Origin of the sequence: Streptococcus sanguinis, from assembly GCF_019929225.1 — a bacterium.
Lineage (GTDB): Bacteria > Bacillota > Bacilli > Lactobacillales > Streptococcaceae > Streptococcus > Streptococcus sanguinis_J.
The window spans coordinates 1-115343 of sequence record NZ_JAHZPA010000001.1 but is presented as its reverse complement, the minus strand read 5'-3'; the positions used below and the strand labels follow the sequence as shown (position 1 = coordinate 115343).

At 43.5% G+C, this 115343-nt stretch carries 113 protein-coding genes, 5 tRNA genes and 2 riboswitches (1 of these 120 running past the window's edge); of the genes, 27 read left to right on the top strand and 91 right to left on the bottom strand.

Features of this window, described 5'->3' with window-relative positions; genetic code table 11:
- Positions 1-1238, bottom strand: partial view of a methionine--tRNA ligase gene (gene metG / locus K1I80_RS00590; protein WP_223313392.1) — the 5' portion only. 757 nt of this gene lie to the left of the window's left edge; 1238 of the gene's 1995 nt are visible here — the first part of the coding sequence; it begins with the start codon at positions 1236-1238; the stop codon falls past the left edge of the window.
- A gap of 244 nt (positions 1239-1482) precedes the next feature.
- On the opposite strand from metG, the gene K1I80_RS00585 reads away from it, so the two are divergent.
- Both K1I80_RS00585 and K1I80_RS00580 read left to right on the top strand, forming a co-directional pair.
- Complete coding sequence (locus K1I80_RS00585; RefSeq protein WP_223313393.1) at positions 1483-1809, top strand: DUF805 domain-containing protein; 327 nt, start codon at positions 1483-1485, stop codon at positions 1807-1809.
- 156 nt (positions 1810-1965) lie between these two features.
- Positions 1966-2499: a DUF805 domain-containing protein gene (locus K1I80_RS00580; protein WP_223313394.1), complete on the top strand. Its 534-nt coding sequence runs from the start codon at positions 1966-1968 to the stop codon at positions 2497-2499.
- Between the two features lie 49 nt (positions 2500-2548).
- On the opposite strand, the gene K1I80_RS00575 is transcribed toward K1I80_RS00580, so the two are convergent.
- Complete coding sequence (locus tag K1I80_RS00575) at positions 2549-3181, bottom strand: DUF421 domain-containing protein (protein ID WP_002909170.1); 633 nt, start codon at positions 3179-3181, stop codon at positions 2549-2551.
- On the bottom strand, positions 3178-3633 hold the full coding sequence (locus K1I80_RS00570) for a DUF3290 family protein (RefSeq protein WP_223312343.1): 456 nt from the start codon (positions 3631-3633) through the stop codon (positions 3178-3180). Before K1I80_RS00570 ends, K1I80_RS00575 begins: the two co-directional genes overlap by 4 nt.
- Before the next feature lie 141 nt (positions 3634-3774).
- On the opposite strand from K1I80_RS00570, the gene K1I80_RS00565 reads away from it, so the two are divergent.
- Together K1I80_RS00565 and K1I80_RS00560 are read left to right on the top strand one after the other, a co-directional pair.
- Positions 3775-4602 carry an exodeoxyribonuclease III gene (locus tag K1I80_RS00565; RefSeq protein WP_223312344.1) on the top strand — a complete coding sequence of 276 codons (828 nt, stop codon included), beginning with the start codon at positions 3775-3777 and terminating at the stop codon, positions 4600-4602.
- An 11-nt stretch (positions 4603-4613) separates the two neighbouring features.
- Positions 4614-5000 (top strand): bleomycin resistance protein, encoded by a 387-nt coding sequence (locus K1I80_RS00560; RefSeq protein ID WP_002916952.1) that lies wholly within the window; start codon positions 4614-4616, stop codon positions 4998-5000.
- Positions 5001-5027: 27 nt separating this feature from the next.
- Here the strand turns inward: K1I80_RS00560 and nth are convergent, their stop codons facing one another.
- The 8 genes from nth to tmk all read right to left on the bottom strand — a co-directional run bounded on the left by nth (position 5028) and on the right by tmk (position 11517).
- Positions 5028-5657 (bottom strand): endonuclease III, encoded by a 630-nt coding sequence (gene nth, locus K1I80_RS00555; protein WP_002897087.1) that lies wholly within the window; start codon positions 5655-5657, stop codon positions 5028-5030.
- A gap of 94 nt (positions 5658-5751) precedes the next feature.
- Complete coding sequence (locus K1I80_RS00550; protein WP_223313395.1) at positions 5752-6105, bottom strand: arsenate reductase family protein; 354 nt, start codon at positions 6103-6105, stop codon at positions 5752-5754.
- Between the two features lie 136 nt (positions 6106-6241).
- Entirely contained in the window at positions 6242-7417 is a 1176-nt protein-coding gene (locus K1I80_RS00545) for a 3-phosphoglycerate dehydrogenase family protein (RefSeq protein WP_002923633.1), read from the bottom strand.
- Positions 7418-7429: 12 nt separating this feature from the next.
- Positions 7430-8521, bottom strand: a complete 1092-nt coding sequence (serC, locus tag K1I80_RS00540) for a 3-phosphoserine/phosphohydroxythreonine transaminase (RefSeq protein ID WP_223312352.1) — start codon at positions 8519-8521, stop codon at positions 7430-7432.
- 259 nt (positions 8522-8780) lie between these two features.
- On the bottom strand, positions 8781-9647 hold the full coding sequence (gene rsmI / locus K1I80_RS00535; protein WP_223312353.1) for a 16S rRNA (cytidine(1402)-2'-O)-methyltransferase: 867 nt from the start codon (positions 9645-9647) through the stop codon (positions 8781-8783).
- Positions 9648-9649: 2 nt separating this feature from the next.
- Positions 9650-9967 (bottom strand): DNA replication initiation control protein YabA, encoded by a 318-nt coding sequence (yabA, locus tag K1I80_RS00530; RefSeq protein ID WP_002894690.1) that lies wholly within the window; start codon positions 9965-9967, stop codon positions 9650-9652.
- A gap of 24 nt (positions 9968-9991) precedes the next feature.
- Positions 9992-10882, bottom strand: coding sequence for a DNA polymerase III subunit delta' (locus tag K1I80_RS00525; RefSeq protein WP_223313396.1), 891 nt, complete (start codon positions 10880-10882; stop codon positions 9992-9994).
- The gene (tmk, locus tag K1I80_RS00520; protein WP_223313397.1) at positions 10879-11517 is read right to left on the bottom strand and encodes a dTMP kinase; all 639 of its coding nucleotides are present in this window, start codon (positions 11515-11517) and stop codon (positions 10879-10881) included. The genes K1I80_RS00525 and tmk overlap by 4 nt, the downstream gene beginning before the upstream one ends.
- Before the next feature lie 312 nt (positions 11518-11829).
- Here tmk and K1I80_RS00515 point away from each other — a divergent pair, with 312 nt between their 5' ends.
- Positions 11830-12717: a YitT family protein gene (locus tag K1I80_RS00515; RefSeq protein WP_002923623.1), complete on the top strand. Its 888-nt coding sequence runs from the start codon at positions 11830-11832 to the stop codon at positions 12715-12717.
- A gap of 33 nt (positions 12718-12750) precedes the next feature.
- Here the strand turns inward: K1I80_RS00515 and K1I80_RS00510 are convergent, their stop codons facing one another.
- The 14 genes from K1I80_RS00510 to K1I80_RS00445 all read right to left on the bottom strand — a co-directional run bounded on the left by K1I80_RS00510 (position 12751) and on the right by K1I80_RS00445 (position 28415).
- On the bottom strand, positions 12751-13407 hold the full coding sequence (locus K1I80_RS00510; protein WP_002905931.1) for a CBS domain-containing protein: 657 nt from the start codon (positions 13405-13407) through the stop codon (positions 12751-12753).
- Positions 13408-13905: 498 nt separating this feature from the next.
- On the bottom strand, positions 13906-14616 hold the full coding sequence (locus K1I80_RS00505; RefSeq protein WP_002894681.1) for an ABC transporter ATP-binding protein: 711 nt from the start codon (positions 14614-14616) through the stop codon (positions 13906-13908).
- Positions 14616-15380 (bottom strand): ABC transporter ATP-binding protein, encoded by a 765-nt coding sequence (locus tag K1I80_RS00500; protein ID WP_223313398.1) that lies wholly within the window; start codon positions 15378-15380, stop codon positions 14616-14618. Before K1I80_RS00500 ends, K1I80_RS00505 begins: the two co-directional genes overlap by 1 nt.
- Positions 15380-16333, bottom strand: a complete 954-nt coding sequence (locus K1I80_RS00495) for a branched-chain amino acid ABC transporter permease (protein WP_002905928.1) — start codon at positions 16331-16333, stop codon at positions 15380-15382. Before K1I80_RS00495 ends, K1I80_RS00500 begins: the two co-directional genes overlap by 1 nt.
- 3 nt (positions 16334-16336) lie before the next feature.
- On the bottom strand, positions 16337-17206 hold the full coding sequence (locus tag K1I80_RS00490) for a branched-chain amino acid ABC transporter permease (RefSeq protein ID WP_002897070.1): 870 nt from the start codon (positions 17204-17206) through the stop codon (positions 16337-16339).
- A gap of 245 nt (positions 17207-17451) precedes the next feature.
- Positions 17452-18612, bottom strand: a complete 1161-nt coding sequence (locus K1I80_RS00485; RefSeq protein WP_223313399.1) for an ABC transporter substrate-binding protein — start codon at positions 18610-18612, stop codon at positions 17452-17454.
- A gap of 88 nt (positions 18613-18700) precedes the next feature.
- Positions 18701-18970, bottom strand: a complete 270-nt coding sequence (locus K1I80_RS00480) for a YlbG family protein (RefSeq protein ID WP_002899797.1) — start codon at positions 18968-18970, stop codon at positions 18701-18703.
- 160 nt (positions 18971-19130) lie between these two features.
- Complete coding sequence (locus tag K1I80_RS00475) at positions 19131-19748, bottom strand: ATP-dependent Clp protease proteolytic subunit (protein ID WP_223313447.1); 618 nt, start codon at positions 19746-19748, stop codon at positions 19131-19133.
- Between the two features lie 80 nt (positions 19749-19828).
- Positions 19829-20458 (bottom strand): uracil phosphoribosyltransferase, encoded by a 630-nt coding sequence (gene upp, locus K1I80_RS00470; RefSeq protein WP_002894672.1) that lies wholly within the window; start codon positions 20456-20458, stop codon positions 19829-19831.
- Positions 20459-20555: 97 nt separating this feature from the next.
- Positions 20556-23216 (bottom strand): magnesium-translocating P-type ATPase, encoded by a 2661-nt coding sequence (gene mgtA, locus K1I80_RS00465; RefSeq protein ID WP_223313400.1) that lies wholly within the window; start codon positions 23214-23216, stop codon positions 20556-20558.
- 157 nt (positions 23217-23373) lie between these two features.
- Positions 23374-23985, bottom strand: a complete 612-nt coding sequence (locus tag K1I80_RS00460) for a glutathione S-transferase family protein (RefSeq protein ID WP_009659077.1) — start codon at positions 23983-23985, stop codon at positions 23374-23376.
- Positions 23986-24133: 148 nt separating this feature from the next.
- Positions 24134-24290, bottom strand: a riboswitch (M-box (ykoK) riboswitch).
- A gap of 74 nt (positions 24291-24364) precedes the next feature.
- Positions 24365-25531: a MalY/PatB family protein gene (locus K1I80_RS00455; protein ID WP_223313401.1), complete on the bottom strand. Its 1167-nt coding sequence runs from the start codon at positions 25529-25531 to the stop codon at positions 24365-24367.
- A gap of 1 nt (position 25532) precedes the next feature.
- The gene (locus K1I80_RS00450; protein WP_223313402.1) at positions 25533-26690 is read right to left on the bottom strand and encodes a cystathionine gamma-synthase; all 1158 of its coding nucleotides are present in this window, start codon (positions 26688-26690) and stop codon (positions 25533-25535) included.
- Between the two features lie 96 nt (positions 26691-26786).
- Positions 26787-28415, bottom strand: coding sequence for a putative polysaccharide biosynthesis protein (locus tag K1I80_RS00445; protein WP_223313403.1), 1629 nt, complete (start codon positions 28413-28415; stop codon positions 26787-26789).
- Between the two features lie 86 nt (positions 28416-28501).
- Between K1I80_RS00445 and K1I80_RS00440 the strand changes: the two genes are divergently transcribed.
- Entirely contained in the window at positions 28502-29947 is a 1446-nt protein-coding gene (locus tag K1I80_RS00440) for a UDP-N-acetylmuramoyl-L-alanyl-D-glutamate--L-lysine ligase (RefSeq protein WP_223313404.1), read from the top strand.
- A 45-nt stretch (positions 29948-29992) separates the two neighbouring features.
- On the opposite strand, the gene K1I80_RS00435 is transcribed toward K1I80_RS00440, so the two are convergent.
- Positions 29993-30748: a CPBP family intramembrane glutamic endopeptidase gene (locus K1I80_RS00435; RefSeq protein WP_398578174.1), complete on the bottom strand. Its 756-nt coding sequence runs from the start codon at positions 30746-30748 to the stop codon at positions 29993-29995.
- 220 nt (positions 30749-30968) lie between these two features.
- On the opposite strand from K1I80_RS00435, the gene K1I80_RS00430 reads away from it, so the two are divergent.
- The 4 genes from K1I80_RS00430 to K1I80_RS00415 all read left to right on the top strand — a co-directional run bounded on the left by K1I80_RS00430 (position 30969) and on the right by K1I80_RS00415 (position 34881).
- Complete coding sequence (locus K1I80_RS00430; protein ID WP_223313406.1) at positions 30969-31754, top strand: ABC transporter ATP-binding protein; 786 nt, start codon at positions 30969-30971, stop codon at positions 31752-31754.
- 79 nt (positions 31755-31833) lie between these two features.
- Entirely contained in the window at positions 31834-32769 is a 936-nt protein-coding gene (locus K1I80_RS00425; protein ID WP_223313407.1) for an iron-hydroxamate ABC transporter substrate-binding protein, read from the top strand.
- A gap of 98 nt (positions 32770-32867) precedes the next feature.
- On the top strand, positions 32868-33887 hold the full coding sequence (locus K1I80_RS00420) for a FecCD family ABC transporter permease (protein ID WP_223313408.1): 1020 nt from the start codon (positions 32868-32870) through the stop codon (positions 33885-33887).
- Positions 33877-34881 (top strand): FecCD family ABC transporter permease, encoded by a 1005-nt coding sequence (locus tag K1I80_RS00415; protein WP_223313409.1) that lies wholly within the window; start codon positions 33877-33879, stop codon positions 34879-34881. The genes K1I80_RS00420 and K1I80_RS00415 overlap by 11 nt, the downstream gene beginning before the upstream one ends.
- A gap of 28 nt (positions 34882-34909) precedes the next feature.
- Here the strand turns inward: K1I80_RS00415 and K1I80_RS00410 are convergent, their stop codons facing one another.
- From K1I80_RS00410 to treP, 8 genes are all read right to left on the bottom strand, one after another.
- Positions 34910-35104: a CsbD family protein gene (locus tag K1I80_RS00410; protein WP_002894655.1), complete on the bottom strand. Its 195-nt coding sequence runs from the start codon at positions 35102-35104 to the stop codon at positions 34910-34912.
- A gap of 100 nt (positions 35105-35204) precedes the next feature.
- The gene (locus K1I80_RS00405) at positions 35205-35858 is read right to left on the bottom strand and encodes a DUF1803 domain-containing protein (protein WP_223313410.1); all 654 of its coding nucleotides are present in this window, start codon (positions 35856-35858) and stop codon (positions 35205-35207) included.
- Positions 35851-36363 (bottom strand): YiiX/YebB-like N1pC/P60 family cysteine hydrolase, encoded by a 513-nt coding sequence (locus K1I80_RS00400; RefSeq protein WP_023916578.1) that lies wholly within the window; start codon positions 36361-36363, stop codon positions 35851-35853. Before K1I80_RS00400 ends, K1I80_RS00405 begins: the two co-directional genes overlap by 8 nt.
- A 92-nt stretch (positions 36364-36455) precedes the next feature.
- Entirely contained in the window at positions 36456-37391 is a 936-nt protein-coding gene (locus tag K1I80_RS00395; RefSeq protein WP_002909135.1) for a manganese-dependent inorganic pyrophosphatase, read from the bottom strand.
- A gap of 138 nt (positions 37392-37529) precedes the next feature.
- Positions 37530-38339: a pyruvate formate-lyase-activating protein gene (gene pflA / locus K1I80_RS00390; protein ID WP_002905907.1), complete on the bottom strand. Its 810-nt coding sequence runs from the start codon at positions 38337-38339 to the stop codon at positions 37530-37532.
- 246 nt (positions 38340-38585) lie between these two features.
- Entirely contained in the window at positions 38586-40835 is a 2250-nt protein-coding gene (locus K1I80_RS00385; RefSeq protein ID WP_223313411.1) for an endonuclease/exonuclease/phosphatase family protein, read from the bottom strand.
- 187 nt (positions 40836-41022) lie between these two features.
- Complete coding sequence (gene treC / locus K1I80_RS00380; protein WP_223313412.1) at positions 41023-42654, bottom strand: alpha,alpha-phosphotrehalase; 1632 nt, start codon at positions 42652-42654, stop codon at positions 41023-41025.
- 72 nt (positions 42655-42726) lie between these two features.
- Positions 42727-44772, bottom strand: coding sequence for a PTS system trehalose-specific EIIBC component (gene treP, locus K1I80_RS00375; protein ID WP_223313413.1), 2046 nt, complete (start codon positions 44770-44772; stop codon positions 42727-42729).
- Between the two features lie 187 nt (positions 44773-44959).
- Here treP and treR point away from each other — a divergent pair, with 187 nt between their 5' ends.
- Positions 44960-45673 (top strand): trehalose operon repressor, encoded by a 714-nt coding sequence (gene treR, locus K1I80_RS00370; RefSeq protein ID WP_049544219.1) that lies wholly within the window; start codon positions 44960-44962, stop codon positions 45671-45673.
- Positions 45674-46041: 368 nt separating this feature from the next.
- On the opposite strand, the gene K1I80_RS00365 is transcribed toward treR, so the two are convergent.
- Positions 46042-47382 (bottom strand): hemolysin family protein, encoded by a 1341-nt coding sequence (locus K1I80_RS00365; RefSeq protein ID WP_049544221.1) that lies wholly within the window; start codon positions 47380-47382, stop codon positions 46042-46044.
- 151 nt (positions 47383-47533) lie between these two features.
- Positions 47534-48658: an AI-2E family transporter gene (locus tag K1I80_RS00360; protein ID WP_002923582.1), complete on the bottom strand. Its 1125-nt coding sequence runs from the start codon at positions 48656-48658 to the stop codon at positions 47534-47536.
- Positions 48659-48732: 74 nt separating this feature from the next.
- On the opposite strand from K1I80_RS00360, the gene K1I80_RS00355 reads away from it, so the two are divergent.
- From K1I80_RS00355 to K1I80_RS00340, 4 genes are all read left to right on the top strand, one after another.
- Complete coding sequence (locus K1I80_RS00355) at positions 48733-49527, top strand: ABC transporter ATP-binding protein (protein WP_223312377.1); 795 nt, start codon at positions 48733-48735, stop codon at positions 49525-49527.
- A complete protein-coding gene (locus K1I80_RS00350; protein ID WP_223312378.1) occupies positions 49524-51086 on the top strand; it encodes a beta-carotene 15,15'-monooxygenase in 1563 nt (520 codons plus the stop codon). The genes K1I80_RS00355 and K1I80_RS00350 overlap by 4 nt, the downstream gene beginning before the upstream one ends.
- 111 nt (positions 51087-51197) lie before the next feature.
- A complete protein-coding gene (locus tag K1I80_RS00345; protein WP_223312379.1) occupies positions 51198-51572 on the top strand; it encodes a hypothetical protein in 375 nt (124 codons plus the stop codon).
- A gap of 507 nt (positions 51573-52079) precedes the next feature.
- On the top strand, positions 52080-53138 hold the full coding sequence (locus tag K1I80_RS00340; RefSeq protein ID WP_223312380.1) for a DMT family transporter: 1059 nt from the start codon (positions 52080-52082) through the stop codon (positions 53136-53138).
- Between the two features lie 366 nt (positions 53139-53504).
- On the opposite strand, the gene K1I80_RS00335 is transcribed toward K1I80_RS00340, so the two are convergent.
- From K1I80_RS00335 to K1I80_RS00295, 9 genes are all read right to left on the bottom strand, one after another.
- Positions 53505-54281, bottom strand: coding sequence for an ABC transporter permease (locus K1I80_RS00335; protein WP_223312381.1), 777 nt, complete (start codon positions 54279-54281; stop codon positions 53505-53507).
- Positions 54268-55221 carry an ABC transporter ATP-binding protein gene (locus K1I80_RS00330; protein ID WP_223312382.1) on the bottom strand — a complete coding sequence of 318 codons (954 nt, stop codon included), beginning with the start codon at positions 55219-55221 and terminating at the stop codon, positions 54268-54270. The genes K1I80_RS00335 and K1I80_RS00330 overlap by 14 nt, the downstream gene beginning before the upstream one ends.
- Positions 55221-55817: a TetR/AcrR family transcriptional regulator gene (locus K1I80_RS00325; RefSeq protein ID WP_398578156.1), complete on the bottom strand. Its 597-nt coding sequence runs from the start codon at positions 55815-55817 to the stop codon at positions 55221-55223. Before K1I80_RS00325 ends, K1I80_RS00330 begins: the two co-directional genes overlap by 1 nt.
- A gap of 239 nt (positions 55818-56056) precedes the next feature.
- On the bottom strand, positions 56057-56608 hold the full coding sequence (locus K1I80_RS00320) for a class I SAM-dependent methyltransferase (protein ID WP_223312383.1): 552 nt from the start codon (positions 56606-56608) through the stop codon (positions 56057-56059).
- On the bottom strand, positions 56602-57549 hold the full coding sequence (locus K1I80_RS00315) for a TIGR01212 family radical SAM protein (RefSeq protein ID WP_075202670.1): 948 nt from the start codon (positions 57547-57549) through the stop codon (positions 56602-56604). Before K1I80_RS00315 ends, K1I80_RS00320 begins: the two co-directional genes overlap by 7 nt.
- A gap of 59 nt (positions 57550-57608) precedes the next feature.
- On the bottom strand, positions 57609-57917 hold the full coding sequence (locus K1I80_RS00310) for an MGMT family protein (protein ID WP_223313414.1): 309 nt from the start codon (positions 57915-57917) through the stop codon (positions 57609-57611).
- A gap of 95 nt (positions 57918-58012) precedes the next feature.
- Entirely contained in the window at positions 58013-58663 is a 651-nt protein-coding gene (locus K1I80_RS00305; protein ID WP_223313415.1) for a phosphatase PAP2 family protein, read from the bottom strand.
- Positions 58653-59210: an ECF transporter S component gene (locus tag K1I80_RS00300; RefSeq protein ID WP_223313448.1), complete on the bottom strand. Its 558-nt coding sequence runs from the start codon at positions 59208-59210 to the stop codon at positions 58653-58655. Before K1I80_RS00300 ends, K1I80_RS00305 begins: the two co-directional genes overlap by 11 nt.
- A 132-nt stretch (positions 59211-59342) precedes the next feature.
- Positions 59343-59493, bottom strand: a riboswitch (FMN riboswitch).
- 116 nt (positions 59494-59609) lie between these two features.
- Positions 59610-60113 carry a tRNA (cytidine(34)-2'-O)-methyltransferase gene (locus tag K1I80_RS00295; RefSeq protein WP_223313416.1) on the bottom strand — a complete coding sequence of 168 codons (504 nt, stop codon included), beginning with the start codon at positions 60111-60113 and terminating at the stop codon, positions 59610-59612.
- 341 nt (positions 60114-60454) lie between these two features.
- Here K1I80_RS00295 and trkA point away from each other — a divergent pair, with 341 nt between their 5' ends.
- Positions 60455-61804 (top strand): Trk system potassium transporter TrkA, encoded by a 1350-nt coding sequence (gene trkA / locus K1I80_RS00290; RefSeq protein ID WP_223313417.1) that lies wholly within the window; start codon positions 60455-60457, stop codon positions 61802-61804.
- Positions 61805-61809: 5 nt separating this feature from the next.
- On the top strand, positions 61810-63249 hold the full coding sequence (locus K1I80_RS00285) for a TrkH family potassium uptake protein (RefSeq protein WP_002913134.1): 1440 nt from the start codon (positions 61810-61812) through the stop codon (positions 63247-63249).
- 47 nt (positions 63250-63296) lie between these two features.
- Here K1I80_RS00285 and yidD read toward each other — a convergent pair whose 3' ends face one another.
- The 14 genes from yidD to K1I80_RS00215 all read right to left on the bottom strand — a co-directional run bounded on the left by yidD (position 63297) and on the right by K1I80_RS00215 (position 72763).
- Positions 63297-63551, bottom strand: a complete 255-nt coding sequence (gene yidD, locus K1I80_RS00280; protein WP_081102867.1) for a membrane protein insertion efficiency factor YidD — start codon at positions 63549-63551, stop codon at positions 63297-63299.
- On the bottom strand, positions 63548-64276 hold the full coding sequence (locus K1I80_RS00275; RefSeq protein ID WP_002894611.1) for a pseudouridine synthase: 729 nt from the start codon (positions 64274-64276) through the stop codon (positions 63548-63550). The genes yidD and K1I80_RS00275 overlap by 4 nt, the downstream gene beginning before the upstream one ends.
- Positions 64263-64832, bottom strand: a complete 570-nt coding sequence (scpB, locus tag K1I80_RS00270; RefSeq protein WP_002894610.1) for an SMC-Scp complex subunit ScpB — start codon at positions 64830-64832, stop codon at positions 64263-64265. The genes K1I80_RS00275 and scpB overlap by 14 nt, the downstream gene beginning before the upstream one ends.
- On the bottom strand, positions 64825-65535 hold the full coding sequence (locus K1I80_RS00265; RefSeq protein WP_125409148.1) for a segregation/condensation protein A: 711 nt from the start codon (positions 65533-65535) through the stop codon (positions 64825-64827). The genes scpB and K1I80_RS00265 overlap by 8 nt, the downstream gene beginning before the upstream one ends.
- A gap of 2 nt (positions 65536-65537) precedes the next feature.
- Entirely contained in the window at positions 65538-66269 is a 732-nt protein-coding gene (gene xerD, locus K1I80_RS00260) for a site-specific tyrosine recombinase XerD (RefSeq protein WP_223313418.1), read from the bottom strand.
- Positions 66266-66727, bottom strand: coding sequence for a cyclic-di-AMP-binding protein CbpB (gene cbpB, locus K1I80_RS00255; protein ID WP_002897025.1), 462 nt, complete (start codon positions 66725-66727; stop codon positions 66266-66268). Before cbpB ends, xerD begins: the two co-directional genes overlap by 4 nt.
- Entirely contained in the window at positions 66724-67245 is a 522-nt protein-coding gene (locus tag K1I80_RS00250; protein ID WP_223313419.1) for a metallophosphoesterase, read from the bottom strand. Before K1I80_RS00250 ends, cbpB begins: the two co-directional genes overlap by 4 nt.
- Positions 67224-68228, bottom strand: coding sequence for a nucleoside-triphosphate diphosphatase (locus tag K1I80_RS00245; protein ID WP_223313420.1), 1005 nt, complete (start codon positions 68226-68228; stop codon positions 67224-67226). Before K1I80_RS00245 ends, K1I80_RS00250 begins: the two co-directional genes overlap by 22 nt.
- Positions 68225-69019: a glutamate racemase gene (gene racE / locus K1I80_RS00240; RefSeq protein ID WP_002897022.1), complete on the bottom strand. Its 795-nt coding sequence runs from the start codon at positions 69017-69019 to the stop codon at positions 68225-68227. Before racE ends, K1I80_RS00245 begins: the two co-directional genes overlap by 4 nt.
- Before the next feature lie 98 nt (positions 69020-69117).
- A complete protein-coding gene (locus K1I80_RS00235) occupies positions 69118-69366 on the bottom strand; it encodes a YneF family protein (protein ID WP_002894600.1) in 249 nt (82 codons plus the stop codon).
- Positions 69367-69422: 56 nt separating this feature from the next.
- Positions 69423-70673, bottom strand: coding sequence for a diaminopimelate decarboxylase (locus K1I80_RS00230; RefSeq protein WP_223312390.1), 1251 nt, complete (start codon positions 70671-70673; stop codon positions 69423-69425).
- A gap of 104 nt (positions 70674-70777) precedes the next feature.
- A complete protein-coding gene (locus tag K1I80_RS00225; RefSeq protein ID WP_223312391.1) occupies positions 70778-71461 on the bottom strand; it encodes a Bax inhibitor-1/YccA family protein in 684 nt (227 codons plus the stop codon).
- A gap of 25 nt (positions 71462-71486) precedes the next feature.
- Positions 71487-71978 carry an HD domain-containing protein gene (locus K1I80_RS00220; RefSeq protein ID WP_049553184.1) on the bottom strand — a complete coding sequence of 164 codons (492 nt, stop codon included), beginning with the start codon at positions 71976-71978 and terminating at the stop codon, positions 71487-71489.
- A gap of 44 nt (positions 71979-72022) precedes the next feature.
- Complete coding sequence (locus K1I80_RS00215; RefSeq protein ID WP_223313421.1) at positions 72023-72763, bottom strand: TrmH family RNA methyltransferase; 741 nt, start codon at positions 72761-72763, stop codon at positions 72023-72025.
- Between the two features lie 84 nt (positions 72764-72847).
- Here K1I80_RS00215 and K1I80_RS00210 point away from each other — a divergent pair, with 84 nt between their 5' ends.
- Positions 72848-73126 carry an acylphosphatase gene (locus tag K1I80_RS00210; RefSeq protein WP_002897016.1) on the top strand — a complete coding sequence of 93 codons (279 nt, stop codon included), beginning with the start codon at positions 72848-72850 and terminating at the stop codon, positions 73124-73126.
- 81 nt (positions 73127-73207) lie between these two features.
- Positions 73208-74131, top strand: a complete 924-nt coding sequence (yidC, locus tag K1I80_RS00205; RefSeq protein WP_223312393.1) for a membrane protein insertase YidC — start codon at positions 73208-73210, stop codon at positions 74129-74131.
- A gap of 115 nt (positions 74132-74246) precedes the next feature.
- Here the strand turns inward: yidC and K1I80_RS00200 are convergent, their stop codons facing one another.
- The 26 genes from K1I80_RS00200 to K1I80_RS00075 form a co-directional block, all read right to left on the bottom strand.
- Positions 74247-75482 (bottom strand): sensor histidine kinase, encoded by a 1236-nt coding sequence (locus K1I80_RS00200; RefSeq protein WP_223312394.1) that lies wholly within the window; start codon positions 75480-75482, stop codon positions 74247-74249.
- The gene (locus tag K1I80_RS00195; RefSeq protein ID WP_032913455.1) at positions 75466-76167 is read right to left on the bottom strand and encodes a response regulator transcription factor; all 702 of its coding nucleotides are present in this window, start codon (positions 76165-76167) and stop codon (positions 75466-75468) included. The genes K1I80_RS00200 and K1I80_RS00195 overlap by 17 nt, the downstream gene beginning before the upstream one ends.
- A 4-nt stretch (positions 76168-76171) precedes the next feature.
- Positions 76172-76792 carry a GTP pyrophosphokinase gene (locus K1I80_RS00190; RefSeq protein WP_002931409.1) on the bottom strand — a complete coding sequence of 207 codons (621 nt, stop codon included), beginning with the start codon at positions 76790-76792 and terminating at the stop codon, positions 76172-76174.
- Between the two features lie 153 nt (positions 76793-76945).
- On the bottom strand, positions 76946-77428 hold the full coding sequence (gene greA, locus K1I80_RS00185) for a transcription elongation factor GreA (protein WP_002894584.1): 483 nt from the start codon (positions 77426-77428) through the stop codon (positions 76946-76948).
- A gap of 145 nt (positions 77429-77573) precedes the next feature.
- Positions 77574-79073 (bottom strand): endolytic transglycosylase MltG, encoded by a 1500-nt coding sequence (gene mltG / locus K1I80_RS00180; protein WP_223313422.1) that lies wholly within the window; start codon positions 79071-79073, stop codon positions 77574-77576.
- A 50-nt stretch (positions 79074-79123) separates the two neighbouring features.
- On the bottom strand, positions 79124-79639 hold the full coding sequence (locus K1I80_RS00175) for a GNAT family N-acetyltransferase (RefSeq protein WP_223313423.1): 516 nt from the start codon (positions 79637-79639) through the stop codon (positions 79124-79126).
- Entirely contained in the window at positions 79639-80151 is a 513-nt protein-coding gene (locus K1I80_RS00170) for a GNAT family N-acetyltransferase (RefSeq protein WP_223312397.1), read from the bottom strand. The genes K1I80_RS00175 and K1I80_RS00170 overlap by 1 nt, the downstream gene beginning before the upstream one ends.
- Positions 80152-80162: 11 nt before the next feature.
- Positions 80163-81497: a UDP-N-acetylmuramate--L-alanine ligase gene (gene murC / locus K1I80_RS00165; protein WP_223312398.1), complete on the bottom strand. Its 1335-nt coding sequence runs from the start codon at positions 81495-81497 to the stop codon at positions 80163-80165.
- A 281-nt stretch (positions 81498-81778) separates the two neighbouring features.
- A complete protein-coding gene (locus K1I80_RS00160) occupies positions 81779-82438 on the bottom strand; it encodes a cystathionine gamma-synthase (protein ID WP_223313424.1) in 660 nt (219 codons plus the stop codon).
- Positions 82439-82492: 54 nt separating this feature from the next.
- Positions 82493-85594: a DEAD/DEAH box helicase gene (locus K1I80_RS00155; RefSeq protein ID WP_223313425.1), complete on the bottom strand. Its 3102-nt coding sequence runs from the start codon at positions 85592-85594 to the stop codon at positions 82493-82495.
- Positions 85595-85721: 127 nt separating this feature from the next.
- Positions 85722-87032, bottom strand: coding sequence for a ribosome biogenesis GTPase Der (gene der, locus K1I80_RS00150; protein ID WP_223313426.1), 1311 nt, complete (start codon positions 87030-87032; stop codon positions 85722-85724).
- Between the two features lie 42 nt (positions 87033-87074).
- Positions 87075-87791 carry a nitroreductase family protein gene (locus K1I80_RS00145; RefSeq protein WP_223313427.1) on the bottom strand — a complete coding sequence of 239 codons (717 nt, stop codon included), beginning with the start codon at positions 87789-87791 and terminating at the stop codon, positions 87075-87077.
- A complete protein-coding gene (gene dnaI, locus K1I80_RS00140; RefSeq protein WP_223313428.1) occupies positions 87788-88687 on the bottom strand; it encodes a primosomal protein DnaI in 900 nt (299 codons plus the stop codon). Before dnaI ends, K1I80_RS00145 begins: the two co-directional genes overlap by 4 nt.
- A complete protein-coding gene (locus K1I80_RS00135; protein ID WP_223313429.1) occupies positions 88688-89842 on the bottom strand; it encodes a replication initiation and membrane attachment family protein in 1155 nt (384 codons plus the stop codon).
- Positions 89843-90316 carry a transcriptional regulator NrdR gene (nrdR, locus tag K1I80_RS00130; protein ID WP_002894570.1) on the bottom strand — a complete coding sequence of 158 codons (474 nt, stop codon included), beginning with the start codon at positions 90314-90316 and terminating at the stop codon, positions 89843-89845.
- Positions 90317-90486: 170 nt separating this feature from the next.
- Positions 90487-91302: an endonuclease/exonuclease/phosphatase family protein gene (locus tag K1I80_RS00125; RefSeq protein WP_223313430.1), complete on the bottom strand. Its 816-nt coding sequence runs from the start codon at positions 91300-91302 to the stop codon at positions 90487-90489.
- A 17-nt stretch (positions 91303-91319) separates the two neighbouring features.
- The gene (locus tag K1I80_RS00120) at positions 91320-93512 is read right to left on the bottom strand and encodes a PTS transporter subunit IIBC (RefSeq protein WP_223313431.1); all 2193 of its coding nucleotides are present in this window, start codon (positions 93510-93512) and stop codon (positions 91320-91322) included.
- A 287-nt stretch (positions 93513-93799) separates the two neighbouring features.
- Positions 93800-94489 carry a response regulator transcription factor gene (locus tag K1I80_RS00115; protein WP_223313432.1) on the bottom strand — a complete coding sequence of 230 codons (690 nt, stop codon included), beginning with the start codon at positions 94487-94489 and terminating at the stop codon, positions 93800-93802.
- Between the two features lie 9 nt (positions 94490-94498).
- Positions 94499-95923 (bottom strand): NADP-dependent phosphogluconate dehydrogenase, encoded by a 1425-nt coding sequence (gene gndA / locus K1I80_RS00110; protein ID WP_223313433.1) that lies wholly within the window; start codon positions 95921-95923, stop codon positions 94499-94501.
- A gap of 585 nt (positions 95924-96508) precedes the next feature.
- Positions 96509-97972, bottom strand: coding sequence for a hypothetical protein (locus K1I80_RS00105; RefSeq protein WP_223338984.1), 1464 nt, complete (start codon positions 97970-97972; stop codon positions 96509-96511).
- A 271-nt stretch (positions 97973-98243) separates the two neighbouring features.
- On the bottom strand, positions 98244-100892 hold the full coding sequence (locus K1I80_RS00100) for a valine--tRNA ligase (protein WP_223313435.1): 2649 nt from the start codon (positions 100890-100892) through the stop codon (positions 98244-98246).
- The gene (locus K1I80_RS00095; protein ID WP_223313436.1) at positions 100885-101463 is read right to left on the bottom strand and encodes an AAA family ATPase; all 579 of its coding nucleotides are present in this window, start codon (positions 101461-101463) and stop codon (positions 100885-100887) included. Before K1I80_RS00095 ends, K1I80_RS00100 begins: the two co-directional genes overlap by 8 nt.
- Positions 101463-102023 carry a GNAT family N-acetyltransferase gene (locus K1I80_RS00090; protein WP_223338983.1) on the bottom strand — a complete coding sequence of 187 codons (561 nt, stop codon included), beginning with the start codon at positions 102021-102023 and terminating at the stop codon, positions 101463-101465. The genes K1I80_RS00095 and K1I80_RS00090 overlap by 1 nt, the downstream gene beginning before the upstream one ends.
- A 260-nt stretch (positions 102024-102283) precedes the next feature.
- Positions 102284-102538, bottom strand: a complete 255-nt coding sequence (locus K1I80_RS00085; protein WP_148880922.1) for a DUF1912 family protein — start codon at positions 102536-102538, stop codon at positions 102284-102286.
- 26 nt (positions 102539-102564) lie between these two features.
- Complete coding sequence (locus tag K1I80_RS00080; protein WP_223338981.1) at positions 102565-103926, bottom strand: DUF438 domain-containing protein; 1362 nt, start codon at positions 103924-103926, stop codon at positions 102565-102567.
- A gap of 2 nt (positions 103927-103928) precedes the next feature.
- Positions 103929-104159, bottom strand: coding sequence for a DUF1858 domain-containing protein (locus K1I80_RS00075; RefSeq protein ID WP_002894544.1), 231 nt, complete (start codon positions 104157-104159; stop codon positions 103929-103931).
- Positions 104160-104412: 253 nt separating this feature from the next.
- Here K1I80_RS00075 and K1I80_RS00070 point away from each other — a divergent pair, with 253 nt between their 5' ends.
- The 4 genes from K1I80_RS00070 (at position 104413) to K1I80_RS00055 (ending at position 110173) form a co-directional block, all read left to right on the top strand.
- A complete protein-coding gene (locus K1I80_RS00070) occupies positions 104413-105840 on the top strand; it encodes a helix-turn-helix domain-containing protein (protein WP_223338979.1) in 1428 nt (475 codons plus the stop codon).
- 157 nt (positions 105841-105997) lie between these two features.
- Positions 105998-107506 (top strand): glycerol kinase GlpK, encoded by a 1509-nt coding sequence (gene glpK, locus K1I80_RS00065; protein WP_002896985.1) that lies wholly within the window; start codon positions 105998-106000, stop codon positions 107504-107506.
- Positions 107507-107574: 68 nt separating this feature from the next.
- Positions 107575-109401 (top strand): type 1 glycerol-3-phosphate oxidase, encoded by a 1827-nt coding sequence (glpO, locus tag K1I80_RS00060; RefSeq protein ID WP_223313440.1) that lies wholly within the window; start codon positions 107575-107577, stop codon positions 109399-109401.
- A 67-nt stretch (positions 109402-109468) separates the two neighbouring features.
- Positions 109469-110173, top strand: coding sequence for an MIP/aquaporin family protein (locus tag K1I80_RS00055; protein ID WP_002899687.1), 705 nt, complete (start codon positions 109469-109471; stop codon positions 110171-110173).
- A gap of 183 nt (positions 110174-110356) precedes the next feature.
- Here K1I80_RS00055 and rlmD read toward each other — a convergent pair whose 3' ends face one another.
- Positions 110357-111727 carry a 23S rRNA (uracil(1939)-C(5))-methyltransferase RlmD gene (rlmD, locus tag K1I80_RS00050; protein WP_223313441.1) on the bottom strand — a complete coding sequence of 457 codons (1371 nt, stop codon included), beginning with the start codon at positions 111725-111727 and terminating at the stop codon, positions 110357-110359.
- A 55-nt stretch (positions 111728-111782) separates the two neighbouring features.
- On the opposite strand from rlmD, the gene K1I80_RS00045 reads away from it, so the two are divergent.
- The 4 genes from K1I80_RS00045 (at position 111783) to K1I80_RS00030 (ending at position 114427) form a co-directional block, all read left to right on the top strand.
- The gene (locus tag K1I80_RS00045; protein WP_223313442.1) at positions 111783-112559 is read left to right on the top strand and encodes an aminoglycoside 3'-phosphotransferase; all 777 of its coding nucleotides are present in this window, start codon (positions 111783-111785) and stop codon (positions 112557-112559) included.
- Positions 112560-112585: 26 nt separating this feature from the next.
- Positions 112586-113362: a recombination regulator RecX gene (gene recX / locus K1I80_RS00040; RefSeq protein WP_223313443.1), complete on the top strand. Its 777-nt coding sequence runs from the start codon at positions 112586-112588 to the stop codon at positions 113360-113362.
- An 86-nt stretch (positions 113363-113448) separates the two neighbouring features.
- Positions 113449-113982, top strand: coding sequence for a nucleoside tri-diphosphate phosphatase (ntdP, locus tag K1I80_RS00035; protein WP_002896978.1), 534 nt, complete (start codon positions 113449-113451; stop codon positions 113980-113982).
- A gap of 127 nt (positions 113983-114109) precedes the next feature.
- On the top strand, positions 114110-114427 hold the full coding sequence (locus K1I80_RS00030) for a DUF960 domain-containing protein (protein WP_002899683.1): 318 nt from the start codon (positions 114110-114112) through the stop codon (positions 114425-114427).
- Between the two features lie 366 nt (positions 114428-114793).
- On the opposite strand, the gene K1I80_RS00025 is transcribed toward K1I80_RS00030, so the two are convergent.
- From K1I80_RS00025 to K1I80_RS00005, 5 genes are all read right to left on the bottom strand, one after another.
- Positions 114794-114867: transfer RNA gene (locus tag K1I80_RS00025), tRNA-Pro, on the bottom strand.
- Positions 114868-114913: 46 nt separating this feature from the next.
- Positions 114914-114987: transfer RNA gene (locus K1I80_RS00020), tRNA-Arg, on the bottom strand.
- A 62-nt stretch (positions 114988-115049) separates the two neighbouring features.
- Positions 115050-115123, bottom strand: a tRNA-Arg gene (locus K1I80_RS00015).
- 31 nt (positions 115124-115154) lie between these two features.
- Positions 115155-115240: transfer RNA gene (locus K1I80_RS00010), tRNA-Leu, on the bottom strand.
- A gap of 7 nt (positions 115241-115247) precedes the next feature.
- Positions 115248-115319: transfer RNA gene (locus tag K1I80_RS00005), tRNA-Gly, on the bottom strand.
- Positions 115320-115343: the final 24 nt, after the last annotated feature.

The following is a 115343-nucleotide window of genomic DNA, read 5'->3' as shown; positions in this document are numbered from 1 at the left end:
ATGTGTTTGTAGTAGTCAGCGATGGATTGAACTGCCACCTGAGCCAGAGCTCCATCAAAGTCTGTCACATTTTCTTCAAAGGCTGGCACTTGACCGTCAAAATACTTATTAATCATAGAAACAGTACGGTTGAGGAGGTTTCCAAGGTCATTAGCTAACTCATAGTTGATACGACCTACATAGTCCTCAGGTGTGAACGTTCCATCTGAGCCAACTGGTAGACTGCGCATGAGGTAATAACGCAGGGCATCCAAACCATAACGTTCTACCAGCATTTCCGGATAGACCACATTACCCTTAGACTTGGACATCTTTCCATCCTTCATGACAAACCAACCGTGAGCAATCAAGCGGTCGGGTAGCTTAATATCCAGCATCATGAGCAGGATTGGCCAGTAGATAGAGTGGAAACGCAGAATGTCCTTACCCACCATGTGGAAGACTGTTCCATTCCAGAATTTATCATAGTTAGCATGATCATCCTGACCGTAGCCAAGTGCTGTCGCATAGTTGAGTAGGGCATCAATCCAAACATAGACAACGTGTTTAGGATTGGATGGTACCGGCACACCCCAAGTAAAGGTTGTCCGAGATACGGCCAAGTCTTCTAGACCTGGCTCAATGAAGTTTTTCAGCATTTCATTGAGACGTCCGTCCGGCGTGATAAAGTCTGGGTGAGATTTGAAAAATTCTACCAAGCGGTCTTGGTACTTGCTGAGGCGGAGGAAGTAAGACTCTTCTGATACCCACTCAACTTCATGTCCGGATGGCGCAATTCCACCAGTTACTTTCCCATTTTCATCACGGAAGACTTCTGCCAGCTGGCTTTCGGTAAAAAATTCCTCATCTGATACAGAATACCAGCCTGAATATTCACCCAAGTAGATATCATCTTGTGCTAAGAGACGCTCAAAGACATCAGCTACAACCTTTTCATGGTAGTCATCGGTCGTCCGGATAAATTTATCATAAGAAATGTCCAGCAGTTTCCAGAGTTCCTTGACCCCAACCGCCATACCATCTACATAAGCTTGTGGGCTGATACCAGCTTCTTCAGCTTTAGCCTGAATCTTCTGTCCATGCTCGTCAAGGCCAGTCAAATAGAAAACATCGTAGCCCATGAGACGCTTGTAGCGAGCCAACACATCACATGCAATGGTCGTATAGGCAGATCCGATGTGGAGTTTACCGCTCGGATAGTAGATAGGGGTTGTAATATAAAAGTTCTTTTCAGACATGATTTCTCCTTAGGAGGCAAATGAGACCTCTTTTTATTCGGAAATTGCCATTTATCACGCAGATAAACCGCAAACTTCAACACTTTATTTTATCACCATTTGAAAAATAAAACAATGAATTGCCAACTTAGATATATCTGCTCAGCGAGGGTGAAGAGGAATGTACTCCTAAAAACAAAAATTAAATTTCAATATTTAGTGATTTATAATATAATAAGATAAATAAATTATTTAGGAGATTATTATGATTTATGCATATCTTGATTTTTGGCGGAGAGCTTTTGACTTCGCCGGCCGGTCAGATCGCCCAGATTATTGGTGGGCTATATTTGCCAATATGTTGATAACTATCTTATCTTTAATTTTCTTACTTACGGTTGGAGAGGATGCGGCTCCTCTTCTATCGCTAATTCAGATTTATGGTTTCTTTACTATCATTCCTAATCTATCTCTGTCCATTCGCCGTCTGAGAGATGCTGGTTACCATTGGGCTTTTATCTTCGTGTCTTTTATTCCAGTTATTGGTAATTTCATTCTACTCTTCTTCCTCTGTCAACCCTCAGAATACTAAAAAATCAAGTTTCATCACTTTATAATGGTAGGACCAATCCAAACGGGTTGGTTTTTATCTTGCAATATTACATTAAATACCTAGTATTTTCTGAAAACTTGCAATCATAGGGCAAATATAGTACACTAAATAAAAAATAATAAAAGGAATTTTAATATGATTGATGCATATAAAAAGTTTTGGAAGGGATATGTTGACTTCACCGGTCGCTCAACTCGCCCAGATTTTTGGTGGCCCATTCTCTGCCATTTTTTAGTAATGATTCTAATACTTTGCATTGCTCTTGTGATTGAAACAGTTTTGAACTCTGAGACTGGAGGAGCCTTATCTAGCACCTTAGCAGGTCTAATGGTGGTCTATTTTATTGCAATTCTTCTTCCCTCTCTCGCTATTCAAGTCCGTCGCTTACGGGATGGTGGCTATCATTGGGCACTTATCTTATTGTACTTGGTCCCATTGGTGGGTCGTTTAATTCTGTTGGTGTTTTATTGCCAGCCTACTAAATATGAACCTGCTGTTAATAATTTCTATAACAATCAGAATTATCAAGAAAATCAATTTGGTCAGAATCCTTATCAAAATCAGCAAAATTATCAAGGGCAGCAATTTGATCAGAACCCCTATCAAAATCAGCCTAATCCTCAACAAAACTTTGCATCACCTGAAAACGAGCAAAGTCCATTTGAATAAAGCAAAAGCCATTCCACTTCTGGAATGGCTTTCTCTTTGCAAGATTTTCTCAATAGGTCACAACATTCAAGTTGCCGCTTTCATATTCTGCGATGAAGATATTAGAAATATCAGTGTAACCGTCTTTAGCCAGTCTCTCCACCAACCACTCTTCTGTTTTATCAATAGACTCTAAAATATCAATCTGGACAACACCATCTGTGATAAGGGGATATTTAGGATTCTCTTCACCAGCCTGTACAATAATCAGCTGGCCGTTTTGTTCTATAACCGCCCGTTTGACTTGCTTGAGCTGGAAAATACCTTGGCTGCGCAACTTCAAAGCTACATCTGCTGCTGAAAGACCAACAGAACGGCAGGCTTCAGGACTCAGTTTCCCATGCTGAATCAATGTTGTCGGCTTGCCATCAATCAAATGCTTAACTGCACGGACATTGTTATTGAGCCACTTTAGGGTCAAGACCAAGATGGTCCACATGATAAGAATGACAGCATACTGAAGAATGTTAATGGAGCTATTATAAATCACCCCACCGATAATGCCACCAAGGACATAGTTTTGAATCTGGTCGATCGCTGAATTTGGGGCCAGATTGCCTTTTCCCGTCACGTTGATAACAAAAACCAGTGAGAAAAGCCCCAGCGCTAGTTTAATTAGGATTTCAAGAAAATTCAATGTCATTTTTCAACCTCCACTATTTCGATATCTGTCGTCTTATGCAAGTCAATTTTTTCAAGCAGATATTTATCTGGCTCACTACCGCTCATAGCCCGATAAAAGTTCTTTCCGACCTTCAAAATCGCTCCATCAGTTGCGGCTGAAGTATTGACATAGACCTCCGACTTATCCACACCCAAGTCTTCTGAAATAACCTCAATAAAATGCAGAGAGGTTTGAAACTGGTTATTAGAGTCTTGGTCAGTCTGGAAATTGCTAATGCCAATCAAGACCATAGCCACCAAGGCCAAAACAGAAATGATGGCTAGTTCCCGAAATTTTGAATCGCGCTTATTGTGATAGGCCTTAAAAGCAAAAAATCCTGTCACAAGCAGAAGCAAGACAGAAAGTGCAACTGTCACCCAGTTTTGCTGGCTAATCTGACTCAAAACATAATCATAAGAATAAAATTTCATGGTTTTTTCTCTCTATTTTTCTAGGAACATTATAGAAAAATTTTCATTATTTTTCAAGCTTTCTTACAATCACTTTGCTATAAATCAGCCCTAAATTTTGTTATAATAAACTCAGTAAATTTTACTAGAAAAGGAAATTTTATGAAACTCATTTCTTGGAATATTGACTCTCTCAACGCTGCATTGACCAGTGATTCTGCCCGAGCTCAGCTCTCTCAGGCTGTTCTTCAGACCTTGCAAGCTGAAAATGCTGATATTATCGCCATTCAGGAAACAAAACTGTCTGCGACAGGCCCGACTAAAAAGCACTTGGAGATTTTGACAAATCTTTTCCCAGACTATGAAAACACTTGGCGCTCCTCCCAAGAGCCGGCCCGCAAGGGCTATGCAGGAACCATGTTCCTCTACAAAAAAGAACTGACGCCAACCATAACCTTCCCAGAAATCGGCGCTCCATCAACTATGGATGTTGAAGGCCGAATCATTACGCTGGAATTTGACGGTTTCTTTGTCACACAGGTCTATACGCCTAATGCTGGTGATGGCCTCAAACGCTTGGATGACCGTCAAGTCTGGGATACCAAATATGCTGAATACTTGGCAAGACTAGATGGACAAAAACCAGTCCTCGCTACTGGCGACTACAATGTGGCCCACAAGGAAATCGACTTGGCCAATCCAGCCAGCAACCGCCGTTCACCAGGCTTTACCGACGAAGAGCGCGCTGGCTTTACCAACCTGCTGGCTAAAGGATTTACCGATACCTTCCGCCACTTGCACGGCGATATCCCCAACCAGTACACTTGGTGGGCGCAACGCAGCAAGACTTCTAAAATCAACAATACAGGCTGGAGAATCGACTACTGGCTGACAAGCAACCGCGTGGCTGACAAGGTGACCAAGTCTGATATGATTGACTCCGGTGCGCGCCAAGACCACACACCCATTGTCATGGAGATTGAACTCTAAGGAGAAAACAAATGGACTATCAAGCTGTCATTCCTGAATTTGTAGTATCTGACATCGAAAAATCACGCCACTTCTACTGCGACCTGCTAGGATTCTCTGTCGAATACGAGCGTCCAGAGGAGAAATTTCTCTTCCTCTCGCTTGAAGACTGCCAACTTATGCTAGAAGAAGGCAGCGCAGAAGAATTAGCCCAACTGACCTATCCTTTCGGGCGCGGTGTCAATATTTCTTTTGGTATTGAGGATGTCCCTCAGCTCCATCAAAAACTGCTGGAAGCTGACTATCCCATCCATCGTCCGCTGACAAAAAGAGAGTTTCGAGTGGGGAATAGCTTTATCTATCCTCATGAATTTGCGATTTTGGATCCAGATGGTTATTTTTTAAGATTTAGTGAATAATAAAGCGAAGTCATTTGACCTCGCTTTTTAAATGTCTTTAAAGTTATAGAGTTGCGGATAGTGATCGCACTCGGGATTTTTAGGATGGCAGATGGCTCGGCCAAAGTAAATCATGGCCTGATGGGCTGGCAGCCAACGTTCCGGCGGAAGGACATCCATAACTCGCTTTTCTACCTCTAGTGGCGTTGCCGACTTTTTAACGATATCATGGTGCTTGCAAATGCGCTCCACATGAGTATCAACAGCAAAGGCTGGAATACCAAAGCCCACACTCATGACTACATTGGCCGTTTTGCGACCAACACCAGCTAGACTTTCCAATTCTGTCCGCGTTTGTGGTACTTGACCATCAAAGTCGTCTAAAAGCTGCTGGGCACATTTCTTCAAAAACTTGGCCTTGTTGCGATAAAGACCTAGGCGGGAGATGTATTTAGCAATGTCTGCTTCACCAGCCGCAGCCATGTCTTGAGGACTTGGATAGGCTTCAAATAAAGCCGGCGTTGCCTTATTGACCGCAGCATCTGTCGTCTGAGCCGACAGCATGACCGCTACCAAAAGCTCAAAGTGATTGCGAAAATCCAGACTGGGCTTGGCATCAGGAAAAAGAGCAATAATCTCTTCAATCACATGACGAGCCCGTTTTTTTGATAAAACCATGATTCTTCTTTCTAAGATTGAGATAGATTTATTATATCATGAAAGGAAGAAGCATCCAAAAATCATGATTGAGAAAGCAGCTGGTCTTAATATTTCACAACCCTAACTCTCCATACGCCTTCCGGTAGCCAATCTGCAAGATTTGGTTATCTCGAACCAAGAGCGGTCGTTTAATCAGCATGCCGTCTGTCGATAATAAATCTGCAGCTTCCTGAGCTGTCATATGTGGCACCTGTTCTTTTAGTCCCAGTTCACGGTATTTGAGGCCGCTAGTATTGAAAAAGGCCTTGATCTCAAAGTCCGAGTTCTGAATCCAGTCTAGGAGCTGGTCCCGGCTAGGTGTATTTTGGACAATATCCACTGCCTCAAAATCCACTCCTAATTGATTGAGCTCAGCCTTGGCCTTGCGGCAGGTAGAGCATTTTGGGTATTCGATAAATTGTAACATTGTTTTTCCTCCGTCCCTATGATAGCCCAGCTAGCTCCTTCTTGTCAAGCCGAGACTCATTAGAAAAAGCCGACAAGCGAAAGGCTCATCGGCTGGCACAGACGCATTCCATAAAGAAACACCATCTAATTTTCGGTTATTTTTTAATCAAACGCACGCGCACAATATTGTCGCTATTCTCAAATTTATCAACCAAGTCCTGAATCTTGCTTTCATCCGACTCATCCAGATCCAGCAAAGTATAGGCATAATCACCCTTGGAACGATTGATGATATTGTCAATATTGATATTCAAATCACTAACCGCTGTTGAAATTCGAGCCACAATATTCGGTACATTTTTGTTAATCAAGGTAATCCGATAAGGTGCTGAGAGAGCCTGACGGACATTAGGGAAATTCACTGAATTAATAATCTCGCCCGTTTCCATGAAGCGGCGGATGGTTTTCCCAGCCATAATGGCACAGTTGAGCTCAGCTTCCTCTGTCGAGCCACCCAAATGCGGAAAGACAGTAATCTGTGGATGACGGAGCAGCTCTTCTACACCAAAGTCTGTGATATAGCGCTTGACTACACCAGCTTCTATGGCTTCAAAGAGGGCAGCATTATCCACCAGCTCGCCACGAGCAAAGTTGATGAGGGTTGTTCCCTTTTGCATAAGACCAAAAGCAGCCTGATCGAAAGTAGCGCGTGTATCCTCAGTCAGAGGGACGTGGATAGTGATATAATCACTCTTCTCAAAGATTTCCTTAATGTCTGCTACCCGTTTGACATGGCTAGAGATATTCCAAGCTGTTTCAATGGATACATAAGGATCATAACCAAGGACGTTCATCCCCAGACGATAGGCATCGTTGGCAATACGGCCGCCGATAGCTCCTAACCCAATGACTCCCAAAGTCTTCTCTGCAATTTCTGTCCCAGCAAACTGCTTCTTACCAGCTTCTACTTGCTTGGGAACATCATCACCAGAAAGCCCGTTAGCCCAACTGTTAGCTGCGATATAGTCACGGGCAGATAGGAGAATAGAAGCTAAGACCGCTTCTTTGACCGCATTGGCATTAGCTCCTGGCGTGTTGAAGACCACAATTCCCTGAGCCGTTGCCTGGTCGACAGGAATATTATTGGTTCCTGCGCCTGCTCGCGCAATGGCTTTGAGCTTGCTTGGAAATTCCTGTCCATGCAGGTTTTGACTGCGCAGGATATAAGCATCTGGATTGTCCGACTTATCTCCGTCAATCTGAAAAGCATTGCCCAGCTCCTTAAGTCCGATTTGATTGATATTGTTAAAGGTTTTGACACTAAAGACCATAGTTTCCCTCTCTTAAGAATTTTCTTCTTCAAATTTCTGCATAAAAGCAATCAAGTCTTTGACACCTTGGAGCGGAAAGGCATTGTAGAGACTAGCTCTCATGCCGCCTACGCTGCGGTGTCCCTTGATATTCTTGAATCCCGCTGCTGCAGCCTCTTTGTTAAATTTAGCATCCAGCTCTGGGCTAGGAGACACAAAGGGAATATTGGCTACTGAGCGCTGCTCCTTGTAACGGACTGGACTGCGATAAAAATCAGACTGCTCAATGAAGTCGTATAAAAGGCCAGATTTTTCACGATTGCGCTTTTCCATTTCTGCTACACCACCCAGCTCCTTGACCCACTCAAAGACCAGTTTGGCCATATAGATGGCGAAAGTAGGTGGTGTATTGTAAAGAGAGCCATTGTCCGCCTGAATGCGGTAATCCAACATGCTAGATAGAACTGGCTCATCATCCAGCAGGTCTTCTCGGATGATAACAACTGTCACGCCGGCAGGTCCGATATTCTTCTGAGCCCCAGCATAAATCAAACCAAAATCCTCTACTCGGTACTGAGCAGCCAGGATATTAGAAGACATGTCCGCCACAATCGGCACGCCATTAGTCGCTGGCAAGTCATAAATAGCCGTTCCTTCGATAGTATTATTGGTTGTCAGATGCACATAAGCCGCCTGCGGATCAATCTCCTTCTCATCAAAAGAAGGAATTTCCGTGTAATTTAAATCCTCTGATGAAGCCAAAAGAATGGGCTCAAAAGGAATGAACTTAGACAGCTTGACTGCTTCGGTGTAAGCTTTCTTTCCCCAAGATCCAGCCACTAGGTAATAGGCCTTGCCGCCTTGGGCTAGATTAAGGGGAATCATACTAAACTGAGTAGAAGCTCCACCCTGCAGAAAGAGCACGCGGTAATTGTCCGGAATATCCATGAGCTCACGCAGCAAGCTCTCAGCTTCTTTGATAATATCGTCAAATTCTTTGGATCGGTGGGACAGCTCCATCACACTCATGCCACTTTGGGCATAGTCTAAAAACTCAGCCTGAGCTTTTTTCAAGACTTCCTTGGGCAATACTGCCGGTCCAGCAGAAAAATTGTAAATCGTCATATCCTACCTCCAAAATTTATTTTGTATATCATATCACAAAGTTTAGAAAATATCTATTTTATTTCAGAAATCTAGCACTTTTTTAGCCAATTCCCGAACATTGTTGAAATATAGATAAGCAAAACCAACTGTCTAATTAAGGTAACAAAAAAATCCTGAGTTTAGGTCAGGATTAAATAGTCTTACTAAAAAGCTGAGTTACACTTTTTACAATTTTTAAACAGACAACTGGTTGTATTGAGAAATTTCTGAGCTTCTATCAATCCTTATTTTCATGATAAACCGCATAGAGCTCGCTCTTGTTCTTACCGTATTTCTTGGCCACTTCCTTGATAGCCTGATTTTTTTTGCTGCCAGCTTCGACTAAAAGATCAATTTCAGCTAGGATCTGCTCTTGAGAAATTTCTTGTTGAGCATCTTCTGCCGCCCCAGCTACAATCAAGAGACACTCTCCTTTAGGCGGATGTTCTGCTGTATAGGCCAACAGCTCTGAAATCAGCCCTCGCTGATACTCCTCGTGAATCTTAGTCAACTCACGCACCAAAACGACTTGTCGGTCACCATAAACTGCCAGCATATTTTCCAACGTAGCCCGAACCCGATGAGGGGATTCGTAGAAAATCTGAGTCTCAGGATAGGATTTTTTGCTAGTGAAAAATTCCTTCTGCTGGCCAGCTTTTCTAGGAAGAAAGCCATAGAAAATATGCGGTTGGGGAGCCAATCCGCTAGCAATCAAGGCTGTTATTCCAGCACTAGGGCCAGGAATCGGCACCACAGTAATTCCGGCTTCTAGCGCTGCCTGAACCAAATCATGTCCAGGATCAGAAATGCTGGGCAGACCAGCATCCGAAACCTGGGCTATATCATTTCCACTTTGAAGCATGTCCAAGAGAACTGGGATTTTCTCCTTGGCATTGTGCTCATGAAAGCTGATCTGTTTAGTCTCAATCCCAAAATGCTTGAGCAGCAGGCCTGTATTTCTCGTATCTTCAGCCGCAATCCTGTCAACCTCTTTCAGGGTATTGACCATACGGATGCTCATATCATCCAGATTGCCGATAGGAGTCGCGACCAGATAGAGTTTGCCGTAGGCAGTTTCGCCCTTAAAACTTTTTTGAACCTGCATCGCTACTCCCTAAATAACAATTCATCACAGAACATGCACTCTGCGTCATTCTCCCGGCGCTGACCATAGAAATCAGTACAGACATGAAAGCCGTCATAGTAAAGCTTACGCAGATTATCCCGGTTTTTCTTGGTCTTGGTCGGAGCTTCCTTCTCCACCTCTCCCAAGCGCTCCCTCAGCTTGTCATTTTCCAGATGCAGAGCAATATTTTCCTCTACCACACTCTTGAGATTTTTCTTGACAGCCTCCACCTCAGCAAGGGTCACTAAAAGCGTCTGTGAAAAATCATCCAAGGCGTCAAATAAATCTTTTTTATCCATTTTATACTCCTGTACTGCCTCTTTTTACTTTCCCTTCAAAGTCATATATTCTAAAGCATTTTGAAAAGATACATTGGCCCGCCACATCTTCCGAGCCAGTAAAAGCTGCTCCAAGGCCTGTCGACCGCTTTTTGTTGCTATCACTTTATAAAATAACACTTCCAAGAGCTTGAAGACCTGTTCCTGCTTCTCCTTATCATCAGCCAGCTTTGCCAGACGCGAAACCTGCAGAAATGCCTGACTGGAGCGACTCTGAAAATCCTTGACAAAGCGCTCGCATTCGCTGACTAATTCAAAAAAGGCATTATTATGAGCCAAGCTAGCCGCTTCTGACTGAGTCTGACTATAAGCAGCTAGTAGCTCCGCTTGACTTTTAATCAAGCCATCCTGTTCCAAACTGTGCTGCAGAGCAGCTGTATTTTTCAAAAAATGATAAACCTGAGTCCGACTTCGAATCGTCGGCAGAATCAGCTGTTCATCAGCAGTCAGAAGAAAGATATAAATCTCACTCTGCGGTTCCTCAATGACTTTGAGTAAGGAATTGGCTGCATTGACGTGCATCCGATCCGCATCGCAGATAATGAAAACCTGCCGACTGCCTTCTAAACCACTTTGAGAGAAGTTTCGGACCAGCTCCCGAACCCGGTCTGTTTTGATAATGTTATTAACTGGTCGCACCACCGTTACATCAGAAAAATCTTCTTCTGCAATCAAACGGCAAGAACGACAGGACTGACAAGGCCAGACGCCTTGCTTATTCTCACAAAAGAGACTCTGGGACAGGATTTGGGCCATTTCAAAACTGCCAAAAGCTCCGGTAAACAAGTAGGCATGACTAAGCCGCCCCTGTTCCAAAATATGCTGAAACTGCTCAAACAAGCTGGGCTGGCTTTGCTGTAAATCTTTTATCTTCATGACGGATTCCCAAATCGTTCCTGAATGATGGCCAAACTATCAGCCACTACCTTATCTAGTGGTTGACTGGCATCCACCTTGACAAAGCGCTCAGGCTCCTTGTCAAGAATCGCCAAATAGCCCTGGCGAACCCGCTGGTGCAAGTCTAAACCCTCCAGATCAAGCCGATTCACCTCTCGACTCTCGCTCCTAGCAATCCGCGCCAGCCCTTCTTCCACATCAATATCAAAATAGAGGGTCAAATCAGGCTTGAGTCCATCTGTCGCAAACCGATTGAGCCATTCAATGTCTGCTACATCCAGACCCCGTCCGTAGCCCTGATAGGCCACTGAACTATCAATAAAACGATCCATCAAGACAAGCTTTCCTTGCGTTAAAGCTGGCAAAACCCGTTCAGCCAAGTGCTGACGGCGGCTGGCAATGTACAGCAAGAGCTCAGTCTTAGCATCCATCGCAGTATGACTAGGTTCCAAAATCACTTCGCGAATGGTCTCCGCAATCTGGACGCCACCCGGCTCCCGCGTCGTAATCAGGCCAGTACCATAATTTTTCAAAAAAGGAAGCAAGGCTTCCAACACACTCGACTTTCCAGCCCCTTCTGGACCTTCCAGCGAAATCAAAATACCATTTTTCATCTTTACCTTGAATCTCTAACTTCTATTTTTTAATTTTTATAAGAAAATGCAGATAAGACTTGCCCTAAAGCTTGATATAATCTACTTTTCAGAGTCCGTCCACATTACTGTGCAGGCTGATAAGAGCAGATTCCGTCAGCTCATTATTTTCACCCTACTCTTTTTTATCTATTGTTTATTTTACCAAAAAAAAAGCTAAAAGCCCATCATAAGAAAAGACTTTAAAAATTTTTTCAAAGTCTTTCATAAAGGCTAAATTTTTGGTAAAATATATTCAGAATAAATTTCTGGAAATAGATTTAGGAGGATGTTATGTTTAAATTAAAAAACGTACTGGCCATCATTTTTGGGGCTGGAATTTTTTCTTTTGGGATTCATTATTTGGTCATTCCTTTTCATTTATATGAAGGTGGTGCGACGGGTCTGACCTTGATTGCCTACTATCTATTTAAAATCCCTGTCTCGACGACCAACCTGATTATTAACATTCCTCTCTTTATTATTGCTTGGAAGCTACTGGGCTCGCGAACCCTCTACCTCAGCATTCTAGGGACCTTCTCCGTGTCTGCTTGGCTCAAGATTTTTGAAATCCTACCTGCCTCCAAACACCTGCAAGACTATTTCCTCTCAGCTCTGGACGGGGACGTTTTACTAGCCTGTCTTGGAACAGGGATTGTTCTGGGAATTGGACTAGGTATCATCTTCAATGCTGGTGGAACGACGGGCGGTACTGACATTGTAGCCCGCATCTTTAATAAATATACGAGCATTTCCATGGGCAAACTCATGCTGACTGTTGATTTTGTAGTCATTACCTTGGTTCTCCTTGTTTTCAAAGACCTACGCATGGTGTCTTATACCCTAATGTTTGTCTTTATCACCTCGCGCGTCATTGACCTGATTGCAGAAGGAGGCTTTGCCGGCAAAGGATTCCTTATCGTTACCAGCAAACCGGCAGAACTTGCTGAAGCTATCAATAACAAGCTGGATCGTGGAGTGACCTTCCTCAAGGGCCAAGGCTTCTATAGCAAGCAGGATCTCCAGATTGTCTACTGTGTTGTTTCCCGTAACGAAATGCAGCAAATGAAGAAACTAATTAACCAAGTCGATCCATTTGCCTTTACAACTATTACCGAAGCCCATGAGATTTTGGGCGAAGGCTTCACTTTAGATGCCAACAAACAACCTATTGTACGTTAAAAACCTCATCTAACGATGAGGCTTTTTTCTTACTTATAACGCTTTTGCTGAAGTATGTGTAATCTCAGCCAGCTCAATAGCATGCTCCTCAAATTTTTTCTTGAGAAGCGCCGTATCTATATTACCGGCTAACTGTACTTCAATGACGACTTTGCCATCCTTGCGTGGGATATTGACGGTATTGGAGATGTTGAGATTTTCTTCCACCAGAAGACGGATTATCTGCTCAAGAACCCCCACCTTATTCTCAGTGACAAAGCGCAGACGGACTCCCTCTTCACCATAGCCAGACACTTCTAAGAAGGCCTTGAAAATGTCACGGTCAGTAATAACACCGTAAAGTTGCTCATTGTCCACGACAGGCAAGATACCAATCTTATTTTTCAGCATCAGATAGGTCGCATCTTCCAAGCTAGCAAACTGAGAAATTGTGACCACATCACGAATCATAACATCACCAACCTTGGTTTTGTTGAGAAGATAGTTCATCTCATAAATAGACAGACTCGTTGCCTTAGATGGACTAGCTTCTGCAATCGTTCCTTCTGTCACCAGTCCCACTAGTTGGTCATTCTCAATCACCGGCAGACGGTGGAGTTTCTGCTCACGCATCATATCTGCTGCATGAGCAATTGTTGTATTTGGGCTGATATAAACCACCTTACGCGTCATAAAATCTTTAACTGCCATAAAAGTTCCCTCTACTTCCTATCCATAATTCTTATACTTATTATACTTTATTTTGCAGCTGATTTCAAACGCTTCCAAGGTCTTTGCCTAAGTTTTCAAAATTTAGAAAAATCCCGCGATTGGAAAAATTGAAGATAGGAAATGGCTAACTAAACTATTTTAAGCATCTAAGATAAGAAAAAGGTCCATTGGACCTTTTCAAAATGTTAAGTTACTACCATAACTTTCTATCAACAACTTCAAAGTGTCTCCCAGACATTTTAAAGAAAACTCGCTCTCGCGAGTCCCCATCTGCAACCTGAAACAATCCACCGGGCATCTTGACGAAAACCTTGTTTTCTTTATCTGCAACTTAAAAAGGTCCATTGGACCTTTTCTAAATGTTAAGTTACTGCCATAACTTTCTATCAACAACCTAAAAATGTCTCCCAGACATTTTGAAGAAAACTCGCTCTCGCGAATTCCCATCTGCAACCTGAAACAATCCCCCGGATTGTTTCAGCCACCTAGATATGCTTTGCGGACTTCGTCAGAAGCGAGGAGCTCTTGGCCGGTTCCGGACAGAACGATTTTGCCTGTTTCAAGAACATAGCCGCGGTCGGCGATAGAGAGAGCCTTGTTCGCATTTTGCTCAATCAAAAGAACTGTTGTGCCTTGCCGCTGAATATCTTGGATAATATCGAAGATTTCCTGGATAAAGATTGGCGCCAAGCCCATAGAAGGCTCATCCAAGAGCAAAAGCTTAGGCGTAGACATCAGAGCCCGTCCCATAGCCAGCATCTGCTGCTCACCACCTGACAGAGTCGCAGCATCTTGGTTTTTACGCTCTTCCAAGCGTGGGAAACGAGAAAAGACCTTTTTGAGATTGGCTTGATTTTCTTCGCGGTTTGTTTTGAGAAAGGCGCCCATTTCCAAATTCTCCAAAACGGTCAAACCTGGAAAAACATGACGGCCTTCTGGTACTTGCGAAAGTCCAGCTGCTACGATTTTTTGAGCAGGAACTTTTTGAATTTCATTGCCTACAAATTCAATTTTACCAGCACTTGGACGAACCAAGCCTGAAATAGTCCGGAGAATGGTCGTTTTCCCAGCGCCATTGGCACCAATCAGGGAAACGACTTCTCCTTCATTTACTTCAAAGCTGACATCACGGACAGCCTGAATCATGCCATAATGGACAGAGAGATTCTCAACTTTAAGCATGGACATTAGGCTTCACCTCCTAGATAAGCTTCAATAACACGTTTGTCATTCTTGATTTCATCAGGTGTTCCGTGCGCAATCAAGCGGCCGTACTCCAGCACATAGATGCGCTCAGTGACTTCCATTACCAGACTCATGTCATGTTCAATCAGCATGATGGTAATGTTAAATTCGTTTTTAATCCGTCGAATCAATGCAGTCAGCTCAGCTGTCTCCTGAGGGTTCATCCCTGCAGCCGGCTCATCCAAGAAGAGGATCTTTGGTTCTGTTGCCAAGGCGCGAACAATCTCCAAGCGGCGCTGCTGACCATAAGCTAAGTTCTTAGCCAAGGTTTCTGCTTCCTTGTCCAAGTCAAAAATTTTCAGCAACTCCAAAGCCTTAGCTTTGAGTTCTTCTTCGTTTCTGTAGTAGGCTGGCAGACGGAGGAAAGAAGCCAACACATGAGCCTTATGATGATTACCAAAGGCAATCAGAACATTATCCAAAACACTAAGGTCCTTAAAGAGCCGGATGTTCTGGAAGGTCCGCCCTAGACCTAAAGCAGCAATCTTGTACGGAACTTTACCATTGAGCAAATGACCATCTAGTGTCACTGTCCCTTCACTCGGCTCATAAACGCCCGTTAAGAGATTGAAAAGAGTCGTTTTTCCTGCACCATTAGGGCCAATCAGACCAACCAGCTCGCCCTCGTTGAGTTCCAAGGTCACATCGCTGACAGCAGTAAGACCGCCAAAGTTTTTAGTTAGATTTTTCACATCAAGAAGTGCCATTATTCTTTGACCTCCTTATTCTTTTTGAAGAGCTTAGACAGACTCAGCTCCCATGTTCCCAAAAGTCCGCCTGGACGGAAAATCATGACCAAGATTAAAGCCAAAGAATAGACAATCATCCGAATGCTGGACACATCCTGCAGTAGCATATTGAGAATTCCCAATACTACTGCAGCTACAATGGTTCCAGTCATAGAGCCTAGACCACCAAAAACGACAATAATCAAGATATTGATAGTGTTGGTAAAGGAATAGTCCTTAGGGACGACTGAACCGACGAAGCCAGCTTGAAGAGAGCCAGCAATAGAAGCCGTGATAGCTCCCAAGACAAAGGCTGTCACTTTGATTCTAGTAGTATTAACTCCAACAGACTCGGCAGCAATCTCATCCTCACGGACAGACAGAGTACTGCGACCGATAGGACTGCGCAGGAAATTCAAGGTCAAAATAGTTGTGATAACAACAAAGACATAGACCATCTGCCAAGAAGTAAAGGGTGGAATGGATAGGATACCAGCTGCGCCATTCGTCAAAGTACCGCCATTAATAATTAGAATCCGGATAATCTCAGAGACACCAAGAGTCGCAATCGCGAGATAGTCCCCTTTAAGACGAAGCGTTGGCAAACCAACTGCCAAAGCTACAATACCAGCAATGACTGCTCCTACCAGCATAGCAATGAAGAAAGCTCCATAAGTTGGCGATTTAGAGCCAATAATTGCTACAGCGTAGGCACCGATAGCCATAAATCCAGCATGGCCAAGAGAGAATTGGCCCGAGAATCCGACGATGAGGTTGAGCCCGACCGCCAGAATAATATTAATTCCGATCTGCTCTAAGATTTGAATGTAAAAAGCGTTGAGAACACCGGCACTAACCAATACTGTCATCAGCAAGTAGCCGATTAAGACAAGGCCAAGCCAGAAAATATTTACCTTTAAATTCTTTTTCATACCTTACACCTTCTCTTTCACATTTTTGCCGAGGATACCAGCTGGACGGATCAGAAGAATGACAATCAAAATCGCATAGACAATGGCATCACGGAAATCAGATAGTCCAAGCGCTGTCGCAAAAGTTTCCAAAAGACCGATAACAAAGCCACCAAGCGCAGCACCAGGAATGATTCCAATACCACCGAGAACGGCTGCTACAAAGGACTTAATACCTGGAGTCATCCCCATCAAAGGCTCTAATGAATTATAGTAAAGGGCAATTAGAACACCAGCAGCTCCTGCAAGAGCTGACCCCAAAGCAAAGGTGAAGCTGATTGTCCGATTGACATTGATTCCCATGAGCTGAGCAGCATCACTGTCTACAGATACAGCTCGCATAGCCTTACCCATCTTTGTCTTCTGCACGATGAACTGCAGAGCCACCATGAGGAAAATCGAAATTCCCAAAATCAGCAGCTGAATATTTGAGATAGAAATCGGTCCTAAGTTAAAGCGTACTGTTTTAATAACCTGCGGGAAGGAACGGGTATTGGCACCGACAAAGAAAATCATGCCATACTCAAGGAGAAAAGAGACCCCAATGGCTGTAATCAAAGCCGCAATCCGAGTCGAATTTCGCAGAGGACGATAGGCTAAAAACTCAATAACCACACCGAGAATCGCTGTCCCAATCATCGCTAAAATAAGAGAAAGGAAGAAATTAAACTTCAGGATATTAATCAAGTAATAACCCATAAAGGCACCAATCATATAGATATCGCCGTGGGCAAAGTTAATCAGCTTAATAATCCCATAAACCATGGTATAACCCAAAGCCAGAAGCGCATAAACGCTACCCAGGATTAGACCGTTGACTAATTGTTGGAGCATTAGACACCACTCTTTCTATAATAAAATAAGGAATGGGAGAAAAATCAGCAGACTAGGTCGTGATTTTATCATCCCACTCCCAAAATACGAATAATAGTTGATTGAGAAAAGAAGAAGAATAGATTACAAAACGATACTCTTTCAAATCCGCAGATTCATAAAGACAGAAATCATCTACTAATTTGCTCAAGCAACTAAAAATAGAAAACAAGTCAAAGACTGGGATAGCCCCAGCCTCATAACTATTATTCCGCTTTAACTGTTTCTACAGTATCTACTTGACCGTCTTTCAAGCCAATCATCAAAGCTGTTTTCACTGGATTGTGATCTTTATCAATAGTGATTGAACCGGTCACTCCATCGAAATCTTTAAGCTTAGCCAAGTTGTCTTTGATATCTACAGAAGTTTTAGCGCCTTTAGCTGCTTCAGCTGCCATATAAACAGAGTCATATGCCAGAGCTGCAAACATAGATGGCTCTTCTTTGTACTTAGCTTTGTATGCTTCAACAAACTTCTTAGCTTTTTCTGACATTTCACCAGAAGTTGTAAAGCCAGATACATAGTAAACATTTGTAGCTGCAGCTGGAGTTGCTTGCTCAACAAACTTAGCATCACCAAAGCCATCAGGACCAACGATTGTTTGGTCAATACCCAAACCACGCGCTTGATTGACAATTTTACCAGCTTCTGTATAGTAACCTGGAACAACCAGAGCATCAAATTCTTTGCCCTTAATCTTTGTCAAAGCAGCTTGGAAGTCTGTATCCTTAGATTGGAAGGTTTCTGTTGCTACAATCTCACCCTTGAATTCCTTCTTGAAGGCATCCGCCATTCCTTTAGCGTAGTCACTGGATTGATCATAGTAAAGAACGACTTTCTTAGCTTTCAAGTTGTCAGTGACATACTTGGAAATGATTTTACCTTGGTAGCTATCAATAAAGGTAGCACGGAAAAGATAATCTTGCTTGTTGGTCAGGTCATCCTGTGTCGCACTTGGTGTAATGATTGGCACACCTGCTTTAGCAGCATTTGCAGTAGCTGAAGCTGTAGCTCCAGAAGTCGCAGGGCCAATGATTGCATTTACCTTGCTTTGGGTAACCAAGCTAGTAGTGATGGTAGATGCTTCAGCTGTTTCTGATTTGTTATCCTTATCAGTAACTTCAATCTTCTTGCCATCCACGCCGCCAGCAGCGTTGATTTCATCAACTGCCAACTGAGCACCATGTTGTTCAGCTGTACCGTAGGCTGCTACTTCACCTGATTCTTCAAAGTTAAAACCAAATTTAATCGTATCGCCAATTTCTGTACCAGTTGCTGTTGAGTTGTTATTGGATACTTCTCCACAAGCTGCGAGAAGGGCCGCACTAGCAAAAGCTACTAGGGATAGTGCAAATTTTTTCTTCATTAGGAAATCTCCTTAAGTGATTTGATTGATGATATAGTAAGAATATATCGAATTATCTGACAATTGTCAACCCTTTATAAAAATTTTATCAAATGATAACGTTTTCTTGCTCTCTATACAGGCTTCCAACAAAGTTTTGATCTAGTTCTTTTATGTGAGAAATCCGAACTTGCTTAACATAGCGCTCCTTGGGCAGATTTTCCTGTAAGTTCTGGGCGTCCTCTTGCTTGACATAGAGATGCAGATAACGATGCTTCTTAGAATGATAAATAATATCCCCAAAGTTTGCCAGCTTTTTGGCATCTCGATTATAGTAAAGATAGACAATCAAGCCCACTCTTTCTTCTCTCTCTATCATAAAACTCCTTTCCGGTCCATGTAGTTCTTAGATGATTATAGCAAAGATAGGGCAAAAAAACTAGCCCTGAAAAGCTTTATGATTAGCTTAAAACACCTGAACTTGCTAGCTTGTCAGATTCAAAACCGCAAAAAAGGAGCCGCTTTTGGCTCCTCCTCTGTTAGCTCAGATTGCTATTTTCCATGATTTCGTCAATAAAGCCGTATTCCAAGGTTTCCTGAGCACTCATCCAGTAATCGCGTTCCGCATCCTTGTGGATTTGCTCAACGGACTTACCAGAGTTTTCAGCCAAGATTTTTTCCAAGGTATTACGAGTTCTAAGCAAGTGCTCAGCTACAATGGCCATATCCGTTTGCTGAGTACCACTTCCAGCCCCGCCCATTGGCTGGTGAATCAGATATTCCGCATTTGGCAGCATGAAGCGTTTGCCCTTGGCACCACTGGAAGCAATGACCGTTCCCATGCTGGCAGCTACACCCATAACAATGGTCTGAACATCAGACTTGATGAAGTTCATAGTGTCCACAATGGCCAGACCTGCTGAAACAGATCCACCCGGCGTATTCACATAGAGATAAATATCTTTAGTATTGTCCTGTGCATCCAAGAAAAGGAGCTGGGCAATGACTGAATTAGCCATATTATCCTCTACTGGGCCAGTCAGCATGATAATCCGATCTTTTAATAGCCGAGAATAAATATCATAGGAGCGCTCCCCTCGGCTGGTTTGTTCAATAACTACAGGAATCATAGTTTTCTCTCTTTCTCTTTTTAAAATTTTCTATCAAACTAGGGAATAGAATTTCAAATTACGGAACTATTATATCCTTTTGGTCAAAAAAGGTCAAATAGAAACTTTTACTTGGTTCCGAAAAGACGATCTCCTGCATCTCCCAGTCCTGGTACGATATAACCATGGTCATTGAGATGGTCATCCAAAGCAGCTGTGAAAATATCAACATCTGGATGAGCTTCCTGCAAGGCTTTTACTCCTTCAGGCGCAGAAACTAAACACACAAATGTAATGTGGCTAGCACCACGTTTCTTCAAAGAATCCACCGCCAAGATCGCAGAACCACCAGTAGCTAGCATTGGATCCACAACAAAAATCTGACGTTGGTCAATATCTTCTGGCAGCTTGACCAGATATTCGACCGGCTTCAAGGTTTCCTCATCACGGTACATTCCGATATGGCCGACCTTAGCTGCTGGAACCAAGCTCAGAAGTCCATCCACCATGCCAATACCTGCGCGCAAGATTGGAACAATAGCCAATTTTTTACCTGCAATCTGCTTTTGAACTGTTTTCGTAATCGGTGTTTCAATTTCTACATCTTCAAGTGGTAAATCGCGCAAGACCTCATATCCCATCAGCATTGCGATTTCATCAACTAATTCACGAAATGCCTTGGTAGAGGTATCCGTACGACGCAAGATAGACAATTTATGCTGAATTAGTGGATGAGCGATAACTTCAAGTTTTCCCATGATTGGATTTCCTTCTTTCAATTTATTCTTCTTATTATATCAAAAAAAGAGTGAAAAGGCTTGCCATAAGCAAGCCTTTTCAAAGATTTTCTTCACCTTACAGCCATTCTCTATAGCGCTTGATATAAAGGTGTTTAACAAGGGTTACACTAACCATATAAAGCGCAATAATCAAGAGGAGGAAAAGGAAATAAGTGCCATTTAGCGGAGCTGTCTTCAGAACTGACGCAAAGAGGCTGTATGGCAGGGAAGTAACAAAGAGGGCTGCTGCCATGGTCGTCACAATGACAGACAAAGCAGGACGGCTTTGCACAAATGGCAGCTTAGGTGAGCGCAGCATGTAGATAACCATGGTCTGGGTCCATATGGACTCAACGAACCAGCCTGTTTGAAAAAGAGTGATAAAGGTCTCTGCCTGTCCACTACCTGCTTGATAGCTACCTCCTGTTATCATAGGCACGATAATAAAGTAGAGCAACAAATAGGTCAAAACATCAAAAATGGATGAGATAGGCCCAATCCAAGCCATAAAGCGGGTAATAGAGTTAGCAGACCAAATCCGTGGTTTCTTGAGAAATTCACTGTCAACGTTATCGAAGGGCAGAGCTATACAAGACAAGTCATAAACTAGATTGAGGACAATCAGATGAACTGGTGCCATAGGAAGAAATGGCAAAAAGATACTGGCAAAGAGGAGAGAAAAGATATTCCCAAAATTGGAACTGACCGTCATCTTAATGTACTTGGTCATGTTGGCATAGACCTTGCGTCCCTCTACCAACCCCTTCTCCAGAACCATAAGGTCCTTGTCCAGCAGAATGACATCTGCTGTTTCCTTGGCAATATCGACAGCTGTATCAACAGAAATACCCACATCTGCTACCTTCATAGAAGGTGCATCATTGATACCATCACCCATGTAGCCAACCTTGTGGCCATTAGCCTTGAGTTGGAGAATGATCCGAGCTTTTTGGTCAGGTGAGAGCTTGGCAAAAACCGTTGTATGCTCCACTGCCTGACTCAATTCTTCATCAGATAAGGCATCCACCTCTACACCTAGTAAGATATTATCTACATCTAACCCAACCTTTTCACAAACTGCCTGGGTCACCTTATCATTATCACCGGTCAAAATCTTAGTAGCAACGCCGTACTCAGCCAAGGTTTCAATAGCTGGAGCCGCAGATGACTTAGGTGGATCTAGAAAGGCCAGATAGCCCGTCAAAATCATGTTAGATTCATCCTTGACTTCATAGTCGTAATCTTCTTCTAAGTCTGACTTGTAGCTAACACCAAGCACGCGCAGCCCTTGCTCATTGAGTTGAGCCACTTCCGCAAGGATTTCCTGACGAATCTCCTCAGTCAATTCCGTAATGCGTTTCTTGTATTCTACATGGCTAGAGATAGCCAGCATTTCCTCCAAGGCCCCCTTGGTCACCATGCTAATAACATCTTCATCATCCTTGACAATGACACTCATGCGACGGCGTTCAAAGTCAAAGGGCAGTTCATCAATTTTCTTAAAGGTTTGGTCTAGATTACGGACAATCTCATGCTTTTCTGCTTCTTTCTCCGTCCGGTTGATAATGGCCCGATCCATGAGGTTTTTGAGACCCGTTTGATAGTAGGAATTGAGAAAAGCACGACGGAGCACTGCTAAGTCCAAATCTCCATGAATATCCAGCGGGTATTCTAACACAATCTCATCTTGGGTCAGTGTGCCCGTCTTATCCGTACAAAGGATATCAATAGCTCCTAGGTCTTGGATGGCATTCAGCTTCTTAATCACGACCTTTTCCTGAGCCATGATAATAGAACCTTTAGCCAGACTCGCTGTGATAATCATAGGCAGCATTTCTGGAGTCAGGCCGACTCCAACACTGAGAGCAAAGACACCTGCTTCCAGCCAGTCACCGTCAGTCAGACCGTTTATGAAGAACACGACCGGAACCATGACGAGCATCAGACGAATCAAAAGCCAGGAGATACTATTCATCTCGCGCTCAAAAGAGGTCGGCTCATCGTAGGTGTTCAGTGTCTGCTCAATGGCTCCCATCATGGTCTCATCACCAACCACTAGTACCAGAGCTGTAGCTCTTCCGGAAATAACATTGGTTCCCATAAAGGCTAGCGACTCTGTTTCTAAAAGGCTATCTAGATTTTGCCCATCCGACTTGGCCAGACAGACCTTTTCTACTGCATCGCTTTCGCCTGTCAGGCCGGACTGCTGAACAAAGAAATCACGCGAATCCAGCAGCAGTACATCTGCAGGAATCATGTCTCCAGCACTAAGTTTGATGATGTCTCCTACAACCAGCTCATCAATGGGAAGTTCTTTTTCTGAACCTTCTCGAATAACCGTAGCCGTGTTGACAATCAGCCGAGACAGATTGCTAGCAGCGCGGTCGCTCCGCAATTCCTGAACAAAACGAATGCCTCCAGAAATCAGCACCAGAACAACAATGATGATGGAAGTCGTCGGATCTTCCTCACCAGGCTTAGCCAGCCAAACATTGGTCACTAAGGACACGAGGGCAATCACCAATAGGATGACTGTAAAGGGGTTAATGATAGACTCGTAAATTTTCTTTAGAATAGAGTCTTCCTGACCCTTTGTGATGATATTTTCACCATAAAGGTCACGATTTTCTTCAACCTGTTCTTCTGTCAGGCCTCGAAAAGAACTCTTGTAAAAAGCCAGAGTTTCTTTTACAGGAAGCTGCAGGGCAGCAACTAATCTTTCTTTTACTGTTTTCATTGGTTTCTCCTTGATGTATGATTGATAAATTTCATACACAGGGACCAATCACTTTATAAGGACAGAACGACACAAATCAGCGATTGGCTGTGTATGTGCGGTTCCGGATAATCGTCAATTTGCATCGCGTGTCTCCTTTCTTAATTTATAAAAACAATTAAAAGTCCCAAGAAGCCTGCAAGACGTCAAAAGTGGCATTCATCTTCTGTGTCCAATCTTGCAATTCTGGAAAATTTTCTTTTAAAGAAAATCCAATAACTTCTTCACGTAAATTCCACCAATCTACAAGAGCCACTACTTGGATTGTTGCAATATTTAAAGAGAGCCCTTGCTCAGTAGCCAGTTTCTCTAACAAAGACAAACTCCGTATATTTCTCTCTTCAATTTGCTGATGTCTGTCTTTCCACCAATGTTCTTTTTCATGGAAAAATTTTTCCGCAACAATCGGCATTGTATTTTCCAAAATTCCTTCAGCAACGGACAGTATATTTAAAACATGCCATTTCTCCATTCCATTAGGGAAAAGTGAGACTTCCTGACCTAGTTCGTCTAAATATTGAGAAATTAAATCACTACCATATAACCATTCTCCACTGGAAGCTTGAAAAGCAGGAATTCTACCTAAAGGATTATCTTGATTGTGCGGTGAATTTCTATCAAAAGCCACCTGAACTTTCTGAATATCCACTTGCTCCTCTAAATGATGATGTAAAATTGTAACATATACTTTACGCGCAAAAGGACTGGTACTAGAATACCAAAATTTCATCACTATTCCTCCTTCTTTTTTCTTGAGAGGCAAGCAATCAACTATTTACTCTCTTGAAATATTTTCAGCAAAAAAGAATACCCTGCCAATTCTCGGCAGGGTTGTTTGCATGTCAGGTTATTCGCTTCATTGTTTTATGCACAGATAAAGCAAGCATTTACCGTTCAAGCTTTAACTCCATAAGGCGATGAAATGAGCTTAGTCTTGACCTTGGCGATCAGGACTGTTGACCAACGAGTAGTGTCTCCACTGCTTTGCGGTAGTCATCCGTATCCTTATGGTAGCCTCACCTACCGATTTTTCACTCTTACTATACTCCTCTTTAGAAAGATTGTCAATCATTTTTCTCGCTTGAAACAAATTTCAAAAAATTTTTGATTTATTTTGGCAATACCTCTGCAATACGGGAGCAGACTTCTTCAACCATGGTCTCTGGAGCAGCAACATTTAAGCGGGCATGACCTTTGCCTTCTTGGCCAAAATCACTTCCTCTATTCAGGACGACCTTTGCCTCTTCTCGTAGCAGCTGAAAGAGCTGGGCATCTGTCAGGCCATAATCTGAAAAGTCCAGCCAAATCAGATAAGTCCCTTGAGGCTTCATGACCCGCAGGCGCGGCGCTTCCTTGGCAAAATAATCAACCACAAAATTCACATTCTTCTCAAGAACTTCCTTGAGCTCCATCAACCAAGACCAACCGTAACGATAGGCTGCTTCTGTAGCTAGAAATCCAAGACCAGGAATTTCATGCTGGTTATTGGCCAGCTGGCGTTTTTTAAACTGATGCCGCAAGCTAGGATTCTCAATCACTGCATAGGAATTTTTGGTCCCAGCAATATTAAAGGTCTTAGTCGCACTGGCTAAAATCAAGCTAAAGTCCTTAAAGTCAGGCGTGACAGTATTAAAAGACTGGTGCTCATTCCCAAACAGCGTCAAGTCTTGGTGAATTTCGTCTGAAACCAGGAGGACTCCATACTTTTGGCAGAGGCGGCCAATTTTCTCTAACACTTCCCGTTCCCAAACTCGACCTCCGGGATTATGAGGATTACATAAAACATAAATCTTGACTTCATTATCTGCAATGTCCCTCTCCAACTGCTCAAAGTTAATCTGAAAAAGGCCGTCCTTCTCTATCAAAGAATTGGTAATAAGCCGACGATTGTTGAGCTTGACACTGCGGGCAAAAGGCGGGTAAACAGGAGTGTTGATTAGAACAGCATCCCCTTCCTTGGTAAAGGCTTGGATAGCCGTTGAAATAGCAGGAACAACCCCTTCTATAAATACCAAGGCTTCCCGATCAAAGGTATAGTTGTGCTCATCTCGCTCCCAATCTAGCACGGCATTAATCAGCTCTTCACTGGCATAGGTATAGCCATAAACTAACTGATTAGCATAGTCATGAACAGCTTGCTGGATTTCAGGCAAGACTTCAAAATCCATATCTGCAATCCAGGCTGGCAGAACTTCTTTGTCCTTCTCCGCTTCTTTCCATTTATAAGTATGATGCCCTACACGACAGGGGGCTTTTTCAAAATTATATCTTCCCATATTATTCATTCTCCAAGGCTGCACGTAAATCGTCTACCAAATCTCGGCTATCCTCAATTCCAATCGACAGGCGCAGCAAATCATCAGTTAAGCCATAAGAATGACGCACTTCAATTGGAATGTCTGCATGAGTCTGGGTCGTCGGATAGGTAATCAAACTCTCCACTCCACCCAAACTTTCCGCAAAGGTAAAGACTTTCAGGCTATTTAGGAGATGAGGAATCTTGCCTTCGTCCACAACTTTAAAGGAAATCATACCACCCTTGCCTGGATAGAGAACCTCTTTGACCGCAGGAGATTTCTTCAGAAAAGCGACTACTTCTTGCGCATTCTGAGTAGAGCGCTCCATACGGAGAGCAAGTGTCTTGAGACCACGCAAAAGCAGATAGCTGTCAAAAGGAGACAGGACCGGCCCAGTTGTGTTGAGGTTGTAGAAAAGTTTGTCATAGATAACAGCGTCATTGGTCATGATAGCTCCAGCCAAGACATCATTGTGCCCGCCCAGATACTTGGTCGCAGAGTGCAGAACTATATCAGCTCCATCCTCCAGCGGTCTTTGATAAATGGGACTGTAGAAGGTATTGTCCACAATGACAGCTGCTCCTCGCTCATGAGCTGCTTGGGAAATGCGGGCAATGTCAAACTCTACCATGAGAGGATTGGTCGGTGTCTCGATATAGACAATATCTATATCCTCTGTCAGATTATTGAGTAGTTCTTCTTCTGAATTGGCATAGCTAAAGGCAAAGCGCCCTTCTGCTTCAGCTTGGGCAAACCAGCGGAAAGAGCCGCCATAGAGATCCCGAACAGCCAAAACCTTGCTGCCAACTGGAAAGGCACTAAAGGCCAGCACAATAGCCGACATACCAGAGCTAGTTGCCAAGGCATAGTCTGCACTTTCGATAGCAGCAAGAGTTTCTTCCAAGCTAACTCTCGTTGGATTCTTGGTTCGAGTATAGTCATAACCTGTCGACTGGCCAAACTCAGGGTGCTGGTAGGTCGTTGAAAAATGCAGGGGTGTTGTTAAGGCACCGGTTGCTTCATCTTTTTTAACCCCAGCCTGAGCCAGTAGTGTATTTAATTTTACGTCTTTACTCATATTAACCTTCCAATCCTTCGCTAATATTTCACCCTCTATTGTAACATCTTTTGAAAACATTTATCTTTTTTCTTTCCAAGAGCTAGCTATAGTTTGAAACTATAATGTTAAAGTTTTAGAAAAACAAAGCTAAAAATTAAAAAGCCCTGCGGCTTTTTAATAGATATGAAAGCGTCGGCGCAGACTAGCCGCTTTTGAACCAATAAAGCGATCCATAAGGCGAACTTTGAGCGCCAGACCGCCATAGACAGCGAGACCGATACCCCCAATCAGAGCGATATAGATAAAGCTGGAAATCCGACCACTTGGATGAAGGAAGAGACCGATAAGAAGCTCTGCCACCAAGACAAAGATAGTCATCAGAACCGTCAGAATCACTGACAGGAGACTCCGTTTAAAGAGGTTCTTAGGATTCAGACCAGTTACCTGACGGATTTCCCGATACATGAGCAGGATTGGGATAATCAAGCCAACTGTCGTCGCAAGAAGAGGTCCATAAGCTTTGAAAATATAAATCAAGGGTACTTGCAGCACCAGCTTGACTCCTACTCCATAGAGGAAGTAAATAATAGCTTTTCGATTTTGGAAGAGGGCTTGAATCATCGGAGCCAACACCGTATATAGACTGAGGATAATGGTCTGCAGCATAGCAAAGATGAAAAGCCCTAGTGCTAGACCATCTGGCTTGCCATAGAAGACAGTATACAGAGGTTCCGCTACCAAAACAGCACCAATGGTTGCTGGCAAGATAAAGAAAATCAGCATACTAAGATTATCCTGCACCAAGCGTGCAGCCGATCGGAAATCACCTTTGACATAGTTCTCGGTCAAGAGCGGAATCCCAACACCACCGATAGAAGTAGCCACTGCAATTAAAATCATAGTAATTTTATTAGGATTGGCTGAGAAATAGGCAAACTGAACCAAGAGCTCTGACTTGCTGTACTTGCTAATCCAACCCATGACATGGATAAAGGTAGCTTGGTCAATAATCTGAAAAAGCTGAATGGCAGATCCTGTGATAATGAAAGGAATGGCTTCACGAATGGTATCCCAGAGGAGGGCACGGCCATTAATCTCCCCTGCATTAGCAGGCTTATGAAGGATGGAAGTCAGCATACCTGTCTTCCAGAGATAGAAGGCTAAGACAGCCATGCTAGCCAGCATACCGATAAACGCTGCAAATGTTGACTGGGTAACCGCTTCTACATAGTTGCCAGAGCCGATTTTCATGATGAAAAAGGCTGTCAGCAGCATCCAGATAACCCGAATGACCTGCTCCGCAATCTGACTGATAGCATATGGCTTGAGATTGTTAAAACCTTGGAAAAAGCCGCGGATGACACTCATGGATGGGAATATCAAAACAGCCAAAGACAGACTCTGCATAACAGGAACCAAGTCTGAACCACCGCCTGACATAGAAGCGAAAACTGGTGAGAGCAGGTACATAATCACTGCAAAGACAGCTCCCAAAAGCAGCATAAACTTGAGAAACTCTCGAATGAGAGTAAAGCTATGCTCTTCCTTGTCAATGGTATTGTACTTAGCTACCTGCTTGGCCACTGCCACTGGCACGCCAGCTGTAGAAATCAGTAAAAACCAGGCATAAATATTGTAGCCCATAGTAAAAAGGCCGTTGGCCTCGGCGCCGTGCTTGCCCATCCAAATATACCAAGGAATGATATAGATGGCACCCAGAAGACGACTGATAAAATTGCTGGCAGTTAGCCAGGCAGTTCCCCGCAGCATCTGCTGCTGCTGGCTTGTTGTTTCTTGGCTCATAGAAAACCTCTTCTATTTATTCTTCTTTTATTATAAACTTTTCCTTGCCTCTTGTAAAACCCAGCCATAAGGTTTACAATAGATTTATGATTAAAATTGAAACCGTATTAGTTATTTTAAAAGAAGACCATAATTTTCGTGATATTGTTAAAGGCGAAGAATACTTCTTCTCCTACAGCGGCTTGACTTTCGATAGTATCAGCTATGACAGCAGGGAAGCGGATGCCTCTACCCTCTTTTTTGTCAAGGGTGAGGCTTTTAAGAAAGAATTTCTAGAAAAAGCCGTCTCAGCTGGCCTGCGCTTTTATATCAGCGAGACAGACTTTCAAGTTGGCATTCCGGTCCTCTTGGTCAACGATGTCAAGCAGGCCATGAGTCTCTTAGCCATGGAATTTTACGGCCATCCGGAGAAGAAACTCAAATTACTTGCCTTTACTGGCACCAAGGGTAAGACAACTACAGCTTATTTTGCCTATCAAATCCTTTCCCAAAGTCATCGCCCTGCCCTGCTCTCGACTATGAACACTACTTTGGATGGCGAGACTTTCTTCAAGTCAACTCTGACAACACCAGAGAGTCTGAATCTCATCAAAATGATGGCCCAAGCCCTTGCTAATAATCGGACTCATCTCATCATGGAAGTTTCCAGTCAGGCTTATCTCAAGAAAAGAGTCTACGGCCTAACCTTTGATGTGGGTGTCTTTCTTAATATCAGCCCAGACCATATCGGCCCTATTGAGCATCCTACTTTTGAGGATTATTTCTACAATAAGCGACTATTGATGGACAATAGCCGAGCAGTTATCGTAAATAGCGGCATGAATCATTTCCAAATCGTGAATGAGCAAGTCGCTTCTATGGAACACGATTTCTATGGAACAGGCTCTAACAATACTATCATAGATTCTCAGGCTTTCAGCTTTGAAGCGACTGGCAAGTTAGCTGGCCACTACGATATCCAGCTCATCGGCCGCTTCAATCAAGAAAATGCAGTAGCGGCTGGTCTTGCCTGTCTGCGTCTGGGTGCTAGCCTCGAAGACATCAAAAAAGGAATTGCCGCAACCCGAGTCCCAGGCCGTATGGAAGTTCTGACTCAGAAAAACGGCGCCAAGGTCTTCGTTGACTACGCTCACAATGGCGTCAGCCTGAGAAACCTGCTGTCTGTGGTAGAGGAACACCAAAAGGGTAAGATTATCCTCCTCTTAGGTGCTACCGGCAACAAGGGTGAAAGCCGCCGCAAAGACTTCGGTCTCTTACTCAATCAGCATCCTGAGCTAACTGTCATCTTAACCGCGGACGACCCCAACTATGAAGATCCTCTAGCCATTGCGGAGGAAATCGCATCCTATATCTCCTATCCAGTGGAAAAAATAGCCGACCGAGAAGAAGCCATCAAAAAAGCTCTCAGTCTGACTGAGCGAGAGGGAGATGCCGTCATTCTGGCCGGTAAAGGAGCAGATGCTTACCAAATCGTAGAAGGAGAAAAAGTAGCCTATCCAGGAGACTATGCACTTGCAGAAAAGTATTTATAAGAAAAAAGGCGAGCATATCGCCTTTTTATTGTCGTTTTGTAAAAATTACCGCCATTTAATCAGTACATACATCAAGCTGGAGCCAAACATATCCGCCAAGGCGTGCATGAGAAAGAAAGGTAGGAGGTTCTTGACCTTATACTTGTAAAGGAAATAGTAAAAGAGACCATACACCACTCCGATAACCAAGGCCCACAGCATACCCTGATAGGTGTGGAAAGAAATCCGAATGATAGTAGAGTAAGCCAGAGCCCACCACTTATACTTATCCTTAACAGAGGTCATAAGCCCCAGAAAGAAGAATTCCTCATAGAAGCCATTGAGAAGTCCGTAGAGGATGGCCATAGGTGTCAGTTCAGCAAATTTCCGGAAAATTTCTAGCAGGTCCACATAGGACCAGAGGGTTGGTTCAAAGTAATTATACTCGCCGCTCAGTGTCGTTACAATGTCACCAAAGAACCCTACCACTACAAAAATAAGAGGAGTCCAAAGGAGAACCGACCAGCTCATACGAATAGGAAGCTGCTTAAAGTCAAAGCGCCGGAGCAATAGATAAAGAATGGTCAAGACCAGCATCAGTAGCTGAAAATTGAAATTGCTAGAAAAAGCCGCTCCTTCAGTGGCTGTATTGGTCACCGTTTCAGTCGCTCCTGTGCTGGAAGCTGGTGCAAAGCTAGCTAAATAAAGCTCCGTTGAGCGGTAAATAAACTGCCCAAACATGAGCAGGGTAATCACAGCAATATCAAACCACCTCAGCTCTTTCAAAGGCGTAGAGGGGCGTAGGTTTGTCAATAATTTCATCATTTCTCCTTTCACCAGATGTAAATTTATGTCATCATTTCAGGTTCTTTTTTATATTTCTATCTTAGCATGAAAAGCTTAAATTTTTATTATTTACAAATTTATAAAACTTTTTTATTTTATTTTTATTAAATTGTCAGAAAACTCTTTTTTTAGAAAAATTTTTATGGTATAATAAAAGGTGTAATTCTGATAGAAGAATCAGCCAGAAAGGAAGTCTATGTCCACTATCTCTGCAGCAAGTATCCAGGTCGCCTACGATCAAAAGGTTATTATTGACGGACTGGACTGCCAACTCGCCGAGGGAAAGATTACAACTATTATCGGTAGCAATGGCTGCGGTAAATCCACTCTTCTCAAGGCTTTTACTCGTATTTTGCCGACAAAAGCCGGCAGCATAACCCTGGATGGACAGTCCATCGCCCTACTGCCGACCAAGGAGGTGGCGCAAAAGATTGCCTTGCTGCCCCAAACCATGGATGCGACCGATGGCATCACTGTCTATGATCTAGTCTCTTATGGCCGCTTTCCGCATCAAACTGGCTTGGGCCGGCCCAGTACAGAAGACCGGGAAAAAATCTGCTGGGCTATGGAAGCAACTCAGGTCAGCGAATTTTCGGACTGGCAGGTGGATGATTTGTCTGGAGGTCAGCGTCAGCGCGTCTGGATTGCTATGGCTCTAGCCCAAGATACAGAGACCATTTTTCTGGACGAGCCGACCACCTATCTGGATATGAATCATCAGCTGGAAATCTTGGAGTTGCTGAATGACCTCAACCAACTCAGCGGAAAAACCATTATCATGGTTCTGCATGACATCAACCTAGCTGCCCGCTTTTCCCATCAGTTGATTGCTATGAAAAATGGGCATATCCGGTATCAAGGAAGTGTTGATCAGGTCATGACATCGGATATTCTGAGAGACATTTTTCAGATTGAAGCCCAGATTATTCGGGATCCTATTCAGGATAAGCCGCTCTGCCTCAGCTATCAGCTCGTTAAATAAGTCATGTATTCTATAGATATGTTTTCCATATCTCTTCATGGATACAGCTTCTAAACTTTTTATAGAATTGGAGGAAAAAATGAAAAAGTTTTTATCATTTGCCACCCTTACTGTCACCGTCTTCCTTTTAGTTGCCTGCGGCAGCTCATCTAAATCCGAAAACTCTGCCTCTTCAGACAAGGTCGAGCTATCCAGCAAGCCCAAAATTGACGGATTCCATTACTACGGCGATATTCCTAAAAATCCAAAACGGATTGCCAGCCTCTCCTCTACCTACACCGGCTATTTGCTGCAATTAGGCTTCGACCCTGTCACTGTAACATCCTATGATGCTAAAAATCCTGTCCTCAAGGAAAAAGTCAAAAATGCCAAGGTTCTGATGCCGGAAGATTTGGAGTCTATCGCCAAGCAAAAGCCAGACCTTATCGTGGTAGATGCCAGTGACAAAAATATCGATGAACTAAAGAAAATCGCTCCAACTATTGCCATCGATTATGGAAAAAATGACTATTTAGAAATCCTAAATCGCTTTGGCCAAATCTTTGGCAAGGAAAAAGAAGCTGATCAATGGATTGCCGATTGGAAGAGCAAAACAGCTGATATTGGCAAACAGTTAAAAGAAAAGCTGGGACAAAATGTCACTTTCACTGTTGTCGGGCTATATGAAAAGGAAATCTATCTCTTCGGTAACAACTGGGGACGAGGCGGAGAAGTTATCTACAAATCTCTGGGATTTGATGCCCCGCAAAAAGTGAAGAATGAAGTATTCCCAAGTGGCTACTTGCAAGTCAGCCAAGAAACGGTGAGTGAGTACATTGGTGATTATGTCCTGGTTGCAGCTGAAGATGATAAAACAGGAAGTTCTCTTTACGAAAGCGATGTTTGGAAATCCATTCCCGCTGTCCAACAGAATCATATCTTAAAAGTGGATGCCAACGCCTTTTATTTCAACGATCCATTGACACTTGAATACGAACTCAAAACCATTCAAGATGGCCTTGAAAAAATGAACTAGGCCATTCCTTGCAGAAACTCAGACTAGTAAAAAACATTGCTAGTAAGCGATATATCTCATGACAGCTATTTGATTTTCGACTATATAAAGGATACCAGATGACGCTTCATACACTCTTCACTCAAAAAAATAGGCCAAACATCTTTTGGCTTGTTTTTTTCGCCATCATTCTCCTGCTGATTAGCGGACTCTATCTCTACCTGCGCTTTGGCATTCCCAGCTACTCCCATCGGCAACTGATAGAAACGCTGAGCCATCCTTTCAAGGAAAGTCCAGCCCAGAACATCATCATAGATCTGCGCTTACCTAGAGGAATAGCAGCTCTGCTAGTCGGAGCTAGCTTGGCCGTTTCAGGAGCCATCATGCAGGGGATTACCCGCAATGCCATTGCTGATCCGGGACTTTTGGGGATCAACTCTGGAGCTGGCCTAGCGCTCATCTGCGGTTATGCCTTTTCTAAGAGTATACACTACAGTAGCATCCTCCTGCTCTCACTTGCAGGAGCCTGTCTAGCCAGTATTCTGGTTTTTAGCCTCTCCTACCATCCTAGAAAAGGTTTTGAGCAACTACGTCTCGTCTTATCCGGTGCCATGGTAACAACACTCCTGACTGCCATCGGACAAGGCTTGACCATTTACCTCAACCTGACCAATGCTGTCATCGGTTGGCAAGCTGGAGGGCTTCTAGGAACCAATTGGAAAATGCTGCAAATCATTGCTCCCTTTATCTTATTAGGCCTCTTACTGGCTCAGCTATTTTCTCACCAACTAACCATTCTCAGCCTCAATGAAACAGTAGCCAAGGGCTTAGGACAGCGAACGACTCAGATAACCCTGCTCTTTCTAAGCCTTGTTCTACTGTTATCAGCGGCAGCCGTTGCCCTAGTAGGAAGCCTAGCCCTCGTCGGACTGATTCTTCCGCACTTTGTCAAAACCATCAGCGGAAAGGACTACCAGAAAATCCTGCCACTGGCGATGCTAACAGGAGCGCTCTTTCTACTAATTTGTGATTTTGCTGCGAGTCATATGGTCGGTATGCCTCTTAGCTCTATTATCAGTCTCGTTACGCTGCCAGTCTTCCTGTGGCTGATGAGAAAGGGGGCCTTCTATGAGAGATAAAAAACGGATTCTTTTGGTTCTAGTAAGCCTCAGCCTCCTGACTTTCCTAATTTTCCTACTGTCTCTATCATCAGGCAATCAGGAATTTAATATCGGTGAAGCTCTTCGATATCTGCTGGGGCAGGGAGATGATGGTAGCGCCTTTATCATGGAGCAGATCCGTCTGCCTCGAATTCTAGTCTGCCTTCTAGCAGGAGCTTCGCTAGGGATGAGCGGTGTACTGCTGCAGACCTTTACCCGAAACCCACTTGCCGATTCAGGAACCTTGGGAATCAATGCCGGAGCTGGTGTTATCATTACTCTTGCTATCAGCAAGCTAGAAGTGACCGATCCTTTCTATATCCGCTATCTTCCCTTTATCGCAACCTTTGGCGGTATGCTGACTGTAGCCCTTATTTACCTGATCTCACATCAAAAAGGTCAAGCTATCAGCCCCGTCAAGCTCATTATCGCTGGTGTAACCTTGTCAACCATTCTGTCTTCCAGTATGATTGCCATCACCGGCCGTGTCAATCAGAACAAACTGACCTATGTAGTTAGCTGGCTAGCTGGTAAGATTACGGGTAATAACTGGGAAAGTCTAGCTATTGCTGGCCCCTTCTTGCTTTTATTCTGGCTGCTGACCTATCTGCGCTCCCACAAGCTCAATATCCTCAGCCTAAATGATGAAACAGCTCTTGGTCTGGGGCTTCATCTAAAAAGAGAGCGGCAGATAACCCTGTTATTAGCCAGTGCTCTCGTCGCCTTTAGTCTATCCCTAGCTGGAAATATAGTCTTCATCGGTATGTTGGCTAGCCATATCAGCAAACGATTCCTACCTAGCGATCATCGCTTGCTCTTTCCAGCCGCCATGCTGCTAGGTTCCTTTATCATGACAGGAGCAGATACGATCACAAGAACCTTTCTCATCGGAAGCTCAGTCCCGACAGGCATTTTGATTTCCATTATTGGAGCTCCCTACTTCCTCTACCTTATGTATCAGCAAAAAAAATAATCAGCCGAATAATCGACTGATTGTTTTTTTATTTATCCAAGCTGTTTTTGATACCTTCAACGGCACCTTCTACAGCTTCTTTAGCATCTTCAGCAACTTCTTTGGCTTTAGCAACTGTTTTTTCTACAAAGCCTTCTGCTTCTGTCTTATTATCTCCTGTAACTTTGCCCACGCCTTCTTTAACAGCGCCTTTAGCTTGATCGAATTTATTTTCTAGTGACATATGATTGCCTCCGTTCTTTTTTACAGTATTTGATACCGTTTACAGTAGTATAAGTTTTTTCTTTTCAAAGGTCAAATATTCTGCTCATTCTACAGGAACATCAGTCCAGCTGGAAAGTCAATCTCTCCTTATCAAAGCTGGCCTTCAACTCATACTTACCTGCTTCGTTTTGCCGAATATAGCCCAAAATCACTAGGCTATCGACAAAAATGTCCCGCCGCTTCTGCATGAGCTCATCCTTGCGGACATACTTGAGGAGAAAGGTTGTCATATACTTGAGTGCATATTCGGGATTGACATCGCCCAAGACAGCATAGAGGGGCTTTTGTGCCTCAGACAGGGGATATTTGCGCTGCATCTTGTAAAAATAATTAGCCAAAGTCAGCTTATCCCGCTGAAAATCTGTCTCTTCCAGCAAAACAGCCGCATTGGTCTGATTGGAAAGCCGGGTCTCAAAGCTCAGCCCCAATAATTCCTGATAGAGCGGACTATCATCACGGATAAAGATTTCCTGATCCAAACGCACATCCTCCAAACTTTCCAAAAGAGGCAGGGTCAGGTAATATCGCTTGTTCTCCCGCCGGATGTAGCCAGCCTTGATAAACTCCTCTATTGAGCGGTCAATATTAGCCACGCCCTCAAACTCTCTCTTAATCTCCCGCAGAATCACTGCCTCATGCTGATCCAAATAATCAATCAGCTCCTGAAAAAAAGGCTGGCGCGTCAAACGGCTGGGATTGATGATTTTAATCATGTAGTTCTCCTTTGTAGATGAGTTTTCTTGACTGAGCCAACTGGCTAGGATTCGTCCCGGGCTGATTTAAGGGCACATCTAAGCCCAAGTCCCGATAATAAGCTTTCCAAAAATCAGAAATTAGATTTTTCTCATCGCCAAACTGCATGGAAATCGTATCAAAAATCGGCAAAATTTCCGCAATATACTCCGAACAGTAAAAACCATCGGACTGCGGATAGAAGCTAAAATTGTAAGGCTTTCCTAGATGCAATTTGGCCCTTTTAAAGACAGCATCTGCATCAATAGCTGGATAGCGATATACGTCATAAACATCCTCATCTTGTAAAAAATCAGACAAATCTTGATTGACAACACCATTCTCATGGGTTGCATGATAAATCTCACCATTAAAAAAGATGGCCACGTGGCTATATGAACCAGTTGCTGACCGAATGGCTGCTGCAATTTCTGAAGATCCGACTGTAAAAATCAAATCTCCATCTTGTAAATCTTGAATCTTCATTTCTCTCGCCTATCAAAAAAGGAGCCGAAACTCCTTTTTAGTATGAGGGGAATGGTCCCTCATCTAGTAACTTATTTAACCAAATAAGCTCTTTAAGCATTAAAGCTTTCTGTCAGTTGAGGAACCACTTGCTTCTTACGAGAAACAGCGCCTGCTAGGAAAGCATGGTTGTTTTCAAGAACAAAGTTAAAGGCTGCTTCGACCTTGTCCATATTGCTTCCGATAGCCAAAATTTCTGAGTTTGAGTTGATAATATCTGTAATCATCAAGACAAAGTCAGAGTAGCCATTGTCGGCAATTGCTTTTTCAATAGCCGCTTCGATTTCTGCTTGACGCTCCAAAACTTCAGCAATATCAACTGTGTTGACCTGTGCCACACGGACATTATTTCCATTCAGCTCAAATGTTTTCGCATCGATGTCAATCAATTCTTCTGCAGACTTGCTAGCCAAGTTTGTACCTGCCTTAAGCATTGCCAAACCATACTCTTCCAAGTTGACACCAGCCAGCTCAGCCAATTCGGGTGCAATGACCTTGTCAGTCGGATGAGTTGTTGGTGACTTGAGCAAGAGAGTATCAGAGATCAAACCAGACAGCATCAATCCTGCAATTTCTTTTGGAACTTCTACGCCGTGCTCCTTAAACATACGGTAAACAATAGATGAAGCTGAACCAACTGGCTCCAAGCGCATGTAAAGTGGACTAGCTGTTTCAAAGTTAGCAACACGGTGGTGATCCACCACGCCATAAACTTCAACTTCAGCAATATCTGCCACAGACTGCTGGAATTCATTGTGGTCTGTCAAGATGACTTGTTCAGCCCCTTCTGCCTTTGCAGATGTAATCACGCGCGGTGCAGCCACACCAAAGTAATCCAATACAAAGGCTGTTTCTTCATTAGGCTCACCTAGAGCAACAGCTTCTGTATCTAAGCCATAAGCTTCACGAGCCAAGTAAGCAAAAGCGTAAGATGAACCGATAGCATCTGAATCAGGATTTTGGTGACCGAAAACTAAAATTTTAGACATGATAAACCTCTTCTTTTATATAAACTTATTGCATTTATTTTACCACAATTACAGGCATTTCACAAAAGCAGAAGAACATTTTCTTAAGAAAAATGGACTGGTCAACCCACCAGCCCATTTATTCGTACTCAAAGTAGATTAGCTATTATGCACCCGATTCATATACTCTGTATAGGATTCAGTCTGCATGAGTTCCTTAGCATTCTTGACCCGATCAGCTGTCGGAGGCTTAACCCCTTCCAGCTTGTAAGGGATGCCCAGCTCCCGCCATTTGAATTCACCCATGGTATGGTAAGGTAGAATTTCAAACTTATCAACATTCTTCAGCGTCTTTACAAATTTACCTAGCTCAATCAAGTCATCATCTCGGTCGGTCAATCCCGGCACCAAGACGTGACGGATCCAGACTGGCTTTCCAATGTCAGACAGGTACTTGGCACAAGCCAAGATATTCTTGTTGGTCTGGCTGGTCACAATTTTGTGCTGTTCTTCGTTAATCTCCTTGATATCAAGCAGGACTAGGTCGGTGACTGCCATAAGCTTATCAAATTTTTTCAGATAGCGAGGCGTATTTCTGAAGGGTAGGGCACAGGTATCCAATGTACAGTGGATGCCCAGTTCCTTAGCCTTGGTAAAGAGGGCAATTAGAAAATCAATCTGCAGCAAGGCTTCTCCTCCGCTGACAGTGATGCCGCCTTTGTTGCCCCAGAAGCCCTTATAACGGAGAGCCTCTTGCAAGACATCATCCACTGTCCGCAGCTGAGATTTGTTGGTCTCCATCTCCCATGTGTCCGGATTATGGCAGTACTGGCAGCGCATGTGGCAGCCCTGCAAAAAAACAATAAAACGGATACCCGGTCCATCAACAGCTCCAAAACTTTCGGTGGAGTGGACCATGCCCGTTACCTTTCCATAATCAACTGCTTCTTCAATTTTCTCTTCAACCATTACGCAACCTCTTAACTCTGAAAACGTTTTATAACTAACTACATTATAACATGATTAAAGCAAAAATAGACTTAATTTGCCTATTTTTTAGAAAACAAACTGTTTTTCAGTTTCATTTTCAGTGTTTTACAACAGATGAAATTTTAGGGCGAAAGCGGGAACAGACTTGCTCTTAGATGCTGGCAAATAAAAAATCAGGGTAGGTTCTTTAGTCCACCCTGATTTCACTTTTTAAATTGATTTTAGTTAATTTCTGCTTCTCTTTTTGAGAGTAAAAGCAAACATCAGCAGGGCCAATCCCAAGACTGCCCAGCTACTGCTATTTTGGCCGGTCTGCGGGAGTCCCTTCTTCTTGCTGCCAGCAGTCTGACCTTGTCCAGTTTGATTGGACGATGGAGAATTGGTCTGAGACGGAGCTCCTTGTTCTGCTGCTACAGAGGATTGTCCAGTTGATTGAGACGGTTGGGAGCTGTCAGAAGACGAAGCTGCAACATCCTTAGAAAAGTCCAGCTGCACCACTACTGGATCATGGTCTGAAGCTCTGCCATGTTCCTCCATGAAAGAGGCATTGATATGAACAGGCGCAAAGACTGCCTTGCCTGCTAGGTTCTTCGAAATGAAAATGTTGTCCAAGCTTTGGTTGCTGCCGCGGTAGAAGTAGGAATAACGGTCAGCCGCATCATGCTCCTTCATAAGATTAATCAGTTCATTGCCCGCCAGTGCTTTAGCTGTTTCGGAAAATTCAAAGTCATTGAAATCTCCAGTCAACACAAACTTAAGGTTAGGATTTTGTCTCAGCCCTTCTTGAACAAAGCTATTTAAAATTTTAGCCTGCTCAATTCGGGCTGCCTGCGTATGCTGAACTGCTGGCTGAGCGGAGCCATAAACGGCATCATCCCCAATCTTGGACTTCAAATGATTGGCGATAACGACGATATGCTGTCCCTTGAATTCAAACTCAGCTGCCAAGGATTTACGGACCTTGGTAAAGGCAGGATTGGTCGGTTCGATTCGGGCAGGATTCTTAACCAAATGGCCACCGGAGAAGCTAGCTGCTTCGTCACTCGTACCAGCTTCTTTTTCGACTAACTTCACCCGGTTTGGATCGTAGAGAAAGGCCACGCGGATATTAGAGCCAGGCTTGCCTCCATCTTGACCGTCAAGGGGGGCAACTTCGGTGTACTTGTAAGTTTTTCCGCCCAGTTCTTTGATGCGGGCCGCTAGTTTCTCGCCGCTTTTGACACCACTGGTCGTCCCGTCATTGACACTGCCATTCTCATCTTGAACCTCAATGAGCGTAATGATATCTGGACTGTGGATTTCATTAATGAAGGAATTAGCGATTCTAGTCACTTTTTCCTCAGGTGTTTCACCTTTTTTAGCATTAGCAGAAAAATTCTCGATATTGTAGGAAGCAATAGTCAGCTTGTCCTCGCTTGGATAGATAGGAGAGACCTGTCTCTGCAAGCCACCGTCCACCAAATCAGGCAGCTGAGTCGGCTCCAACTTGTAAATCTTCCCACGATAGGTCACGACTCCAACCACATCACCATTGAAATAATCCTTGGCCTTGGCAATGAATTTATTGCCAACATAGACTGGAATGGTTGCGGTATTTTGGGCGTTTGGACGAAGATTGAGACCTCCGATATTGTTTAATGGCAAGGCTTGGTAGCCTTCAGGTAAGAGATAAATGTCTCCACGGTACTGTGGGCCTAAAACTCGGGGCCTCTTCACCGTCGTCAACACTCCTTCCAAACTTTCCCAGTAGTCCAACGCTTCACTTTGAGGCTGATAGTTATTAATATCTTTATCGACCGTATCCTGAGGCATATTAACCACGATGTCTACTGGAGCAGGTAGGTCAGCTTTCCCTTCCTTGGTCACCTTGGAAGCGACAAGCATGGTGACTGTCAAACTACCACTGGGCTTGTTGAAAGTTTGCCCCTGACGAACGCTGAGCTCTTCCATGTAGCCTTCTTTGACGCGTCCTTCAAGACTAAGTTTGTCACCGACATCGACTTTTTCTTTAGAAACAACATAAAGAGCATCAGAAGTCCTGCTATTTCCATCAGGAGTCACGTCTTGAACATAAAAACCATAGCGGTCTGTTTTCGTCACAACTACATTGGAAACTTGAACATCTTTGTCCTCATAGGGAGAGGTTTGTGATTCTCCTTGAATTGTTCCCACATTGGGCACAGCTTCTGGTCCGCTAGCCGCAGCTTGTGCTGCAGCAGTGGCTTGGTCTGCCTTTTCTACTGTCTCTGTAGAAGCCGGCCTTGACTCTCCCGATTCTGCAGATGGACTCTCAGCTTGACTAGCAATCGAGGCATCGCTTACAGCCGGATTCTCTGTAAGAGCAGCCGCCTCAGAAGTCGACGAACTTACCGCTTCTTCTGCTCCGACTGATTGGACAGAAAAAAGCAGAGACAGAAAAGCAGCTAGCAAGACCGCTATGGGAAAGAGCTGCCTGTAAGAAACTTGTTTTTTCATGAACTTCTCCTTTTCTGTATAAATGTATATTATCCTATTTAATTTTTATTATAAAGAAAAGAATCAAATTTTGCAAAGGCTTTCTTAAAATTCTGTATTAGTTTCTCTCTCTTCAGAGAAATACTTGTCTAGGCTGGCCCAACACATGAAAAAGAATCTGGAATTTTTCCCAGATTCTTTCGAGACTTTAGTTTTCTCCTACTAAGATAGCCAAGGTTTCGTATGGCTGCAGAGTCATCACATGGTCAACCTGATTCTTGCCGTAATTGGACAGGAGAACCTGACCATTTTGATAATCCGGCAGGATGTCCACAGTAATCGGATCAGCATAGAAGTTGTTAAGGACTAAAAGTTTTTGTCCTTGCCACTCCCGCTCAAAGGCATAGACCTGAGGACTATCCTCATAGGCTGGCTGATAACTGCCCTCTGCGATGATAGGTAGTTCCTTACGCAGGGCAATCAATTTCTGATAAAAGGTAAAGATCGGTCCCTTGATTTCATTTTCCACATTGATGAGAGGATAGGATTTGCCCGCCTTCAGCCATGGAGTTCCTGTTGTAAAACCTGCATTGACTGAATCATCCCACTGCATAGGCGTCCGAGAATTGTCACGAGATTTAGCCTTGATGATCCTGAAGGCTGCTTCTGGCGATTGACCTTCAGCAAGCAGACTCTGGTAAGCATTGAGAGACTCGACATCCACATAATCTTCCATGGAGTCGTAGTCAGGGTCCACCATACCAATCTCCTCACCCATGTAGATATAAGGCGTCCCTCGCGACAGATGAATACTGGCTGCCAACATGGTCGCCCCTTCATTGCGGAAATCCTCTACATCGACAAAGCGATTGAGAGCTCGCGGCTGATCATGGTTGTTCCAAAAGAGAGCCGACCAGCCTTCATGATTGCTCATTTCCTTACCCCAAGTATGGAAGAGGCGTTTTAACTCTTCAAAATCAAAAGCCTTAAGCGTCCATTTCTGTCCAGCTTCATAGTCCACCTTGAGATGATGGAAATTAAAAGCCATGGACAGCTCCTGCCGGTCTGGTGCCGTGTAAAGAATGCAATTTTCGATCGTCGTAGCGCTCATTTCACCAACCGTCATAACGGAATCGTCCTGCCCAAAAGTTGCTTCGTTCATCATACGCAGATAGTCATGTACAATTGGCTTATCAGTATAGGCAGGCTTGCCCTCCTGCTCTGGACAGTCCGTCAGCACCTCATCTTTTCCGATAACATTGATGACATCAAAGCGGAAGCCCTTGACTCCTTTACCTCGCCAAAAATTCACCACTTTAAAGAGCTCTTTACGAACATTGGGATTGCGCCAATTAAGATCTGCTTGAGTAACATCATAAAGATGCAGATAATATTTACCCGTATCGCCAAATGGCGCCCAGGCACTGCCGCCAAACTTGGACAGCCAGTCCGTTGGCTCATCTCGCAGGATAAAGAAGTCCTGATAGTAGGAATCCCCAGCCAGTGCCTTTTGGAACCAATCATGCTCAATCGAGCAATGATTGAGAACCATATCCAGCATAAAGTCAATACCATGCTGCTGGCCGACCTTGACCATCTCTTCGAAATCTGCCATATCCCCAAAGATAGGGTCTACCGCAGTGTAATCAGAAATATCGTAACCGTTGTCCCTCTGTGGACTCGGATAGAAAGGATTGAGCCAGATCATGTCCACTCCCAGCTCTTTCAGGTAAGGAAGTTGTTCAATAATCCCGCGAAAATCTCCCAAACCGTTGCCAGTCGTGTCTTTAAAAGATTTTGGATAAATTTGGTAGACAACCTTTGTTTTATCAAGTGTCATATTTTCTCCTTTTTTGAGAAAAGGGACAGATTTTAAAGCACCGTCCCTTTCTATAAGTCATTTCATTTTTCTTTAAAGTGGATTAGCTGCCATCAACTGACTGCCTCGCTCAACTGCCTGAGGAAGTTGTTCAAGCTCCTCCACCTGATACTTGTCTGAGTTCGTAATGATAACTGGTGTTTCCGTTACATAGCCCGCTTTCTTGATCATGTCTATATCAAAGGAAATGAGCTTGTCGCCAACCTTGACCTTATCTCCCTGAGACACATAACCTTCAAATCCTTTGCCCTCCAGATTAACAGTGTCCATTCCGATATGCATCAGGATTTCAACACCTTCATCTGACAAGATGCCGATGGCATGCTTGGTTGGAAAGAAGACTGTTACTCTACCATTAACTGGTGAAACCAACTCACCTTGGCTAGGAACAATGACAACTCCACGCCCCATCAAACCTTGTGCAAAGACAGGATCTGTTGCCTGACTCAATTCTTTGACTTCTCCTGCCAGCGGACTAGTAATCGTTACAGGAGCTAATGAATCAGCTGCTTTCACCTCTGGAGACGACTCGGCTTTGGATGGCCCGGCAAATTCTGCCTCTTCCTGGGCTGCAAACTCTGCCTGCAATTCTGGATCTTCCTCTGCCTTCGTTAAGAAGCCTGTCTTGTGGAAGAAGAAGGTCAGGAACATTGGTACAAGGATTGCTACAAGCATAACTAGAAGGAAAGGAAGCCAGTAGTTTGCTTGAATAGAAAGGATAGCTGGTAAGCCTCCGACACCAATACCAGTTGCTGTAACATTAAAGCTAAGGGACAAGACTCCGGCAATAGACGAACCAATCATCCCCGCCACAAATGGATAAACGTACTTGACATTGACCCCGAAGAGAGCTGGCTCAGTAACTCCAAGGTAAGCTGAAATGGTTGCTGGAAGCGAAATTTGTGCCTCTCTTTCATCACGACGATGCATGAGATAGTAGGCAAATACAGCCGAACCTTGAGCAATATTAGACAGAGCAATCATGGGCCAAAGAGCTGTTCCACCATAATCATTGGCTAACTGTGTATCAATGGCATTGGTCATATGGTGAAGACCTGTAATCACAAACGGAGCATAAAGGGCACCAAATACTGCACCAAACAACCATTTGAATGAACCTGTCAAACCAAGAAATACGAACTTAGACATTCCTTGTCCAACCCACCAGCCAAAAGGACCTAAAACCGTGTGAGCCAAAATCAGAGCTGGAAGCAGAGAAAGCAAAGGAACAAAAATCATAGAAATCACTTCTGGAATCCGTTTACGCCAGAAAATTTCTAAGTAAGAGAGAGACAGACCAGACAAGAGAGCTGGAATGACCTGACCTTGGTAACCATATTTGTGAAACTCAAGTATCCCAAAATACCAAGTGAAGTCTTTAGCAATCACAGCTTTAGAGGTATTGGCTACCTCATAAGCATTCAACAAATGTGGAGAAACCAAACAAATCCCTAAGACAATCCCAAGAATCTGACTGGTTCCCATCTTACGGGAGATAGACCAAGTAATCCCCACTGGTAAGAAGTGGAATACTGCTTGTGCCGGCAGCCAAAGAAAGTCATTAACATTGCTCCAGAATTTGGACACATCAACAATTGTATTATAAACGGGCTGCCCATTTTTTACTTGTGCAACTCCGTCAACAATCTTTCTACCCAAAGCTTCAATGTGAACGCCTTCAAGGACATTACGAAAACCAAGGATCAACCCTCCGACAATCAAGGCTGGAATCAAGGGTGTAAAAATTTCCGCCAGAGTGGCCATAACCCGCTGAAGAGGATTTTGCTTACTCTTAGCAGCAGACTTGGCTGCTTCTTTTGATACTCCCTCAATACCTGATACAGCAGTGAAGTCATTGTAAAAGATTGGTACATCATTTCCAATGATGACTTGGAATTGCCCAGCATTTGTGAAAGTTCCCTTGACCACTGGGATTGCCTCAATGGCCTTGACGTTGGCCTTTTTATCGTCGCCAAGTACAAATCGCATCCGCGTTGCACAATGGCTAACTGCTGTGACATTCTCTTTGCCGCCGATTGCATCAAGCAGATCTTTGGCTTCCTTCTCAAATTTTCCCATTTGACTACTGGCTGAATGAGAATCCAGCACTCTCCTTATATTTTTTACGAGTTAGTTTTTCAACACATCTCTACAAATTATTGTAATCGATTTCAAAGATGTATGCAAGTTGTTTGTTGAAAAAAGCCCTCATTTTTGATAAAATTTTCTATGTTGTATGTAAAAAAGAAAACAAGTGGAGTTTGTGATGAAGAAATACAAACAATTGTTCAAACAGATTGAGAAAGATATTTTAGAGGAACGTTATGCAGTCGGAGATTTCTTACCCAGCGAACACCAGCTGACAGAAGACTACCAGGTCAGCCGCGACACGGTGCGCAAGGCTCTGGCCATGCTGCAGGAAGAAGGATTGATTGAAAAGGTCCGCGGACAGGGTTCCAAAGTCGTCAAGCAGGAACAGTTTGACTTTCCAGTGTCTAAGCTGACCAGCTATCAAGAAGTAGTCAAGCAGAATAATATGCAGTCCAAAACCAATGTTGTCAGCTTGGAAAAGATTACCGTAGATCAGAAACTATCCGACATCACTGGCTTCCCTCCCTACCGACTGGTTTGGCGAATCGTCCGTCAGCGCGTTGTAGACCAAGTCGCCTCTGTATTAGATATTGACTATTTAGACAAGGGTATCGTCCCACACTTGACAAGGGAAATCGCTGAGCAGTCCATTTATGCCTATTTGGAAAATGACTTAAAACTCAACATTGCCTATGCCAAAAAGGAATTTACCATTGACCACGCCAATGACCGAGACAAGATTCTCATGGACCTAGGCAAGGACCAGCAGGTTGTCTCTGTCAAATCTCAGGTCTATCTGGCAGATGGCCGCCAGTTTCAATATACAGAGAGCCGCCACAAGCTCGACAAATTTCGCTTTGTGGATTTTGCTAAGCGTCAGAAAGAATAACCTTGAGTTCCCCATCCAGACCACAAAACCACCCCTGCCTTCCAGCTGGCAGAGGTGGTTTCTTTTATGAGTAGTCTAAGGCTGCTTTGTTTTGGAGCGACAAAGAGCCTCAAAATTTCTTTTTACTTGTTTTAGGAGATTTATATGAAAAAATTAGTTAAGGGCTTCTGCTGCTTTTTAAACGTTACTGATTCTTATTACTTCCTTTCCTACTTTTGCTCCTGTGAGAATGTCAATACTTGCTTATCATATAGGGTAACTTTAGATGTCATTGGACTGTCCTCATTTCTATTTTGATGGTATTAGTATAATCCCAGAAACTTAAGACAGACTTATAAAAAACTTGAAGGAAACTTAAAAGACTGAGGTTATTTCTCAGCCTTTTCTGCTTCTTCAACAATTTCCGAAATTTTAACCTTAACCTTTGTGACACGGCCATTTTTAACCTTGTCATTGGTCAAAATGAGTTGCTTATTCTGACTTTCAACTTTGTAACTAATGCGTTCTTTCGGGTCTGGAATAGTTCCTACACAAGTCAAGTAATAACCAGCTATCGTATCCACATCGTCGCTTTCAATTTCAACTTCAAAATATTCATTAAAGTCATTGAGAGTCATGGTTCCTAATACGATGTAGGTATTCTCACCGATTTCATGGACTTCGATTTCAGCCTTGTCAGTCTCATCATCAATCTCACCGACAATCTCCTCCAAGAGATCTTCCAGTGTGACCAGACCAGCCATTCCGCCATACTCATCCAAGAGAATCGCCATTTGATTTTGCGTATTGCGCAGCTCCTTAAGCAAATCATCGACAAACATGGTTTCCGGTACAAAGAGCGGCTCCTGCAAAATCTTACGCAGAACGATATTGTCAAAACCATTGATGAATCCTTCATTAAGCAATCGCTTGGTATGAATCAGACCGATGACATTGTCCTTATCCCCATCATAGACGGGAATCCGCGAAAAACTCTGTTTGAGAATGCTTTCGATAATTTCTTTGGTGTCATCCTGAATGTCCACCATAAAGGCATCCGTCCGCGGCACCATCAGTTCACGCGCCATCAGCTCATCCAGAGAGAAAATCCCCTGCAGCATCTCAATCTCATCTGCATCCAAGGTCTCCTCACTATTGGTTAGCATATACTCAATCTCATCCCGTGTCATCTTTTCGTCTGCATCATCAAACTTCATCGGGGTTATCCGGCTCAGTAGATTAGTCGACGCTGACAGCAACCAAACGAAGGGACTGACAATCTTGCCAAGAAAAATAATAACTGGTGCAGCCCGCACAGCTAGATTGTCTTTCAGGTTCATGGCAATGCGCTTAGGATAAAGCTCGCCCAAAACAATAGAAATATATGTCAACAAGACCAAAGCCAAGAAAGTTCCGATAGCACGTGCTGTTTCGGAATTTCCCATCCAAGAAGAGAACAGTTTTCCCAGATTATCCGCAAAGCTGGCCCCAGACAGGATATTGATAACTGTAATCCCAACCTGAATAGTTGATAAGAAGTTATTGGGGCTTTCTAAGACTGCCAAGAGACGGATATACTTGAGGTCCCCCTCTTCAGCCTTTTGCTCCACACGCGCTCGATTGAGCGATACCATTGCCATCTCAGCTGCTGAGAAAAAGGCATTTAACAAAGTCAATATAAACAGTAGTAAGGCTTGCCATAAAATATTCTGACTGCCAGGGTCTTCCATTGATTCTTTCTCCTCGAAAAGTATAGGTAAACCTGATTATATCATATTTTTAAATTTAGTGCACAGGAAATGAAAATAAGACGGAAGGTCTTCCTTCCGTCTTATTTTCTGGTATCGAGACTCTGGAATTAATCAATTCCGAAACTCATCCTTATTTATTAATAATCCCAAACTCTTCGTTCTTCTTCTGCTGCTGGGCTTCCTTGTGATTGTCATAGAGATTAGCCAAGAATTTAGCGATTTCCTTGAGGATAGAATAGGTCGGGATTGCCACAATCATCCCTAGCACGCCATAGATATTGCTGGATAAGAGTAAGAGCACCATGATGGTAATAGGATGAACCTTCATCACACCACCAACGATACGGGGATAGAGGATATTGCCATCTACCTGCTGGATAATCAGCATGTAAATCAAGGCTGCCACCATCTTCTGAGGATCGGTAAAGGCATACGTAATGACCATGGGAATCAAGCCGATGCTCGGTCCTACATAAGGAATCAGATTAGCCAGACTGGAGAAAATGGCAAAGACCAAAGCGTACTTAAGCCCAATCACGCTATAGCCAATATAGGCCAGAGCACCGATAATCAGGGCATCGATTGAAATTCCACTGATATAGCGGGCAACAGTAGCATTGAGATTGGTCAGCAAACTAGAGATATTGAGCTTATCGCGCTTGAGGACTGTCCGCTCCAGCATGGGTAGGAGCTTATGGCCGTCCATGAGGAAGTAAACCAAGAAAATCGGCGTCATAATCAAAATCATCAGCGTATTGACAACTGCTGACAGAACGCTGCCCAGACTGTTGGTCACACTGTTGAGAATATTCTGCAGAATATCCACATAAGACAGGTTGAGCTGCTGGATAGTGGACTGGATATTCAGATTTCGAAAGAGCGGATTTTTAGATAATTGATTGACAAAACTTTGAATTTCCCAATAAAGGCCTTGCGTTGAATTAATTAAGCTGCTCAGCTGATTAATCAAAATCGGCAAGAGGTAAATAACGCCCAAAGCAATCAAGCCAAACAAAAGGCTGAGCGTCATCAGAATCCCAATCATTCGGTTGATTTTGAGCTTTTCCTGGAGAAATTTCACCAGCGGATTCGTAATATAGTAAAGAAATCCTCCCACAAGAAAGGGAATCAAGATTGTGTTCACAACGCTAACAATTGGGGTTATCATATCCCCCATCTGGCGCCAGATAAAGAAGATAATCGTTAGCAAAAGGACCTCACTGGTCCAAAACATCAGCTTACTTTTATGAAACATTTGACTCCTCCTATCAGTTATTTTACCATAAATTTTGTTATAATAAAGGAGATTTAACGAAAGAAAGAGTAAAAATGAAAAAGATTATCAAACTGGAAAATGTAAGCTTGGCTAAACAAGGCCGGACCATCTTAAAAGATCTCAACTGGCAGGTGAAAAAGGGGGAGCATTGGGCTATTCTCGGTCTCAACGGTTCTGGAAAGTCTACTCTCCTGCGCCTGCTCATGGCTGAGCATTGGAAGACTCAGGGCAAGGTAACGGTTCTCGGTACTGAATTTGGTGCCGGCGACATTCCTCAGCTGAGAACTAAGATTGGAGTAGTCGGCTCCTTCATTGCTGAGCGCCTGCCCAGCCATCTCACTACCGAAGAAATCGTCCTGACAGGCAAGTATAAAAGCAGTATACTCTATGCTCCTTATGGACAAGCAGAGCTGGATCAAGCTAGAGAAATGCTGACCTCCATTGGTGGGCAAGAATTAATTGGCCGAAGCTACGCCAGTCTGTCTCAAGGGGAAAAGCAGCTCTTGCTAATTGCGCGCAGTCTCATGGAAAAGCCAGAACTGCTTATCTTAGACGAAGCGACCAGCGGTCTGGATCTCTTTGCCCGCGAGCGCCTGCTGGATCAAATTGGTAAGATTACACAGATGAATCAAGCTCCAACCATCCTCTATGTCACCCACCATGTAGAAGAAATCACTGCTACTATGGATCATGTCCTGCTCCTAAAAGAAGGAGAGATTATTGCCCAAGGTCCTAAAGAAGACATTTTTCAAAAAGAGGTCATGGATCGATTTTATCCCCAGCCAGTCGAGCTGATTGAGCTGGGAGAAGACCGCTATTTCGTCAAGGTGGAGGTCAGGTCCTCATGAAGCAATTTTCTAATACCATCTTCAACCTGGGCTACTTCCTGATTCTGACCATGACTGCCATTGCCTTGCTTTTCCTGTCTGGGCAGATTCTGCTGTCCCATACTTACATCCCTTTGAGGATTGCTGAAGGAGTCCAATTCGTCAGTAATCCTTGGTATTTCTACCCTATCCTCCTGTTCTTTCTCCTCAGCCTCTTTTTAATCCGGCCCCTGCTGGAAAAGGTTCAGACCAAGCATCTTTTTTGGTTTCTGTCCCTCATCTTTATAGCAGCAGCGATTTTTCTGATAACGGCCTACGATGGCCGCATCCGAGCTGACGCCAAGCACGTTTTCAATGCAGCACTAGCCTTTAACCGAGGAGATTACAGCTCGCTGACAACCGTCGGAAGCTACATGTATCGCAATCCCCATCAGCTAGGGCTGATGACTCTGGAGCGACTTTATGCTTTTATTTCTCCGACGACTCAGTTTGCCTTTAGCATGAATGTCGTCTGGACTTTACTCAGTCATTTCTTGATTTACAAGATTACAGCCCTGCTCAATGCCAGAGAAATGATTCAGAAATACACGATTCTGCTGACCTTTCTCTTTTTACCACAGCTATTTTTCATCCTCTTTGTCTACGGTACCATTCCTGGGCTCTTCTTCTGTCTGCTCAGTCTCTATGCTTTTATCAAGCTGGATCAGAAAGGAAACCTGCTCTATGCCTTGCTGGGAGCTGCTAGCATCAGTCTGGCCTGCCTCCTGCGCAACAACTACATTATCTTTGCCATTATGCTGATTGGAGTCTGCTTCCTGTCCATCTTTTATAAATGGTCTTGGAAGAAACCAATGACTATCATCCTGATTTTAGCCGGCATCGTTCTTTCAAACAAGGCTCTGACGGCCTACTATGAGCAGCTGATTGGGGGCAAGATTGGTGTCGGTACCCCAAAAATCGCCTACATCACTATGGGCCTGCGGGATGATCCCAATCGGCAGACCTTAGGAGGCTGGTACGATGCCTACAATACCAAGATTCTCAAGCGCAACAAATATGATGAAAATTTGGCTACAGAAATGGCCACTCGGGATTTGAAGGACATTTTGATTCACTTCAGTAAGCATCCGGCTTATGCGCTGAAATTCTTCTACGAAAAGGTCAAGTCTACCTGGACTGAGCCGACTTTTCAGTCTATTTGGACTGGACCTCAGATTGAGCGCCAGCAATACATGAAACCAGCTATCCTACGCAGCATTTATGAGGAAAGAAAAGGTTATCAGATTGTTAATTTCCTGCTCTTGACCCTGCTAGCCAGTATCTATCTGCTCTCCTGTTTCTTTATCCTTCATAAATTTTTCGTTGCCGAGGAAAAGCTGACGCCTTTCGACCTCTATCCCTTCATCTTTCTATTGGGGGGCGGCCTCTTCCACTTCTTCTGGGAAACCAAGAGCCAGTATGTCTATATCTATGTCCTCCTTCTCATCCCTTCCGCCGCTCAATCCTTAGTCGACCTGAGCGATTGGTGGAAGAACAAAGGAAAAGGGAAATCAACAGACCAGCTTGAGAAAAACCTATAAAACTTGAACACTTGATAAGAATTTCTTATAATTTTATAGGGATATTAAGTGACACAAAGTTGAATTTGTAACTGAAACTTTTTAGATTTTACGAAGGGAGAATAGTGATTTATGTTTTCAATATTAGGTGCAGTATTATTTGGAATTATAGCAATTATGACAGTTCTTGTTGCTTGCGGTCTGCCTTTGGGCGAATATACAATGGGTGGACAACATAAAATCTTACCTAAGAAATTTAGACTTGCGGCAGTCATTTCGATAGCTATTCAAATTTTTGCCATGATCATTATTTTGCAAGCCGGAGGTTTTATTCCCCTGTGGCTGTCTTTCAAGGTTACTAAATATATTTGTTTCTTCTTTGCCGCTTACCTATCCTTGAATACGATTATGAACATGATTTCAAAAAGTAAGAAAGAAAAATATGTTATGACTCCTCTTTCACTTATAGCTGCAATATGTTTTTGGATAACAGCATTTCAGATGTAGTATGTGAAATGAGAATCATCTGCAATGCGTCAAATTAGAGTTTGGGAATAACATTTCTACTCATGATTGCTAGTGAGATTATCGTGGTATCATGAATAGTGGAGTCGCAAAGACGATGAAACATAAGAATTGTCTAAATGAATAGAAGAATTTTTAAAGCAGTAAATTGCAATGGTTTACTGCTTTTTTGCTTATTTTTCAAAATAAAAGCGTCACTAATTTTTGAATGAAGAAAATCGCAATAACTGGAATAAAGCAACCCTAACAGGCATTTTGAAGAGGCAAGAGTATTGATGCGATGTAGTCAAAGTCAAAACCGAAATTCTATATTAAATGGAAAGAGCTAAAAGTGTTAGAAATTGTTTAGAGACACTAGTAAAAGAAAATAGAGGACTAACACAGGTTAAGAAGCAAGAGCTAGGGCTCTAACATTAAGTAAATATATGATATAATAGTAAAAATGTTTAGGGAAGCGAATTAGAATATACAGAGCAAAGGGGATGACAAATGTTGAAGCAGAAAACAAAGACGAGTGCAGTTATATTAGCACTGTTAGCAGCTGGATTTTATGCAATTAACACGCCATTTTCAAAAGTTCTTTTGAATAATGTTACACCAACTTTTATTGCCGCTTTTCTTTATCTTGGTACTGGTCTTGGCGTTGGAATAATGTATTTATTTCACATAAAAAAAGAGAAAAAATCAGAGAGACTTACAAAGCAGGATTTACCCTATACAATCGGAATGATTGGATTAGATATAGCCGCCCCTATATTTTTAATGATAGGTATAAAAATGGGAACAGCATCTAATGCGTCACTCCTTGGTAATTTTGAAATTGTGGCGACTGCGTTAATGGCATTACTGTTTTTCAAGGAGAAGGTATCAAGAAAGCTGTGGATTGCCATTGGATTTATTACGCTATCTAGTATTGTTTTGTCATTTGAGGGAAGTGATAGTTTCCAGTTTTCTATAGGTTCTTTTTTTGTGATACTGGCAACCTGTTGCTGGGGACTTGAGAATAACTGTACAAGAAAGATGTCAGATAAAAGCACATATGAGATTGTTTTGCTAAAAGGCATTTTTTCTGGCGGAGGTTCATTTACTATTGCATTGCTACTTGGCGAAAAGATTCCAGAAATCAAATACATTGCCGAAGTTATGCTATTAGGATTTGTAGCATACGGATTAAGTATTTTTCTTTATATAAGAGCGCAAAGAGACTTAGGTGCAGCTAAGACAAGTTCTTTTTATGCTGTAGCACCGTTTGTGGGATCATTTTTAGCCTTTGCAGTAAATGGAGAAAAATTGGCTCTAGAATATTTTATAGGGCTGGCTCTGATGTTGCTAGGAACGGTATTTGTAGTATATGACACTATGGTAAAGCATCATCTTCATGAGCATACGCATACGATTGTTCATACACATAACGGCGTGACTCATACTCATGTCATCAGTCATGAACATGAACATAAGCACTTCGGAAATGAGGAGAGACATAATCACAAACACGAAGATTATATAAATAGCCAGGAGCATAAATTGGCTCATGCGAATGGACTATAAATCCTAGTTTGTCTAATTAAATCGAAGAATGTTTAAAACAGTAAATCACAAAGGTTTACTGCTTTTTTCTCATTTTGAGAAGTCATAACCACCCGTGAAAACGGGATTTTACCTTGTTCTAAAACTGCCATCTGAGAACGCTTTGACACTTAACTTATCAAAGACAAGGTCATTTTTTCCAAATCACGTATATTAGAAACTATCTTTTCATTTAGGCCAACGATATTCACATAGTCCCCTCTCCCCCAAAACTTTCGATTGTCATAATATAACCCCTCTTGTTTTTCAATCTGAACAGGAGGGGTTGTTTTGAATGGAAATGAATAAGACTTAGTTTCGTGTTATTAGCATTTTCATCACTTCATTTTAATCGTAATCAGCATATCTCCACCAAGCTATTGTTGCGATAAGACCTAGAATACTTACCCCAAATAAACTGACAATGCTCCCAAAATTCAATAGTGCTTTTCCTGCAATACCACTTGCGAGTGCAGGAATCGCCCATGGAATGTATTTCCCAAAGTTAAGAGCAGAACCAAGCTGAGAAAAAATAATAGTAAAAATAATAAATGCCAATGGAGACAAATATCCCCGGCCTAAACAAGCAAAAAAAGCCACTGGAGTAGAGAGTACGATCGTAAGAGTAGTACAAAAAACAAAAGTAAGTATACCTTTGAAAATCACCATTAAGCTCCCACCCTCAAGTCCAATCAGATTGCCAGCTAATAATCCTAATAAAAGAGCAAAAATTGATAGAATATAGCTCCATAGAGCGATAACGATAAACTTGGATAATACGATTGTATCTCTTTTCATCGGGAGTGCTAATAAGTCTATCATCGTTTTATCAGAATATTCTCTACCAAAAATCCAAGATGCTGTAAATCCAAAAATGAGCAATCCCCCAACAGAAATGACTTGTGATACGGTCATTAAGTACGACGACCAGTCTGTTATCCTCATCATTTCCATTTTTGCAGAAATCAAACCAAGATTTTTGAAATTCTCTGGATATTTCATCATAGTTGCAAACAACCCAACAATAAAAGGAACTAAACAGATAGAACAAGCAGTTACGATGGAAAGTTTTGATTTTATTAACTTTTTCCATTCAATTAAAATACAGGAACTAAGCTTTTTCATTCGAAACACCTCCATTATAGTCATTCAGTATTCTTAAGAAATAATGCTCTAAATCTTCTTTTTCAACAGCCAGCGATTTGGGTGGATAACCTGCATTAACTAGCAATGTAGCAATTTCTTCCGGATATTCCACAGATTTTTTATCAATTAGTTCTAAGAAATCGATATTATTTTCTGTGTCTGATTGAATGTTTACATGATAGCCATGGTTAGATAATACTTCTTTCATGGCCTTATTATTAGATCCAGTTACTAGTAACCTCTTTTCTAAGTACTGTTCTAATTCATTGCTTTCAACTTCTCTTATAAGTCTGCCCTCATGTACAATAACTATCCTAGTAGCAATTTTAGATATTTCTTCCAGATTATGACTTGAAATAAGAACAGTTGTGCCGAAATTATTTGCTAATTCCTTTAATAGTTCCCTCACTTCAATAACTCCAAAAGGGTCTAATCCATTTGTTGGCTCATCAAGAATTAGAATTTTAGGTTTATGAATAATCGCTTTTGCAATTCCTAAACGCGCAACATTTCCTAAAGAAAGATGCTTCTCCTGTTTATGTTCATATTGCTTTAGTTTTAATTTTTCAATTACCCAGTCAATATTATCTTTATTAACCCCTCTTAATTTACTAACGATTTCTAAATTTTCTCTCACAGTTAAGTCTGGATAAGAATAAGGTGTCTCAATAATATAACCTATTTCATTTCGAAGTTCTAAATTACTCAGGTCTAACTTTTTTCCTTGGATATAACATTCTCCTGATGTAGATTTTATCAATCCTAGCATCATTCTCATCGTCGTTGTTTTCCCTGCACCATTTAGTCCTAAAAAACCTACTATTTCACCACTTTTTATTGATAGATTCAAGTTGTTGACAACATTTTTTGTTCCATATCTTTTAGAAAGGTTTGCGGTTCTAATTGCTTCTTTCACCATTACCTATCCTCCTTAGTAATTTGTTCCACAACTCCTTGTATGACTAACTTCAATGTAGTATCAAATTGTTTTTCACCTATTTCCTCGATGTGTAGAATAGTCATAGCAATCGTTCTAAATAAAGCAGAGACGATTTCTACCGATACATTTTCTCTAATGTTTATTCGGGATACAATTTTTTTAACCATCCTATCATCTATCAGGTGATGATTTGTTATCGCCTCTTTTGGTAATTTTCTTACGAGTAATTCCATTTCATGATTTTTAAATATGGTATACATAAATGAATAGCGAAAACCTTGATAAAAATCATAAAGTAACTCTACCAGACGATTTGTATCTATCTTGGCTTCCATATCTAATTGTTCTGTCAGGCGATTCATAACATCTATTTGATATTCTTCTAAGACCGCAAAAAATAACATTTCTTTTGAGGAATAAAAATTATAAAAAGAACCTTTGGAAATATCTACCATTGCTGCCATCTGGTCAACTGTGGTTTTCTTAACCCCATATCTTTGAAGGCATTCCTTTGCAACTTTATGTAATTTCTTTCTAATTACTTCTTTTTCTTCAGTAGTAAAAGCAGTAGCCATAACTTCCTCCTAAAAACGCTGTGACGTTTTTTGATTTTACAGTCATAGAATATCATATAAATTGAAAAATGTCAAAAGTCTTATATCTTCTATGTAAGAAAATATAAGATTTTAAATTTACACACACCTCAATTCTCTTCATTTAGACCTAATTATTCGATTTTCACGATTTAAAAAATAAGGATACAGTACTGAAAGCTCCTATTATCTGGCTTTTCTCTCTGTATCCTTATTGTATCTCAAGTTCCTTCTCTCAATTTCTCAATCATGACCAAGAAAGGCGGATTGTTAATCTGATTGACGGTCTTGTAGAGGGCAACGGTGAAGTCCTGTTGAGGCAGCTGACTGACGAAGTCTAGCACCGCATCTTTTTCAACTTCGCCACCTTCATGCCCGTAGTAAATCATGATCGCTGCACGACCGCCTTTTTCTAAGCTTTGACAGACTTTTTCCAAAGCTTCCAGCGTCGTATCAGGGCGGGTAATGACAGACTTGTCCGCCGAAGGCAGGTAGCCAAGATTAAAAATGGCAGCCTTGAACTGGTCTGTGTATTGGTCCAGAGTCTCATGGCCAGCCAAGATTAACTGAGCATTGTCCAAGTCCGCTTCTGCCAAGCGCTGGCGAGTCTTTTCTACAGCCTGCTCCTGAATGTCAAAAGCGTAGACTTGCTTGGCCAACTTAGCTAGAAAAAGGGTGTCATGCCCGTTGCCCATAGTAGCATCCACTACGGTGTCTTCCTTGGTCACGACTTCTGCCAAAAAGGCATGGGCCATCTGTAAGGGTCTTAACATACGAATCTCTGCTCCTTTGCTTTACAGCCTTGCTTGCTGCCACGACGACGCATTTCTGCCTCGATGGCATTGAGAACTTCCCATTTATTGAGGCTCCACATGGGGCCAATCAACATATCTCGCGGGGCGTCTCCAGTGATGCGGTGGATGACGATATGCTCGGGGATAATCTCCAGTTGGTCGCAGACGATGGAGACATACTCCTCCTGACTGAGCAGCTGCAGCCGCCCCTCATGATAATCCCTCTGCATGCGGGTATTGGTCATCAAGTGAAGCAGGTGAAGCTTGATCCCCTGAATGTCATTGTCCGTCACACAGCGGCGGACATTCTCCAGCATCATCTCATGGGTCTCTCCCGGCAGGCCGTTAATCAAGTGAGAGACAATCTCCGCCTTGGGAGCCAGCCTACGGACTCGCTGGACCGTCTCCACATAGAGCTCATAAGAATGGGCACGGTTGATGAGATCCGAAGTCTCCTCATAGGTAGTCTGAAGGCCCAACTCTACAGTCACATGCATACGCTCAGACAAGTCAGCCAAGTAGGCAATGGTCTCGTCGGGCAAACAGTCCGGCCGAGTACCGATATTAAGTCCAACGACGCCTGGCTCATTAATGGCTTGCTCATAGCGCTCGCGGATTACTTCAAGCTTCTCATGAGTATTGGTGAAGTTCTGGAAATAGACCAGATACTTGCGAACATCCGGCCACTTGCGGTGCATAAAGTCAATTTCCTTATAAAACTGCTCGCGAATAGGCGCATCTGGTGCCACAATGGCATCGCCCGAGCCTGAAACGGTACAGAAGGTACAGCCTCCATGCGCTACCGTACCATCCCGATTGGGACAGTCAAAGCCCGCATCAATAGGCACCTTAAAAGTTTTTTCACCAAAAAGTTTTCGATAATAATCATTCAATGAATTGTAAGATTTCATACCTTTCATTCTACCACAAAAAAGAGTTTAGAAACAAAAATTCCCTCTTTCACAAGGAAAGAAGGAAATCATTCCTCCCATTGATAATGCTTGAGATCCACACAGCCATTAGCCTTCAAGTCCACTCCTTCTGCCCAAAGCAAGTGTTTCTGGTCTTCCCAGCCTGGTGCGAGGCGCCCTGCTGCATTGACTACCCGGTGGCAAGGATGCTTGCTACCATAAAGTTCCGACTGACTGAGAATCTTTCCCACCAAGCGAGCGTTTTTAGGCCGCCCAATCAAACGGGCAAGCTGGCCATAGGTCGCCACGCGCCCAGAGGGAATGCTATCTACTAATGCCAAAACAGCATCGATGAGTTCTCTATTTAAATTGGACATGCTAGCCTCCTAAACTAGTTTGCTCCTATCATAAAGAAAGAGACTTTCTTTGTCAAGACAAAAAGGCTGGCAAAGCCAGCCTTTCTCATCTCTATTTATTTCTGCTTTCCCTTGAAACGCCACTGAAAACGCAGCTTGTCATAAAAGGGAAATTCGATATTGAGGATGGCAAAGCCCATCAAGGCTCCTCCGATAACATCTGTCGGATAGTGCACGCCCAGATAGACTCTGGATGCCATAACAGTTAAGATGTAGACCAGGAGCAAAGCTTGCACCAAGCGTTTGATTTTTTGGTTTTGAATTCGTTGCTGGACAATGATAATCAAGGTCCCAACAACAATGGCTGTCGCCATGGCATGTCCGCTCGGGAAAGAATAACCACCTTCTTTGACCAAATGCGAAATACTGGGCCGGCTTCTTTGGTAGACGAGTTTAATCAGCTTAATCAAAATCCCATGTAAGACCAGATTTCCCGCTAGCAAGGCAGCCTCCAGCTTCCATTTTTTGTAAAGAAAAAAAAGGACAAGAGCCGAGACCCAGATGATAATCCCCATCGGATCAATTACACTGGTTACAAGTTTGAAAAATGTCGTCAAAGTTGCAGGTAAGTCTCCCCGCAGCCAGGTCTGAATCGGAGTATCAAAGCTGGTCAGCTGCTCAGGATAAAACTTGACCATGTAGCCTAGCATGACGAAAAGTAAAAGGGCAAAAGAGCCCTTTGTTAGATAAGATTGTTTATTTTTCATAGCGTTTTAGAACGGGCTGTAAGAGTTTGTAAATTAGCCAAAAGACAGCAGCCCAGATCACTCCTTCTAATAGGTTAAAGGGGACAATCATGGTCAGCAGATACTTGGAAAGACCAAATGCTTTATTAATATCAAAACCAGCAAACCTCGCATAGAGAGGCACAGCATAAACGACATTTAGAACGATCATAGTAATCGTTAGACCGAGTGTTGCTACCAAAGAAGCCTTTACATAGTCAAACAAGCTCTTCCTTTTTTTCCACAAGAGGGAAAAAGCACAAACAAAGACTGCTACCGCTAGTATATTCATGGGTAGACCGATTAGAGTACCTACACCATTATTATTCAAAGCTAGCTTTAAGACAGAGCGAATCAAGAGCACTGCTAGAGAGCTTTTTAAATCCAAGACTACCAAAGCCAGTAAAATCGGAATAATTGAAAAATCCAACTTTAGAAACTCGGTTATCAAGGGAATCTCATAAAACATGAGTAGAAATGATAGAGCAGATAAAACTGCTACAATCGCCAACTTACGAGTATTTGTCATCACAGGTTCCTCCAATTTATAAAAATTAGAGAAGCCGGAAAGGCCACTGAAAAAAGGCTTGTCAGCTAATGATTATTTAGTATAAGGCTCAGCCCTTAAATAAAGATTAAACGGCAAGAATGCTTCACTGCCTCTCGTCTTCTCCCATCCAGACTATACTGTCGGTTGTGGAATCTCACCACATCAGCTTGCGCTCGCGGACTTGATTTGGCATTGAGAAAAAAACATTTCCAAGCCAAAAGTTACCGCCGGTCGGGAATCTCACCCTGCCCTGAAGACATCATTATCATAACAAAAAAAGCCTGCCAGAGCAAGCAATTTGATTGATGTAATTAAAAATGTTTCAACAATAGTGTTCTATCTATTAGGAAAATTAACTGCTTAGATACATTCATTCCGCTACTTCAGCTTGTCCGCTTCATACTCGTGTACCAAATCTAAGCCAGCAAAATTCTGCTGGCGCAGGGCTTCATAAACAATCATACAGACTGTGTTTGAAACATTGAGGCTGCGAACATGCTGATCATTCATGGGAATACGCAGTGCCTTCTCTGGATGACGACGCATAAATTCCTCTGGCAGACCCTTGTCCTCTCGACCAAACATAAAATAGTGCGAACCTTCTGCTTCAAAATTTTCCTCAGAATAGACCTTCTCTGCAAACTTAGAAATCAGATAAAGGTTGCCGTTCATCTGCTCCATAAAATCTTCTAAACTCTCATAATAGGTGATGTTCAGCTTATCCCAATAGTCCAATCCCGCCCGCTTCATCTTACGGTCATCAATGGGAAAACCCATGGGCTTGATGATGTGAAGCGGTGAATTAGTCGCGGCGCAAGTACGGGCAATATTGCCAGTATTCTGCGGAATCTGAGGTTCAAAAAGAACAATATGATTTTTCATAATAAGAATATTTTTCCTAGTATTTTTCTTTAGATAAAAAAATAGCCACACTGCCCGGAGTCAAGCTCAGCAAACAGCGTGGTTAAGGCTTCATTAACTTACATCACAACAGGTTTGAGGTAAACCAATGAAGGTACTCATTTAGTATAACACTTTCAGCCTACAAGTCAATAAAAAATGCTCAAAAAGTTGTACTTTTTTTAAAAATATCACAGGAAGATACCATTTTGGTAAAAAAATATTCGGAATTCTATAAATAAGCAAGCTATTCTGTATTTTATAGATGAAATTTAAATGAAAAAAGAGTATGATAGATACATACTTTGGAGGAATCTAAACTTATGAAAATTATCGTTGTTGGCGGCGGGAAGGTCGGAACGGCCCTCTGTCGCTCCCTAGTGGCTGAAAATCATGATGTTATCCTGATTGAGCAGGATGAGGCTGTTCTCAACCAGATTACCAAGCGCTATGACATTATTGGTATTGCTGGCAATGGAGCCAACTTCAAAATCTTAGAACAAGCGAATGTTAGTCACTGCGACATCTTCATCTCTATGACCGAGCATGATGAGGTCAACATGGTTTCAGCTGTTCTGGCCAAACGGATGGGGGCTAAGGAAACCGTCGTTCGGGTGCGTAATCCTGAATATTCTAACTCTTATTTTAAGGAGAAGAACATCCTAGGCTTCTCGCTGGTGGTCAATCCTGAACTCTTAACTGCTCGCTATATCGCTAATATTATTGACTTCCCTAACGCCCTGTCAGTAGAACACTTTGCCAATGGCCGAGTGGCACTGATGGAGTTCAAACTCAAGGAAGACAGCAATCTCTGCCAGATGAGTATTTCCCAGTTCCGCAAAAAATTTGGAAATATCATTGTCTGTGCTATTGAGAGAAAAGGTCACTTGGAGATCCCTGACGGTGACTTCACTCTGGATGCCGGCGACAAGATCTATGTCACAGGTAACCGCCTGGACATTGTTCAATTCCACAATATGGTACGTCCTAGAGTGGTTAAGAGCCTGATGATTATCGGGGCAGGCAAGATCGCTTATTACTTGCTCAATATTCTCAAGAATAGTAAAATCGAGCTCAAAGTTATTGAATCTAACCATGAACGGGCAACCTTTTTCAGTCAGGAATTTCCTGATCTCTATGTCGTCCATGGAGACGGTACTGCCAAGGATATCTTACTGGAGGAACGCGCCAATAACTTTGATGCCATCGCTACCCTGACTGGTGTGGATGAAGAAAATATCATTACTTCCATGTTCCTTAATAATCTGGGTGTACAGAAAAACATCACTAAGGTCAACCGGACTAGTTTGTTGGAAATCATTGATAATCAAGACTTTGCCAGCATCGTGACACCAAAAGGTATTGCTGTTGATACGGTTATGCACTTTATCCGCGGTCGCTACAATGCTCAGTTCTCTAACCTAGAAGCTCTGCACCATGTAGCCAACGGCCAAATCGAGACCCTGCAGTTCCAAATCAAGGAAGAAAACAAGATGACTGGTATTCCTCTATCTCAGCTTCATCTGAAGAAAGATGTCCTGATTGCGGCTATTATCCGCCAAGGTAAAGCTATCTTCCCTACAGGCGATGACAATCTGCAAGTTGGAGATAAAATTGTCGTGACCACTCTGCTGCAAAATATCACGCAGATTTACGATCTGTTAGCGAGGTAGGCCACATGAATAGATCTATGATTCGCTACCTGCTGGCAAAATTACTGCTGATTGAGGCGGCTCTGCTGATTGTACCCATTATTGTCGCTCTAATCTACGGTGAGCCTTTAAAAGTCTTTCTCTCTATCGGGGCGACCATGGCTATCCTGCTAGTTTTAGGTGGCATAGGATCTTATTTCAAGCCCAAGGACCTGCATATCTACGCCAAGGAAGGTGTACTGATTGTAGCCCTTTGTTGGATTCTCTGGTCCTTCTTCGGAGCCCTGCCCTTTGTCTTCTCTGGTCAGATACCGGACATCATCGATGCCTTCTTTGAGGTCAGCTCCGGCTTTACAACCACGGGAGCGACTATTCTCAACGATGTCGGCGTTCTCTCTCATTCGCTTCTCTTCTGGCGTAGCTTTACCCACTTAATCGGAGGGATGGGAGTACTGGTCTTTGCCCTAGCTATTATGGACAATGCTAAAAATGGCCACTTGGAGGTCATGAAAGCGGAAGTTCCGGGACCAGTCTTTGGCAAGGTTGTGTCCAAGCTCAAGAGTACGGCCCAGATCCTTTATATCATTTATCTAGCTCTCTTTGCTATCTTTGCCCTGCTTTATTTCCTAGCGGGTATGCCGCTCTTTGACAGCCTTGTGATTGCCATGGGAACAGCTGGTACAGGAGGATTCACCGTTTACAATGACGGTATTGCCCATTACAACAGCTCACTGATTACTTATCTGGTCAGCTTTGGGGTCTTGGCTTTCGGGGTCAACTTTAATCTCTACTATTACTTGCTGATTCGCAAGTTTAAGGCCTGCTTTGGTGATGAAGAGCTTAGAGGCTATCTCTGGATTGTCTTTCTTTCTACTGCCTTGATTGCCTTTAATGTCTTCCACCTCTATCAAGGCTTTGCCAAGAGCGTGGAGATTTCCTTCTTCCAGGTTTCCAATATCATCACAACGACTGGATTCGGCTATGGTGATACGGTCAAGTGGCCTCTCTTTTCTCAGGTCATCCTGCTCCTGCTCATGTGTATCGGGGGTTCGGCCGGATCAACCGCTGGGGGATTCAAGGTCATTCGGGGGATTATCATTTCCCGCATTGCCAAAAATCAAATCCTCTCTACCTTATCACCCAATCGGGTCCTAACCATGCATGTTAATGGTGCTGTCTTAGATAAGGATACCCAGCACAAGGTCCTCAAATATTTAGCAACCTATGTTTTGATCGTGCTGGCGCTGGTTTTCATCGTCAGCCTGGATAACAACAATCTCATGACAGTTGTCAGTGGTGTTCTATCCTGCTTCAACAATATCGGTCCTATGATTGGGACGACGGATACCTTTTCTATCTTCAGTCCTTTTTCTAAGCTATTGCTGTCCTTTGCCATGATTGGCGGACGTTTGGAAATCTACCCGATTCTCCTGCTCTTCCTGCCTAAGACTTGGTCTAGAAGATAGGAAACACTCTGAGATTATAGATAAAAAAAGTCACACTAGATAAATAGCTAGTGTGACTTTTTTCTTGTATCGTTCCTTTTCAGACTGAAATGGTCTGGTACGGGATCCTCTCCTGGTTGAGACCAGGGATGGCAGCGGAGAATTCGCGCCAAGCCCATCAAAACACCTTTGGCACCATGCTTCTGGATAGCCTCTATCATATAGTTAGAGCAGGTGGGCCGAAAGCGGCAAGATGGAGGAAAAGCAGGCGATATGAAGCGCTGATAAAAACGGACAGGAGCAATGAGCAGTTTCTTTATCATTTCTTGGTCTTGGTTACAGCCAGTGTGTGCAGTTGGCTGACTTCTTTTTTACTGAGCTTACGATACTCACCAGGCTTGAGGCCCGTCAGATCCAAATGACCAAAGCGAGTCCGTGACAGCTTATCCACTTGCAGTCCGACCGCCTGGAACATCTTCTTGACCTGATGGTTACGGCCTTCATGGATGGTCAACTGAACGACCGAGCGATTTTTTGCCGGATCAACCTTGATAATCTCATAAACTGCTGGCTTGGTTTTGCGCCCCTCTATCTCAATACCGCGAGTCAGAGGACGAAGAACTTCTTTATTAGCCAATCCTTTGACACGCGCCACATAGACCTTGTCAATCTCATTTCGGGGATGAATCATCTCGTCGGTAAAGTCCCCGTCATTGGTCAAAATGAGGATACCAGAAGTATCCCAATCCAAACGACCAACTGGATAAATCCGCTCCTTGACCTGAGGCAAAAGATCCACGACTGTCTTACGTCCCTTGTCATCACTGACAGAGGAGATAACCCCGCGCGGCTTATTGAGGAGGTAATAAACCTTCTCCTCATTGTAGATAGGTTGGCCTTCTACTTCCACACGGTCGCCAGACTTAACGTTCGTCGCCAGCTCACGTACCACTTGGCCGTTTATACTGACCTTCCCCTGCCTGATTAGCTCTTCTGCCTTACGGCGGCTGGCTATCCCAGCATGAGCGATGTATTTATTGATTCTCATCGATATCTGTCCTTTCAATAAAGAGCTGGCTTTCTTCAGCAACTAGCTCTGTTTCTTCGACAATCGGCAGCTCATCTAGGTGATTGATTCCCATATAGTCTAAGAAATAATCCGTTGTCACATAGAGATTTGGCCGGCCAATGACTTCCTTTTTGCCATCCTCTCGAACCAGTTCAAAAGCCAAGAGCTTAGCCAAAGCACCACTAGAATTAACCCCGCGGATGTCATCTATTTCTACCCTTGTAATCGGCTGCTTATAGGCAATGATAGACAAGGTCTCCAGCGCTGCCCGCGACAGACTTTGATTGATTGGAGCCCGTGAATAGGCCCGCAGAATCTCAGCAAACTCTGGCTTTGTGACCAGCTTGTATGTCTTTGAAGTTTCCAGCAGGGTCAGGCTAGAGTCTGGATTGGCTTCATATTGCTCAGCCAACTTCTCCAAACTCTGAATAACCCCGGTCGGCGGCAAAGAAAGGATTTCTGCCAATTGATGAACCTTGAGTCCATCTTCTCCCGCAACAAAAAGCAGGGCTTCAATCTCTGCTAACTTACTCATTTCCTCTTCCTACTAAATAAATATTTCCAAAATTTTCTTCCTGAATGACTTGCACTTCCTGCACCTTGACCAATTCCAATGTCGCCAGAAAGAGAGTAATAACTTCATTCATGTCCTTGGTCTCTGCAAAAATCTCCTGCAAAGCCAGACGGCTCTTACCAGCACAGCGCTGACGCACCACTTCCATCATGTCCTCGATCTTGTACTCGTCTCGCACAATGGTTGTATGGCTCTTAGAAAACTCCTCTTGCTTCTTGGCGATAACCTTGGAAAAAGCCAAGAAAAGATCAATCGTTGACTTGTCATGCAGGAGCTCAGCGTCTTCATAAACCAGCTCCAGCTTAGGCTTAGAATAATAAAGTGCCCGGTCATCATGCTGGAGCGACATTTTCTCACCCAAGAGCTTGAACTTACGGTATTCCTCAATCTGACTCAAGAGGTCTTGCTCCAAATCATCTTCCAGCTCAGCATTATCCGCTACCTTAGGCAAAAGCTTGCGGCTCTTAATCAGCATAAGCTGGCTGGCCATGACCATGTACTCACCCGTCACTTCCAGCTTCATGGCCTGCAAAGTAGCCACATAAGCCAGATACTGCTCTATGACCTCCGTAATGGGCACATCATAAATATCCACCTGGTACTTAGATACAAGGTGGAGCAGCAGGTCCAACGGGCCTTCAAAATCTTTTAGTTTGATATCCATTTTTATCTGTATTTTTCTAGTGTAATCATGGTTTTCAAGCCCAAATCCTGGGCAATATCATAGAGACCAATCCCCTTCTCCCGCTGGCGCAAAATAAACTGCTCACGCAGGCTTTGGGCAGATAGACTGGTTTGTCCCTGCTCAATCAAGAAGGCCTCTAGCTGACGGAAACCCCACTGACGAGAATAGGATTTGCCGTTTTTCTCAAATAAATATGTCCCCGTCAGATAGTCTTCCAGCTCACCCGTCAGGCTTTCAGGAATCTTGATGACACGCTTCTGACCGGCCTTTTCAATCTTCAAAACCTGAAAGTCAAGATTGACATCTGCCACTCTGACCTGCAGAATCTCGCTGGGCAGCAAGCCCATTTCCAAGATAAGAAGAGCCATCAGCCGCCCTCTGGGAACGCTTGATTCCTGCCAAAAAGCAGACAGGTCCAGCAGTTCATTTTCCTGCTCCTTCGATACGGAAACCTTGGGCAGAACCAAGCGGTGAAACTCCTCAATGAGCTGCTGCTGATAAAGGAAGTAGAGAAATTGATTGACTGCTGAGAGCTTCCGCTTCTGAACAGCTGCCTTAAAATCCTTGATAGAGGCCTGATAAATCCGCAGATTGGTCTCGGTAATCCGGCCATGTACTTCCTCGACAAACTGCTCCAAATCATAAGAATAGGCAATTTTAGAATTTTCTGAGATGTCTTTTTGATTTAAAAACGGTCTAATGTATTCTTTCATTTTTTGCGAATTTCGTACTTTTTGCTAAAGCCGTGCAACAAGGAATTGACAGCTTTCAAAATGGACTTTCTAGTAATAATTCCGTAAAAATGCTGATCCTCGCCCACAACCGGCAGGAATGACTCGTCGACCAACTTATGAAGCACATCTGATACAGTATAATCTGGCCCAACTGTCAAGTCGTCCATTTTGGTCATGTGGACGATGTCTGTCATCATGAATTCCTCTTCTGGCAAATCATGGCGCATGCGATAGGACATGATGTCTGTCAGGGAAATCGTGCCAACAAACTTTTTATCTGCTGTCACGACTGGTACACGTGAGTACGTCATCTGGCTCAATAGTAGGATAGCATGATCCACATTATGGGTATCAATCATAACCGCCAGATTTTCCCCAGGCGTCAAAAAAGTCTCTTCATGTTGCAGCAGATAGTCTTCGAATTCCTTAGCAATCATCGGCTAAACTCCTTGGACAAGCTTGGATAAGGTTCATGATTTCGCGTATAGTAATCAACTTTAAAGCGGTCATCATCAATCTCTACCTTAGCGTAGAGACGTTCGTTGATTAGGCCTCGCGGCTGGCTGATGGAGCCCGGATTCAGAAAGAGCGTTTTGCCCTCCATTCGAGCATCTGGGATATGCAGGTGGCCGTAAAGGCAGATATCTGCATTAACCTCTTGCGCCCACAAATCCAGCTTTTGAAAAGAAAAGTTGATATGGAAGAGATGTCCGTGGGTCTGGGCAATAATGGTTCCCACCAAATCCGTCACCAAGCGTTCTGGATAGCCGTCGTAAAAGTCCATATTGCCTGCCACAACCTGAATCCCTTGCCATACCTCATCATCAGAAGGAAGCTCAGAGTCTCCGTTATGGAAAATCGCATCTACCTTTCCAATATAATGATTCCTAATTTCTTCTACAATAGCACGGTCGCCATGAGAATCACTCATGACTATAATGGTTTGCTTTGCCATGCTGGAAATACCTCCACTAATTTCTTAACTGCCTGAGCCCGATGGGATTGCGCATTTTTTTCTTCCATCGTCAGCTCGGCAGACGTTTTTCCTGTTTCTCCCACTAAGAACAAGGGATCATAGCCAAAACCATTTTCCCCTTTTGGCTCATGGGCAATGTAGCCCGGCCAATCCGCTTCGACTACCAAAGACTCCCTGTCAGGACTGGCCACCACTAAGGTCGTATGAAAATGGGCTGAGCGATCCTTAACATCAAACACCATAGCCAATTCATGCAGGAGCTTGATGTTGTTTTCATCATCTGTCGCGCCTACTCCAGCGAAGCGAGCCGACCAGACGCCAGGCAAGCCGCCTAAAACATCGACCTGCAGACCCGAGTCGTCAGCTAGCACCATTTTACCGGTCAGTTTACTGATTGTCTCCGCCTTGAGCCGCGCATTTTCTTCAAAGGTAGTTCCAGTCTCTTGCACTTCTGGCAAGTCAGGATAATCATTGAGATTCTTAACCTTATAGCCCAGCTTCTCAAAGAGTTTGCGAAACTCTGCTGTCTTTCCTTCGTTGCGAGTCGCAATCAAGATGGTATCTCCGACAGCCATCTCTGACTCCTGCCCCTGACCAAAAAAGTCGGTCATCTTAACTCCATCCTTAGACAGGAAGAAAACCTTGCGCAGCAAGTCCTTTTCTGTAATCAGAATAGCCCCCTTATGACTGGTCGCCTTAAAATCCCGCTTCTGGCGGTCGTTCATCATATTGAGGACAAACTGGATATAGGACATGGGCGAGCCGTATTTGACCACAACTGTGGTAAAGGCGTTGTATTCTTCATCCAAATCCCGCTCAATCAGCTCACTCAACTCTGCATCTATATGCTCCAAGAGCCTGTATGGGATGTCGTTGAAATGATAGCCGGCCTTGCGAAAGCGGGTCCATTCTCCTATATACCAATTGTTCTCGTCAATGTATTCATAAATTTTATTTGTCATAAGCTTACATGCTCCACATTCACTTTCAGGCCCAGCCAGCTTTCTGCAATCTCCGAAAAGCTTTTGGCATTGGCAGTTGTGTAAAATTGGTGATTGAGCTCCTGTTTTTCCCGACTGCGGTTGATTTCAAAGTAATTGAGCAGGACAGAAATATCCCGTACGCACTCTGCCCCGCTGTCAATCAGCTTCACATCCGGTCCCATCCTGTTTTGAATGATAGGCCGGAGCAAGGGATAGTGGGTACAGCCCAAGACAAGGGTATCTACCCGACCAGCCAAAGGCTGCAGAGTTTCATAGACCACTTTTTTGGTAAGACTGGAATGAAGTTCATTGGACTCTACCAAAGGCACAAACTTAGGGCAGGCCAAACTTTCCACCTGCATCTCCGGCGAGAGCGCTTCAATCTTCTGACGATAGATATCAGAGGAAACGGTCATTGGTGTTCCAATAACACCGATGCGGCCGCTGGCAGTTGACTTAATAGCTGCACTAGCCCCCGGCAGAATCACGCCCAGTACTGGGATATCCAGCTTTTCCTTCACTTCTTCCCAGACAACAGCAGTTGCTGTATTGCAGGCAATAACTATCATCTTAACATCCTTGGTCAGGAGGAAGTTGACCAATTGCCAGGTATAAGCGCGAATCTGCTCAGCAGGCCTAGGACCGTAAGGAGCCCGCGCCGAATCTCCGATATAAATGACCTCTTCGTGGGGGAGCTGCCGCATGAGCTCACGGACTACAGTCAAACCGCCCACTCCTGAGTCTAAAAAACCGATTGGTCGATTATCCATAAGGTCTTCTTTCTAAAACAAGGGACTGGAAGCCGATTCCAAATCCCCATTTTTTTATTGATTTTCTCTACTGGTATTAAAAGCCAGCCTCTAGAAAATTATTTTTTCTTTTTGCTCTTAGCAAGCGCAGCTTTCTGCTGGCTGATAATTTGACGGTAGACTTGCTGCACTTTCGCTTCATTTGGCCGTTGGCCGCTAGCGCTAAGCAAGGTCCGAACTGCTTCTACATTCAGACGCGGATTTTCTGCAAATTCCTTCTCCACTTGCCGACGAAGCAGATACATACCCAAGATCACGCCTCCAGCAAATGCTGCCATAATCAAGAAAATTGCTAAAACTAAATTCATATCAAGAACTCCTCTATTTCCATTTTTACATTGCTCTTCATTATATCAAATTTTCTCTATTTTTCAAAATCAAAGCCATACAGTGTCGCAAAATAATCTTCTGGTTTTTCTGCCCGACGAATCATGCGAACATTGCCATCTTGTTCCAAGAGAATTTCGCTGGAGCGGAGCTTGGCATTGTACTGATAACCCATAGAGAAACCATGAGCACCCGTATCGTGAATCACCAGTGTATCACCGATTTGGCTGACGGGCAGCGGGCGATTAATGGCGAATTTGTCGTTATTCTCGCAGAGGCTTCCGACAACATCCACAATCTCTGTCTCACCCATAGGTCGATCCATATTGGTAATGTGGTGATAAGAACCGTACATGGCAGGACGCAGCAGATTGACCGCAGAGGCGTCCACCCCCAGATAGGTTCGGTAGGTCTGTTTCTTATGGGTAACCTTGGTGACCAGCAGGCCATAAGGCGCCAACATAAAGCGGCCCAACTCCGTATAAATCTTGACCTGTCCTAGGCCAGCCGGAGTTAGAATAGCTTCATAGGCCTGACGAACTCCCTGACCGATGACCGCAATGTCATTTTCCTCGCCATCAGGCTGGTAATTGATACCAACACCACCAGAGAGATTGATAAAGTCCAGCTCGACTCCTGTCTCAGCCACCACTTCTACAGCCAGCTCAAAAAGCTGACGGGCCAGTTCAGGATAGTAGTCATTGCTGACAGTATTTGAGGCCAAGAAGGCATGAATCCCAAATTTCTCAGCTCCCAACTCCTTGAGCTCTTTGAAAGCCTGAATCAGCTGGTCCTTGGTCATACCAAACTTGGCTTCTTCTGGATTATCCATAATGCTGGTTCCCAGCTCAAAGACACCGCCAGGGTTGTAACGGCAGGAAATAATCTTTGGAATACCCGCTGACTCCTTCAAAAAAGCAACATCTTCATAGGCATCCAGATTGATAGTCGCTCCAAGGGCACGCGCAAACTGAAATTCCTCAGCTGGTGTGTTATTGGACGAAAACATAATATCCTGTCCAGCAAAGCCCAGCTTTTGACTCATGAGCAATTCGACATAGCTGGCACAGTCCACCCCACAGCCTTCTTCTTTGAGGATTTTTAAAATAGCAGGATTGGGAGTAGCCTTGACGGCAAAATACTCTTTAAAACCTGGATTCCAAGAAAAGGCCTCATGCAGGGCACGCGCTCTTTCCCGAATTCCTTTCTCATCATAAAGATGGAAAGGGGTTGGAAACTGAGCCGTAATCTCAGCTAGCTTTTCACGACTGACAAAAGGAGTTTTCATACTATTCTCGCTTTCTATTTGCTGGATTTATTATACCATAAATCCATAGGAGAAACAAAAAGCACTGGAGCAAACGTCCAATGCTTGAGTCTTATTTAACCTAGTTATTTATTTCTTCCAAAAATACGCAACAAGCTGAGGAAGAGATTAATGAAGTCCAGATACAGATGCAGAGCCAGAGAAATTGCCCAGCCATTTCCTGGATTGCCATTGGTCTGCTCATAGACATAGCGGATTTTCTGATTGTCCCAAGCGATAAGTCCTGAGAAAATAAGGACACCAACGATACTGATGATAAAGTCCAAGCCACTGCTTCTCAAGAAGATATTAAGGACGCTAGCAGCGATAATACCAATCAAACCGGCCATACAAGCTCTGCCCATTCCAGAAAGATCCTTCTTGATCACCTTGCCGATGAACCCCATAGCAAAGAACATAACAGTCGTTGTCAGAAAGGCTAAGAGAACCTCTGACTGAAGATACAACGCCATGATAATACTTAAGGTAAAACCATTGATGGCTGAATATGCTAAAAACATAGGCAACGCCGCTGGGCTATTGCTCCGAGCAGTTCCAGATGCTACCAACACAAGGATAAACTCAACTGCAATAGCTGCATAATAGATCCAGACAGATCTTGTCAAAATAGTATAAATAGCATCTTGAAAGACAAATAGCATCAAGAGGGATACGATTGCTGAGATTCCGATACCGACACCAACGATAGAATAAATCTTTGCATAGAAAGAATTAATATCTGATTGATCTTGAATAATAGAATGATTCATAGTTACTCCTTTTATAATAAAACATTTACGGTTTCAGCATCTTTCGATGAAAGAGCTTGCGATTACCGCCCTTGCGTCTCCAAGGTGCCGTCGCTTCTTTGACGGCCCAATATTTATCCACCATCGTCACAACGAATGACTCTTTGTAGCGAGGCGGTGCCAAGGTCAGGCCCCACATATGCTTGACGATAATGTCCTCTTCGACCTTATTGAGCTTAGTAATCTTGCGAGCATTGCGAACTGCCAGCCTCGGATGAACCCAAGCATGACTCTTCTTAAACTTGGTCACACGCCAGTCATAGTAGAATAAGTCATGAAGCAGGGCACCACGTGCCGTGCTGCGAGCATTCCAGCCAAATTTTTTGGCAATTCTGTAACTAGTATAACTTACATTGATGGAATGTTCAAGTCTATTAGAATGAATATGATGGGGAATTTCTTTCAGGCGCTGCACACTAGGCTTTTCAATCAAGTGCCCAACATAGGCCATAAATTCCTCGTCCTTTTTGTAAGGCATAGAATCACCTCCCTTGCCAACTATTATATCTCTTTTTCTGATTTTTAGCTTAAATGAAAGATTAAAATACCAGCAGCGACAGCAACATTGAGACTTTCTGCCTGCCCCTTCATGGAAATATGAACCAAAACATCAGCTGCTTCCGTCATTTCTGGACTAATTCCCTGCCCTTCATTGCCCATAACTAGAGCAAAGCTCTCTTTGCTACCCACCTCTCTATAGTCAATAGACGCAGACGACAAGGTCGACGCTAGAATTGGCAGACTGGAAGACTGAGCCAGTCTAATAAAATCAGCTGTATCCATCCGATAAACTGGCAGGTGAAAATGACTCCCCTGCATAGAGCGCAGCGTTTTTAAGTTATAGATATCTGCTGACAAACGAGAGATGAAAACCCCGTCAAAGCCAGCTGCATCCGCGGTCCGAATGATGGTACCGACATTGCCTGGATCCTGAACGTCCTCCAAGAAAAGATAGCGTCCACTTAACTCCGATGGTATTTCTTCCCTTTCAAAAGCCACTTCCGCGACAATCCCCTGTGGCGTCTTACTATCAGCTAAATCTGCTAAAATCTCCTGACTGACAAAAATCACCTGAGAAAAATCAGCTAATCGCTCTGCGTATTCCGCTAAAGCAAAAATCCGAATCAGCTCTGCCCCGCTGCTGACAGCTTCCTCAAATAAATGCCAGCCCTCGATTAAATAAGAATCCTTGCGGTATTTTTTGTGATGAAGTTTTTTAGCTTTTTTTACCACATTATTGGATTTTGAGGTTATAATATTCATAAGAACATTATACCACAATTTAGCAGACTTGCACTCATACTGAGGGCTTAAATCCCCTCGGTCCGCTCACTAAAGGAGGATGCCATGCAGAAAGTAAAAATGATAGCCCAAGGACGAGTACAAGGGGTCGGATTCCGCTGGGGTGTTTATTCTCTAGCGCTGGAAATCGGAGGCATTACCGGCCGGGTCTGGAACAATGATGACGGTACTGTTGGCATTCTGGCTCAGGCTGATGACCCTGCTCTGATGGCCAAATTTATCCAAGAAATCCGCAAGGGACCGACACCTTTTTCTAAGGTCAGCTATTTGGATGTGACCATGGCTAATTTTGACTCCTATCCTGACTTTAAAATTTCAAATTAGGTCTGCAGAACTATTGTATATTTTGCAAAAAAACAGTAGAATAGATAGGTATTATTTTTTAGAAACAAAGGATATGAACTCGTGAAACATTTCAAACGCTTTTTATTCTCCGGTATGGGACTGACTGCGCTTCTTTTCCTGTCCGGCTGTGTGGGCCGCGACAAGGCCGGTAATCCTTCTGGTCTGATCTGGGACGTGATTGGTCAGCCTATGGCGGATGGTATCCAATTCTTTGCCAAGAACTCAGGTCTGGGTTATGGTCTGGCGATTATCATCGTTACGCTCATCGTGCGGATTATCATTCTGCCGCTGGGAATCTATCAGTCATGGAAGGCAACGCTTCAGTCTGAAAAGATGAACTACTTTAAGCCGATTTTTGCCCCAATCCAAGAGCGAATCAAAAATGCTGAAACTCAGGAAGAGAAAATGCAGGCTCAGCAAGAACTGATGGCTGCTCAAAAAGAAAATGGACTCAGCATGTTTGGCGGTATAGGCTGTCTGCCTCTGCTTATCCAAATGCCTTTCTTCTCAGCCCTCTTCTTTGCCGCTCAGTATACTCAAGGAGTTGCAGGCAGTTCCTTCCTCTGGATTAAAGACCTGGCCAAAAGCGATTGGGCTTTGACTGCCATTGTCGGTATCCTCTACTATATCCAGTCGGTGCTCTCTCTGCATGGTATTGAAGATGAAACTCAAAGAAACAGCATGAAACAGGCTTCTTATATGAGCCCTATCATGATTGTTGGTTTCTCATTCCTCTCTCCTGCCGCAGTCACTCTCTACTGGGTAGTCGGTGGATTTATCCAAATCATCCAGCAATTTATCATCAACTACATCATCCGACCTCGCTTGAGAAAACAGGTAGCAGAGGAATTTGAAAAAAATCCTCCTAAAGGCTTGAAAAAAGCGAGTCGGGCTAAAGATGTTACTCCAAAAGCTCAGCCGGCTATTGAGCAAAAGAACAAAAAGAAAAAGAACCGCAATGCTGGTAAGCAACGGTCAAGATAAAGAAAAATTCTTCTAGCTAATACTAGAAGAATTTTTTAATCTCGAGTAAGAATCGGCGTAACCGATACAAAAAAATCAGCAAACAAAGCAATAACTGATGAACGAGGTGACTCTATCACAATAAAACAGTGAAGCCAATCAAGCCTTTCTTATATGAAACCCAAATCCTGCCCTTGAAAATCCGCACCAGACTTTCTGCCATGGATAGGCCAATCCCGTAGCCAGGCTGCTTCTGATTATGCGATTCGTCTTCGCGATAGAAACGGTCAAAGAAACGGCTGTAATCAACATTTTTGCCGTCCGCGTAACTATTAGCTACCGTCAGCCGGGCTCGTTTCCCGCGCTTGGCCTTGGTCAGAGTGACAAAAATTTGCCCATCTTCGTCACAATACTTGCAGGCATTGTCAATCAGAATGCTAACCAATTCATAAAGTTCATCTTCAGTTGCCTTGATATGGATGTCTTCCTGCAGCTTGATCTCGTACTTCTTGCCTGCCTTCTCGATGACAGACTTGAAGTTTCCTGCTACTTTTTTGACAACTTCTGAGAAATTAACATCTACCAAGGTAACATCTGGCTGCTCTTCCAGACGGGCCAGAACGACCATTTGATTGATTAGATTACTGAGGCGCTTGACCTGGTCCTTGGTGCTTTCTGTCCATTCATTTTCGCCAGTCATCAGCTCTTGCAGCTCCGTATTGGCTGAGATGATTGCCAATGGCGTCTTCAGTTCATGTCCAGCATTAGTGATGAAACGCTTTTGGTTTTCATAGTTTTTGATATAGGGACGGATGGCAAAGTTGGAAAATCCAGATACGACCAAGACAAAGAAAATAAAGCTATAGAAGCATAACTGAATAGACAGCCAGAAAAAGTCATTGCGGCTTTCGAGGTAATTGGTCGAATCTAAGACCACCAGTAAATAGCGCTTGGTCTTGGAATCCTGCGTTATCTGGTAGGAATAAAATTGACTACCTACCTTAAAAACCCCACTGCTGCGGCTATCCTTAATCACTTTGTTAGCGTAGCTAAGCGCCTGCTCCTTAGATAGATTGGAAAGATGGTCTAAGTTGGTGGAGTAAAGTGTTTTGTCTTCCTTATAGACCACACTGAAATAGCGGTATTGGTAGATGGTATCAATGGTGATACGGTCGTTTTGCAAGCTCTCTGCCGTTTCTTCTACGCTGGGAAAATCTCCGTTATTGGCAGATAGAATATTGAGAACAGCTTGGATTTCTCCATTGGTCTGCAAAAAGCGAACGGAGTTTAAGACCGCAATCATGGTCAGCAAAATACAGACAATAGCCGCCGAAGCCAGCAGAATGAACCGAATTTTAAGCTTCCGAAACATAGCTATCTCCTTCCAGCGGCACCAGAGTGAAACTACCGCCTTCCTCACCCAAGATAGCAAGATCAGCATGAATAGCCTTCAGCTTCTGACGCAAATAGGAAATATAAATCCAGACGAAGCCTTCGTCCAAATCCTCATCCTCGTCATTAGCCCAAACATGACGGAAGATTTCCTGAGTAGAAAGACTCTTCTGGGCATTAAGCATAAGAAATTCCATCATTTTAGATTCCTTACCAGCTAAGCGAATAGAATTGGAGCTAATGAGCTCATGCTCTCCGACATTGAGGCTCGTTTGGCCAATCTGCAGCAAATTGGGGGTGAACGTCGCTACCCGTCTGGACATAGAGCGCAGGCGAGCCAGAAGCTCTTTCAGAGAGAAGGGCTTGGTCAGATAATCATCTGCACCGGCATCCAGCCCTGTGACCTTGTCATCCACCTCTGACATAGCTGTCAGCATGATGACGTGGGTCGTATTGCCGGTTTGGCGGATTTCTTTCAATGCTTCAATGCCTGTCTTGACCGGCATCATGATATCCAGAATCATCAAATCATAGGCATTTTCCTTGGCCAAGTCCACAGCTTCTTGCCCATCAAAGGCTGTATCAACCTGATAGCCTTCATGGGTCATCGCTGTTTCCAAGACGCGGGACAGCTGCTGCTCATCTTCAGCTAATAAAATCTTCATCATCTTACTCACTTTCTCGAATCAAATTGCGGATGGTCTGCATGGTCACATCACAAGAAGCCAGCTCATCCGCACAGCGTTTCAGCTCGCGGACAATCCGCTTGCTGTCTTTAATCTCATGCTTGTACTTCATCTGATGCTCTAAGCTGGCCCAAGAATCCATAGCAATGGTCCGAAGCTGGATTTCTACAAAATAGCGGCCGGGGTTTTGACCATGACAGTCCTCATAAGGAGTCTCCACCTCTAATATCAAGTGATAGGAGCGATACCCATTAGGCTTGGCAGCTCGGATATAGTCCTTTTCCAGAACAATCTCACAGCCCTCCAGCTGACGAAGCACCTCAATAGTCTGATAGATGTCCTCAATAAAACCGCAAACAATCCGAATCCCAATCGCATCACGAATTTCTTTCAGGGCAGACTCTGGCACCCTAGGCAGATTCTTGCGTTGACATTTCTCTTCCATACTGGCTGCCTGCTTGATCCGTGCATTAAAATGCTCAAAAAGCTTCTGCCCTGTTTCCTGCTTGACTCGATCATTAGCCTCTTGAATACGCTGACTAAGATCCTCTAAAATCTTGGGCAGGTAGACGCCGTATTTCCCATAAATATCTTGCTCTTGCATACAGTTCTCCTACTTTTCTAGCTTATTCTCATTATAGCATAACCATCTGTCTTTTCTCTATTTTTCCCCTGCTCTTCTTATCTATCCTATACTCTCTATCTTAAAAGAAACGAAAAAAGAACCAGTCATCTAGCCAGTTCCTTTTGGTATTTATTAAACGGTTTTTTCAACCTTGAGAATTTTAACGTCGTAGCTACCAACCGGTGTTTCGACTGTTGCAGTATCACCTGTCTTTTTGCCAATCAAAGCTTGACCAATCGGGCTTTCATTAGATACCTTGCCTGCGAAAGCATCTGCACCAGCAGAACCAACAATAATGTAAACTTCCTCTTCGCTTTCGCCTACTTCTTGGATGGTAACTGTTTTGCCGATAGCTACTTCATCCTTGGCTACAGCATCACTGTTTACAATCTCAGCGTAGCGGATCTTGGTTTCCAGACTAGAAATCTGACCTTCCACAAAAGCCTGTTCGTCCTTAGCAGCTTCGTATTCACTATTTTCTGACAAATCGCCGTATGAGCGGGCAATCTTGATGCGTTCTACCACTTCTGGACGACGCACCAATTTCAATTCTTCTAATTCTTTTTCTAGTTTTTCCTTTTCCTCTAGGGTCATAGGATAAGTTTTTTCAGCCATTTTTTCTCTTTTCTTTTATTTTCTTTTATTTAAAAACTAAAACAAGAGGCTGAGACAAGTCTGTATCAGTCCCTTTTTTATATAGCAGGACTGAGAAAGCTAGAACTAAATGCACTAGCTTTCTCTTATCTGCAATGATAGCAGTCTAATTAGAACTGCTGCTGGATTGAGTGAGCTTGCTGTTGACGTGCTCCTCAACATTTTTAGCGTGTTCCTCATAAGTATTAGCGAAGTAAACAGCGCCTGTTTCAACATTTGCCACAAAGTAGAGGTAGTCCGTCTTACTTGGGTTAATAGTAGCTTCCAGAGCTGACAGGCTGGGACTATCAACTGGCCCAGGCATAAGCCCTTCTTTTTTATAGACATTGAAAGGCGAGTCAATATTGGTATCAATCTCAGCGTCCTCTTTCAGAGTCGTTTTCTTTCCTAGCTTGCCTTGAGCATAAAGGATAGCAATATTACTCTGAAGCGGCATCGCTTGATTGAGACGATTGTAAAATACGCTGGCAATATCTTTGCGATCCTGATCTGTCGAACCTTCTTTTTCCACCAGAGAAGCAAGTGTCAGAACTTCATTAACCGTTAGGTTCTTCGCTTCGATGGTAGAGTAATAAGAAGACAGATTGGTATTCATAGCGCCCAACATCTGGTCAATCAAGCTTTCCAGATCCGCATCCTCACCATAGTTATAAGTGGCAGGGAAGAGGTAACCTTCTAAACGGTATTTGACTCCACTGTCCTTGCTTGGCAATGTGCCCAGCAGCTGTGGATATTTAGCCGCCATCTTGGAAATGAAAGCTTCATCCTGCACCTTAGCTAGGAAATCGTCCTTACTAAAAGGTGTCTTACTAGTCTTCTTAGAAGTTGCAGCTGCATTAACCGTCACAGCCTCTGCAATCTGCTCCAGTGTATATCCTTCAGGAATAGTAACCTTGCCAACAACTGGTGGTTGCGGCGTATCTGTTCCACCTTCCTGAAGCTGCCGAGCAATGGTATCTAGATCCATACTCTTCTGGAGATTGTAATAGCCAGACTGGTAATTGTTAAAGCTTTTAATCTTGGAATACAGACTAAAAACTTGGGCATTTTTAATCAGCCCCTTTTTCTCAAGGATTTCTCCAATCTGCTTAGAGCTAGAGCCTTCTGGTACTTCAACCGTCACATACTCTGTTGCGTTTGCATCAACAGGTTTAAGAGCTGAAGATACATAAGTGTAGCCGACAACTCCTGTGACTACAAGTCCCAGCAGGACAATCAGCAGAACCGTTGTCATAATCCTGCGGGCTAAGGTGTTTTGACGTTTTTTCTTGACCGTGTTGTTGGCCCGATTCGCCCGAGATAAAACCTCATTGGGCTTCTTATCTTCCTCATCCACTCGGCCATAGACCTGAGGGTGAGCCTTTTCATTCTCTGCAACCTTGTAGGAGACATCTACCGAAGCCGGTCTAGCTTCAAAGTCCTCCGTAGCTGCTGTTTCTTTTGCAGAAGCAGCGTCCGCTTCTGATTGGCTAGTTGAAGAGGGTGTTTGTTCTTCCTTTTCTCCAGCTAAGTCTTTCAAAATCTGCTCTTTAAAGCTCAGATTCTTCTCTTTGTCTTGTGATTTTTCAGTCAAAAATTTGACCTCCTTCATCATAATCCCTAACATTATATCTTAAAAGTCAGATAAATGCAATAAGAGTAGGATTTTCTAGCTTATTATTGGTTTTTTTGCAGTTTGAGACTAGGATTTTCCCAGACCATATCAAACCAAGTAGCACCTGCGTAAGTTGATTGTGACAAACCTTCATTTACAAAAGCATGCTTCTCGTAGTAAGCGATTAGGTAATCATGACAGGTCAAATTGATGCCATGGCGTTCATCTGCTATAGCAATCTCTTTCATAGCTACCAATAGCTTGCGACCGACCCCCATCCCCTGAGCCTCCTTCGAGATAGAAAGGCTGGTCAGAGAGATAAAGCCACCGTCCAGATGACCATAATCTTCAATCTCCTCTGTAAAGGAAATGTCCTTTAAATAACGTTCTGGACGAACAGGTCCCTCCAGATAGCCTAGAATCTTACCATCCTTTTCCGCCACCAAAAAAGTCGAAGATAGGGTTTGGATATGAGCTGCTAGACTTTCTCGGCTAACAGCCTCTTCTGGACTGAAATTTTCCAATTCGATCTCATAAATGGCGTCTAAGTCAGCCATTTGAGCTTGACGGATAATCATCACTTCTCCTTAAAATTGGGATTTTCCCACACCATATCAGACCAGACGGCTCCACCATGAGTTGAATCAGAAATCCCTTCGTGGACGAAGCCATTCATCTCATAATAAGGTATCAGCTCATCATGACAAGTTAGGCTAATGCCCTGTCGATTTTGCTGAACAGCTGTCTCCTTGAGAGCTGCAAGCAACAAGGTTCCGACTCCCTGCCTCTGAAAATCCGGATGGACGGACAAACTTTGGACGGCAATGAAGCCACCTTCTGGAGGATTAGCACCCACCTTGCTAAAGAGGTCATCTGTCAAATATCGCGCCTGAACAGCTGGTCCAACAATATAGCCCGCCAGCTGACCATGCAGCTCTGCTAGCAAAAAAGTATCTGGAATCTGCTCAATCCGCTCTTTGAGAACTTCTGAACTGGCTGCTTCTGCTGATGGAAAATTCAGCTGCTCAATTGCAAGAATTTCCTCCCAGTCGCTCAAGTCGGCCTGCCTGATTCGAATTGGTGCTTCCATCAAGTCTCCTCCTACTGAACGTTGCTGGTCAGATTGGACAGGAGACGTTCAAAGGAATATTCATAGGTCTGGATGTCACCAGCTCCCATAAAGACATAAACGGCATTATCGTGGTCAAGAAGCGGAGAAACATTATCCACGTCAATGACCTTGGCCCGCTTCACAATCTTTTCAGCCAGATCTTCTACCTTAACATCACCCTTGTCCACCTCACGCGCAGAACCGTAAATCTGAGCTAAATAGACTGAGTCAGCCTGATTGAGGGCTTCCGCAAATTCGTCCAAGAGAGCAATAGTCCGAGTGAAGGTATGTGGCTGGAAGATCGCCACGATTTCCTTGCTTGGATATTTCTGACGAGCTGCATCCAGAGTCGCGATAATTTCCGTTGGATGATGAGCAAAGTCATCAATGATAACTGTTTCGTTGACAATTTTCTCTGTAAAGCGGCGTTTAACTCCGCCAAAAGTCTTGAGGTGTTCCCGAACTAGATCCAAATCAAGACCTGCAGTGTACAAGAGGCCGATTACTGCTGTCGCATTCATAATGTTGTGGCGGCCAAAGCTTGGAATTTGGAACTCACCCAGCTCTTGCCCACGGAAAGAAACTTTAAATCCTGAACCGCTGGTGGAACGCAAGAGATCGTGAGCGACAAAGTCATTGCCCTCTTCCTTGAAGCCATAGTAGTAAATTGGAGCCTTGGACGTAATCCGGCGCAGCTGCTCATCTTCTCCATAAATGAAGAGTCCTTTGGTAATCTGCTTGGCATAGTCATTGAAAGCGCTAAAGACATCTTCCAGGCTCGTGAAATAATCCGGATGGTCAAAGTCGATATTGGTAATGATTGAATATTCCGGATGATAAGGCATGAAATGACGCTCGTACTCGTCTGACTCAAAGACGAAGTACTTGGCATTGGCAGAACCGCGGCCTGTACCATCCCCAATCAGATAGCTAGTATCCGTGATATTGGACAGAACATGGGAGAGAATACCCGTTGTAGAGGTCTTCCCGTGGGCACCAGCCACTCCCAGGCTGACAAAGTCACGCATGAAGCCACCTAAAAACTCATGGTAGCGTTTATAGCTGATGCCGTTTGCGTCTGCATAGGCAATTTCTACATTATTATCTGGACGAAAGGCATTGCCGGCAATGATTTCGAAGTCTGGCTGGATATTCTTTTCATCAAAAGGCAGGATGGAAATGCCAGCCTGCTCCAGACCGCGCTGAGTGAAATAATATTTATCAACGTCACTGCCCTGAACCTTATGGCCCATCTGGTGCAGCATCAAAGCCAAAGCGCTCATACCAGAGCCCTTAATCCCGATAAAATGATAGGTTTTCGTCATGATTACTCCTTAAGATACAAGGCCATAAAAGCAAGTCAAAAGAGGAAAATCTCCGCAGACCCTAATCAGCCCGCAGGGATTTTCTTTCTTTACAAGCTTTTAGGCACCACCAAAACACCAAAGAAGCCGGACCAATCATTAAGTCCCAGCTTCTAGCATCGGTTTTCTTCAACCGATGATGGATGTTATAAGCAGATAAATTTTACATTTACATAATTAAACAGCAATTTCCATATAAACATCAGAAAACTGCAGGCAGAAAAGACTCAAGCTAGCTAGCTTTAATCGCTGTCCAAGCCCGTCAAATTCAGCTCTTGAGCCTTGGAATGCTTCAGCTGCTCCTCCTTAGCCCTATCCTGATTATAGATCTGACTGGTTTTTAAAAAATCATAATTGTTCTTCTTAGGCTTTTCTTCCGGCTCCTGCGGCTGAGGGCTATACTCAGGCTGAATATCCGCCAAAATATAGTTTTCCTGCTGAAGCCTGTCGCCAAACTTCGTAAATTCGCCCGATGCATTCTTTTGAAAAGGGGCTGTTGGCTTCGGTCTTTCCGCATTAGAAGCTGTCGGAAGCTTTCTGTTGCGGACCTTAGTCGGAAGGTCGCTGGTCAGATAAGACGCTGAACGCTTCTTTTTCAAATCTGCCCGAGCTTCCTCGCGTGCCTGCTCAGCATAACGAATGGCCGGATCTTTCTTATCAATCGGCTTTTTAAAATCTTTGAAAGCAGACTGCTTTTGCAGCGGTCTTCTGATAGCCTGACTGGCAGCGATGGGAGCATGCCTGCTGGAATCCACAATCGGCATCCATTCCAAATAATTACGGTCAGTATAGTCTCCGGTAATGTTGCTAATGAGATCCAGTTCATCATAAAGATTCATATGCGGCATTTCCGTCAGCATGATTTCATCATCTGACACCAGAGGAAATTGTTTATCAGTCATATCTTTTTCCTTTCAACCCTTCATTATTATAAACTATTCAGGCTATTTTTCAAGCTATTCTGCCGAAATTCCTAGAATTTCTCGAATTTCCTCCACAGAGAGACTGGATTTGGCTTCTGCTCCGTCGAGAATAGTCGAAACCAGATTGCGCTTGCTCTCCTGCAACTCCTGTATCTTCTCTTCAATCGTGCCTCGTGTAATCATCCGATAGACTTCGACATTGCGCTCCTGACCGATACGGTGGGCACGGCCGATAGCCTGGGCCTCAACCGCTGGATTCCACCAGAGGTCGACCAAGATAACTGTGTCTGCACCAGTCAGATTGAGACCGACACCTCCAGCCTTGAGGGAGATTAGAAAGGCTGAACGCTGGCCGTCATTGAAGGCTGTTGTCATGTCCTGACGCTCCTTGGCCGGAGTAGAGCCTGTAATCTTAAAGGACTCCATGCCCATCTTGTCCAGTTCACTCTCGATAATATCCAGCATACCACGAAATTGTGAAAATATGAGGACACGACGATTACCATCTTGTATCTGTTCAAGTAATTCCCGCAAACTTTCCAGCTTACCGCTCTCGCCCTCGTAATCTTCCATAAACAGCTTCGGAGTGTCACAGATCTGGCGGAGACGCATAAGACCTGACAGAATCTCTATCTTGCTGCGGTTGATTTCATCTTCTGTCGCATGGATAATTCTGTCCTGCATTTGTTTGAGCAGAGCAAGATAAATGGTCTTCTGACTATCCGCCAATTCATTGCGATAGGCAACTTCAATCAAATCAGGCAATTCCTGCAGCACATCTTCTTTCTTGCGCCGCATGACAAATGGTTTGATATAGCGAGCGACTTTCTCAGCCGGCAGTTTTAAAAATTCCTTTTTGCTCGGCAAAAGTCCTGGCATGACAATTTGGAAAATAGACCAAAGTTCTCCCAGATTATTTTCAATCGGCGTCCCAGAAAGGGCATAGGTATGCTCCACTTCAAAATCCCGCAAATACTGGGCAATCTTGGTCTGGTCATTCTTCATCACCTGAGCCTCATCCAAAATCAAATACTGGAAGTGATTGTCTCGGTATTCTTCCACATCCTGCCTGAAAGAAGCATAGCTAGTAATCGTAATCTGATGCTTCTCTGCGATCAGATCATCACGAACATTTTTCAGACCATAAACCACCGCCACATCCAAATGCGGAGCAAATTTAGCAAACTCATCGCTCCAGTTGTAAATCAGGCTGGATGGCGCCAAGATTAAGACTTTCTTAGAGTCATCTATACGCGAACTCAGAAAAGAAATCGTCTGCAGGGTTTTTCCTAGCCCCATATCGTCAGCCAAGATGCCACCGAATCCATACTTATCCAGCATGGATAGCCACTTGACACCTGTCTCTTGGTAATCCCGAAGGTCAGCCTTGACTTGTAGCTTAGGAAGAGGAAATTCCCCAGGGTGAGTCAGGTCAAAGGCCAACTGCTGCACATCTTTTGAAAACTGTACCCTATCCTTGCCCTTGAAAAACTCTGCCAGTTGATAAGCCGCCAGACTGCTAGTCTGAATGAATCCATTTGTAGTCCGCTTACTCTGCAGCTGCTGCAAAGTCCGACTCATCTCCTTGGTCTCTTCGTCGAAAATCAAGACTTGCCCAGACTTACTGATAAAGAAGTCCTGCTCCTTAAAGAGCGAATCAAGCACTGCATCTATCTCTGACTGCGCAATGCCAGCAAAATCGAAACCAACATCTAAGAGGCCACCCTTCATCTTGACGGAGATCCTTGGACTTTCTGTCTGTGCCAACGCCTCTAACTCTTCTGTCATACTGACACGGCCCAAAGCTTCAAAGTTGGGAATGACTTCCGAGAAGAAATGATAAATTTCTTCCGGCTTCAGAGGCGGTCTCTGACTGTAAAAGTCTGCCACAAAACCTGCCTGCAGCATTTGCTTAAATACCTGCTGCTCATGCTCAAAATTACCTGCAAAAGGCAGACGTTCCAAATCTTTACGAGTCGTCACCTTCCTGTCTCCATAGTCAAAGACAGTATCTAAAATCAAACGCTTATCAGGACCGATGTCAAAGTCAAACTTGGCTATAAAGTCATGAATCATCATACTTTCAGGTGCTTCTACCCGACCAACCTTTTTAAACTCAGACAAACTGGAAGCCAGCTTCGTTCTCTCTGACAAGTCGAATTGCAGGCGCTTCAACCGATCATGCTCTATAGGCAACTCCCGTAAAGCCTTAATTAGTCTTATCTGCTGAGGATTTAGCTGGTAGAAGGTATCTCCATAAAAAATAAACTGGCCATCATAAAGCATCTTATAATTCTTCTCAGCAATGACTAGCTCAAAATGCTCTTCATACTCTTCCACTTGGAAAGTATAAACTTCTGCCTCTTCATGTAAATCTTGGAAAAAGACTTCACTGTAGTCATAAAGGCTGTACTCTAAGCGGAAAGAAGACAGATTCATCAGGAAGATAACTCCCTCTTCAAAGATACTAGCCGGGAAGAAAAGATTGCGCCCAGCATTTGGGAAAATCAAAGAAGAATCTTGCCCCTGATAGTCAGACACTAGTCCTTGCAGAAAAACGAGCAAATCTTGACTAGCTTCATCAAAATCCTCTAAATGAATAGCCTCATAGTAACTCTTACCAATCTGATAATGTCCGCCCTTTTCCAAGGTCCGAAGGAAGGAAAGAACGTCTCGGACAACATAAGAGCGCTCGTCCGGCAAGCGACTGATCCGGAGACTCCAGAGAAACTGCCCTGTATAAGAATCCTCCTGACCAGTAGCCGAAAGCTCATAACGAACCTGTTGATTGGATTTATCCGGCAAGACTTTATCCAAGAACAAGCTTCCAAAAGAAACCAGCTCTTGGGTCTCCTGACTGGTCAACTCCTCTTCTTCCATACTCTTTAGCACATCTTTTCCAGATGGAGCATTTTTCAGATAATATTCCAAGGCCGCCAGATGGGCACAATATTTTTTCTTCTGGAAAAAGTCGCAATAACAAAAGATGACATCATCATCCAAGCTATAGCGCAGATTACACTCGTCCACACGAGCATATAAAAGAGAATCACTGACCTCAAGGATTACTACCTTATTGTTTTCAACCAGGGCAATTCCTTCTGTCCGAATCTTACCAGGAATTAATTTTGCCATAATTACCACCTTACATTTATCTCACCATTATACCATACTTTCGACATAAAAAAAGAAAAGCAAGCTCTTATGCTTACTTTCATTTTTACATATAAACGTATGTTTGTCAAATTGCTGTTTTCCAACTCTACTTCCGCTTCCTTGCAATCAAGTGAATTGGGGTCCCTTCAAAGACAAAAGCTTTGCGAATTTGATTTTCTAAGAAACGCAGGTAAGAGAAGTGCATAAGCTCTTCTTCGTTGACAAAGATGACAAAGGTCGGTGGTTTGGTCGCTACCTGAGTCGCATAGAAAATCTTGAGGCGTTTGCCCTTGTCAGTCGGCGTCGGATTAATCGCAATAGCATCCATGATAACATCATTGAGCACCGCTGACGGAATACGGGTATTCTGACTCTGACTGATTTGCTTAATCATGTCCGGCAGCTTATGGAGACGCTGCTTGGTCAGGGCAGAGACAAAGATAATTGGCGCATAAGACAAATACTGGAACTGGTCTCGGATATCTTCTTCCCAGTCTTTCATGGTATGGTTGTCTTTTTCCAGCGTATCCCACTTATTGACGACGATAACAATACCTTTTCCTGCTTCATGGGCAAAGCCAGCGATTCGCTTGTCGTACTCACGAATTCCTTCTTCGGCATTAAGCACCATCAAAACGACATCTGAGCGATCGATCGCCCTCATAGCCCGCATGACAGAGTATTTCTCCGTATTTTCATACACCTTGCCTGACTTGCGCATACCAGCCGTGTCGATCATGGTAAATTCCTGACCTTCACTGTCCGTAAAGACCGTATCAATGGCATCACGCGTTGTACCAGCAACAGGACTAGCAATAACCCGCTCCTCACCCAAAATAGCATTGATCAAGCTAGACTTGCCGACATTAGGACGGCCAATCAAGCTAAACTTAATTATATCAGGATTTTCAGCGACATCTTCATTTGGCAGATTTTCAACGATAGCATCAAGAACATCCCCTGTACCAATCCCGTGGACTGAGGAAACTGGGAATGGATCGCCCAAGCCCAGCGCATAGAAATCAAAAATCTCATTGCGCATTTCAGGATTGTCCACCTTATTGACCGCTAAAATAATCGGCTTATGGGTCTTGTAGAGCATGCGAGCCACATACTCGTCCGCATCCGTGATACCTTCCTTGCCAGACACGACAAAAACGATAACATCTGCTTCGTCCATAGCAATCTCAGCCTGGTGTTTGATTTGCTCCATAAAAGGCGCGTCAACATCGTCAATTCCGCCCGTGTCAATAATACTAAACTTACGGTTGAGCCAGCTTGCTGTCGCATAAATTCGGTCGCGGGTCACCCCTTCGACATCTTCCACAATGGAAATCCGCTCACCTGCAATCCGATTGAAGAGCGTTGACTTGCCGACATTGGGACGGCCGACAATGGCAATAGTTGGTAAGGCCATGTTTTTCCTCTTTCATTCTTTAGGACAGAGCCAAACTCCACCCTATTTTTCTAATTTCTTTTCTTTGAATAGTTGGTCAATAGCCTGATTTGGCTCCTGACCAAATTGGGCAGCTAGGCGCTGACTCCAGGTTTCCTTAGCTCGCTCGCCTGCATATTCAGTCTGTACGCGGTCATAGGCTTGGATAGTTGAACGATCCTGTTCACGATATTCTTCCTCAAAGACCACTGCTTCATAAGGCAGGCGTGGCTTGAATGCATGGTTCTGGTTGGGATTTCCCAGAGCAATCCCAAAGACTGGATAAGTGTAGTCCGGTAGCTTGAAAAGCTCTGCTATTTGACTGGCAGCATATCGAACCAGTCCAATGATTACTCCACCATAACCCAAACTTTCAGCTGCTAACAGGGTATTTTGTCCAGCTAAAGCAGCATCTACTGAGCTAATCAGGAGATTCTCCGTTCCCTCAGGATAAAAGTCTTCCGTATACATGTGAACGCCCTTTTGGGCACGATTGAGGTCGCCAACAAAAAGCAGGAAGGCTGAAGACTGCCGAATGGCTTCTTGGGGCACCAAGTCAAAGAGGGCTTCTTTTTTCTCTTTGCTTCGCACCACAATGATAGAGTAAGACTGGAAATTCTTCCAGCTGGACGCAGCCCGCCCATCATCAATGACAGCACGTAGTTCCTTCTCCGAAATCTGCTCCTCCGTAAAGCGGCGAACAGACGTGTGAGATTTCATTAAGTTAATCGTTTCATTCATCGGCGGTTCTCTCCTTCTAGGCGTACCTCCTGAGCCAGAAACTTAATTCGCTCCATAACTCGCTTAGCCTGCCAAGTCTCATCGCCATTCTTAGAGCTGGCAAAGTGACGCTCTAAATCCGCAAAACTAAAGTTAGAAGTAAAGAAAGTTGGCAGATTTTCCTGCATACGGTGCTGGAGAATGACCTGCAAAATCTCATCGCGCATCCAAGGACTGGACTGCTCTGCACCAATATCGTCCAAAATCAGCACTTGAGCTGTCTTGACTTGGTCGATCTTCTCCTTGACCAAGCCGGAACTGATCGCATTCTTAACATCCAAAACAAAGCTTGGATAGTGAAGGAGTATCGTTGAAACACTGCGTTTTTCTGACAAATCATGCGCCAGAGCAGCCATCATGTAACTCTTACCGACCCCAAAATCGCCGTAGAGATAAACAGCCTTCTGATAATTCGGAAACTCAGCAACGAAGTTGGTCAAAAGTTCAAAAGCCTTGTAGCGGCCAACATCGTCCAGATCCACCTGAGCCAGACTAGCCTCCTTGAGACTGGCTGGTAGGCTGATAAGATTGAGACGGCTTCTAATAGCCTCCTGTCTCTCCTGCTCAATCAACTCAGGTGTCTCTTCATAGGCAACATCCGCATAGCCTTCATTTTTCACCAAGATTGGCTTATAGCCCTTGGCAATATAGGTCTCGTCCCCCAGCAAAAAGCGGTTACGCTCCGTAATATACTGGTTAAACTTGGAGACACTGCGCTGAATCTCAGCTTGGGTCAGCTTTTCCTGCTGGATAAAGGCTGCCACATCTGGATCGGCCATAATCTGCTTAACCAGCTCCTGATAGTCAAACTGCCGCACCCTATTCATATGAGGCATATTCTGTCCTATTTTCTCCATTTATTCGCCTCCTCCTTCAAGTTTGGCTAAGAGCCGACGTTTCTGCTCTTCTAGCTCGGCCTGCTTCTCTGCGCTCGTTTCATTTTTATAATCCGGCTGACTCCAGTCAGGTACGTTGCTCTTGGTAGAGCCTTGTCCAGATTTAGCTGGACGGTTCTGGGGCTGCTGGTTGCGCTCACGGATTTTCAAGACTGCTTCCTCAGCTGTCGTCACCTTTTGATAAGAAAAATCATTAGCTACCTTGAGGGCATACTTTTCATTGAGATTGGCTGAATCCACCTTATTAAAGGTCAAGAGCAAGATTACGTTGATAACCTCGTCCAAAAGGCCTAATTCAGCTAAATCCAGCAAAAGCTTTCTCTCCGTCCGCGTAATAGCAGCCTGACGAGTTTTTTTGATTTCTGCCAGAAAGACCATTGGAGATGTTCGTTTTGCCTCTTGAATGATAGACTGCTCCTGCTTAGAAAATTGGCCTTCTGCCGGCTTCTGAGCTAGCTTTTGCTTCATCCGTTTAGTAGAAATGACCTGAGAAACAGCAGTTTCTCTCGCCAAGACATAAGTCTCATACCAAGTCCACTTCTTCTGCTCAGCAATTGCAAACAATTCTAGCACATCTTCCTTTTCATTGGCAAAACGAAGATTGTCCTGAGCCATCCGTTGCTTGAAATACTCCAAGTCAAAATCATTGGCTTTTCGCACTGCCCTTGCTTGCTCATCTTCCATACCAAACACCTGCATAAAAGGCTTGATCAATTTATCTCCGCTAGGATTTTCTGGTCGCAGGGCATCTGCAGCAGCTTCGCCGATTTTCTTTTCCAAGAGCCGACTGTACACATTATGGCTGAAAAATTCCTCCGCCGTTAAGGTCGGGTGGAGTTGAATCAGATAATAGTCATCTGTTTGATAAAGATCTACTAGCTTAATCGCCGCCAAACGCTCAAAACTTTCTTCTAAAATATTAAGTCCAAAATCTAAATGATTGAGAATCTGACTGAAGAGGTGCTGCTTTTGCCCATTATCTCCAAAAGACAGCAGATAAAGATAAAGTGCTACCGCTTCTCTCCCCAAAATCGGCAAATAGAGCTTGGTCAAGATAGCAATATCTGAGCTGACTGCATTATTGCGCAAGAAAGAAAACTGATGGTTTGGTTTCATTTATTTGTCCTTTTTCTTCTTGGACCCCTTGGTAATCTGCTTGAGCAAGCTTTCCAGTTCTCCCACATCCTTGAAACTCCGGTAAACACTGGCAAAACGAACGTAGGTGATTTCATCCAGCTCAGCCAGTTCATCCATGACCAAGGATCCAATATATTCACTATTGATTTCATTATCGCTCTGACTGCGGACTTTTTGCTCGATTCGATTGACAATCTCCTCTATTTCGTCACTAGATACTGGTCGCTTTTGAGCGGAGCGAATAATACCGTTAAAAATCTTATCCCGAGAAAATTGCTCGCGTGTCCCGTCCTTTTTGACAACCACTAGGGTTCTCTCTTCGACGCGCTCGTAGGTCGTAAAGCGGTGCTGACATTCCTCACACTCACGGCGGCGACGGATTGTATTCCCATCTTCTGCCTGTCTGCTATCAACTACACTTGATTTATTCCCACCACATTTTGGACAACGCATACCATTTCCTCCTAGAATCCTAATACTTCATTATAACACGTTTTCAAGAATAACAAAAGACAGCCGTTTGGGGTGTAAAATTACACTATTTCACCTTAAAAATATGTTTATCAAAAAGAAAAAGAGAGGCAAATCTGTTGCATTCTCAATCTTGCCTCATCTTTTTACTATTATAAAGTCACTTGCACTTCTAAACCAAAGTGGTCACTGACAACAGGGGTTTCTTTCCCGTCAAAAACAACAGCGGAGCGCTCAACGTCCATCCCTTGGCTAGTGAAAACATAGTCTATCTTCAGAGCATGTTTATTATCATCCCAGCCTGCAATAGTCCCTTCTACTGTCGCCTCTCCGATAGCTTCTTTTGCAGCAGTATGGCTATCCTGCAGCTTCAGTGGACTGGCTAAGATAGTCTGGTAGCCTTGTTGACCGACTGGATTGTTGAAATCGCCCATGAGGACCAGAGGAGTTTCTGCTTTTAGCAGCTCTTCTTCAAGCTTAGCCCATTCCCCCTGGAAGCCTTTGTCCCACCAAGACAGATGGCAGGAGGCAATTGTCAACAATTGACCATCAACCTCAGTCTCGGCTAGCAAGACCTTACGAGTATGGTAATCCCTAGGATCATTAGCCTCTGAAACCAGAACTTCTCTAGGAGTCAGCGGCTTTCTGGACAGAATTGCCACTCCTTCGTTGTAAATATCAAATCCAATATGATTATAGGCCCAGGACCAATGATAGTCCAGTCCTGCCTCAGCCAACTTTTCTACCAAACAAAGGGCAAAGTGGTCTTGATGGATCTCAATTGCACCCTCAACCGCCTGATAGAAAGGAGCCTGAACAACCTGTTCAGACTCCGTTAATTGATTGACTTCCTGCAGGCAAATGACATCATATTTTTCTTGAAGAATGCGTTCTGCAAGCTGATTAAGCTTGATTTCTTGCTCTTCTTCCATCCAACTATGAGTATTTAATGTCAGGAATTTTGCCATGATTTCTCTTTTCTATTTTACAATTCAACCTTAGCAACAACTGTCTTAGCAGATGATTGACCAAGTTTTTCTACTGTTACAGACTTGATGGCTGCTGCATTAGTGAAGACTACGATAGTTGAAGTTTCGCGTCCTGCTTCCTTGATTGCTCCCAAGTCAGCCGTTACAAGAAGATCTCCAGCTGCAACTTTCTGACCTTCTGAAACATGAACTTCGAAAGGTTTACCTTCAAGGCTAACAGTTTCCAAACCAATATGTACCAAGACTTCTAAGCCGTTATCTGTTACAAGACCGATAGCGTGCTTGCTAGGGAAGACGCTAGTTACTGTACCAGCAACTGGTGAATAAATCTTACCGTTTTCAGGCTCAACTGCAAATCCGTCACCCATCATTTTTTGTGAGAATACTGGATCTTTAACATCTGCCAAGTCAATGACTTGACCGTCCGCAACAGTTTCAACCTCCTCAGTCACACCTTTGTAAGTAACTTCGGCAGCTGCTGATTCTGCTTTTTGGCTAGGAAGTGTTTCAGGAATCACTTCACCAGAATCCAACAAGTCTTGAATATCAGATTTGAGAACGTCAGCTTTTGGTCCGTAGATAGCCTGAACGCCTTGGCCTTTCATAACCAAGCCCATAGCGCCTTCAGCTTTCCACTGTTCTTCTGTTCCAACTTTTTCAGCATCTTTGACAGTCACACGCAGACGAGTCATACATGCATCTACATCTACGATATTAGCGCGACCACCCAGAAGGTTGATAACATTTACTGCTTGAGATGCTTCAGCAACTTTACCGCCAGTTGACTCTGATGAAGAAGCTTCATCTGAACCGTCTGCTGTTTCATAGTTACCATTACGTCCTGGAGTTGCGTAGTTGAACTTCTTGATCATGAAGTTAGAAATGAGGTACATCACAACACCAAAGAGGATAGTTACCCAGATGAAGTTGATGATATCCATTCCTAAGCCAGCATTGATGGCCATAGGAGTACGGGTCAAGAATTCGATAGAACCGAATGAGTGCACACGAAGGTTAACGATGTCAGCCATTGCAAACGCAGCACCTTGTACAAATGCATAAATGATATACAGCGGTGTTGCAACGAACATGAACATATACTCGATTGGCTCAGTAACCCCTGTTAAGAAGGTCGCCAAAGCAGTCGCAATCATCATACCTTTGTATTTGTGCTTCTTGTCAGCATCTACATTGTGATAGATAGCTGCCGCTACCCCCATAAGGATACCGAATGAACCAATCATCTGACCAACCTTGAATCGAGCTGGATGAACTGTATCAAGCAAGTGTTGGTAAGTAGAAGGATCAGCTGATTTCGTACCAACCAAGTCAGTTACCCAAGCCAACCATAGTGGATCTTGACCAGCTACAGTTGTTCCCGCACCAGAACCAGTAATAACGTGATAAACACCACCTAATTCTGTGTAGTTCATCGGAATGGTCAACATGTGGTGCAAACCAAATGGAAGCAAGAGACGTTCCAAAGTACCATAGATGAATGGTGCTAAAACTGGTGCAGTATCTTGTGAGTTAGCAATCCAAATACCAAAGCTGTTGATACCTGATTGAACAACTGGCCATACGAATGACAAAACAATTGCCACGATTACTGAGCGCAAGATAACAACGAAAGGTACAAAACGCTTACCATTGAAGAATGACAAAGCATCTGGCAATTTACGGAAATTGTAGTATTTGTTATAAGCTGTAGCTCCAACAAAACCAGCAATAATTCCGACAAATACACCCATGTTCAGAGCTGGTGACTCTAGAACGCTGATGAAATAATCAGAAACCTTAATAGATGCGCCAAACATTGTTTTAACTACAGCTGCCTTATCTGAGAGCATATCGCTGGTAACGCCAAACATAACACCAGTAATACGGTTAATCAGGATAAAGGACAGACCTGCTGCGAAGGCACCGCCTGCGCGTTCTTTTGCCCAGCTTCCACCGATAGCCAAAGCAAAGAGGATATGCAGGTTACCAATAACCCCCCAACCAATCTGCTCTAAAACACCACCAGTAGTGACTAAAACACCTAGATTTGGATTAATCATCGGAATTGATTTACCGATACTAATCATCAGTCCTGCTGCCGGCATAACAGCAACGACCACCATCAAAGCTTTACCGAATTTTTGCCAAAATTCAAAGCTAAAAATGTTCTTGAATGAATCTTTCATCATTCAGACCTCCTTATATTTTTTACAAACAAGTCCGTTTTTGTGAAATCGTTTGCATATCGATACATCTATTATAGCACGATTTTTTATTTTGTAAAGGCTTTTATAAAAAAAATTTCTCTTTTTTTGCACCTAAAATACTGCATTTTCTCTTCAAGAGTTATATTTTTGCTATATTCCAACGAAAACGATTGCATAAAATAGTTAGAAAAATCCCATTAGTTCTCCTATCTATACTATAACAAGCGCAAAAAACTCCGTCTCCTAAGGAGAACAGAGTTTTGATTTTTTTATTCTTGCATGGCATAACCAACACCGCGAACGGTTTTGATATAGCTTGGCTGCCCTTCCACATCAATTTTACTGCGCAGATAACGAATATAAACATCTACAACGTTGGTCTCCGTTGCACTCTCGTACTTCCAGACACGCTCCAGCAGCTGCTCACGGCTCATGACCTTATTGCTGCCCATCAGGGTCACCAGCAGATCGTACTCCCGCCGCGTCAGTGCAATAACTTCCTCACCACGGTAAACCGTATGATTTTTAATATCTACTCGCAGATTGCGATAAGAGGTCGGAATTTTCAAGAGGCTGCAGTGCTGGTCAATAAAGTCCCGCCCGTGGAAAATGATAGAGACACGCTCCACTAAATCACTGATAATGAAAGGCTTGACTACGTAGGAAACAGCAAAATGCTGGATTGTTTCCTGCTGCTCTGCAATCTCTTCGCGACTAGCCAAAACGATAATGACGGACGCTGGCTTGATCAAGCTCAGCTGCTGAGCAAAATCGCTGGCAGTCATATCTTGAAGATCATAGTTGAGCAAGAGCAAGTCATAATCCACATCTTTAGCCAAAGCCAGTCCCTCTTGACCAGTCTCAGCCAAATCTACAAGAAAGCTTTCCTTTTGCAGTTCCAAACTCACAAATCGGGCAAGATTTTTTTCATTTTCTACTAGTAAAATTCGCTTTGCCATAGGCCTATCCTATTTTTCGTCGTACCAAGAATAGTGGTAGGTACCTTCTTTGTCTTTACGGTTGTATGTATGAGCACCAAAGTAATCACGCTGTGCCTGAATCAGATTAGCTGGCAGATTTTCTGCACGGTAGCTATCAAAGTAAGCAATGGCACTGGAGAAGGTTGGTACTGGTACACCTGCTTGCACAGCCAAGCTGACAACATCACGGACTGCCTGTTGGTACTTAGCTGTAATATCCATGAAGTATTCATCTAAGAGCAGGTTTGCAAGGTCAGCATCACGGCTGTAAGCATCTGTAATTTTCTGAAGGAAGCGGGCACGGATGATGCAGCCAGCACGCCAGATAGAAGCAATCTCTCCGAACGGCAGATTCCAATTATTTTCCTTAGAAGCTACACGCAATTGAGCAAAACCTTGAGCATAAGACATGATTTTTGAGAAGTAAAGAGCCTGACGGATCTTTTCAATCAACTCTGCCTTGTCTCCCTCAAAGGTGAATGCAGCTGGTTTTGGCAATACCTTGCTGGCAGCCACACGCTCATCTTTGTAGGTAGAAATGTAACGCGCAAAGACTGACTCAGTAATCAATGGCAGCGGCACACCTAAATCCAAAGAAGATTGACTGGTCCACTTACCGGTTCCTTTATTACCAGCCGCATCCAGAATGTAGTCAACGATTGGGCCATCTTGACCTTCATCGTCCTTGCGTGTCAAGATATCCGCTGTAATCTCAATCAGATAGCTGTCCAGCTCGCCTTTGTTCCACTCTGTGAAGATATCTGCCATTTCACTAGCTGAAAGCCCCAGCAAGTGCTGCATCAAGTCATAACTCTCAGCGATCAGCTGCATATCTCCATATTCAATCCCGTTATGGACCATTTTTACATAGTGACCAGCACCATCAGGACCGATATAGGTCACACATGGTGCACCGTCTTCAGGAGCTTTAGCAGAGATTTCTTCCAAGACATCTGCTACCAACTCATAAGCTTCTTTTTGACCACCCGGCATGATAGACGGTCCTTCCAATGCGCCCTTTTCACCCCCAGAAACGCCTGTACCGATGAAGTTGATGCCAGAGTTAGCCAACTCTTCATTGCGGCGAATGGTATCTTTGTAGAAAGTATTCCCACCGTCAATCAGAATATCGCCCTTATCCAAGTGAGGAAGCAATGCCTGAATAGTCGCATCTGTACCAGGACCAGCTTGAACCATCAGCATAATCCGACGTGGCTTTTCAATAGAGTTGACAAAAGACTCTACATCATAGCTTGGCACAAAGTTTTTCTCAGGATGAGAGGCAACGACGTCCTCTGTCTTATTTGCTGAGCGGTTATAGATGGCAACTATATAGCCACGAGATTCGATATTTAGGGCAAGGTTACGGCCCATAACAGCCATACCAACAACACCAAAATTTGCTTTAGTCATTATGTTCTCCTATAGTTTGTTTGTCTTATTTTATCATTTTTAAGGCTTAAAAGAAAGTATTAAGTCGGTGACGGATTGTGAGGGTGGATGAATAGAAAAACCAAGCTCAGATGAAACTGAACTTGGTTGTGGGGATTTTAGTAAAGTAGAGTATTTCATATTAGTTTCCAAAGCCCCAGCTGGGATATCCTCTGGCTAAACATCGTGAATATCACGACCATCCAAATAGGTACCTGGATGGTTTAACTGATAAGCCTGACGTGTATACTAATAAACTAATTGATTTACACCATCAGGAACTAGTTAGTCTATTCAAATATCAGCTCAATTCCCCCAACAACTAAGGAAAAGTCTGCAATATTGTTTTCGTGCGGGTTTGAATGAAAAAATTTGTTATGTAGTAAGATGCTTTCTAAAATATTGACTTTTCTAGTATAACATAAATAATAACTTGAAAATAGAAAATATAATTCGTTACTTATTCTAATATCTTTGAAAATGAGGCATATAAATACCACTATAAAAATGTTTTTAGCACATAATATTGAGTAGATATAGAAGAAATAAGGACACCTAACATCATCTTCATAAATTTTGGTGAGAAGCCTCTGCATAAYAAATTGGAATTTTAATTATATTTCCAAATAAATTTATTTTTTTAAACTTTACTTTAGGAACTAAATTCAGACCTCTATATTTATCATTTAAAATATCTTCTAATCGATAAGAGCAAGAATCCTTCTTTAATAGTTGTTTATAATGCTGTGTCAATAAGATGAAACTATCTGAAAAATAATCCACTGAATAATTGGTTAAAGTAAAAAATAATATTTTATTTGGTCTGATTCCGCTATATTTATGATCAAAATATTTGTCAAAAACATTCTCTACAGTTAAATTTTCCATAGCATTTTTATTTTGTGCAGCACCTTTAGATAATAATTTTTTTAAATTCCTTATATCGTTTACTGAATCAACAGGAAGTTTAAATTTTAATTCAATAGTATGAACTATGTTTGCTTTTTTGTCATATACAATTAAATCTTCTCCTGGGCTACCATTTTTATCAATGTCAAAATCATACATATCTGATTTCATAGACTTAAGTTCGTTAATTTGATGTAACTCTAGTTTCTTTTGTTCATTTTGATAGAATGAATGATTTTTAATACTTAATAACTTCAATATATTCTTATCTAATCTTTGAGTATTAAATAAACTTACCGATAGAATTAACTTCCCTTTTACTGGAATAAAGTACGATAGTATAGGATCACTATCTAATGATTTAAAATTATATATTAAAAAATCTATAATGTGGTTAATTTTTTCGTCGCATAATTCTGGAATTACTTGGCCTAACTTTGTAGCCCATTCGCTTTTTTCTAACTCAATATACCCAATTTCATTTGTGACCATAATGGGTTTTAAATACTCAATCTCTATAATATGGTCTATCCCTTTACAGAATTTCTTATAGTCTTCTAAAGTAAAATTGTTTATGTTAAAATCAACTGTCAAATCAAATATCTTGTCTGTTATATCTTGCAACTTTGTAGCTCCTGCTATTGCACTTTGTTGTTCTAACATATGCCAATAGCCATTATATATATCATTTATTTTATACTCATCTCTCTTATATTCGAAACGAATAATCCGGTTTTGAAAGACAACATTCACAACTTGGATTTTATAAAGTTGAATAAAGTCCTCAAATTCCAAATAATCAGATATCCTTTGAAGTAATAAAATTAGGTCTCGAACTTCTATTTTCTTACTATCTACTTGTGACGTCTCAACAAGATTATGAAATATAAAAGGTAACGATTTTTGAATTATTCTAACAATTTTTTCACTGTCTATATATATATCTTCCGTTTTGAAAAGTGAAAATAATTTCCCCCTTGAAAGAAACATGGAGGTCTCAAGTCTAGAAATTAAAAATTTTATTGCATCATCTCTATTCATTTTAAATAAATCATGATTTAATATCTCTTTTCTTATTTCACTTTTTTTACTCTCTAATTGCTGTAAAATAGTATTGGTCATACTAATTCCTCTAATGCTTTCCTCATGATATCAATTATACCAAAAAAACACGGCTCATCACCGTGTTTCAGTAGCTCAATTCTATTTTTTCAAGGCATTGATAATGCTCCTCGTAAGTTTTTTGCCAACACCTTGATTTTTTGGATGAGTTCGTAAATATGCATGAACTTTAGTGCCAGTATCAGATCTAGTATAACCGTTAGTATTAACAATTTTATTATTTAAAAGTTTATTTAAGATTCCCATAGCTCTAACCTCATCCTATAAAAAATTAGACCAGTTTCCTCATCTCATCAATCCGTGCTACGGTCGCATCGTATTTAGCTTGGTAGTCGGCTTGTTTGTCGCGTTCTTTTTGAACGACTTCTGGTTTGGCGTTGGCTACGAAGCGTTCGTTAGAGAGCTTCTTTCCGACCATGTCCAGTTCTTTTTGCCATTTAGCCAGTTCCTTGTCGAGACGAGCTAGTTCTTCTTCGACATTGAGGAGGTCTGCCAGTGGCAAGTAGATTTCTGCTCCTGTGATGACGCTTGACATTGCGAGTTCAGGTGCAGGGATGGTTGATGCGATTTCCAAGTGTTCTGGATTTGTGAAGCGTTTGATGTAGTTGACATTGCTGTTAAAGAAGGCTTCCAAGTCACTATCGCTGGTCTTAACAAGGATGGTGATAGGCTTACTTGGTGCTACGTTTACTTCCGCACGCGCATTACGTACTGCACGAATCAAGTCTTTGAGGCTTTCCACACCTGTGTGAGCCGCAAGATCTTCAAAGGCTGGGTTGACAGTTGGGTAAGCCGCTGTAACGATAGAGCCTTCTGAGATTTGTCCAAAGATTTCCTCTGTCACAAATGGCATGATTGGGTGAAGGAGACGAAGGATCTTGTCCAAGGTGTAAAGGAGAACAGAACGTGTGATGACTTTCTCTTCTTCGTTGTCGCTATAAAGGACTTCCTTAGTCAACTCAACGTACCAGTCCGCAAATTCATCCCAGATAAAGTTGTAGAGGATGTGTCCAGCTACACCAAACTCAAACTTATCAAAGTTTTCAGTGACTTTTCCGATGGTTTCATTGAGGTTGTGGAGAATCCAGCGGTCTGTGACATTTCCAGCTTCCTTGTTAGCAACTTTTTCCACATTAGCCGTTGCTTGCTCAAGGGTCAAGCCTTCATTGTTCATGAGGATGTAGCGAGAGATGTTCCAGATTTTGTTAATGAAGTTCCATGAAGCATCCATTTTCTCGTAAGAGAAGCGGACGTCTTGCCCTGGTGCAGAACCATTTGAAAGGAACCAACGAAGGCTATCTGTTCCGTACTTATCAATAACATCCATTGGGTCAATCCCGTTACCGAGAGATTTCGACATCTTGCGTCCTTGCTCATCACGAATGAGACCATGAATCAAGGCATTTTTGAATGGCGACTTGCCAGTAAATTCCAAACCTTGGAAAATCATTCGAGATACCCAGAACGGAATAATATCATAACCAGTCACCAAAGTTGATGTTGGATAATAACGTTTAAAGTCTTCTGAGTCGACATCCGGCCAGCCCATGGTAGAGAATGGCCAAAGAGCCGAACTGAACCACGTATCCAAGACGTCTTCGTCCTGAGTCCAACCGTCACCTTCTGGAGCTTCTTCGCCGACATATATTTCACCCTCAGCATTGTACCAAGCAGGGATTTGGTGTCCCCACCAGAGCTGACGAGAGATAACCCAGTCGTGGACATTTTCCATCCATTGGAGGAAGGTATCGTTGAAACGAGGTGGGTAGAATTCTACCTTATCGTCTGTGTCTTGGTTGGCAATAGCATTCTTGGCCAATTGGTCCATCTTGACGAACCATTGAGTAGACAAGCGTGGCTCAACCACTACACCTGTACGTTCTGAGTGACCAACACTGTGGACACGTTTTTCGATTTTAACGAGGGCACCGATTTCTTCCAACTTAGTAACGACTGCCTTACGAGCTTCAAAACGGTCCATGCCGGCAAATTCGAAGGCCAAGTCATTCATGGTTCCGTCATCGTTCATGACGTTGACTTGTGGCAAGTTGTGGCGTTGACCAACCAAGAAGTCGTTTGGATCGTGGGCAGGTGTGATTTTCACGACACCAGTACCAAATTCTGGATCTGCGTGCTCATCTCCAACGATTGGAATCAATTTATTAGCGATTGGCAGGATAACGTTTTGGCCAATCAAGTCCTTGTAGCGTGGGTCTTCTGGATTGACCGCAACTGCAACGTCCCCAAACATAGTCTCAGGACGAGTTGTCGCAACTTCAAGGGCGCGTGAACCATCTTCCAGCATGTAGTTCATGTGGTAGAAGGCGCCTTCGACATCCTTGTGAATGACCTCGATATCAGAAAGGGCAGTGCGAGCTGCTGGGTCCCAGTTGATGATAAACTCACCACGATAGATCCAGCCTTTCTTGTAAAGCTCGACAAAGACCTTGCGAACGGCTTTTGACAGACCTTCGTCAAGGGTGAAGCGCTCACGAGAATAGTCTACAGAGAGGCCCATCTTGCCCCACTGCTCCTTGATGGTCGTCGCGTATTCATCCTTCCATTCCCAGACTTTATCTAGGAATTTCTCACGACCGAGGTCATAGCGGGAGATGCCCTGCTCCCGCAGACGTTCCTCGACCTTAGCCTGAGTGGCAATCCCCGCGTGGTCCATCCCTGGCAGCCAAAGCGTATCAAAGCCTTGCATGCGCTTCTGACGGATGATGATATCCTGCAAGGTCGTATCCCAAGCGTGACCAAGGTGAAGTTTCCCGGTAACGTTTGGTGGTGGAATCACAATCGAATAAGGCTTAGCCTTTTGATCGCCTGAAGGCTTGAAAACATCAGCATCAAGCCATTTTTGATAACGACCAGCCTCAACATCGGCTGGATTGTATTTAGGTGAAAGTTCTTTAGACATGTGTTTGTCCTTTCTCTATTGTATTCATTTTATCTTGAATCTGCTTAGCAACCTCTTCTGCAGACAGATTCGTATTATTTATTTTAAAGTAGTGGTGCAACTCATTGGGTTGATGTTGGGAATTTAATTGAAGTGTTTCAGCTGTCTCTAAAATTTCTCTTTCAGATACCTCAATATGTCGTTTTAAGGGTTTATGCTTTAATCGATTCTCCGTTCGATTTCGACGTAAACGCTCTTCAAGACTTGTTTCCAACTCCACAAAAAGAATCTCTTGATGATAGTCATCCAACAAATCCTGAATTTTCTTCAAATACAGCAGCTGGTACTGATTTGAAAAATCAATTACGTCTGTTAAAATCACCAATCGATGATTCCTAGCTCTTACTCCAAGGAAAGAAAAGGTAATCCCTCGAACAAACTCCCACATTTCCTCTGTAAAGTCCTGATAGATTTCTAGTGCAAAATCTATGGCTTGATGGTTATAAAAGAGGATAGCATCCGTCAGTCGAGATAACTCTTGACCAATCGTCATTTTCCCAGAAGCCGGAGCCCCAATGATGAAAATGTGCATCAAACCACCTCCCACTCACTCCTCATTAAGCCATATATCAGACCGTCACAGCGATTGCCTCGGGCATCTTTGCGGTCTCGGATGCGAGCTTCAAGGGTGAAGCCAAGTTTCTCTGCGACTCTTTGACTTTGAATATTGTAGCCAAAGCAAGTCAGTTCAATCTTGTGAAGACCTAAATCTTTAAAGCCTAGATCAATCAAGGCACGCGCTGCTTCTGGGACATAGCCTCGTCCCCAATAGTCTGGGTGCAAGATATAGCCAAGCTCCAAGACATCATCCTCGTGACGACGAGGGAAATCAACAGAGCCGATGACTTTATCCGTTCCTTTAACGACAATCCCATAACCTGCTGGGAGATTCTCCTTTTGATTACGCTCAGGAAGGATATGCTCTAGGTAATAAATCTCGTCTTCCAAGGTCTTGACGGGCGGAAAACCTGGTGGGTAGGAGACTTCTGGCCGACTGGCATAGTCAAAGATATCCTCAGCATCAGCCACGGTGCGGACTCGTAAGACTAGCCGTTCTGTTTCTAATCGATCTGGTAATCGTGCTTGCTCCATCTTCCTCCCTCGCTTTCTACAAAAAAACGCCCCTGTCATCTACATGACAGGGACGAATGTGTTTATCCGCGGTACCACCCAATTTCGGGCAGTTGCCCGCAACTTTAGTCTTTAAAATAAAAAGACAATAATATTTCATTTTCATTCATCAGCAACCAGTTTTGACACACTTGTGGACTTCTCAGCACCGCCACTTTCTGTAAAATGCTTGACTCAAAACACCTCTGATGAACCTATTCTATCACCTTTCCAGCGAAAAATCAATAATTTCTCTCACCCAAAAGTCCATCCGGCAGGTCATGAAATCCCTTGCCCGCCTGATAGTTGGCAAATTTCCCTAAAAGGAACTGGTAGGCATCGAGACGACTTTCATAACGAATAGCCGCTTCCTTGGCCCGCTCATCCTGGTCCGCCTCGTAGACTGCCTGACTCTCCTTGAGCGCCATCTCGTTAATCATGATCTGGGTCTTGACCCAAGCTTCAAACTCCTGTAAAAATTCCTGTTCGTAACTCATTTTTCTCACTTTCTAACTGCAAATACCTAGTCCAAATCTCGGTAAAAATCACTGTCAATGTCACGGAAGGGCTGAATATCCTGTACATACTCCAGCACCCCCTGAAATTCACCAGATTCATCCCGCACCGCCGCATAGGTCACATGGACAAACCTACCCCGTGATTCCGACTTGAACCACATCTCAAACTTGTCCCGCTCTCCCTTGCGCAGAGCCTTGAAAATCCGCCGCACCTTGTCTAAAAACTTGGGCGGGTGACAGAGCTCGACATTGCGCCCTATCTGGGACGGCGTCCGCTTGAAAATCATCTCATCCGCTGGCACGCTGTCATTATAATACTGGAAAATATCCTCCTTATTGACAAAGGTAATCTCCATGGGTAGATGGTCTAAGATCATATTGGCCTCCGCCACAGACAGATAGCCATGACCAAAAGGCTGTTGGGAGTCCCGATTAAAGGCTTGCTCCTTCTTTTCCTTAGGCTTAAAGGAAATGGTGACCTGACCATCCGGCGTATCAATGACCTGCTCAAATCTGCCATCACTAGGCTGTTCTGTGCTGGCTGGCGCTTCGCTTCCTTCATCAGCAGCATCCCCAGCTTCCTCCTCCGAGAATGAGTGCCGCGCAGGAATCCATTTCTCCGTCGGCTTGATGATGGCATAGCCATAAGCATCGCTCTCCTCAGCAATCTTGAGCCAGTCGTCCTGATGAAAGGACTCGAGGAGTATCATGAGAAGTATGGACTCTTCCTTGAAAATCATAGCTTCAAACTCAGCCGCAAAAATCTCAAACTTTTCCTTGACTTCTTGAATCGAAGTATCAGGCAGCTGCTCTGCAGCAATCTTAGCCTCTTGGAAAAGATCTCGAATCTGGTCGTCTACCCCCCACATGACCTTTGGTGGCGAATCATGGCCGTAGCCCTCCATGATGGGAAACATGAGCTCTTCCTTGCGCTGATAGTGAACATCAAACTGCCCCACCAAACCCAGCTGGCGCTGGAGACCCTTGCGGATTTCAGGAAGAAGCTCCTCCTCTTCTGTGCTTTCATAGGTAGATAGGAGCCTGCGAACCCGCATGAGGGCAGCCCTCAAGGCTAGATTTTCCTGCTTGAAGATCTGAACAGGATGACCCGGATGGTCGGTATCAGCCACCTCTACATTCTGAATGGCACCTTTAAAGAGGTTGGCATGGACATTGCAGAGGGACATGACATCTTCAAAGGTCACTCCCGTATCCGAGTTCATCAGCTCATGCTCCATCAGGCTGATCTCGATAGCGGACACACCTGCAAAATGCTCGTTGAAGAGCTCCTGAACGGACTCTGCAGAAGCACCGTTATGTAGGTCCAGCAAGATAGACTTGAGGACTTCAATGCGTTCAGTAGCCATGCCTAAATCCCCACCACTTCATAGCCGTTTAATTCCAAAGTTTGCTTGATTTTATTCAGATCAATGCCGTTCATACCAGCTCCTTTTTTGATAGAAACCACGCGCCCGACTGTATTGCGCATAACAGGATTGGCCAGAGGCGTAAAGCCTAATTCTACCAGAACATCCAAAACTTCTGGCTGCTTCTCAATCACTTCTGCCACTGGGATAGACAAATCAATCACATTATCCATAGCTGCTCCCTCGTCGTCACTTTTCTACAATTATACCATAAAAAAGCGATCAGACTCAAAGCAAAAAAGTGTGAGTATCTGCTCCTCTTATACTTGTTCAAAAGAAATAGAATAGCGAATTAAGATAGACATGATGGCAGATTGTTTCAGTTTATTATTTCCTTAGACAACGATAAGAAAATATAAAGCACATTGCTTCGTCTTTTTTCTCTTTTGTGATAAGCTAAGATTAGTGAATTGAGAGGGTTTTCGTATGTATCTTGCAGACTTAATGGAAAAGAGTGAAGCGGGGCAGTTTATTGTCCTGTCTTATTTACAGCAGCATTCTACATCCAGTTTGAAGGACGTTATGTCTGAAACAGGCTTCTCGAAAGCAACCTTGACCAAATACATTAGCCTGGTAAACGACAAGGCTATGGACCATCATGCAGCCTTATCCATCCAGCTTCAGAACGAAACACTCAGTCTGTCCATCGGTTCTGATACCAAAGGTCGCGACATTCGCAGGCTCTTTTTGGGCAATGCTATCAAATACCAGATTTTAAACTACTTGCTCTATCATCAACAGTTTTTGGCTCACCAGTTAGCTCAGGAACTGATGATCAGTGAAGCAACCCTCAGCCGTCATATATCCGGTCTAAATCAGATTTTATCAGAATTTGAGCTATCTATCCAAAATGGCCGCTTGAAAGGGCCTGAGCACCAAATCCGCTATTTTTATTTCTGCCTCTTTCGCAAGGTCTGGTCCAGTCAAGATTGGGAAAAAGAACTTCAAAAATCAGAAAGAAGACAGGAAGTTGCCGTCTTAGAAGAACTTTGCGGAGCCCAACTCTCTCAAGGGCAGCGATTGGACTTGGCTCTTTGGGCACATATCACCCAACAGCGCCTAAGAGTCAATGCCTGTCAATTTCAAATCATTGAGCAGAAAATGCAGGGCTATTTTGAGAATATCTTCTATCAACGCTTGCATCGCAGGACAAATGATTTCTTTGCCGGTCAGCACATCACCCTGAGTCTCGAAGATGGGGAAATGATGATTTTCTTTTCATTTCTGCTTTCCCATCGGATTTTACCCCTGCACACCATGGAGTATATTCTAGGCTTTGGCGGTGAAATTGCCAGTCTGATTACGCAACTCATTCAAGAGATGAAGGGACAGGACTTGCTTGGTGACTACATCGAAGATCAAGTGACCTACGAACTCAGTCAGCTCTGCGCCCATGTCTTTCTTTTCCGAGGCTATCTCTTGCAAGACAAATACAAGCATGATTTGGAATTGCGCCATCCTTACTTATGGAGCGAAGACGATTATCGACAAGTGGCAGACACTATTTTTAGCAAACTGCCTATTTTCCAGCAGGGAACATCACTGGATAAAAAGGTGTTGTGGGAATGGCTCCAGCTGATGGAATACATTGCTGAAAACGACGGTCAAGTCATCAAGATAGGCATGGACTTGATAGATAGTTTTATCGTTGTTTCCAGGATGACGGCCATTTTAAGGCGATACTTAGAGTACAATCGCTTTATTACGATTGAATCCTACGACCTTACCAGAAAATATGACCTCATCGTCACCAACAATCCCATCCATCAAAACCAGCAAGTTCCCATCTATTATTTAAAAAATGACTTAGATTTGGAAGATTTGGCACAAATCCGTCACATGATATTTCATTAAGAAACTTGGAGAAATCCAGGTTTCTTTGTGATTTTCGCACAATCTCCTCAAATTTTTTTAAAATTTAAAAAAAATTGATAAAAAAGAAAGCGTTTTATTTTATATACTAGTTACTGTAGAGGAGACATCCTCAAGATTTTTACCAGGAGGACAGTTCATGTCACAAGAAAAATACATCATGGCCATCGACCAAGGAACTACTAGTTCCCGCGCCATCATCTTTAATAAAAAGGGAGAAAAAGTTAGCTCCAGTCAAAAAGAATTTACTCAGATTTTCCCTCAAGCTGGATGGGTTGAGCACAATGCCAATGAAATTTGGAACTCTGTGCAGTCCGTTATCGCCGGCGCCTTCATCGAAAGTGGAGTCAAACCTAACCAAATCGAAGCCATCGGAATTACCAACCAGCGTGAAACAACGGTCGTCTGGGATAAGAATACTGGTCTTCCTATCTACAATGCTATCGTTTGGCAATCTCGCCAGACTGCTCCTCTGGCTGAACAACTGAAAAGCCAAGGCTATGTGGAAAAATTCCACGAAAAGACTGGTTTGATCATTGACGCTTACTTCTCTGCTACCAAGGTTCGCTGGATTTTGGACCATGTAGAGGGAGCGCAAGAAAGAGCTGAAAAGGGCGAATTGCTCTTTGGTACTATTGATACCTGGCTGGTTTGGAAATTGACTGACGGCGCGGCTCACGTGACCGACTACTCAAATGCTGCCCGTACCATGCTCTATAACATCAAGGAACTTAAATGGGACGACGAGATTTTGGAAATCCTTAACATTCCAAAGGCTATGCTTCCTGAAGTTCGTTCTAACTCAGAAATCTATGGTAAGACTGCTCCATTCCATTTCTACGGTGGAGAAGTTCCAATCTCAGGTATGGCTGGGGACCAACAGGCGGCCCTCTTCGGTCAGTTGGCCTTTGAACCAGGTATGGTTAAAAATACTTACGGAACTGGTTCTTTCATCATCATGAACACTGGTGAAGAGATGCAGCTATCTGAAAACAACCTCTTGACAACCATCGGCTACGGTATCAACGGCAAAGTTTACTATGCCTTAGAAGGTTCTATCTTTATTGCCGGAAGTGCTATTCAATGGCTGCGCGACGGTCTTCGGATGGTTGAAAATTCACCAGAATCTGAAAAATATGCCCTTGATTCTCACAACAATGACGAAGTCTATGTCGTACCTGCCTTTACAGGCCTGGGCGCTCCCTACTGGGATCAAAATGCACGTGGATCTGTCTTTGGCTTGACACGCGGAACCAGTAAGGAAGACTTTATCAAGGCTACTCTGCAATCCATCGCTTACCAAGTACGCGACATCATTGATACTATGCAGGTGGATGCCAAGACTGCTATTCAAGTCCTCAAAGTCGACGGCGGTGCTGCTATGAACAACTTCCTCATGCAGTTCCAGGCTGACATTTTGGGAATCGATATTGCCCGTGCTAAAAACTTAGAAACAACTGCTCTCGGTGCAGCCTTCTTGGCAGGCCTGTCAGTAGGTTACTGGAAAGACTTAGACGAACTCCGCACTCTCAATGAAACTGGAGAACTCTTTGAACCATCTATGAATGAATCCCGCAAGGAACAACTCTACAAAGGATGGAAAAAAGCCGTTAAGGCAACTCAAGTCTTTGCAGAAATCGACGACTAATACTGATTCATATTTTGATAATCAAGTCAGTAGAAGCATGAAATGACTAAGTTAGAAAGTGTGTAATTATGGAATTTTCAAAGAAAACACGTGAATTATCGATAAAAAAAATGCAGGAACGCACCTTAGACCTCCTGATTATTGGTGGTGGGATTACCGGTGCTGGGGTAGCCTTGCAAGCAGCTGCAAGTGGACTGGAGACTGGTCTGATTGAAATGCAGGACTTTGCTGAAGGAACTTCTAGCCGTTCTACCAAACTGGTCCATGGTGGCCTTCGTTACCTCAAGCAATTCGACGTAGAGGTGGTCTCAGATACAGTTTCTGAGCGTGCTGTGGTCCAGCAAATTGCCCCTCATATTCCAAAACCAGATCCTATGCTGCTTCCTGTCTACGAAGAAGAGGGTGCTACCTTCAGCCTCTTCCGTCTCAAAGTAGCTATGGACCTCTATGACCTCTTGGCCGGTGTTAACAACACTCCTGCTGCCAACAAGGTCTTGAGCAAGGAAGAAGTCTTAGAACGGGAACCTGAACTCAAGAAGGAAGGCTTAGTCGGCGGTGGTGTCTATCTTGACTTCCGCAACAACGACGCTCGCCTCGTGATTGAAAACATCAAACGCGCCAACCAAGACGGTGCCCTGATTGCCAACCATGTCAAGGCAGAAGGCTTCCTCTTTGATGAGTCTGGAAAGATTACAGGTGTTGTTGCGCGTGACCTCTTGACGGATGAAGTCTTTGAAATCAAGGCTCGCCTAGTCATCAACACAACTGGACCTTGGAGCGACAAGGTACGCAATCTGTCAAATGATGGTGAGCAATACTCACAAATGCGTCCTACCAAGGGTGTTCACTTGGTAGTTGACTCTAGCAAGATCAAGGTTTCTCAGCCAGTCTACTTTGATACAGGCTTGGGAGACGGCCGGATGGTCTTTGTCCTTCCACGTGAAAATAAAACCTACTTTGGTACGACTGACACTGACTACATTGGCGACCTAGAGCATCCAAAAGTGACTCAGGAAGATGTGGATTACCTCTTGGGCATTGTCAATAATCGCTTCCCAGAAGCAAAGATCACGATTGACGACATCGAAAGCAGCTGGGCAGGTCTGCGACCTCTGATTGCAGGAAACAGTGCTTCTGACTACAACGGCGGAAACAACGGTACCATTAGCGACGAAAGTTTCAATGCACTGATTGCGACCGTTGAAAGCTATTTGGCTAAAGAGAAATCCCGTGAGGATGTTGAAGCGGCTGTTACGCAACTCGAAAGCAGCACGTCTGAAAAACACTTAGATCCATCTGCCGTGTCTCGCGGTTCCAGCTTAGAACGTGATAACAATGGTCTCTTGACCCTTGCTGGTGGTAAGATTACGGACTATCGTAAGATGGCTGAAGGTGCGATGGAGCGTGTCGTTGGAATCCTCAAAGCAGAATTTGACCGCAGCTTCAAGCTCATCAACTCTAAGACCTACCCTGTTTCAGGCGGAGAGCTCAATCCAGCAAATGTGGATTCCGAAATCGAAGCTTTTGCTCAACTTGGTGTCTCACGCGGCTTAGACAGCAAAGAAGCCTTCTATCTTGCGAACCTTTACGGTTCAAATGCTCCTAAAGTCTTTGCCCTTGCTCACAGCTTGGAACAAGCGCCAGGTCTTAGCCTGGCTGATACCTTGTCACTGCATTATGCTATGCGTAACGAATTAGCACTCAGCCCAGTTGACTTCCTGCTTCGCCGGACAAACCACATGCTCTTTATGCGCGATAGCTTGGATGCAATTTTAGAGCCTGTTCTGGATGAAATGGGACGATTCTACGACTGGACAGAAGAAGAAAAAGCAACTTATCGAAAAGATATTCAAGCTGCCCTTGCAAATAACGATTTAGAAGAATTAAAAAAATAGAAAGCACAAGAAGAGGCGGTAGACTAACAACTGTCTGTCTCCCCTTCTTTTAAATGGAGTAACATAAATGATGAAAGAAATATTTGGCGAATTTTTAGGAACACTGCTCTTGCTCCTTCTGGGTAATGGTGTAGTTGCAGGCGTGGTTCTTCCCAAAACAAAGAGTCACAATTCAGGTTGGATTGTGATTACCATGGGATGGGGGATTGCCGTCGCTATCGCTGCTTTTGTATCCGGCAACCTTGGCCCAGCCCATCTGAACCCTGCCCTAACAATCGGAGTAGCTCTGAAAGGTGATTTGCCTTGGGCATCTGTTCTTCCTTACGTCCTTGCTCAGTTTGCAGGTGCTATGGTCGGACAGTTCCTAGTCTTCCTGCAGTTCAAACCTCACTATCTAGCTGAAGAAAATCCGGCTAACGTTTTGGGTACATTCAGCACAGGCCCAGCTATCAAAGATACCTTCTCTAACCTGATTAGCGAAATCCTTGGAACCTTTGTTCTTGTGCTGACTATCTTCGCTCTTGGACTTTATAAGCTGCAAGCAGGCATTGGCACTTTTGCAGTCGGAACATTGATTGTCGGAATTGGTCTATCACTTGGTGGAACAACTGGCTATGCCCTCAACCCGGCTCGTGACTTAGGACCTCGCATCATGCACAGTCTCCTTCCGATTCCAAATAAAGGAAATGGCGATTGGAGCTATGCTTGGATTCCAGTTGTCGGACCAATCATTGGTGCCGTCCTTGCAGTCCTAGTCTTTGGCTTATTCTAATATAACTTATTGCTATTGGAGAACACTTAACGAGTGTTCTCCTTTTGTGACTAATTGACTAGGTTAAGACTAAATCCCTATAAAACCATTGTGATTTTGACAAAAGAAAAGACTTAGCCCTGTATTAGAGAAAACTAAGTCCTTTTTAGAATGATTTTGTCAACTCTAGCGAGCTGTTTCTAATTAACTCAAACGAGTGCTATCTCTCTTGGATAATTTCACCACTGCCTCGGTCCGAGCAGTATGCGGAAACATATCAACCGACTGGATGTAGTGGACATTGTAGACTTTACTGAGTTTGACCAAATCGCGAGCCAGAGTCGAGACATTACAAGAAACGTAGACCATCTTTTCAGGTGCATAGCGGACAATTGTCTCCAGCAGCTTATCGTCCAGACCAGTTCGTGGCGGATCGACAATCAAGGCATCTGCTCGATAACCCTCAGCGTACCAGCGAGGAATAATCTCCTCTGCCGTCCCAGCCTCGTAGAGCGTATTGGCAAAGCCCATCCGTTTCGCATTACGCTTAGCGTCTTCAATGGCCTCAGGGATGATGTCCATGCCCCGCAAAGATTTAACCCTTTTAGCAAAGGCAAAGCCGATGGTCCCCACTCCGCAATAGGCGTCAATCAAATGGTCTTCTTCCGTCACATCCAGCGCCTTAACCGCCTCCCCATAGAGCACCTCTGTCTGCTCAGGATTGAGCTGATAGAAAGCCCGAGGCGACAGGGAGAACTCATAATCCAACACTCCTTCTTGGATAGCCTCCTCTCCCCAGATAATCTCTGTCTTATCCCCGTAAATCTCACTGGACTTGCTCGTATGATAATTGACCGCCACTGTCTCCAACTCTGGAAATTCCGCCACTAGGTCTTGAACGACTGGAGAAAAGTCTAGCTTACGCCCCGTCACAAAAATCATCTGCACCTGACCTGTCTTTCTGGCTCTGCGAATCATAACGGTACGCACTCCGGCAGTCTTCCTCTCATCATAGATAGGCAGCCTGTACTTGCCTAAAAGCCGAGCCACCTTATTGATAATCTTTTGCGTTACCTTGTCCTGAACCAGACAGTTTTTCAGCGAAATCAAATAGTGGGAATTCTGGGCATAGAGCCCAGCCTTGACCTCATCCTTAAATTTCCGAGTCTGAAACTGCAGTTTAGCCCGATAATAGAGTGGCTCCTGCATACCAATGGTCGGACGAATCTCATAGTTTTCGTAACCAGCTGGCGCAAATTTTTTCAAGGCCTGACGCAGCAAATCCTCCTTAAACTCCAACTGCTTGTCATAATGGAGGTGCATGATTTGACAGCCCCCACAGCTATCATAAATCTCACAAGGCGCCTCCACCCGAAATTTCGAGCGCTTGTTGATGGTCAAGAGCTTGGCCTCGATGAAATTACGCTGAACCTTGGTCACCTGACAGTAGACTTCCTCACCTTTCAAAGCACCGGGAACAAAGACCAGCGTTTTCTTATAAAATCCAATCCCTTCACCATTAATCCCCATTTTCTTAATTTTCAAAGGGATTCTTTGCTTCACTTTCACATTCATGCTTCTATTATACCACGCTGCCTCGCATTAGTTGAGAATATGTTACAATAAAAGTATGAAAGCAGAAAAAATATCCTTTCCACTAGCCCATTTCCCTGAGCAAATACGAACTTATCTAGAGGGAGCCAACTTTTACGACAGCTCCTCACATTCTGCAGCCAGTGTTTTCTATGCTGATACGGGCTATTATTTGAAAATCGACCAAAAAGGCCAGTTAGCTCAAGAAGCCACACTTGCCAAATGGTTTGAGAAACAAGGGCTCGGTGTGCCTGTCATTCACTACCTGACAGCAGATAAAGACTACCTGCTGACTAAAGAAGCCGAGGGCAAGGACGCCCTAGCCTTTCTCCAACAGCCAGAAGAACTTTGCCAAACGATGGCTGCCGCACTTAAAAGACTTCATAGCATCCAACCCCAGCATTTCCCAATCCAGCATCGCCTCCAACACTATAAAGAGCAAGCAGAGGAAAATTATCGGAAAGGTTGCTTTTATCAAAAAGCCTTGCTGCCTCAATTTCACATCTCAAGTCGTGAGGAAGCATACCAGCTTATCCAAGAGCAGGGACACTTACTGACGGCGGACGTCTTGATCCACGGAGATGCCTGCTTGCCTAATTTCATTCTGAAAGACGCAGCAACCTTCTCCTGCTTTATTGACGTCGGCCTCGCTGGCCTTAGTGATCGCCACCTTGACCTTTACTGGGCAATCTGGTCTCTTACTTATAATTTATCTGACCCCCAATACGCAGAGCTCTTTCTTGACTACTATGGCAGGAAGGATGTTGATACAGACAAACTGCGTTTGATAGCTGCCTTTGAAGCATTTAGCTAGAAGAAAGGAATTTACCAAAATCTCTTATGAAAATCACAAAAATCGAAAAGAAAAAAAGACTCTACCTCTTGGAGTTGGACGACAGTGAAAAGCTCTATATTACAGAAGACACCATCGTCCGCTTCATGCTGTCTAAAGGAATGGAAATCACAGAGCAGGAGCTATCAGAAATTCAAGACTATGCCCAATTTTCTTACGGAAAAAATCTAGCTCTTTACCATCTCTCCTTCAAGCAAAGAACTGCTAAGGAAGTTAAAGACTACTTAACGCAGCACGACATCCAACCAGAAATCATCAGCCAGGTCCTGAACAATCTAAAAAAGGATAATTGGATAAATGATAGAAAGTATGCTCATTCTTTTATCCAATCCAACCTTCTCACTGGTGACAAAGGCGCTTTTGTTCTCAAGCAAAAACTCAGTCAAAAAGGGATATCTAGCACTATCATAGAAGAGGAATTAAACCAGTTTGATTTCACTGAACTAACAGACAAGATTGCCGAAAAGCTTCTCAAAAAATACCAAGGAAAACTGCCCAGCAAGGCCTTACAAGATAAAATACTTCAATCCTTGATAAACAAAGGTTTTTCATACAGCCAAGCCAAAACCGCCTATCAGCATTTGGAAATCGAAGAGGACCAAGAAAATCAGCAAGAACTTCTCTATAAAGAGCTAGACAAGCAATACCGCAAGTACTCAAAAAAGTACGACGGATATGACTTAAAACAGCGTCTGACCCAAGCTCTAGCTCGCAAAGGCTATGATTTCTCCGACATCGCCAGCGCCATGAGAGAATATCTTTAAGATTTTCTATGAAAACTTATGCATTTCTATGAAAATATGTTACAATAAAGAAGATAAACTTATAAATTGTAGAAAGTTGGTAAGTTATGAAACTTCCAAAAGAAGGCGACTTTATTACAATTCAAAGTTATAAGCATGATGGGAATCTTCACCGCACCTGGCGAGATACCATGGTACTAAAGACAACAGAAAACGCTATTATTGGTGTTAATGACCACACACTGGTAACAGAAAGTGATGGCCGACGTTGGGTAACACGTGAACCTGCCATTGTCTATTTTCATAAAAAATACTGGTTTAATATCATTGCCATGATTCGAGACAATGGAACTTCATACTACTGCAACCTAGCCAGCCCTTACTATCTGGATAATGAAGCTCTAAAATACATTGACTATGATTTAGACGTCAAAGTCTTTGCTGATGGTGAAAAACGCCTGTTGGATGTAGAAGAATATGAACGCCACAAAAAGCAGATGCACTATTCTGATGATTTGGATTTCATTCTCAAAGAAAATGTCAAAATCCTAGTTGATTGGATTAACAACGGAAGAGGTCCATTTTCAGATGCTTATGTCAATATTTGGTACAAACGTTATGTTGAACTAAAGAATCGATAAAGTTGTCAAAGAGCGTAAGCTCTTTTTCTTTTGTCTAATTCAGACCTGCCAGAGGTCAAATTCTTGCAATCTCAAGCATTTTCGGGTATCATATAAGAAAATCCAGACTGTAAGAAAGGAGTCTCCCATGGCATTTACAAATACTCTCGGCCGATATGCCAGCTTTGGCATCATGACGAGCCTCCCTGAAGAAATTGTCGATTCATTCTGGTACATCATTGATAACAATCTCAAAGGAGTCTTTGAACTTCGCCCAGTCCTTAAGTTCGAAATCATCAACCGACAAGGAAGAGTATCTCTTCGCTTCTCTCAAAAGAACTTCAACACTATTATTTCATTTGACCTAAACTATCAATTTGACCCTTTCTTTCCTAGAAAAGTCTACATCGTTGATAACAAGGGTAAAGAAACCATTATGTTATCTGACGAATACTCTTTGATGTAGTAAATCAAACTCAGCACATATAAAAACCTCTGAAAGCAACAAACACTGCTATCAGAGGTTTTTATCTTTAATATTACTCATCTCAAATGGAAAGTACATTCGAGCAGAATGATAAATGCAAAACACCCGAAACACTAGTCTTTAAAATCAATCTAAAGACAGTTAAATAATCAAATCCCTTGCTTTCTAATAGAATTATATAAAGAGACAAGACCAGAAGTTCTAAAAGATTGTATTGCTTATTAAATCCGACTATAAGTAAGGAGTCTTAAAAACAACATATGCTACCGAAGTCATAGATACTGAACACACATTTTTTTAAAACAAAAAAGATAGATCAGTATATCTATCTTCTATGTTATCTAGTCGGGAAGACAGGATTCGAACCTGCGACACCTTGGTCCCAAACCAAGTACTCTACCAAGCTGAGCTACTTCCCGGTGCTTAAACAATCTAAAAACGGAGCCCTAAGACTTCGCTTCCAAATGCACCCTAGAGGAGTCGAACCTCTAACCGCCTGATTCGTAGTCAGGTACTCTATCCAGTTGAGCTAAGGGTGCTCACTATTCATATTCAATTCATTATAGCAAAAAATGAGAAAAAAACAAACTATTTAATTTAATGCACCCTAGAGGAGTCGAACCTCTAACCGCCTGATTCGTAGTCAGGTACTCTATCCAGTTGAGCTAAGGGTGCTCATCTTCTTCTACTGCCTCTTACAAGTCTATGCCGAGGACCGGAATCGAACCGGTACGATTGTTACCAATCGCAGGATTTTAAGTCCTGTGCGTCTGCCAGTTCCGCCACCCCGGCCGCCTCAAGCGAACGACGGGATTCGAACCCGCGACCCCCACCTTGGCAAGGTGATGTTCTACCACTGAACTACGTTCGCATCCTATTCAAAAATGCCGGCTAC

Excerpts from the sequence above, each read along its gene's own strand:
- K1I80_RS00585 (WP_223313393.1), top strand. The coding sequence starts at position 1,483 with ATGATTTATGCATATCTTGATTTTTGGCGGAGAGCTTTTGACTTCGCC.
- K1I80_RS00580 (WP_223313394.1), top strand. The coding sequence starts at position 1,966 with ATGATTGATGCATATAAAAAGTTTTGGAAGGGATATGTTGACTTCACC.
- K1I80_RS00575 (WP_002909170.1), bottom strand. The coding sequence starts at position 3,181 with ATGACATTGAATTTTCTTGAAATCCTAATTAAACTAGCGCTGGGGCTT.
- K1I80_RS00570 (WP_223312343.1), bottom strand. The coding sequence starts at position 3,633 with ATGAAATTTTATTCTTATGATTATGTTTTGAGTCAGATTAGCCAGCAA.
- K1I80_RS00565 (WP_223312344.1), top strand. The coding sequence starts at position 3,775 with ATGAAACTCATTTCTTGGAATATTGACTCTCTCAACGCTGCATTGACC.
- K1I80_RS00560 (WP_002916952.1), top strand. The coding sequence starts at position 4,614 with ATGGACTATCAAGCTGTCATTCCTGAATTTGTAGTATCTGACATCGAA.
- nth (WP_002897087.1), bottom strand. The coding sequence starts at position 5,657 with ATGGTTTTATCAAAAAAACGGGCTCGTCATGTGATTGAAGAGATTATT.
- K1I80_RS00550 (WP_223313395.1), bottom strand. The coding sequence starts at position 6,105 with ATGTTACAATTTATCGAATACCCAAAATGCTCTACCTGCCGCAAGGCC.
- K1I80_RS00545 (WP_002923633.1), bottom strand. The coding sequence starts at position 7,417 with ATGGTCTTTAGTGTCAAAACCTTTAACAATATCAATCAAATCGGACTT.
- serC (WP_223312352.1), bottom strand. The coding sequence starts at position 8,521 with ATGACGATTTACAATTTTTCTGCTGGACCGGCAGTATTGCCCAAGGAA.
- rsmI (WP_223312353.1), bottom strand. The coding sequence starts at position 9,647 with ATGCAGGTTCAAAAAAGTTTTAAGGGCGAAACTGCCTACGGCAAACTC.
- yabA (WP_002894690.1), bottom strand. The coding sequence starts at position 9,967 with ATGGATAAAAAAGATTTATTTGACGCCTTGGATGATTTTTCACAGACG.
- K1I80_RS00525 (WP_223313396.1), bottom strand. The coding sequence starts at position 10,882 with ATGAAGATAAAAGATTTACAGCAAAGCCAGCCCAGCTTGTTTGAGCAG.
- tmk (WP_223313397.1), bottom strand. The coding sequence starts at position 11,517 with ATGAAAAATGGTATTTTGATTTCGCTGGAAGGTCCAGAAGGGGCTGGA.
- K1I80_RS00515 (WP_002923623.1), top strand. The coding sequence starts at position 11,830 with ATGTTTAAATTAAAAAACGTACTGGCCATCATTTTTGGGGCTGGAATT.
- K1I80_RS00510 (WP_002905931.1), bottom strand. The coding sequence starts at position 13,407 with ATGGCAGTTAAAGATTTTATGACGCGTAAGGTGGTTTATATCAGCCCA.
- K1I80_RS00505 (WP_002894681.1), bottom strand. The coding sequence starts at position 14,616 with ATGTCCATGCTTAAAGTTGAGAATCTCTCTGTCCATTATGGCATGATT.
- K1I80_RS00500 (WP_223313398.1), bottom strand. The coding sequence starts at position 15,380 with ATGGCACTTCTTGATGTGAAAAATCTAACTAAAAACTTTGGCGGTCTT.
- K1I80_RS00495 (WP_002905928.1), bottom strand. The coding sequence starts at position 16,333 with ATGAAAAAGAATTTAAAGGTAAATATTTTCTGGCTTGGCCTTGTCTTA.
- K1I80_RS00490 (WP_002897070.1), bottom strand. The coding sequence starts at position 17,206 with ATGCTCCAACAATTAGTCAACGGTCTAATCCTGGGTAGCGTTTATGCG.
- K1I80_RS00485 (WP_223313399.1), bottom strand. The coding sequence starts at position 18,612 with ATGAAGAAAAAATTTGCACTATCCCTAGTAGCTTTTGCTAGTGCGGCC.
- K1I80_RS00480 (WP_002899797.1), bottom strand. The coding sequence starts at position 18,970 with ATGATAGAGAGAGAAGAAAGAGTGGGCTTGATTGTCTATCTTTACTAT.
- upp (WP_002894672.1), bottom strand. The coding sequence starts at position 20,458 with ATGGGAAAACTTGAAGTTATCGCTCATCCACTAATTCAGCATAAATTG.
- mgtA (WP_223313400.1), bottom strand. The coding sequence starts at position 23,216 with ATGAAAACAGTAAAAGAAAGATTAGTTGCTGCCCTGCAGCTTCCTGTA.
- K1I80_RS00460 (WP_009659077.1), bottom strand. The coding sequence starts at position 23,985 with ATGAAATTTTGGTATTCTAGTACCAGTCCTTTTGCGCGTAAAGTATAT.
- K1I80_RS00455 (WP_223313401.1), bottom strand. The coding sequence starts at position 25,531 with ATGGGAAGATATAATTTTGAAAAAGCCCCCTGTCGTGTAGGGCATCAT.
- K1I80_RS00450 (WP_223313402.1), bottom strand. The coding sequence starts at position 26,690 with ATGTTTTCAAAAGATGTTACAATAGAGGGTGAAATATTAGCGAAGGAT.
- K1I80_RS00445 (WP_223313403.1), bottom strand. The coding sequence starts at position 28,415 with ATGAGCCAAGAAACAACAAGCCAGCAGCAGCAGATGCTGCGGGGAACT.
- K1I80_RS00440 (WP_223313404.1), top strand. The coding sequence starts at position 28,502 with ATGATTAAAATTGAAACCGTATTAGTTATTTTAAAAGAAGACCATAAT.
- K1I80_RS00435 (WP_398578174.1), bottom strand. The coding sequence starts at position 30,748 with ATGAAATTATTGACAAACCTACGCCCCTCTACGCCTTTGAAAGAGCTG.
- K1I80_RS00430 (WP_223313406.1), top strand. The coding sequence starts at position 30,969 with ATGTCCACTATCTCTGCAGCAAGTATCCAGGTCGCCTACGATCAAAAG.
- K1I80_RS00425 (WP_223313407.1), top strand. The coding sequence starts at position 31,834 with ATGAAAAAGTTTTTATCATTTGCCACCCTTACTGTCACCGTCTTCCTT.
- K1I80_RS00420 (WP_223313408.1), top strand. The coding sequence starts at position 32,868 with ATGACGCTTCATACACTCTTCACTCAAAAAAATAGGCCAAACATCTTT.
- K1I80_RS00415 (WP_223313409.1), top strand. The coding sequence starts at position 33,877 with ATGAGAGATAAAAAACGGATTCTTTTGGTTCTAGTAAGCCTCAGCCTC.
- K1I80_RS00410 (WP_002894655.1), bottom strand. The coding sequence starts at position 35,104 with ATGTCACTAGAAAATAAATTCGATCAAGCTAAAGGCGCTGTTAAAGAA.
- K1I80_RS00405 (WP_223313410.1), bottom strand. The coding sequence starts at position 35,858 with ATGATTAAAATCATCAATCCCAGCCGTTTGACGCGCCAGCCTTTTTTT.
- K1I80_RS00400 (WP_023916578.1), bottom strand. The coding sequence starts at position 36,363 with ATGAAGATTCAAGATTTACAAGATGGAGATTTGATTTTTACAGTCGGA.
- K1I80_RS00395 (WP_002909135.1), bottom strand. The coding sequence starts at position 37,391 with ATGTCTAAAATTTTAGTTTTCGGTCACCAAAATCCTGATTCAGATGCT.
- pflA (WP_002905907.1), bottom strand. The coding sequence starts at position 38,339 with ATGGTTGAAGAGAAAATTGAAGAAGCAGTTGATTATGGAAAGGTAACG.
- K1I80_RS00385 (WP_223313411.1), bottom strand. The coding sequence starts at position 40,835 with ATGAAAAAACAAGTTTCTTACAGGCAGCTCTTTCCCATAGCGGTCTTG.
- treC (WP_223313412.1), bottom strand. The coding sequence starts at position 42,654 with ATGACACTTGATAAAACAAAGGTTGTCTACCAAATTTATCCAAAATCT.
- treP (WP_223313413.1), bottom strand. The coding sequence starts at position 44,772 with ATGGGAAAATTTGAGAAGGAAGCCAAAGATCTGCTTGATGCAATCGGC.
- treR (WP_049544219.1), top strand. The coding sequence starts at position 44,960 with ATGAAGAAATACAAACAATTGTTCAAACAGATTGAGAAAGATATTTTA.
- K1I80_RS00365 (WP_049544221.1), bottom strand. The coding sequence starts at position 47,382 with ATGGAAGACCCTGGCAGTCAGAATATTTTATGGCAAGCCTTACTACTG.
- K1I80_RS00360 (WP_002923582.1), bottom strand. The coding sequence starts at position 48,658 with ATGTTTCATAAAAGTAAGCTGATGTTTTGGACCAGTGAGGTCCTTTTG.
- K1I80_RS00355 (WP_223312377.1), top strand. The coding sequence starts at position 48,733 with ATGAAAAAGATTATCAAACTGGAAAATGTAAGCTTGGCTAAACAAGGC.
- K1I80_RS00350 (WP_223312378.1), top strand. The coding sequence starts at position 49,524 with ATGAAGCAATTTTCTAATACCATCTTCAACCTGGGCTACTTCCTGATT.
- K1I80_RS00345 (WP_223312379.1), top strand. The coding sequence starts at position 51,198 with ATGTTTTCAATATTAGGTGCAGTATTATTTGGAATTATAGCAATTATG.
- K1I80_RS00340 (WP_223312380.1), top strand. The coding sequence starts at position 52,080 with ATGTTGAAGCAGAAAACAAAGACGAGTGCAGTTATATTAGCACTGTTA.
- K1I80_RS00335 (WP_223312381.1), bottom strand. The coding sequence starts at position 54,281 with ATGAAAAAGCTTAGTTCCTGTATTTTAATTGAATGGAAAAAGTTAATA.
- K1I80_RS00330 (WP_223312382.1), bottom strand. The coding sequence starts at position 55,221 with ATGGTGAAAGAAGCAATTAGAACCGCAAACCTTTCTAAAAGATATGGA.
- K1I80_RS00325 (WP_398578156.1), bottom strand. The coding sequence starts at position 55,817 with ATGGCTACTGCTTTTACTACTGAAGAAAAAGAAGTAATTAGAAAGAAA.
- K1I80_RS00320 (WP_223312383.1), bottom strand. The coding sequence starts at position 56,608 with ATGTTAAGACCCTTACAGATGGCCCATGCCTTTTTGGCAGAAGTCGTG.
- K1I80_RS00315 (WP_075202670.1), bottom strand. The coding sequence starts at position 57,549 with ATGAAAGGTATGAAATCTTACAATTCATTGAATGATTATTATCGAAAA.
- K1I80_RS00310 (WP_223313414.1), bottom strand. The coding sequence starts at position 57,917 with ATGTCCAATTTAAATAGAGAACTCATCGATGCTGTTTTGGCATTAGTA.
- K1I80_RS00305 (WP_223313415.1), bottom strand. The coding sequence starts at position 58,663 with ATGAAAAATAAACAATCTTATCTAACAAAGGGCTCTTTTGCCCTTTTA.
- K1I80_RS00300 (WP_223313448.1), bottom strand. The coding sequence starts at position 59,210 with ATGACAAATACTCGTAAGTTGGCGATTGTAGCAGTTTTATCTGCTCTA.
- K1I80_RS00295 (WP_223313416.1), bottom strand. The coding sequence starts at position 60,113 with ATGAAAAATCATATTGTTCTTTTTGAACCTCAGATTCCGCAGAATACT.
- trkA (WP_223313417.1), top strand. The coding sequence starts at position 60,455 with ATGAAAATTATCGTTGTTGGCGGCGGGAAGGTCGGAACGGCCCTCTGT.
- K1I80_RS00285 (WP_002913134.1), top strand. The coding sequence starts at position 61,810 with ATGAATAGATCTATGATTCGCTACCTGCTGGCAAAATTACTGCTGATT.
- yidD (WP_081102867.1), bottom strand. The coding sequence starts at position 63,551 with ATGATAAAGAAACTGCTCATTGCTCCTGTCCGTTTTTATCAGCGCTTC.
- K1I80_RS00275 (WP_002894611.1), bottom strand. The coding sequence starts at position 64,276 with ATGAGAATCAATAAATACATCGCTCATGCTGGGATAGCCAGCCGCCGT.
- scpB (WP_002894610.1), bottom strand. The coding sequence starts at position 64,832 with ATGAGTAAGTTAGCAGAGATTGAAGCCCTGCTTTTTGTTGCGGGAGAA.
- K1I80_RS00265 (WP_125409148.1), bottom strand. The coding sequence starts at position 65,535 with ATGGATATCAAACTAAAAGATTTTGAAGGCCCGTTGGACCTGCTGCTC.
- xerD (WP_223313418.1), bottom strand. The coding sequence starts at position 66,269 with ATGAAAGAATACATTAGACCGTTTTTAAATCAAAAAGACATCTCAGAA.
- cbpB (WP_002897025.1), bottom strand. The coding sequence starts at position 66,727 with ATGATTGCTAAGGAATTCGAAGACTATCTGCTGCAACATGAAGAGACT.
- K1I80_RS00250 (WP_223313419.1), bottom strand. The coding sequence starts at position 67,245 with ATGGCAAAGCAAACCATTATAGTCATGAGTGATTCTCATGGCGACCGT.
- K1I80_RS00245 (WP_223313420.1), bottom strand. The coding sequence starts at position 68,228 with ATGACAAATAAAATTTATGAATACATTGACGAGAACAATTGGTATATA.
- racE (WP_002897022.1), bottom strand. The coding sequence starts at position 69,019 with ATGGATAATCGACCAATCGGTTTTTTAGACTCAGGAGTGGGCGGTTTG.
- K1I80_RS00235 (WP_002894600.1), bottom strand. The coding sequence starts at position 69,366 with ATGAATTTAGTTTTAGCAATTTTCTTGATTATGGCAGCATTTGCTGGA.
- K1I80_RS00230 (WP_223312390.1), bottom strand. The coding sequence starts at position 70,673 with ATGAAAACTCCTTTTGTCAGTCGTGAAAAGCTAGCTGAGATTACGGCT.
- K1I80_RS00225 (WP_223312391.1), bottom strand. The coding sequence starts at position 71,461 with ATGAATCATTCTATTATTCAAGATCAATCAGATATTAATTCTTTCTAT.
- K1I80_RS00220 (WP_049553184.1), bottom strand. The coding sequence starts at position 71,978 with ATGCCTTACAAAAAGGACGAGGAATTTATGGCCTATGTTGGGCACTTG.
- K1I80_RS00215 (WP_223313421.1), bottom strand. The coding sequence starts at position 72,763 with ATGAATATTATAACCTCAAAATCCAATAATGTGGTAAAAAAAGCTAAA.
- K1I80_RS00210 (WP_002897016.1), top strand. The coding sequence starts at position 72,848 with ATGCAGAAAGTAAAAATGATAGCCCAAGGACGAGTACAAGGGGTCGGA.
- K1I80_RS00200 (WP_223312394.1), bottom strand. The coding sequence starts at position 75,482 with ATGTTTCGGAAGCTTAAAATTCGGTTCATTCTGCTGGCTTCGGCGGCT.
- K1I80_RS00195 (WP_032913455.1), bottom strand. The coding sequence starts at position 76,167 with ATGAAGATTTTATTAGCTGAAGATGAGCAGCAGCTGTCCCGCGTCTTG.
- K1I80_RS00190 (WP_002931409.1), bottom strand. The coding sequence starts at position 76,792 with ATGCAAGAGCAAGATATTTATGGGAAATACGGCGTCTACCTGCCCAAG.
- greA (WP_002894584.1), bottom strand. The coding sequence starts at position 77,428 with ATGGCTGAAAAAACTTATCCTATGACCCTAGAGGAAAAGGAAAAACTA.
- mltG (WP_223313422.1), bottom strand. The coding sequence starts at position 79,073 with ATGTTAGGGATTATGATGAAGGAGGTCAAATTTTTGACTGAAAAATCA.
- K1I80_RS00175 (WP_223313423.1), bottom strand. The coding sequence starts at position 79,639 with ATGATTATCCGTCAAGCTCAAATGGCTGACTTAGACGCCATTTATGAG.
- K1I80_RS00170 (WP_223312397.1), bottom strand. The coding sequence starts at position 80,151 with ATGGAAGCACCAATTCGAATCAGGCAGGCCGACTTGAGCGACTGGGAG.
- murC (WP_223312398.1), bottom strand. The coding sequence starts at position 81,497 with ATGACGAAAACCTATCATTTTATCGGGATTAAGGGCTCTGGTATGAGC.
- K1I80_RS00160 (WP_223313424.1), bottom strand. The coding sequence starts at position 82,438 with ATGACTGATAAACAATTTCCTCTGGTGTCAGATGATGAAATCATGCTG.
- K1I80_RS00155 (WP_223313425.1), bottom strand. The coding sequence starts at position 85,594 with ATGGCAAAATTAATTCCTGGTAAGATTCGGACAGAAGGAATTGCCCTG.
- der (WP_223313426.1), bottom strand. The coding sequence starts at position 87,032 with ATGGCCTTACCAACTATTGCCATTGTCGGCCGTCCCAATGTCGGCAAG.
- K1I80_RS00145 (WP_223313427.1), bottom strand. The coding sequence starts at position 87,791 with ATGAATGAAACGATTAACTTAATGAAATCTCACACGTCTGTTCGCCGC.
- dnaI (WP_223313428.1), bottom strand. The coding sequence starts at position 88,687 with ATGGAGAAAATAGGACAGAATATGCCTCATATGAATAGGGTGCGGCAG.
- K1I80_RS00135 (WP_223313429.1), bottom strand. The coding sequence starts at position 89,842 with ATGAAACCAAACCATCAGTTTTCTTTCTTGCGCAATAATGCAGTCAGC.
- nrdR (WP_002894570.1), bottom strand. The coding sequence starts at position 90,316 with ATGCGTTGTCCAAAATGTGGTGGGAATAAATCAAGTGTAGTTGATAGC.
- K1I80_RS00125 (WP_223313430.1), bottom strand. The coding sequence starts at position 91,302 with ATGGCAAAATTCCTGACATTAAATACTCATAGTTGGATGGAAGAAGAG.
- K1I80_RS00120 (WP_223313431.1), bottom strand. The coding sequence starts at position 93,512 with ATGATGAAAGATTCATTCAAGAACATTTTTAGCTTTGAATTTTGGCAA.
- K1I80_RS00115 (WP_223313432.1), bottom strand. The coding sequence starts at position 94,489 with ATGGCAAAGCGAATTTTACTAGTAGAAAATGAAAAAAATCTTGCCCGA.
- gndA (WP_223313433.1), bottom strand. The coding sequence starts at position 95,923 with ATGACTAAAGCAAATTTTGGTGTTGTTGGTATGGCTGTTATGGGCCGT.
- K1I80_RS00100 (WP_223313435.1), bottom strand. The coding sequence starts at position 100,892 with ATGTCTAAAGAACTTTCACCTAAATACAATCCAGCCGATGTTGAGGCT.
- K1I80_RS00095 (WP_223313436.1), bottom strand. The coding sequence starts at position 101,463 with ATGCACATTTTCATCATTGGGGCTCCGGCTTCTGGGAAAATGACGATT.
- K1I80_RS00090 (WP_223338983.1), bottom strand. The coding sequence starts at position 102,023 with ATGGAGCAAGCACGATTACCAGATCGATTAGAAACAGAACGGCTAGTC.
- K1I80_RS00085 (WP_148880922.1), bottom strand. The coding sequence starts at position 102,538 with ATGAGTTACGAACAGGAATTTTTACAGGAGTTTGAAGCTTGGGTCAAG.
- K1I80_RS00080 (WP_223338981.1), bottom strand. The coding sequence starts at position 103,926 with ATGGCTACTGAACGCATTGAAGTCCTCAAGTCTATCTTGCTGGACCTA.
- K1I80_RS00075 (WP_002894544.1), bottom strand. The coding sequence starts at position 104,159 with ATGGATAATGTGATTGATTTGTCTATCCCAGTGGCAGAAGTGATTGAG.
- K1I80_RS00070 (WP_223338979.1), top strand. The coding sequence starts at position 104,413 with ATGTATCTTGCAGACTTAATGGAAAAGAGTGAAGCGGGGCAGTTTATT.
- glpK (WP_002896985.1), top strand. The coding sequence starts at position 105,998 with ATGTCACAAGAAAAATACATCATGGCCATCGACCAAGGAACTACTAGT.
- glpO (WP_223313440.1), top strand. The coding sequence starts at position 107,575 with ATGGAATTTTCAAAGAAAACACGTGAATTATCGATAAAAAAAATGCAG.
- K1I80_RS00055 (WP_002899687.1), top strand. The coding sequence starts at position 109,469 with ATGATGAAAGAAATATTTGGCGAATTTTTAGGAACACTGCTCTTGCTC.
- rlmD (WP_223313441.1), bottom strand. The coding sequence starts at position 111,727 with ATGAATGTGAAAGTGAAGCAAAGAATCCCTTTGAAAATTAAGAAAATG.
- K1I80_RS00045 (WP_223313442.1), top strand. The coding sequence starts at position 111,783 with ATGAAAGCAGAAAAAATATCCTTTCCACTAGCCCATTTCCCTGAGCAA.
- recX (WP_223313443.1), top strand. The coding sequence starts at position 112,586 with ATGAAAATCACAAAAATCGAAAAGAAAAAAAGACTCTACCTCTTGGAG.
- ntdP (WP_002896978.1), top strand. The coding sequence starts at position 113,449 with ATGAAACTTCCAAAAGAAGGCGACTTTATTACAATTCAAAGTTATAAG.
- K1I80_RS00030 (WP_002899683.1), top strand. The coding sequence starts at position 114,110 with ATGGCATTTACAAATACTCTCGGCCGATATGCCAGCTTTGGCATCATG.